This is a genomic window from Afipia sp. MLSD5-FHT05B12 (genome assembly GCF_058793355.1).
Map to the genome: position 1 here is coordinate 112356 of NZ_JBXAFS010000007.1, position 114339 is coordinate 226694.

105 protein-coding genes and 2 pseudogenes (2 of these 107 running past the window's edge) are annotated in these 114339 nt (G+C 61.4%); 62 read left to right on the plus strand and 45 right to left on the minus strand.

Features of this window, described 5'->3' with window-relative positions:
* From urtA to AC1Q6J_RS12030, 15 genes are all read left to right on the plus strand, one after another.
* Positions 1 to 755: the 3' portion of an urea ABC transporter substrate-binding protein gene (gene urtA, locus AC1Q6J_RS11960; protein ID WP_492279540.1), read on the plus strand. Its footprint begins 565 nt before the window's first position; the window shows 755 of its 1320 coding nt (coding positions 566-1320); its start codon lies off the left edge, out of view; the stop codon is at positions 753 to 755.
* A gap of 161 nt (positions 756 to 916) precedes the next feature.
* Complete coding sequence (gene urtB / locus AC1Q6J_RS11965; protein ID WP_492279600.1) at positions 917 to 2473, plus strand: urea ABC transporter permease subunit UrtB; 1557 nt, start codon at positions 917 to 919, stop codon at positions 2471 to 2473.
* A 172-nt stretch (positions 2474 to 2645) separates the two neighbouring features.
* Positions 2646 to 3824, plus strand: a complete 1179-nt coding sequence (gene urtC / locus AC1Q6J_RS11970; protein ID WP_492279541.1) for an urea ABC transporter permease subunit UrtC — start codon at positions 2646 to 2648, stop codon at positions 3822 to 3824.
* A 5-nt stretch (positions 3825 to 3829) separates the two neighbouring features.
* A complete protein-coding gene (urtD, locus tag AC1Q6J_RS11975; protein ID WP_492279542.1) occupies positions 3830 to 4591 on the plus strand; it encodes an urea ABC transporter ATP-binding protein UrtD in 762 nt (253 codons plus the stop codon).
* 111 nt (positions 4592 to 4702) lie between these two features.
* Positions 4703 to 5398 carry an urea ABC transporter ATP-binding subunit UrtE gene (gene urtE / locus AC1Q6J_RS11980; protein ID WP_492279543.1) on the plus strand — a complete coding sequence of 232 codons (696 nt, stop codon included), beginning with the start codon at positions 4703 to 4705 and terminating at the stop codon, positions 5396 to 5398.
* Positions 5399 to 5429: 31 nt separating this feature from the next.
* Positions 5430 to 6266: an urease accessory protein UreD gene (locus tag AC1Q6J_RS11985; RefSeq protein WP_492279544.1), complete on the plus strand. Its 837-nt coding sequence runs from the start codon at positions 5430 to 5432 to the stop codon at positions 6264 to 6266.
* A gap of 27 nt (positions 6267 to 6293) precedes the next feature.
* The gene (locus tag AC1Q6J_RS11990) at positions 6294 to 6596 is read left to right on the plus strand and encodes an urease subunit gamma (RefSeq protein WP_492279545.1); all 303 of its coding nucleotides are present in this window, start codon (positions 6294 to 6296) and stop codon (positions 6594 to 6596) included.
* 9 nt (positions 6597 to 6605) lie between these two features.
* Positions 6606 to 6911 (plus strand): urease subunit beta, encoded by a 306-nt coding sequence (locus AC1Q6J_RS11995; protein WP_002714443.1) that lies wholly within the window; start codon positions 6606 to 6608, stop codon positions 6909 to 6911.
* Between the two features lie 172 nt (positions 6912 to 7083).
* Positions 7084 to 8799 carry an urease subunit alpha gene (gene ureC / locus AC1Q6J_RS12000; RefSeq protein WP_492279546.1) on the plus strand — a complete coding sequence of 572 codons (1716 nt, stop codon included), beginning with the start codon at positions 7084 to 7086 and terminating at the stop codon, positions 8797 to 8799.
* 42 nt (positions 8800 to 8841) lie between these two features.
* Positions 8842 to 9141 carry a putative quinol monooxygenase gene (locus AC1Q6J_RS12005; protein ID WP_006022719.1) on the plus strand — a complete coding sequence of 100 codons (300 nt, stop codon included), beginning with the start codon at positions 8842 to 8844 and terminating at the stop codon, positions 9139 to 9141.
* Positions 9138 to 9437, plus strand: coding sequence for a putative quinol monooxygenase (locus AC1Q6J_RS12010; protein WP_492279547.1), 300 nt, complete (start codon positions 9138 to 9140; stop codon positions 9435 to 9437). The genes AC1Q6J_RS12005 and AC1Q6J_RS12010 overlap by 4 nt, the downstream gene beginning before the upstream one ends.
* A 10-nt stretch (positions 9438 to 9447) precedes the next feature.
* A complete protein-coding gene (gene ureE, locus AC1Q6J_RS12015; protein ID WP_492279548.1) occupies positions 9448 to 10005 on the plus strand; it encodes an urease accessory protein UreE in 558 nt (185 codons plus the stop codon).
* Positions 9986 to 10708, plus strand: a complete 723-nt coding sequence (locus AC1Q6J_RS12020; RefSeq protein WP_492279601.1) for an urease accessory protein UreF — start codon at positions 9986 to 9988, stop codon at positions 10706 to 10708. The genes ureE and AC1Q6J_RS12020 overlap by 20 nt, the downstream gene beginning before the upstream one ends.
* Before the next feature lie 75 nt (positions 10709 to 10783).
* Positions 10784 to 11422: an urease accessory protein UreG gene (gene ureG / locus AC1Q6J_RS12025; protein WP_492279549.1), complete on the plus strand. Its 639-nt coding sequence runs from the start codon at positions 10784 to 10786 to the stop codon at positions 11420 to 11422.
* A gap of 475 nt (positions 11423 to 11897) precedes the next feature.
* Positions 11898 to 13556 (plus strand): CHASE domain-containing protein, encoded by a 1659-nt coding sequence (locus tag AC1Q6J_RS12030; RefSeq protein ID WP_492279550.1) that lies wholly within the window; start codon positions 11898 to 11900, stop codon positions 13554 to 13556.
* Positions 13557 to 13776: 220 nt separating this feature from the next.
* Here AC1Q6J_RS12030 and AC1Q6J_RS12035 read toward each other — a convergent pair whose 3' ends face one another.
* Positions 13777 to 14325: a sigma-70 family RNA polymerase sigma factor gene (locus tag AC1Q6J_RS12035; RefSeq protein ID WP_492279551.1), complete on the minus strand. Its 549-nt coding sequence runs from the start codon at positions 14323 to 14325 to the stop codon at positions 13777 to 13779.
* On the minus strand, positions 14325 to 14543 hold the full coding sequence (locus AC1Q6J_RS12040) for a NepR family anti-sigma factor (RefSeq protein WP_492279552.1): 219 nt from the start codon (positions 14541 to 14543) through the stop codon (positions 14325 to 14327). The genes AC1Q6J_RS12035 and AC1Q6J_RS12040 overlap by 1 nt, the downstream gene beginning before the upstream one ends.
* Before the next feature lie 231 nt (positions 14544 to 14774).
* Between AC1Q6J_RS12040 and AC1Q6J_RS12045 the strand changes: the two genes are divergently transcribed.
* Positions 14775 to 15575, plus strand: coding sequence for a response regulator (locus AC1Q6J_RS12045; RefSeq protein WP_492279553.1), 801 nt, complete (start codon positions 14775 to 14777; stop codon positions 15573 to 15575).
* Positions 15576 to 15878: 303 nt separating this feature from the next.
* A complete protein-coding gene (locus AC1Q6J_RS12050) occupies positions 15879 to 16319 on the plus strand; it encodes a hypothetical protein (RefSeq protein WP_492279554.1) in 441 nt (146 codons plus the stop codon).
* A gap of 64 nt (positions 16320 to 16383) precedes the next feature.
* Here AC1Q6J_RS12050 and AC1Q6J_RS12055 read toward each other — a convergent pair whose 3' ends face one another.
* The 4 genes from AC1Q6J_RS12055 to AC1Q6J_RS12070 form a co-directional block, all read right to left on the minus strand.
* Positions 16384 to 16821: a hypothetical protein gene (locus AC1Q6J_RS12055; RefSeq protein WP_492279555.1), complete on the minus strand. Its 438-nt coding sequence runs from the start codon at positions 16819 to 16821 to the stop codon at positions 16384 to 16386.
* A gap of 85 nt (positions 16822 to 16906) precedes the next feature.
* Positions 16907 to 17278, minus strand: a complete 372-nt coding sequence (locus tag AC1Q6J_RS12060) for an ElaB/YgaM/YqjD family protein (RefSeq protein ID WP_492279556.1) — start codon at positions 17276 to 17278, stop codon at positions 16907 to 16909.
* Between the two features lie 68 nt (positions 17279 to 17346).
* On the minus strand, positions 17347 to 18468 hold the full coding sequence (locus AC1Q6J_RS12065) for an AI-2E family transporter (RefSeq protein ID WP_492279557.1): 1122 nt from the start codon (positions 18466 to 18468) through the stop codon (positions 17347 to 17349).
* A 2-nt stretch (positions 18469 to 18470) separates the two neighbouring features.
* Positions 18471 to 18629, minus strand: coding sequence for a DUF3309 family protein (locus AC1Q6J_RS12070; protein ID WP_019199906.1), 159 nt, complete (start codon positions 18627 to 18629; stop codon positions 18471 to 18473).
* A 224-nt stretch (positions 18630 to 18853) separates the two neighbouring features.
* Here AC1Q6J_RS12070 and AC1Q6J_RS12075 point away from each other — a divergent pair, with 224 nt between their 5' ends.
* The 3 genes from AC1Q6J_RS12075 (at position 18854) to AC1Q6J_RS12085 (ending at position 20694) form a co-directional block, all read left to right on the plus strand.
* Entirely contained in the window at positions 18854 to 19693 is an 840-nt protein-coding gene (locus tag AC1Q6J_RS12075) for a L,D-transpeptidase (protein WP_492279558.1), read from the plus strand.
* A gap of 53 nt (positions 19694 to 19746) precedes the next feature.
* Positions 19747 to 20415: a DUF2865 domain-containing protein gene (locus AC1Q6J_RS12080; RefSeq protein ID WP_492279559.1), complete on the plus strand. Its 669-nt coding sequence runs from the start codon at positions 19747 to 19749 to the stop codon at positions 20413 to 20415.
* Between the two features lie 117 nt (positions 20416 to 20532).
* On the plus strand, positions 20533 to 20694 hold the full coding sequence (locus tag AC1Q6J_RS12085) for a Thivi_2564 family membrane protein (protein WP_492279560.1): 162 nt from the start codon (positions 20533 to 20535) through the stop codon (positions 20692 to 20694).
* Positions 20695 to 20966: 272 nt separating this feature from the next.
* Here the strand turns inward: AC1Q6J_RS12085 and AC1Q6J_RS12090 are convergent, their stop codons facing one another.
* From AC1Q6J_RS12090 to cysD, 3 genes are all read right to left on the minus strand, one after another.
* Positions 20967 to 23129 carry a malate synthase G gene (locus AC1Q6J_RS12090; protein ID WP_492279561.1) on the minus strand — a complete coding sequence of 721 codons (2163 nt, stop codon included), beginning with the start codon at positions 23127 to 23129 and terminating at the stop codon, positions 20967 to 20969.
* Positions 23130 to 23520: 391 nt separating this feature from the next.
* Positions 23521 to 25452 carry an adenylyl-sulfate kinase gene (gene cysC, locus AC1Q6J_RS12095; RefSeq protein WP_492279562.1) on the minus strand — a complete coding sequence of 644 codons (1932 nt, stop codon included), beginning with the start codon at positions 25450 to 25452 and terminating at the stop codon, positions 23521 to 23523.
* A gap of 18 nt (positions 25453 to 25470) precedes the next feature.
* Complete coding sequence (gene cysD / locus AC1Q6J_RS12100; protein ID WP_492279563.1) at positions 25471 to 26334, minus strand: sulfate adenylyltransferase subunit CysD; 864 nt, start codon at positions 26332 to 26334, stop codon at positions 25471 to 25473.
* A gap of 255 nt (positions 26335 to 26589) precedes the next feature.
* On the opposite strand from cysD, the gene cysG reads away from it, so the two are divergent.
* From cysG to AC1Q6J_RS12160, 12 genes are all read left to right on the plus strand, one after another.
* Entirely contained in the window at positions 26590 to 28014 is a 1425-nt protein-coding gene (gene cysG / locus AC1Q6J_RS12105; RefSeq protein WP_492279564.1) for a siroheme synthase CysG, read from the plus strand.
* Positions 28011 to 28322 carry a DUF2849 domain-containing protein gene (locus AC1Q6J_RS12110; protein WP_492279565.1) on the plus strand — a complete coding sequence of 104 codons (312 nt, stop codon included), beginning with the start codon at positions 28011 to 28013 and terminating at the stop codon, positions 28320 to 28322. The genes cysG and AC1Q6J_RS12110 overlap by 4 nt, the downstream gene beginning before the upstream one ends.
* A gap of 25 nt (positions 28323 to 28347) precedes the next feature.
* A complete protein-coding gene (locus tag AC1Q6J_RS12115) occupies positions 28348 to 30003 on the plus strand; it encodes a nitrite/sulfite reductase (RefSeq protein WP_492279566.1) in 1656 nt (551 codons plus the stop codon).
* Positions 29990 to 30502: a DUF934 domain-containing protein gene (locus tag AC1Q6J_RS12120; protein ID WP_492279567.1), complete on the plus strand. Its 513-nt coding sequence runs from the start codon at positions 29990 to 29992 to the stop codon at positions 30500 to 30502. Before AC1Q6J_RS12115 ends, AC1Q6J_RS12120 begins: the two co-directional genes overlap by 14 nt.
* Positions 30499 to 31248 (plus strand): phosphoadenylyl-sulfate reductase, encoded by a 750-nt coding sequence (locus AC1Q6J_RS12125; RefSeq protein WP_492279568.1) that lies wholly within the window; start codon positions 30499 to 30501, stop codon positions 31246 to 31248. The genes AC1Q6J_RS12120 and AC1Q6J_RS12125 overlap by 4 nt, the downstream gene beginning before the upstream one ends.
* A gap of 172 nt (positions 31249 to 31420) precedes the next feature.
* Positions 31421 to 32407 carry a sulfate ABC transporter substrate-binding protein gene (locus AC1Q6J_RS12130; protein ID WP_492279602.1) on the plus strand — a complete coding sequence of 329 codons (987 nt, stop codon included), beginning with the start codon at positions 31421 to 31423 and terminating at the stop codon, positions 32405 to 32407.
* 26 nt (positions 32408 to 32433) lie between these two features.
* On the plus strand, positions 32434 to 33276 hold the full coding sequence (gene cysT / locus AC1Q6J_RS12135; RefSeq protein WP_492279569.1) for a sulfate ABC transporter permease subunit CysT: 843 nt from the start codon (positions 32434 to 32436) through the stop codon (positions 33274 to 33276).
* An 11-nt stretch (positions 33277 to 33287) separates the two neighbouring features.
* Entirely contained in the window at positions 33288 to 34154 is an 867-nt protein-coding gene (gene cysW, locus AC1Q6J_RS12140; protein WP_492279570.1) for a sulfate ABC transporter permease subunit CysW, read from the plus strand.
* Complete coding sequence (locus tag AC1Q6J_RS12145; RefSeq protein WP_492279571.1) at positions 34144 to 35193, plus strand: sulfate/molybdate ABC transporter ATP-binding protein; 1050 nt, start codon at positions 34144 to 34146, stop codon at positions 35191 to 35193. Before cysW ends, AC1Q6J_RS12145 begins: the two co-directional genes overlap by 11 nt.
* Positions 35194 to 35411: 218 nt before the next feature.
* Positions 35412 to 35921: a CAP domain-containing protein gene (locus AC1Q6J_RS12150; RefSeq protein ID WP_492279572.1), complete on the plus strand. Its 510-nt coding sequence runs from the start codon at positions 35412 to 35414 to the stop codon at positions 35919 to 35921.
* A gap of 264 nt (positions 35922 to 36185) precedes the next feature.
* Positions 36186 to 37361, plus strand: a complete 1176-nt coding sequence (locus AC1Q6J_RS12155) for a DUF3734 domain-containing protein (protein WP_492279573.1) — start codon at positions 36186 to 36188, stop codon at positions 37359 to 37361.
* 20 nt (positions 37362 to 37381) lie between these two features.
* Positions 37382 to 38170 carry a 3-hydroxybutyrate dehydrogenase gene (locus AC1Q6J_RS12160; protein WP_492279574.1) on the plus strand — a complete coding sequence of 263 codons (789 nt, stop codon included), beginning with the start codon at positions 37382 to 37384 and terminating at the stop codon, positions 38168 to 38170.
* A gap of 131 nt (positions 38171 to 38301) precedes the next feature.
* On the opposite strand, the gene AC1Q6J_RS12165 is transcribed toward AC1Q6J_RS12160, so the two are convergent.
* From AC1Q6J_RS12165 to AC1Q6J_RS12190, 6 genes are all read right to left on the minus strand, one after another.
* Positions 38302 to 39675: an oligosaccharide flippase family protein gene (locus AC1Q6J_RS12165; RefSeq protein ID WP_492279575.1), complete on the minus strand. Its 1374-nt coding sequence runs from the start codon at positions 39673 to 39675 to the stop codon at positions 38302 to 38304.
* 250 nt (positions 39676 to 39925) lie between these two features.
* Entirely contained in the window at positions 39926 to 40507 is a 582-nt protein-coding gene (locus tag AC1Q6J_RS12170; RefSeq protein WP_492279576.1) for a DUF924 family protein, read from the minus strand.
* A 58-nt stretch (positions 40508 to 40565) separates the two neighbouring features.
* Entirely contained in the window at positions 40566 to 42263 is a 1698-nt protein-coding gene (locus AC1Q6J_RS12175; protein WP_492279577.1) for a long-chain fatty acid--CoA ligase, read from the minus strand.
* 211 nt (positions 42264 to 42474) lie between these two features.
* A complete protein-coding gene (locus tag AC1Q6J_RS12180; protein WP_492279603.1) occupies positions 42475 to 43920 on the minus strand; it encodes a D-alanyl-D-alanine carboxypeptidase family protein in 1446 nt (481 codons plus the stop codon).
* 400 nt (positions 43921 to 44320) lie between these two features.
* Positions 44321 to 46123: a glucan ABC transporter ATP-binding protein/ permease gene (locus AC1Q6J_RS12185; protein ID WP_492279578.1), complete on the minus strand. Its 1803-nt coding sequence runs from the start codon at positions 46121 to 46123 to the stop codon at positions 44321 to 44323.
* Positions 46124 to 46298: 175 nt separating this feature from the next.
* The gene (locus AC1Q6J_RS12190) at positions 46299 to 46784 is read right to left on the minus strand and encodes a winged helix-turn-helix transcriptional regulator (protein ID WP_492279579.1); all 486 of its coding nucleotides are present in this window, start codon (positions 46782 to 46784) and stop codon (positions 46299 to 46301) included.
* A gap of 162 nt (positions 46785 to 46946) precedes the next feature.
* On the opposite strand from AC1Q6J_RS12190, the gene AC1Q6J_RS12195 reads away from it, so the two are divergent.
* The gene (locus AC1Q6J_RS12195; protein ID WP_492279580.1) at positions 46947 to 48056 is read left to right on the plus strand and encodes an alkene reductase; all 1110 of its coding nucleotides are present in this window, start codon (positions 46947 to 46949) and stop codon (positions 48054 to 48056) included.
* Between the two features lie 90 nt (positions 48057 to 48146).
* On the opposite strand, the gene ppk2 is transcribed toward AC1Q6J_RS12195, so the two are convergent.
* The 3 genes from ppk2 to AC1Q6J_RS12210 all read right to left on the minus strand — a co-directional run bounded on the left by ppk2 (position 48147) and on the right by AC1Q6J_RS12210 (position 51257).
* On the minus strand, positions 48147 to 48956 hold the full coding sequence (gene ppk2, locus AC1Q6J_RS12200; RefSeq protein ID WP_492279581.1) for a polyphosphate kinase 2: 810 nt from the start codon (positions 48954 to 48956) through the stop codon (positions 48147 to 48149).
* A gap of 22 nt (positions 48957 to 48978) precedes the next feature.
* Complete coding sequence (locus AC1Q6J_RS12205) at positions 48979 to 49419, minus strand: hypothetical protein (protein ID WP_492279582.1); 441 nt, start codon at positions 49417 to 49419, stop codon at positions 48979 to 48981.
* A 122-nt stretch (positions 49420 to 49541) separates the two neighbouring features.
* Entirely contained in the window at positions 49542 to 51257 is a 1716-nt protein-coding gene (locus AC1Q6J_RS12210) for a SulP family inorganic anion transporter (protein WP_492279583.1), read from the minus strand.
* A gap of 288 nt (positions 51258 to 51545) precedes the next feature.
* Here AC1Q6J_RS12210 and AC1Q6J_RS12215 point away from each other — a divergent pair, with 288 nt between their 5' ends.
* The gene (locus AC1Q6J_RS12215) at positions 51546 to 51845 is read left to right on the plus strand and encodes a copper-binding protein (protein ID WP_492279584.1); all 300 of its coding nucleotides are present in this window, start codon (positions 51546 to 51548) and stop codon (positions 51843 to 51845) included.
* A gap of 23 nt (positions 51846 to 51868) precedes the next feature.
* Here the strand turns inward: AC1Q6J_RS12215 and AC1Q6J_RS12220 are convergent, their stop codons facing one another.
* Entirely contained in the window at positions 51869 to 52909 is a 1041-nt protein-coding gene (locus tag AC1Q6J_RS12220; RefSeq protein ID WP_492279585.1) for an ABC transporter substrate-binding protein, read from the minus strand.
* A gap of 266 nt (positions 52910 to 53175) precedes the next feature.
* Here AC1Q6J_RS12220 and AC1Q6J_RS12225 point away from each other — a divergent pair, with 266 nt between their 5' ends.
* From AC1Q6J_RS12225 to AC1Q6J_RS12250, 6 genes are all read left to right on the plus strand, one after another.
* On the plus strand, positions 53176 to 53598 hold the full coding sequence (locus AC1Q6J_RS12225; protein ID WP_492279586.1) for a hypothetical protein: 423 nt from the start codon (positions 53176 to 53178) through the stop codon (positions 53596 to 53598).
* Positions 53599 to 53732: 134 nt separating this feature from the next.
* Positions 53733 to 54194, plus strand: coding sequence for a phosphoribosyl-ATP diphosphatase (hisE, locus tag AC1Q6J_RS12230; RefSeq protein WP_492279587.1), 462 nt, complete (start codon positions 53733 to 53735; stop codon positions 54192 to 54194).
* 63 nt (positions 54195 to 54257) lie between these two features.
* Positions 54258 to 54839 carry a YqaA family protein gene (locus AC1Q6J_RS12235; protein WP_492279588.1) on the plus strand — a complete coding sequence of 194 codons (582 nt, stop codon included), beginning with the start codon at positions 54258 to 54260 and terminating at the stop codon, positions 54837 to 54839.
* 87 nt (positions 54840 to 54926) lie between these two features.
* Positions 54927 to 55472, plus strand: coding sequence for a hypothetical protein (locus AC1Q6J_RS12240; RefSeq protein WP_492279589.1), 546 nt, complete (start codon positions 54927 to 54929; stop codon positions 55470 to 55472).
* A gap of 103 nt (positions 55473 to 55575) precedes the next feature.
* A complete protein-coding gene (locus tag AC1Q6J_RS12245) occupies positions 55576 to 56544 on the plus strand; it encodes an NAD(P)H-dependent flavin oxidoreductase (RefSeq protein ID WP_492279590.1) in 969 nt (322 codons plus the stop codon).
* Between the two features lie 35 nt (positions 56545 to 56579).
* Positions 56580 to 57347 (plus strand): thioesterase family protein, encoded by a 768-nt coding sequence (locus AC1Q6J_RS12250; RefSeq protein ID WP_492279604.1) that lies wholly within the window; start codon positions 56580 to 56582, stop codon positions 57345 to 57347.
* Between the two features lie 27 nt (positions 57348 to 57374).
* Here AC1Q6J_RS12250 and AC1Q6J_RS12255 read toward each other — a convergent pair whose 3' ends face one another.
* Complete coding sequence (locus tag AC1Q6J_RS12255) at positions 57375 to 57767, minus strand: GrlR family regulatory protein (protein WP_492279591.1); 393 nt, start codon at positions 57765 to 57767, stop codon at positions 57375 to 57377.
* A 701-nt stretch (positions 57768 to 58468) separates the two neighbouring features.
* Here AC1Q6J_RS12255 and AC1Q6J_RS12260 point away from each other — a divergent pair.
* A complete protein-coding gene (locus AC1Q6J_RS12260) occupies positions 58469 to 59071 on the plus strand; it encodes a hypothetical protein (RefSeq protein WP_006022661.1) in 603 nt (200 codons plus the stop codon).
* A gap of 50 nt (positions 59072 to 59121) precedes the next feature.
* Here AC1Q6J_RS12260 and AC1Q6J_RS12265 read toward each other — a convergent pair whose 3' ends face one another.
* The 12 genes and pseudogenes from AC1Q6J_RS12265 to AC1Q6J_RS12320 all read right to left on the minus strand — a co-directional run bounded on the left by AC1Q6J_RS12265 (position 59122) and on the right by AC1Q6J_RS12320 (position 70705).
* Positions 59122 to 59955: a DUF2971 domain-containing protein gene (locus AC1Q6J_RS12265; protein WP_006022660.1), complete on the minus strand. Its 834-nt coding sequence runs from the start codon at positions 59953 to 59955 to the stop codon at positions 59122 to 59124.
* Positions 59956 to 59996: 41 nt separating this feature from the next.
* On the minus strand, positions 59997 to 60362 hold the full coding sequence (locus AC1Q6J_RS12270; protein ID WP_237863170.1) for a hypothetical protein: 366 nt from the start codon (positions 60360 to 60362) through the stop codon (positions 59997 to 59999).
* 253 nt (positions 60363 to 60615) lie between these two features.
* On the minus strand, positions 60616 to 61890 hold the full coding sequence (locus AC1Q6J_RS12275) for a DUF4238 domain-containing protein (RefSeq protein WP_006022658.1): 1275 nt from the start codon (positions 61888 to 61890) through the stop codon (positions 60616 to 60618).
* A gap of 39 nt (positions 61891 to 61929) precedes the next feature.
* Positions 61930 to 63795, minus strand: a complete 1866-nt coding sequence (locus AC1Q6J_RS12280) for a competence protein CoiA family protein (RefSeq protein WP_006022657.1) — start codon at positions 63793 to 63795, stop codon at positions 61930 to 61932.
* Positions 63796 to 63834: 39 nt separating this feature from the next.
* Positions 63835 to 65625: an SIR2 family protein gene (locus AC1Q6J_RS12285; RefSeq protein ID WP_006022656.1), complete on the minus strand. Its 1791-nt coding sequence runs from the start codon at positions 65623 to 65625 to the stop codon at positions 63835 to 63837.
* 56 nt (positions 65626 to 65681) lie between these two features.
* Positions 65682 to 65952: pseudogene (locus AC1Q6J_RS12290) on the minus strand (ArdC-like ssDNA-binding domain-containing protein).
* A gap of 316 nt (positions 65953 to 66268) precedes the next feature.
* Positions 66269 to 66772 carry a GIY-YIG nuclease family protein gene (locus AC1Q6J_RS12295; protein WP_006022655.1) on the minus strand — a complete coding sequence of 168 codons (504 nt, stop codon included), beginning with the start codon at positions 66770 to 66772 and terminating at the stop codon, positions 66269 to 66271.
* A gap of 18 nt (positions 66773 to 66790) precedes the next feature.
* Positions 66791 to 67048, minus strand: a complete 258-nt coding sequence (locus AC1Q6J_RS12300; protein ID WP_006022654.1) for a phage exclusion protein Lit family protein — start codon at positions 67046 to 67048, stop codon at positions 66791 to 66793.
* Positions 67039 to 67758 (minus strand): phage exclusion protein Lit family protein, encoded by a 720-nt coding sequence (locus tag AC1Q6J_RS12305; RefSeq protein WP_024337235.1) that lies wholly within the window; start codon positions 67756 to 67758, stop codon positions 67039 to 67041. Before AC1Q6J_RS12305 ends, AC1Q6J_RS12300 begins: the two co-directional genes overlap by 10 nt.
* Before the next feature lie 10 nt (positions 67759 to 67768).
* A complete protein-coding gene (locus tag AC1Q6J_RS12310; RefSeq protein WP_006022652.1) occupies positions 67769 to 69163 on the minus strand; it encodes a hypothetical protein in 1395 nt (464 codons plus the stop codon).
* A gap of 51 nt (positions 69164 to 69214) precedes the next feature.
* Entirely contained in the window at positions 69215 to 70141 is a 927-nt protein-coding gene (locus AC1Q6J_RS12315; RefSeq protein ID WP_006022651.1) for a hypothetical protein, read from the minus strand.
* 9 nt (positions 70142 to 70150) lie between these two features.
* Complete coding sequence (locus tag AC1Q6J_RS12320) at positions 70151 to 70705, minus strand: hypothetical protein (protein WP_006022650.1); 555 nt, start codon at positions 70703 to 70705, stop codon at positions 70151 to 70153.
* 93 nt (positions 70706 to 70798) lie between these two features.
* Between AC1Q6J_RS12320 and AC1Q6J_RS12325 the strand changes: the two genes are divergently transcribed.
* The 9 genes from AC1Q6J_RS12325 (at position 70799) to AC1Q6J_RS12365 (ending at position 84863) form a co-directional block, all read left to right on the plus strand.
* Positions 70799 to 71434 (plus strand): hypothetical protein, encoded by a 636-nt coding sequence (locus AC1Q6J_RS12325; RefSeq protein ID WP_006022649.1) that lies wholly within the window; start codon positions 70799 to 70801, stop codon positions 71432 to 71434.
* The gene (locus tag AC1Q6J_RS12330) at positions 71431 to 72543 is read left to right on the plus strand and encodes a toll/interleukin-1 receptor domain-containing protein (RefSeq protein ID WP_006022648.1); all 1113 of its coding nucleotides are present in this window, start codon (positions 71431 to 71433) and stop codon (positions 72541 to 72543) included. Before AC1Q6J_RS12325 ends, AC1Q6J_RS12330 begins: the two co-directional genes overlap by 4 nt.
* Complete coding sequence (locus AC1Q6J_RS12335) at positions 72543 to 73874, plus strand: hypothetical protein (protein ID WP_006022647.1); 1332 nt, start codon at positions 72543 to 72545, stop codon at positions 73872 to 73874. Before AC1Q6J_RS12330 ends, AC1Q6J_RS12335 begins: the two co-directional genes overlap by 1 nt.
* 81 nt (positions 73875 to 73955) lie before the next feature.
* Positions 73956 to 74549, plus strand: a complete 594-nt coding sequence (locus AC1Q6J_RS12340; protein WP_006022646.1) for a DUF6088 family protein — start codon at positions 73956 to 73958, stop codon at positions 74547 to 74549.
* On the plus strand, positions 74542 to 75558 hold the full coding sequence (locus AC1Q6J_RS12345) for a nucleotidyl transferase AbiEii/AbiGii toxin family protein (protein WP_006022645.1): 1017 nt from the start codon (positions 74542 to 74544) through the stop codon (positions 75556 to 75558). The genes AC1Q6J_RS12340 and AC1Q6J_RS12345 overlap by 8 nt, the downstream gene beginning before the upstream one ends.
* 18 nt (positions 75559 to 75576) lie before the next feature.
* A complete protein-coding gene (locus tag AC1Q6J_RS12350) occupies positions 75577 to 76881 on the plus strand; it encodes an SIR2 family protein (RefSeq protein ID WP_006022644.1) in 1305 nt (434 codons plus the stop codon).
* Entirely contained in the window at positions 76871 to 78901 is a 2031-nt protein-coding gene (locus tag AC1Q6J_RS12355) for an ATP-binding protein (protein ID WP_006022643.1), read from the plus strand. The genes AC1Q6J_RS12350 and AC1Q6J_RS12355 overlap by 11 nt, the downstream gene beginning before the upstream one ends.
* 194 nt (positions 78902 to 79095) lie before the next feature.
* A complete protein-coding gene (locus tag AC1Q6J_RS12360) occupies positions 79096 to 81552 on the plus strand; it encodes a PD-(D/E)XK nuclease family protein (protein ID WP_244432725.1) in 2457 nt (818 codons plus the stop codon).
* A complete protein-coding gene (locus AC1Q6J_RS12365) occupies positions 81549 to 84863 on the plus strand; it encodes a UvrD-helicase domain-containing protein (protein WP_006022641.1) in 3315 nt (1104 codons plus the stop codon). Before AC1Q6J_RS12360 ends, AC1Q6J_RS12365 begins: the two co-directional genes overlap by 4 nt.
* 311 nt (positions 84864 to 85174) lie before the next feature.
* Here the strand turns inward: AC1Q6J_RS12365 and AC1Q6J_RS12370 are convergent, their stop codons facing one another.
* The 6 genes and pseudogenes from AC1Q6J_RS12370 to AC1Q6J_RS12395 all read right to left on the minus strand — a co-directional run bounded on the left by AC1Q6J_RS12370 (position 85175) and on the right by AC1Q6J_RS12395 (position 93273).
* Positions 85175 to 86914 carry a phospholipase D-like domain-containing protein gene (locus AC1Q6J_RS12370; protein ID WP_006022640.1) on the minus strand — a complete coding sequence of 580 codons (1740 nt, stop codon included), beginning with the start codon at positions 86912 to 86914 and terminating at the stop codon, positions 85175 to 85177.
* Complete coding sequence (locus AC1Q6J_RS12375; protein WP_006022639.1) at positions 86911 to 90354, minus strand: DEAD/DEAH box helicase; 3444 nt, start codon at positions 90352 to 90354, stop codon at positions 86911 to 86913. Before AC1Q6J_RS12375 ends, AC1Q6J_RS12370 begins: the two co-directional genes overlap by 4 nt.
* A 234-nt stretch (positions 90355 to 90588) precedes the next feature.
* Positions 90589 to 91656: pseudogene (gene dinB / locus AC1Q6J_RS12380) on the minus strand (DNA polymerase IV).
* Entirely contained in the window at positions 91653 to 92378 is a 726-nt protein-coding gene (locus AC1Q6J_RS12385) for an SOS response-associated peptidase (RefSeq protein ID WP_006022636.1), read from the minus strand. The pseudogene dinB and the gene AC1Q6J_RS12385 overlap by 4 nt, the downstream one beginning before the upstream one ends.
* A 3-nt stretch (positions 92379 to 92381) precedes the next feature.
* Positions 92382 to 92831 carry a hypothetical protein gene (locus AC1Q6J_RS12390; RefSeq protein ID WP_006022635.1) on the minus strand — a complete coding sequence of 150 codons (450 nt, stop codon included), beginning with the start codon at positions 92829 to 92831 and terminating at the stop codon, positions 92382 to 92384.
* Between the two features lie 46 nt (positions 92832 to 92877).
* On the minus strand, positions 92878 to 93273 hold the full coding sequence (locus tag AC1Q6J_RS12395; RefSeq protein ID WP_024337238.1) for a hypothetical protein: 396 nt from the start codon (positions 93271 to 93273) through the stop codon (positions 92878 to 92880).
* A 145-nt stretch (positions 93274 to 93418) separates the two neighbouring features.
* Here AC1Q6J_RS12395 and ku point away from each other — a divergent pair, with 145 nt between their 5' ends.
* The 3 genes from ku to AC1Q6J_RS12410 all read left to right on the plus strand — a co-directional run bounded on the left by ku (position 93419) and on the right by AC1Q6J_RS12410 (position 95603).
* On the plus strand, positions 93419 to 94351 hold the full coding sequence (gene ku, locus AC1Q6J_RS12400) for a non-homologous end joining protein Ku (protein ID WP_006022633.1): 933 nt from the start codon (positions 93419 to 93421) through the stop codon (positions 94349 to 94351).
* A gap of 284 nt (positions 94352 to 94635) precedes the next feature.
* Entirely contained in the window at positions 94636 to 95142 is a 507-nt protein-coding gene (locus AC1Q6J_RS12405; RefSeq protein WP_028145790.1) for an NUDIX hydrolase, read from the plus strand.
* Positions 95139 to 95603: a metallophosphoesterase family protein gene (locus AC1Q6J_RS12410; protein WP_006022631.1), complete on the plus strand. Its 465-nt coding sequence runs from the start codon at positions 95139 to 95141 to the stop codon at positions 95601 to 95603. The genes AC1Q6J_RS12405 and AC1Q6J_RS12410 overlap by 4 nt, the downstream gene beginning before the upstream one ends.
* A 52-nt stretch (positions 95604 to 95655) precedes the next feature.
* Here the strand turns inward: AC1Q6J_RS12410 and ligD (AC1Q6J_RS12415) are convergent, their stop codons facing one another.
* Positions 95656 to 96603 carry a non-homologous end-joining DNA ligase gene (ligD, locus tag AC1Q6J_RS12415; protein ID WP_006022630.1) on the minus strand — a complete coding sequence of 316 codons (948 nt, stop codon included), beginning with the start codon at positions 96601 to 96603 and terminating at the stop codon, positions 95656 to 95658.
* Between the two features lie 138 nt (positions 96604 to 96741).
* Between ligD (AC1Q6J_RS12415) and AC1Q6J_RS12420 the strand changes: the two genes are divergently transcribed.
* The gene (locus AC1Q6J_RS12420; protein WP_006022629.1) at positions 96742 to 97344 is read left to right on the plus strand and encodes a hypothetical protein; all 603 of its coding nucleotides are present in this window, start codon (positions 96742 to 96744) and stop codon (positions 97342 to 97344) included.
* A gap of 95 nt (positions 97345 to 97439) precedes the next feature.
* Here the strand turns inward: AC1Q6J_RS12420 and AC1Q6J_RS12425 are convergent, their stop codons facing one another.
* Both AC1Q6J_RS12425 and ligD (AC1Q6J_RS12430) read right to left on the minus strand, forming a co-directional pair.
* Complete coding sequence (locus tag AC1Q6J_RS12425) at positions 97440 to 97643, minus strand: hypothetical protein (protein ID WP_006022628.1); 204 nt, start codon at positions 97641 to 97643, stop codon at positions 97440 to 97442.
* A gap of 353 nt (positions 97644 to 97996) precedes the next feature.
* A complete protein-coding gene (ligD, locus tag AC1Q6J_RS12430) occupies positions 97997 to 98917 on the minus strand; it encodes a non-homologous end-joining DNA ligase (protein WP_006022626.1) in 921 nt (306 codons plus the stop codon).
* 104 nt (positions 98918 to 99021) lie between these two features.
* On the opposite strand from ligD (AC1Q6J_RS12430), the gene AC1Q6J_RS12435 reads away from it, so the two are divergent.
* The gene (locus tag AC1Q6J_RS12435; protein ID WP_006022625.1) at positions 99022 to 99210 is read left to right on the plus strand and encodes a DUF3606 domain-containing protein; all 189 of its coding nucleotides are present in this window, start codon (positions 99022 to 99024) and stop codon (positions 99208 to 99210) included.
* Positions 99211 to 99235: 25 nt separating this feature from the next.
* Here the strand turns inward: AC1Q6J_RS12435 and AC1Q6J_RS12440 are convergent, their stop codons facing one another.
* Positions 99236 to 99514, minus strand: a complete 279-nt coding sequence (locus AC1Q6J_RS12440) for a hypothetical protein (protein WP_006022624.1) — start codon at positions 99512 to 99514, stop codon at positions 99236 to 99238.
* Between the two features lie 571 nt (positions 99515 to 100085).
* Here AC1Q6J_RS12440 and AC1Q6J_RS12445 point away from each other — a divergent pair.
* On the plus strand, positions 100086 to 100958 hold the full coding sequence (locus tag AC1Q6J_RS12445) for an ArdC family protein (protein WP_492279592.1): 873 nt from the start codon (positions 100086 to 100088) through the stop codon (positions 100956 to 100958).
* Between the two features lie 59 nt (positions 100959 to 101017).
* Here AC1Q6J_RS12445 and AC1Q6J_RS12450 read toward each other — a convergent pair whose 3' ends face one another.
* Genes AC1Q6J_RS12450 through AC1Q6J_RS12460 form a run of 3 tightly spaced genes read right to left on the minus strand, consistent with a single transcriptional unit; the run spans position 101018 to position 104612 of the window.
* Positions 101018 to 102022, minus strand: a complete 1005-nt coding sequence (locus AC1Q6J_RS12450) for a site-specific integrase (protein WP_024584954.1) — start codon at positions 102020 to 102022, stop codon at positions 101018 to 101020.
* Positions 102019 to 103383 carry a tyrosine-type recombinase/integrase gene (locus tag AC1Q6J_RS12455; RefSeq protein WP_024584953.1) on the minus strand — a complete coding sequence of 455 codons (1365 nt, stop codon included), beginning with the start codon at positions 103381 to 103383 and terminating at the stop codon, positions 102019 to 102021. The genes AC1Q6J_RS12450 and AC1Q6J_RS12455 overlap by 4 nt, the downstream gene beginning before the upstream one ends.
* Positions 103380 to 104612 carry a site-specific integrase gene (locus tag AC1Q6J_RS12460; protein ID WP_024584952.1) on the minus strand — a complete coding sequence of 411 codons (1233 nt, stop codon included), beginning with the start codon at positions 104610 to 104612 and terminating at the stop codon, positions 103380 to 103382. Before AC1Q6J_RS12460 ends, AC1Q6J_RS12455 begins: the two co-directional genes overlap by 4 nt.
* 83 nt (positions 104613 to 104695) lie before the next feature.
* On the opposite strand from AC1Q6J_RS12460, the gene AC1Q6J_RS12465 reads away from it, so the two are divergent.
* From AC1Q6J_RS12465 to AC1Q6J_RS12490, 6 genes are all read left to right on the plus strand, one after another.
* Positions 104696 to 104899: a zincin-like metallopeptidase domain-containing protein gene (locus AC1Q6J_RS12465; protein WP_492279593.1), complete on the plus strand. Its 204-nt coding sequence runs from the start codon at positions 104696 to 104698 to the stop codon at positions 104897 to 104899.
* Between the two features lie 97 nt (positions 104900 to 104996).
* Positions 104997 to 107111 (plus strand): ParB/RepB/Spo0J family partition protein, encoded by a 2115-nt coding sequence (locus AC1Q6J_RS12470; RefSeq protein ID WP_006018709.1) that lies wholly within the window; start codon positions 104997 to 104999, stop codon positions 107109 to 107111.
* A 186-nt stretch (positions 107112 to 107297) separates the two neighbouring features.
* On the plus strand, positions 107298 to 111617 hold the full coding sequence (locus AC1Q6J_RS12475) for a bifunctional class I SAM-dependent methyltransferase/DEAD/DEAH box helicase (RefSeq protein ID WP_006018710.1): 4320 nt from the start codon (positions 107298 to 107300) through the stop codon (positions 111615 to 111617).
* On the plus strand, positions 111617 to 112678 hold the full coding sequence (locus tag AC1Q6J_RS12480; RefSeq protein WP_006018711.1) for a DUF7146 domain-containing protein: 1062 nt from the start codon (positions 111617 to 111619) through the stop codon (positions 112676 to 112678). The genes AC1Q6J_RS12475 and AC1Q6J_RS12480 overlap by 1 nt, the downstream gene beginning before the upstream one ends.
* A 339-nt stretch (positions 112679 to 113017) precedes the next feature.
* Complete coding sequence (locus AC1Q6J_RS12485; RefSeq protein ID WP_006018712.1) at positions 113018 to 113941, plus strand: DUF2493 domain-containing protein; 924 nt, start codon at positions 113018 to 113020, stop codon at positions 113939 to 113941.
* Positions 113942 to 114081: 140 nt separating this feature from the next.
* Positions 114082 to 114339, plus strand: partial view of a hypothetical protein gene (locus AC1Q6J_RS12490; protein ID WP_006018713.1) — the 5' portion only. Its footprint extends 192 nt past the window's final position; 258 of the gene's 450 nt are visible here — the first part of the coding sequence; its start codon is at positions 114082 to 114084; its stop codon lies off the right edge, out of view.

Here is a 114339-nt window from a genome sequence, read left to right on the forward strand (position 1 = left end):
CCACCAACAAAATCCTTGAAGCCTATCTGAAGTCGAAGGGCGTCAAGGCTGAAGACATCATGATCAACTACACGCCGTTCGGTCACAGCGATTGGCAGACGATCGTGGCCGATATCAAGAAGTTCGGCTCGGCCGGCAAGAAGACGGCGGTGGTTTCGACCATCAACGGCGACGCCAACGTGCCATTCTACAAGGAGCTCGGCAACCAGGGCATCAAGGCGACCGACATTCCGGTTGTTGCGTTCTCGGTCGGTGAAGAAGAACTCGCCGGCATCGACACCAAGCCGCTGCTCGGCCATCTCGCCGCCTGGAACTACTTCCAGTCGATCAAGACGCCGGAGAACGAGGCTTTTATCAAGTCGTGGCAGGCCTACACCAAGAACCCGAAGCGCGTGACCAACGATCCGATGGAAGCGCATGTGATCGGCTTCGACATGTGGGTGAAGGCGGTCGAGAAGGCCGGCTCGGTTGACGCTGACAAGGTCATCGACGCCCTTCCGGGCACCAAGGCGAAGAACCTCACCGGCGGCGTGTCGGAAATGCTCCCGAACCATCACATCACCAAGCCTGTGTTCATCGGCGAAATCAAAGCTGACGGTCAGTTCGATGTGGTGTGGAAGACCCCGGGCCTCGTTGCTGGCGACGCCTGGTCGAAGGAGCTCGACGGCTCCAAGGACCTGATCGGCGACTGGGTCGGCAAGAAGTGCGGCAACTTCAACACCAAGACCAACAAGTGCGGCGGTCAGGGGTCCTGATACCGTCACCTGGCGTGATGATCCTGAAGGGCATCACGTTCTGACCTGAAACGACCGGAAGGCGGCGGCCGTCGCCGCCTTCCTCTCACCTCTGCCGGGGTTGTCACGTGTTTCCTTCATTCCTTCATCGCTGCCGTGCGGCGGCTATTGCGCTGATATTGATTATCGTCTCGGGCGTGCCGGTGCTGGCTGGTCCCTTTGAAGACGCCGTCGCGCAATTCGCCAACGATTCATTTTCCGATACCGAAGCCGCCGTCGGCGCGCTCGCGACCAGCGGCAATCCGCTGGCATTCCCGATTATCGACGCGCTTCAGGACGGCCGCCTGCTGGCCGATCCGCAGAGCAAGAAGGTTTTCGTCAAGGACAAGAACGGCAAGGTCAGCGACGCTGCAACCGGCGAGGCAGCGACGGCGCCATCGGGGGCGGCGGCCGTGCGCCTCAACAATCGCCTGCGCCGCACCGTCGAGGCCGCGCTCGGTGGACTGACGCTGTTGTCGCCTGATCCCGCAAGGCGCATTCAGGCGGCGCAATCGGTCTTCAAGAGTCACGACGCGGCCTTCCTGCCTGTTATTGATGGCGCGCTGCAGAAGGAAACCAACAGCGGCGCAAGGCGGGCGTTTGCCGAAGCCAAGGCCGCGATCGTGCTGTTCGATCCGAAGTCTTCCGAAACCGACAAGCTCGACGCGATCTCGGTGATCCGCGACCGCGGTGATCAGGAAGCGCTGGCGCTGCTGACCGGCCTGTCGTTCGATCCATCGTCCGCGCTGGGACGTACTTCCGCCGCGGCCATCAGTTCGATCCAGAGCAAGCTTGCGATCTGGGCCACCGCTCAGAATGCCTGGTACGGCCTGTCGCTCGGCTCGGTGCTTCTGCTCGCCGCCATCGGCCTCGCCATTACCTTCGGGGTGATGGGGGTCATCAACATGGCGCACGGCGAGATGGTAATGATCGGGGCTTATGTGACCTTCGTGGTTCAGGAACTGATCCGCACCACCAATCCTGCTCTGTTCGATTACTCGCTGCTGATCGCCGTGCCGCTCGCGTTTCTCGTGGCGGGAATCATCGGCGTTATCATCGAGCGGACCATCATCCGCTTTCTCTACGGCCGCCCGCTGGAGACGTTGCTCGCGACTTGGGGGCTGTCGCTGGTGCTCCAGCAGGCGGTCCGCACCATGTTCGGCCCGACCAATCGCGAAGTCGGCAATCCGTCCTGGATGAGCGGCGCGTTCGAGATCGGCCAGATGACGATCACCTACAACCGGCTCTGGATCGTGGTCTTCACCATTGCTGTGTTTTTCATTCTGCTCGGTATGCTGCGTTTCACCAGCCTCGGATTGGAAATGCGCGCCGTCACACAGAATCGCCGTATGGCGGCGTCGATGGGCATCGCGACCTCGCGCGTCGATGCGCTGACCTTCGGTCTCGGCTCGGGCATCGCCGGCATTGCGGGTGTGGCGCTGTCGCAGATCGATAACGTCAGCCCGAACCTCGGCCAGAGCTACATCATCGACTCGTTCATGGTGGTGGTGTTCGGCGGCGTCGGAAATCTCTGGGGCACCTTGGTCGGTGCGCTGACACTCGGCATGGCCAACAAGTTCCTCGAGCCGGTGGCAGGCGCGGTGCTCGGCAAGATCGCCATTCTGGTGCTCATCATCCTGTTCATCCAGAAGCGGCCGCGCGGCCTGTTCGCGCTCAAGGGCCGGTCGGTGGAAGCATGATGATGTTTGCTATCGAATTTTGCTCCGCGTCGCAGACGATCTCCCTCCCCCCTTGCGGGGGAGGGTCGGGGAGGGGGGTAACCGCGAGCCCCGGTCTCGTTGACCCCCACCCCCAACCCCTCCCCGCAAGGGGGAGGGGAGCGCGCCTCGCTACATTGCAGAGGTCGCGCCGATGATGCCCTACATTCTCACACGTTCGCTCAACAAGAGCGCGACGATCTTTCTGCTGATCGTCGCCGCGGTCGGCATTTTCGTGCCGCTGTCGAACCTGCTGCTGCCTGCGTCCTCGCCGTTGCAGGTGCCGACCTATCTGATGGCGCTGTTCGGGAAGTATCTCTGCTACGCCATCCTTGCACTCTCGATCGATCTGATCTGGGGTTATTGCGGCATCCTCTCGCTGGGCCACGGCGCTTTCTTCGCGCTCGGCGGTTACGCGATGGGCATGTACCTGATGCGGCAGATCGGCTCGCGCGGCGTTTACGGAAACCCCGTGCTGCCGGACTTCATGGTGTTTCTTAACTACAAGGCGCTGCCGTGGTACTGGTACGGCTTCGACATGTTCTGGTTCGCGGCGCTGATGGTGCTGCTGGTGCCGGGATTACTTGCCTTCTGCTTCGGCTGGCTCGCGTTCCGCTCTCGCGTCACCGGCGTGTATCTCTCCATCATCACGCAGGCGATGACTTACGCGCTGCTGTTGGCGTTTTTCCGCAACGATTTCGGTTTTGGCGGCAACAATGGCCTGACCGATTTCAAGGACATCCTCGGCTTCAACGTGCAGGCGCAGGGAACGCGTGCCGTGCTGTTCGTCCTGTCCTGTATTGCGCTGGCGCTCGCGTTCCTGATCTGCCGCGCCGTCGTCACCTCCAAGCTCGGCAAGGTGCTGATCGCGATCCGCGACGCGGAATCCCGCACGCGGTTCCTGGGTTACCGCGTCGAGAATTACAAGCTCTTCGTGTTTACACTGTCGGCCTGCATGGCCGGTGTCGCCGGGGCGCTTTATGTGCCGCAGGTCGGCATCATCAATCCCGGCGAGTTCGCGCCGGGTAACTCGATCGAAGCCGTCATCTGGGTCGCGGTCGGCGGCCGCGGCACGCTGACCGGCGCTGCACTCGGCGCCATCGTCGTGAACTATGCCAAGACGGTGTTCACGTCCGGCGTGCTCGCACCGTACTGGCTGTTCATGCTGGGTGCGCTGTTCATTCTGGTGACGCTGCTGCTGCCAAAAGGCATCGTCGGCACCATCAAGGACTGGTGGGCGGGCCGGCGTGAGCAACTCGCTGCCGATGAGATCAGTGCTGCGGCGGAAGACGGTGTGACCAAGCCGGGCCTCAAACCCGGTCTCGCGGAGTAAGGCACATGAACGTCATGGACACCCGCGCCACCTCGGCCATGCTCTACCTCGATGGGGTACACGTCTCGTTCGACGGCTTCCACGCCATCAACAACCTGTCGCTGACGATTGCGCCGGGCGAGATGCGGGCCATTATCGGCCCCAACGGTGCCGGCAAAACCACGATGATGGACATCATCACCGGCAAGACCAGGCCGGACGAAGGCGATGTGCTGTTCGACGGCAAGACCGATCTCACTCGGCTCGACGAGACGCAGATCGCCGAGCTTGGCATTGGCCGCAAATTCCAGAAGCCGACGGTGTTCGAGAGCCAGACCATCGAGGACAATCTGCTGCTGGCACTGAATGTCGATCATCGCGTGCGCGGCACGCTGTTCTGGCGCGAGACGCCGAATGAGAGCGAGCGGATCGACCGGGTGCTGGAGACGATCCGTCTGAGGGATTCACGCGACCGCCTCGCCGGAGCGCTGTCGCACGGGCAGAAGCAATGGCTCGAGATCGGCATGCTGCTCGCGCAGGATCCCAAATTGCTGCTGGTCGACGAGCCGGTGGCGGGCATGACGGACGTCGAAACTCATCAGACCGCCGAGCTGCTGAAAGAGATCAACAAGGAAAAGACCGTTGTTGTCGTCGAACACGACATGACGTTCGTGCGCGAACTGGGCGTTCGCGTCACATGTCTGCATGAAGGTTCGGTTCTCGCGGAAGGCACGCTGGATCAGGTATCGTCCAATGAGCGTGTCATCGAAGTGTATTTGGGTCGGTAGAGGCGAATAGCGAGTAGTGAGTGGCCAATGGAGAACGGGTGAGACGATGTGTTTTGAAGCTCTGTTCATTCGCTATTCGCCATTCGCCATTCGCGCGACCGGAGGTCGCTCATGCTGAACGTCAACAACATCACCCTTTACTACGGCGCGGCGCAGGCGCTGCGTGGCGTGTCGTTGACCGCGGAGCCGGGCAAGGTCACCTGCGTGCTGGGGCGCAACGGTGTCGGCAAGACCAGTCTCCTGCGTGCGATGGTCGGGCAGTATCCGATCAAGGACGGGTCGATCACGTTCGATGGGGCCGACATCGGCGACCTGAAGCCGTTTGAACGTGCGCGCAAGGGCATGTCGTTCGTGCCGCAGGGCCGTGAGATTTTCCCGCTGCTCACGGTGGAAGAAAACCTCAGGACCGGCTTCGCGCCGCTGAAGCGCAACGACCGCACCATTCCCGACGATGTGTTTTCGCTGTTTCCGGTTCTGCAAACCATGTTGGGGCGGCGCGGCGGCGATCTCTCCGGGGGACAGCAGCAGCAATTGGCGATCGGCCGTGCGCTGGTGATGCGGCCAAAGCTTCTGCTGCTCGATGAACCGACCGAAGGCATTCAGCCGTCCATTATCAAGGACATCGGCCGGGCCATTACGTATCTGCGCAGCCTGGGCACCATGGCCATCGTTCTGGTCGAACAGTATCTCGACTTTGCCTGCGAGCTCGGCGACAATTTCGCGGTCATGGATCGCGGTGCGGTGAAATTCACCTGCGACCGCAGCAATCTTGATCCCGCCGAGATCAGCCGCCAGATGGCGCTGTAACGCGCGGGATTTTGCAGGGACTGGCAGGCTGATGCGGGCCGATATCACACAGGCGGTGTCTGAGACCTTCGCGGCCAACCGTGCGGTCGGTGCGGTGAAGTTCGACGTGCATCTGAAGGATGGCGCTACGCGCCGCCGCCAGTTGCATGAAGAAGGCTCGCTCCGTGTGCGGTTTCCGTCGCCGGAGCAGCAGGGGCTTTCCGCGGTGTTCGTCAACACCGCTGGCGGGGTCGCGGGCGGCGATCGCTTCGATATCGATATCGCCGCCGGGGAGGGTGCCCATCTCACCGTGACCACGGCGGCCGCCGAAAAGATCTACCGTTCCCATGGGCCCGACGCCCTGGTGAACATCGCGCTGCGCGCCGGGGCCGACGCACGGCTCTGCTGGCTGCCTCAGGAAACGATCCTGTTCGATCAGGCGCGCGTGCTGCGGCGGATCGATATCGATGTGGCGCAGAGCGCATCGCTTCTGTTGTGCGAAATCGTCGTGTTCGGGCGCGCCGCCATGGGCGAGCTCATGACGCGCGGCAGCTTTGTCGATCGCTGGCGGATGCGGATTGGCGGCAGGCTGGCGTTCGCCGAAACCGTTCGTCTTGACGGCGACATTGCAGGCAAGCTGGCCAGTCGCGCGGTGGCGAGGGGGGGCGCCGCTATCGGGACGGCGCTGATCGTGCCGGGCGATGAAGCCATTGTCGAGCGCGTGCGCGAAGCATCCGATGCCTTCGGCGCTGAAGTCGGAGTCTCCGCATGGAACGGGTTTGCAATGGCGCGCTTCTGCGCACATGATGCCGCGCGCCTTCGCGCGGATATGATGAAAGTGCTGGATCGTGTGAGCCCTTCGGGCTTGCCGCGACTCTGGCTCAACTAGAATTCAGACAAACCGGATATTGCGCGCATGAATTTGTCTCCCCGTGAAAAAGACAAGCTCCTGGTTTCCATGGCCGCCATCGTCGCGCGCCGCCGCCTCGAACGGGGCGTTAAGCTCAATCATCCGGAGGCGATTGCGATCATCTCGGATTTCATCATTGAAGGCGCTCGTGACGGCCGCTCGGTGGCCGAGCTGATGAAGGCCGGCGCGGAAGTCATCACGCGCGAGCAGTGCATGGACGGCATCGCCGAGATGATCCACGACATTCAGGTTGAGGCGACTTTTCCGGACGGGACGAAGCTGGTCACCGTTCACGAACCTATCCGATAAGGACGTCACATGATCCCCGGTGAACTCTTCATCAAGGACGGCGATATCGAACTCAACGCCGGCCGCAAGACGGTGACCCTGACGGTGGCGAACACCGGTGACCGGCCGATCCAGGTCGGCTCGCACTATCATTTCTTTGAGACCAATCCGGCGCTGAAGTTCGACCGTAAGAAGGCGCGCGGCATGCGGCTCGACATTGCGGCGGGCACAGCCGTTCGCTTCGAGCCGGGGCAGACGCGCGAGGTCCATCTTGTTGCGCTCGCGGGCAAACGGACGATCTACGGTTTCCGCGGCGACGTGATGGGCAAGCTGTGAGGGGTACCGAAATCATCCTTGGCGGTAAACACTGGCGTCATCCTGAGGTGCGCGCGCTTTCTTGCGCGCCTCGAAGGATGAGCTACGAGCACAAACCCGGTCATCCTTCGAGGCTCGCCGCCAATGCGGCTTCGCACCTCAGGATGACGCATCGCACCGATGGAGCCGACTGATGGTCACCAAAATCTCCCGCTCCGTCTATGCCGCTATGTTCGGCCCCACCACAGGCGACCGCGTGCGGCTTGCCGACACGGACCTGATCATCGAGGTCGAGAAGGATCTCACCGTCTACGGCGAGGAAGTGAAATTCGGCGGCGGCAAGGTGATCCGCGACGGCATGGGCCAGTCGCAGGTGACAAACCGGCAGGGCGCGGCGGACACCGTCATCACCAACGCGCTGATTGTGGACCACTGGGGCATCGTCAAGGCCGACGTCGCGATCAAGGATGGAATGATCGCGGCCATCGGCAAGGCTGGTAACCCGGACATCCAGCCCGGTGTCACGATCGTGATCGGCCCCGGCACCGACATTATCGCGGGCGAAGGCAAAATCCTCACCGCTGGCGGCTTTGACAGTCATATCCATTTCATCTGCCCGCAGCAGATCGAGCACGCGCTGATGTCCGGCGTGACCTCGATGCTGGGGGGCGGCACCGGCCCATCACATGGCACCTTCGCGACCACCTGCACGCCGGGGCCGTGGCACATGGCGCGGATGATCCAGTCGTTCGACGCGTTCCCGGTCAATCTCGGCATTTCCGGCAAGGGTAACGCTTCGCGTCCTGCCGCGCTGGTGGAGATGATCAAGGGCGGCGCGTGCGCGCTCAAGCTGCATGAGGATTGGGGCACCACGCCCGCCGCGATCGACAACTGCCTTTCGGTCGCCGACGACTACGACATTCAGGTGATGCTGCACTCGGACACACTGAACGAGTCAGGGTTTGTTGAGGACACCATCAAGGCGTTCAAGGGCCGTACCATTCACGCCTTCCACACCGAAGGCGCGGGCGGCGGTCATGCACCGGACATCATCAAGGTCGCTGGTCTGAAGAACGTGCTGCCGTCGTCGACCAATCCGACCCGGCCGTTCACGCGCAATACCATCGACGAACATCTCGACATGCTGATGGTCTGTCACCATCTCGATCCGTCGATCGCGGAAGATCTGGCATTTGCCGAAAGCCGCATCCGCAAGGAGACCATCGCGGCGGAAGATATCCTTCACGATCTCGGCGCGCTGTCGATGCTCTCATCAGATTCGCAGGCCATGGGCCGTCTCGGCGAGGTTATCATCAGGACCTGGCAGACCGCCGACAAGATGAAAAAACAGCGCGGTTCGCTGCCGGAGGACAAGGGCAAGGACAACGACAACTTCCGGGTGAAGCGCTACATCGCGAAATACACCGTCAATCCGGCGATCGCGCATGGCGTTTCGAAGCTGATCGGCTCCGTCGAGAAGGGCAAGATGGCCGACCTCGTGCTGTGGTCGCCGGCGTTCTTCGGGGTCAAACCGGACCTGATCGTCAAGGGCGGCTCCATTGTTGCCGCGCCGATGGGCGATCCGAACGCGTCGATTCCGACGCCGCAGCCGGTGCATTACCGGCCGATGTTTGCCGCTTACGGCAAGTCGCTGACCGCGTCGTCGGTGGTTTTCACGTCAAAAGCCGCGATTACCGGCGGGCTGGCCAGGAAGCTCGGTATCGACAAGAAGCTGTATGCTGTTTCAAACACCCGCGATCGCATCTCCAAGAAGAGCATGATTCACAACGGCGCGACCCCGAATATCGAGGTCGATCCCGAAACCTACGAGGTGCGTGCCGACGGCGAATTGCTGACCTGCGCGCCCGCGGAGGTTCTGCCCATGGCGCAGCGCTATTTCATGTACTAGGGTCCGCCCGATCCAAAAACGAAGCCAATCCGGGAGGATGCCTTGATTTACGTTGTTGCGACTTTGACCATCAAGCCTGAGACGCGTGCGGACATGATCGCCGCCGCGAAAGCCTGCATCGCCGAAACCCGCAAGGAAGCCGGAAACATCGCTTACGATCTGCATGAGAGCGTGACCGACCCCACCAAGCTGGTGTTCGTCGAGCAGTGGGAAAACGCCGAAGCGCTGGTGCCGCACCGCAAGGCCGAGCACATGAAAACATTCGGACGCGTCGTCGTGAACTGCCTCGCGGCGCCGCCGAAGATCGAGGTTATCACGCCGGCGAATGTGGAAGTCCGATGATCTACGTCGTCGCCACCACGAAGGTGAAGCCCGAGAGCCGCGCGGCCTATATTGCCGGCGCGAAAGCCTGCATCGCTGAAACGCACAAGGAAAAGGGCTGCATCTCCTACGAGTTGCATGCCAGCGTGAACGATCCGGACGTGTTCGTTTTCGTCGAGCGCTGGGAAACGCGCGACGATCTCACCGCTCACAGCCGCGCGCCGCATCTGAAGGCATGGCGTGAACTGTCCGCGCCGTTGAAGACCTCGCCGACCGAACTCGAGATTATCAGCGGAGGCGAAGTCCAGAAGCTATGAGCACTCCGTCATGATCCGCGCGACGCAGGTTCGCCCGCCGGGGAGTTGGACCGGGGCCGCCGATACGGTGGTCCTCGGTTTCGACGACCGGCACCGTCGGCGGATGGCGATGACTGGCACACGCGGGCTGGAGTTCCTGCTGGATTTGAAGGAAGCCATGGCGCTCCGCGGTGGCGACGCCCTGGTGCTTGAAGACGGACGATTGGTTGAGGTGGTCGCCGCGCCGGAGCCGCTGATGGAAATTCGCGGCACCGACCCGCATCACCTGGTGCGTGTCGCCTGGCACCTCGGCAATCGCCATTTGCCGACGCAGATCGTCGGTAAGGGGCTGCGCATCCGGCGCGATCACGTCATCGAGGAGATGGTGCGAGGCCTCGGCGCGCGCGTCGTTGCTATCGAGGCGCCGTTCGATCCGGAGGGCGGCGCCTATTCCGGCGGCGGTCACGCGTCGCACGGCCATGAACATCACGATCACGGCAATCACAACCATGATGGTCACGATCACGCGCATCATGATCATGCGCACGATCATCATCACGGTCATTCCCATGCTCATGACCACAAATGATCGCGGTCAGGATGGCCTCGTCGCTGAGGCAGAGGAACCGGCTGCGCTCTTCCGGTTGATGACATGGCTGTCGCCGTCGTTTCCGGTGGGCTCGTTCTCTTATTCCAGCGGCATCGAATGGGCGGTCGAGGCCGGTGACATCACGGACAGGCAGACCTTGCAGGACTGGCTTGCCGCGATGCTGTTGGAGGGAGCCGGATTCTGCGACGGCCTGTTTCTGTGCCACGCCTGGCGCGCTGCCGAGGCTGGTAATGGGCAAAGACTGGGCGAGATCGCCGAGCTCGCCGCCGCTTTCACGCCTTCGCGCGAACGGCATCTCGAAACCACAGCGCAGGGCCGCGCCTTTGTCGAGATTGCGCGCTCGGCCTGGAATTGCGACACGCTCGATCTTCTTTCAAACGGCCCAATCACCTATCCGGTTGCCGTTGGCGTACTCGCCGCGGGACACCACATTTCGTTGACGCCGACGCTGCATGCGTTTCTCCACGCCACGACATCGAACTGGATTTCGGCGGGAGTGCGTCTCATTCCGCTTGGACAGACTGACAGTCAGCATGTGCTCGCCGCGCTTGAAGGCACGGTCGCCGCGACGGCGGAAAAATCCTTGCAGGGTTCACTGGACGATCTTGGCAGCGCGGCATTCCGCGCCGATCTCGCCAGCATGCGTCATGAAACGCAGTACACGCGATTATTCAGGTCATGAACGGCGCTGTAGCCCGGATTGCGCTTCGCGCCATCCGGGCTACGATGAATTCTAGAAACGGAAAGAGCATCTGACATGTCATCATTTCACGGTCCCCTCCGCGTCGGTATCGGCGGACCTGTCGGATCGGGCAAGACCGCCTTGATGGATCTGCTCTGCAAATCGATGCGCGAGCGTTACGAGATCGCAGCCATCACCAATGACATCTACACCAAATGGGATGCGGAGTTTCTGGTCCGCTCGGGTTCGCTGACGCCGGATCGCATCGCTGGCGTGGAGACCGGGGGCTGCCCCCATACCGCGATCCGCGAGGACGCTTCGATGAATCTTGCGGCGGTGGCCGACATGCGGGTCAAGTTTCCCGATCTCGACCTGGTACTCATCGAATCCGGTGGCGACAATCTCGCGGCGACATTCTCGCCGGAACTGGCCGACCTGACCATCTACGTGATTGACGTCGCGGCGGGCGACAAGATCCCGTCCAAGGGCGGTCCCGGCATTACGCGATCCGATCTGCTGGTGATCAACAAGATCGATCTCGCGCCCCATGTCGGCGCATCGCTTGAGAAGATGGATACCGATGCGAAGCGGATGCGTGGCGAGCGGCCGTTCGTCATGACCAACCTGAAAAAGAGCGAAGGGCTCGATCGCATCATCCGCTTTATCGAGACGAAGGGCGGTCTTCAGGCATCGGTTCCTGAGAAGGTTAACTAACGGAGCACCCCGCGTTTCCGCACGACGGTTACGTCCTCAAGCATTGACATTCTCCGGGAACGCTCGAGGCGGCGAAGGTGTTAGCCCTGCATGAAGCAGTCCGTTTCCACGGCACCCGGCAAAGACTATAGCGGCGTCTTTCTTGGCGCGATTCTGCTTGGAATTGTCGCGGTTGTCATCGGGCTGGCCTTGATGGTGGCCTAGCTTATGTGCTGCTCGCGCTGGTCGGCGGGGGATGGCGGTGGATTTACCATGAATGCCGAGAGGTATATTTTCCCGTCGCGGGAACCATCTGGCGGTACCTACATTGATCCATTCGCGATACATCCACGCCGGGCCGGATTGCTCCAACGATCCGGCAGTGTCAGAGCACCCATGATTATCAGTTCGGTATCCGCGTCCGATTGCCGTTTCCGCCACAGCCGTATTGATCTGCGGCGGTCATTTTCATCCATCCCGCCTTTCGAGTAACTGCGTGCTCCGTCTCGGCTTCATCATCGGACTGATGGCGATCATTGGACTGGTCCTCTCCGGTCTCGCGGCCATGAAGGTTTACGATCAGGAGCTGTCGATCGGGCGGATCGCCCTTGCGCGCGCGGTCGATACCCACGCCAGTCTCGTCCAGGAGCGCCTGAGTGAGCGCGAATTGCTGGCCCGTGTCGCGGTCGGGCTGTTCCGTTCGCCCTCGGTCAACATGGCCAATGCATTGCAGCCGTTGCGGTCATCGATCTATGCCTTCAAGACCGATTTTCTTGTCGCCAGCTGGGTGGCCCGGGTTCCGCGATCCGATTTCGGCCGGGCGCAGAACGAACTGAAGGCTGCCGGCTTTCCCAACCCGATACTCCGGAACGTCGATGATACGCCGCTGAACCCGGCGGCGATGCCGGATCCGGCAACCATCGTAATGGATGTCGAACCGCAGAACGATGAAACCAAAGCGTTTGCCGGTCGCGTGCTGAACAATCATCCGGTAATCATGCCCATGCTCAATCGTGCGGTGGAGGAGGGCAGGCCTGTATCGTCCGACCCCTTCGTGCTGCTGAGAGTTGGCGGTCCCATGGGCATCGTGCTGGCTTCGCCGGTACGGTCCGACACAGGCACCAGCGTCGCGGGCTTCCTGACCATATCCTATCGGTTGGCGCCGTTGATGTTGTTCACCAACGACGAATTGTCTCTGTTCTCGGTGGCGCTGCGCGATCCGCGAAATGCCTCGGACAATCTGATCGCAGATACGGAGGGAAATGTCACGTCCGTTCCGCTGCAACTGGACGCCGACAATCCGCCATTGCTGCGTGTTGTTTCCTTCGGAACGCGGGACTGGACGCTGATCTATTACGCAAAAACGAACGCAGCGACGCGCGCCCAGGAATTGGCAGGGATCGTCATGCTGATCGGCGCGGCGTTGACCCTCATTTTCTGCGGCCTGTTTGGATACGTGTCCTACAACAACATACGGCTCAGCCGGGAGATTCAGACTCGCATCGACTTCGAGCGGCGGCTCACCGCCGTCATCGATGAACTCAATCATCGTGTGAAGAACATTCTCGCGGTGATCCAGTCGATCGTAACCCGCACGATGCGTCACGGCGCGGATATCGACGTCGCGCGCGATCTCCTGATCGGCCGCATCCATGCCATGTCGCATGTCGTGTCGCTACTCAGCGAAAGCCAATGGCAGGGCGTAAAGCTTAAGGGGCTATTCGAGTCGCGCGCGATTCCCCATGCGGACCGCATCGCGCTCACAGGACCCGACATCACCGTCAGTGCGCGGGCGGCGCAAAGCCTGTCGCTATTGTTCTTCGAGCTGGCGTCTCATGCGGATGAGGGCCTGTCACTGGTCGGCAAGCATCCGCATATTGTCGCTGGCTGGACGGTGTCGGATGAGTCCGACCCCGTCTTCCATTTCCGCTGGGAAGAATTCAACACCAGCGCGGCGACGCGTCGTGCCGACAGCGAGTTCGGTCTTGTGCTTCTGGATCGGGTCGCGCCCGAAGCGCTGGGAGGCACGTCGAAGCGCTACTTCACGGATGTCAGCTACGTTTATGAGCTCACCGCTCCGATGGAGACAGTGGTGGACGAAGCCGAGATGGATCGCACCGAGCGCATTGGCAAGCCGGTGAAGAAGAGGCATTGATTCGGGCCGGCAGAGGAACAAACTTTCCTGCGACGAACTAAGCAGAAAACGCTGTTACGCAAAGGAAAGTACGATGGGGCGGTATCTGCTGCTGTGGCTTCTCGGGATTCCTGTTTCCGTTCTGATTCCGATCTGAGCCTCGGCGGCCTCAACTGAATCGCAAACATTAAAAAAGCGGCCACTTCAGATGGCCGCTTTTTCCATGCGTTGTGATGACGGACTAGCCGCCGCCTCCGCCGATCACGGCGCGAATGGTGTTATCCGGTCCGAAGTCCTCCGCACCCTCGACGTAGAGCAAAGCGCTCAGCTTCGATCGGGCGCGATTGACGCGGCTTTTGATGGTGCCGACCGCGCATCCGCAGATGGCAGCGGCATCTTCATACGAGAATCCGGATGCGCCCACGAGGATAAGCGCCTCGCGCTGATCCTGCGGAAGCTTGTCGAGCGCGGTTCGGAATTCCTCGAATTCGAGATGCGCGCCCTGCGCAGGCTGTGACTTGAGCGTTTTGGCATAGCTGCCATCAGCATCCTCGACCTCCCGCCGCCGCTTGCGATAGTCCGAGCGGAAAAGGTTACGCAGGATTGTGAACAGCCACGCTGGAAGATTTGATCCAGGCTGAAACGAGTCGATATGTGCGAGTGCTCGCAGCAGCGTTTCCTGCACCAGGTCGTCGGCGCGGTCGGCATTGCCGCTCAGCGAGATCGCGAACGCGCGCAGACTTGGAACGGTGGCGAGAATATCGTCGCGAAGTGAATCCGTGAGAGGCATTAGTCCCTCCCATCTTTTGTCGGTTCTCCGGATATCTGTGAAGCCGCCTCATGCGAATCAAGCTGACGAATCAGATCGGCGAAGCGATCCGGTACCCCTTGACGCACAACATCGTCGTACATGGCGCGCAACTGATGTCCGATCCGTGATTGAATTTCGGAATTCAGCCCCCCTGGCTTGCCAGGTGGCCTGCTCGACGCCGGCTTTGAATCTTTCATTGGCTCTATCCGTTTTTCCCCATGAGCTAACTCGCTAGAAACACGGGATTTTTTGTCCCCTGCGAGGCGGTTGGCTCGCCTGATCCTGTCATAAACGGGAGGGCGACCGGAAAGTTCCGGCCCTGAGGAACTTTTCTCCTATTTATGCGTAGATAGTCCGAAGCGGGGAACCGGCGGTCGCTTCAATCGCATTGCCGGTCCAAACTGAAATGATGATGGATTGGAGGGGGTATGTCTCGTTCTCAGCTCGTTGCTGAACATCTGCCACTGTTGCGGCGATATGCCCGTGCGTTGACCGGAAGCCAGGCGTCGGGTGATGCCTACGTCGCAGCCATGCTCGAAGCCCTGCTGCAGGATCCCTCGCTGCTGGAAGAGAAATTCGGGCCGCGAGTCGGGCTGTTCCGGTTGTTCACGCAGATCTGGAATTCGGTATCTCTGAATGAAAACACCGACAAGGGTCCTGCACAGGCCTCCGAACAGCGGCTTTCAAGTCTCACGGCGCTCCCGCGTCAGGCTTTCCTGCTGCTTTCGCTTGAAGGCTTCTCGGAAGAAGAAGTCGCTCACATTCTTGATACGGAAATCACACATGTTCGTGAACTGGCGGATACGGCCGGCCGCGAATTGGCCGCGGAAATTGCGACCGATGTGCTGATCATCGAAGATGAGACATTCATCGCGATGGATCTGGAGAGCCTGGTGAAGAATCTCGGACACAATGTCATTGGCGTGGCGCGCACCCACACCGACGCCGTTGCGCTGGCGAAGTCGAAGAAGCCGGGTCTGATTCTGGCTGATATCCAGCTCGCTGACGGCAGTTCGGGGCTCGATGCGGTGAATGAACTGCTCAAGATGTTCGAGGTGCCGGTGGTGTTCATCACCGCATACCCTGAGCGTTTTCTCACCGGTGAACGGCCCGAACCGGCCTTCCTGATCTCAAAACCGTTCCAGCCGGCCATGGTGTCTGCCGTGGCAAGCCAGGCGCTGTTCTTCCAGCGTAACTCCCGCAGCCGGCCCAAGGCGGCGGCTTCCTGAGACACCGGGCACTGTTATAAAAGCCGGAATGCGGGCATCCCGTGTTCCGGCTTTTTCATTTGCAAAAAAGAAAACAAAGAAAGGGGTGCGGCCGGCATCACCACGACCACACCCCCGTGCGCCGGTCGATTAGGGGCAGGGGGATTGACCGGCTTCGGGAATGACGCCCACCGCACGAAAGCGTTCCCAGCCATTCCAACTTTTTTCTCCGGCCGCGTGCTTCTGAGTCCGGAACGAAAGCCGGGCGGACCACGTTGAATCCGAAAGCCGCGATCATGCGGCATGGCAACGCAGGGGCATCAGATGTCGTACATGGCTTCTGGAAGTCTTGGGGTAGTGGCCGCGGTGCTGGCACTGGGTGCCGTGCATCTTGAGGTATCGGCGGGAAACGACTTGCTCGGCCCGGCTCAGCGGGGCGATGCAACTGCAACGATGCCAGCCGGTCCGGCTGGTGAATCGATCGCAGTCAATGTGGATCGCTCGGCGAAGGGTGATCGCGCTCCGGCGGTGGTTGCCGCCGGAGGGGTGACAATTTCCTTCAAGATGCCGGGCATGAACGACGCGTCGGTCATGGTTCGGATGCCTGCGGGTGAGGGCGCAGATGCTCTGCGCAAGGCTCCAGCATCGACGGTGGGGTCAGGCAAGGGATCGTCCGCAGGGGCACGTCCCGTTGCATGCGAACCCGTTGTGAGTGTTCTCACAGCCGTCGCCAAGCAGCTCGCACCCGGGCGCTGCATCACCTGATCCGTCACCGAGCCGGAAATAAATGAGCGCCATCTGGCGCTCTTTTTCTGCGATGAATCCGGGTTTACTCCTCTTTGGGCTCGTCTTCAGTGGCCTGGCGGCGATTGACCATCAGGCCCAGTGCAATGCCGCCGATCGCGACCAGTGGAATAATGCGCTTGAGCCCGATCGTGCGGACGATTTGCAGGCCAACGGCCAGCACCATCGGATCGCTGAGCGCTGTTTGTATGGTGGACTTGGCGGCTTCGACAGGCTTCTTCTTGATCTGCCGCTTGCGTATGGCATAGCTGATCGCAGCAAGCGCTGCCGCCACGAAGAACACGCCTGCTCCAGCGAAGCAGGCTTGCAGCAATCCATACTCCTGAAGAACGAACACGAAGGCGGCTGCGCACAGGAACGAGATCGTGATGAAGAGACAGACCGCAACTGCAATCGCCAGTGATGTCAGCCGCAGTGCGCTGCCGGTCCTTTCCCGGAAATCGTCCATGAATTTCTGAAACATTCAAAATCCGATCAGTATTCGTCAGCAAATCGCGTCGCGTTGCTGTTGGCGCCAATGCCAACAGCAACCTGGAAAATTCGAGTTTTCAGCGGCGCCACGTCACACCGATCAGGAAGCCGAGCCCGACGGCAAGGCCGACCGCGGCCAGCGGGCGCTGCGTGATGGCGTCTTCAAGCGACTCTTCAAGAGTGCCGGCGTAGTTCTGCGCGGCATCGAGTGCCTCGCTTCCGCGCTTGCCGACGTCAGACATCATGGAATCGACGTCGGAGCGTGCCTGCTTGTAGGCTCGCCTGGCCTGCTTGCGGGCGTCGCCCTTGAATGCCTCGATCACGTCCGAGATCTGGTCTGCGAGTGCTGAGATATCGTTTTTCACGGCGTCTAAATCCTTTTGAAGGCGTTCGTATGTGACTTTGTCCGTCATGTTCTTCATTGCGTCTTCACCATCGGTGCTAGACATCTAAAACTCCTGATAGCCACGGTGTTTGGTGCGAAAACGCGCGGTTCTCGCGAAGGTTCCATCCATGACTAGTCGCCGGGCAGCGTGCCGTCCTTGACCGGTATCAAGTGCTCCCTGAGAACAAGCCCGACGATCAGGATCGGTGACGACAGAAACGCCCCCATCGGTCCCCACAACCATGTCCAGAAGGCGAGCGCGATGAAAACCGCGAGCGCATTGAGCTCCAGCCGCCGGCCGATAATCGCTGGCGTTACGAAATGTCCTTCGATGAAGGCCACAGCGGCAAAGCAGCCCGCGGCCGCCAATCCGCCGGCCAGGGTCGATGATGTGATGATGCCCACGGCGCTCAGCACGGCGAATGTCACGATCGGACCGATGATCGGAATGTAATTGAGCGTCGCGGCGAGCGCGCCGAGGCCCGCAGGATTGGGCATTCCGATGGCGGCACAGATCAGTCCCGTCGCGATGCCGAGGCCTGTATTGATCAGCGTCACTGTGAGGAGATAACCGCCGAGACTGCTTTCGATTTCGTTCAGAATGCGCAAGGCGCGCAGCCGATTGTCGTGATCGGCGAAATCCAGCACCAGTGCGCGGCGCAGGTCTGGCCAGCTTGCGATGAAAAGCACAAGAACCGCGAAGAACAGCAGGATCTCGGTGAAAGTCGGAGACAGGAATTCCAGTGTCGGTTGGACCCATTCGATCTTCGGGAGAGAAAAAGTCGGCTCTCCGGGCCCGGTCGTTGCGCCGAATAAGGCCTGCAACTGATGCCAGAACGCAAGCGGCCGGTCGAAGACGTGAAACTTGTCCTTCAGCGACGGACCGAGCTCCGGAAGCCGCGTGGACCATTCCATGACCGGTGCGGAGATCAGCGCGATCATGAAGGCAAGCCCTGCGAAGGTCGCGGACACGATGAGGACCGCAGACACCGATCGGGGGATCCCATATTTCTCCAGGAATTTTGCGGCGGGGGACAGCATCGTTCCGATCACCACTGCGGTGACCGTGGGCAGGAAGAAAGCCCGCCCCACGTACAGGACAGCGATGACACTGATGACCAGAAATGCGACCAGCGAAAACGAAATGATGTCCGCGTGCCGGACGATCACAGGCCGCTGTTCGTTGCGCTCGTCCGGCGGCGCTGTTGCCGCCGGATTCTTTGTCTCGCGCACCTCTCGGCGCACGTTGGTCATGGTCAGATTCTGCCGAGCAGCAGAAGAATAACCACGATCACCAGAATGGTGCCGACGATTCCAGACGGGCCGTAACCCCAGTTGGCGCTGTGGCCCCAGCTTGGAATGACGCCGAGCAGGATCAGGATCAAAATAATGATGAGAATGGTGCCAAGTGACATGACTAAAGTCCTCGATTCTCGCCGGGGCCCACTGTCATGCACCGGCTTCAGGGACCGCTAACCGGCAGGCAGTCCCAATGTTCCGCCGCAAGGGCCTGAACCTGGGACCTGCGGATTCTCACAAATCATTTCGGAAGGCGGCGTGCCCGGAACCAGAAGCCGTAGGCCCGCGTTCGCTCTGTATCCGCATCACACGATGCCATCGCAGAACACGAGGCAGGGTCATGACACATTCGGCGCAGGCGAATTCAGTGTCTGGAAATTCCGTTTCCCGGTTCTTCACCACATCCCTTCGGTCCGCCTGCAGCCTCGCCGTCGCAGCGATGGCACTGCCGGCGGGTCTGGCGACACCGGCGATGTCTCAAACACTTGGATATGCGGGAGTTTACCAGGGATCGTCCCAGGGATCGTCTCAAGGGACGTTCTGGTCCGATCAGCAGTCGCTGCCGTCGCCACATGTGACCGAGGACGATGGCGCCACGGTTCTTCCGGAGCGGCTGCGGCGCAAGATCGTCTCGTTCGAAAGCCGCGAAGCACCTGGCACGATCGTGATCGATACCGGCAATACCACGCTCTACTACGTGCTGGGCCAGGGCCGCGCCATCCGATACGGCGTGGGCGTCGGCCGCGAAGGCTTCACCTGGTCCGGTGTTCAGACCGTATCGCGCAAGGCGGCATGGCCTGACTGGCATCCGCCCGCGGAGATGATCGCGCGTCAGCCCTATCTGCCGCGCTTTGTGGCCGGCGGCCCCGGAAATCCATTGGGCGCGGCTGCGATGTATCTCGGCTCCAGTTCTTACCGCATTCACGGCACCAACGATCCGTCCACCATCGGAAAGTTCGTCTCCAGCGGCTGCATTCGTCTGACCAACGAGGATGTGCAGGATCTGGCCAGCCGCGTCACGGTCGGCACCAAGGTCATTGTCCTGCCGAAGAGCAGCCGCCTCGAAGCGGGCGTGATGAAAGAGAGAGCTACGCCGAAAGCCGGTGCGCTTAAGCCGCTTCGCGTCAGCGATACAGCGCCGCCCGCGTCACATAACGTCAAATTGTCCGGATTATATTGAGTGAAAATTTTGAGCATGCGGTGTACCGGATGGATCCGGCTGAAGAGGGCGTTATGCGTCAGGTAGAGTTGTGTTGCCGATCGATGGCGGTCGCCGTCGCGATTGGGCTTGTCGCAGTGTCGGTGGATGCGTCGTCAGCGCATGCCCGCGACTTTTTCTCCTCCTTCTTCGGCGGTGTCATGAACGACAACGGACACCCGAATCCGCCGCCGTCGATGCCGTTCGCTTCCCCGTTCGGTGACGCACAGCCGTCGCCGGGCAGACGGGTCAACATCTATGGCGGCAGCTATAGCGGCGGATCGACAACGTACTGCGTGCGGACCTGCGATGGCCGTTATTTCCCGGTTGCCGCATCTGACGGTCAGACCAAGGCGGAAGCCTGCAAGAGTTTCTGTCCTGCGGCCGAGACGAGAGTCTATCACGGCGGCTCGATCGACAACGCGTCGAGCGATACCGGCAGATCATATTCCGATCTGCCGAATGCATTCCGCTATCGCAAGGAGCTGGTCGCGGGTTGCACTTGTAACGGCAAGGATCCGGCGGGACTGGCATCGGTCAAGATCGAAGACGATCCGACCCTGCGCAAGGGTGACTTCGTCGCGGGCGCGGATGGCCTGATGGTCGCGGGTTACAGCCGTCGCAGCGCGGCGCTGAATTTTACGCCGGCGCCGAAATCCGTTCGGGCAAAATTCGAACGGCTGCCTGTAGTCGCCGCGCAATAACAACGAGGCTATGATCGTTGTTCCTTAAGAGGAACCAAACCTCAGCGGGATCGTTGGCGTGCAGGATACGAGGCATGACTCTCGCATCCAGCCGAAACGACTTCGTGAGGGGTCATCATGTCTTTGCTTATCAGCGTCCTGATTACATTTCTTGTCGTCATCCTTGTCCTTTATCTGGTCAATCTGCTGCCGATCGACGGCCGCGCCAAACAGATCGTTCGCGTCATCGTCATCATCATCGGTATTATTTCGATTCTGAAATATCTTGCGGTGGTTTAGGACGCTCCAGCTCCTGGCCGTCCCCGCTTTCGCGGGAGTGACCGAACGAGAAATTGCGGTTCAGTCTGAGTTTCCACGAACGGGTATTCCTGGTTTCAGGACAAACAAAAAGCCCCGGCAAATGCGCCGGGGCTTTCTTCGATCGGTGCGAGCGTGTCCCGGGCGCGATGTAACGCTGCTTCGCGAAACCGGGATCATTGCGGACAAACGTGGAGCAGCCCCGGCTCAGCAGTGCATCACCGCGTGACGCGCTGCGTCCGGGGCACGGAAGCTTACCCCGCTGCCTTCGCTTCCTTGCGGCGCGCGTGCAGAATGAACTCGGTGTAGCCGTTCGGCTGCTCGCGGCCCTTGAAGATCAGGTCGCAGGCGGCCTGGAACGCCACGCCGTCGAATTTCGGCGCCATCGGCTTGTAGAGCGCATCGCCTGCGTTCTGCTTGTCGACGATCGCCGCCATGCGCTTCAGCGACTCCATCACCTGATCCCTGGTGACGACGCCCTGATGCAGCCAGTTGGCGAGGTGCTGCGCGGAGATGCGCAGCGTGGCACGATCCTCCATGAGGCCGACATCGTGAATGTCCGGCACCTTGGAGCACCCCACGCCCTGATCGATCCAGCGCACGACGTAGCCGAGGATGCCCTGGCAGTTGTTGTCGATCTCTTGCTTGACGTCGTCCGGCGCCCAGTTCGACTGCGAAACCGGAATGGTGAGGATGTCCGAAAGCTTCGCCTTCGGACGGCTCCTCAGTTCCTTCTGCCGCGCCCCGACATCGACCTGATGATAGTGCAGGGCATGCAGCGTCGCTGCGGTGGGCGAGGGCACCCACGCCGTGGAGGCGCCGGCCTGCGGGTGCGCGATCTTCTGCGCCAGCATGTCCGCCATTTTGTCGGGAGCCGCCCACATGCCCTTGCCGACCTGGGCGTGACCGGGCAGGCCGTTCACCAGACCGGTGTCCACGTTCCAGTCCTCATAAGCCTTGATCCAGGGCTGCGCCTTCATGTCGTTCTTGCGGATCATCGGGCCCGCTTCCATCGACGTATGGATTTCGTCGCCGGTGCGGTCGAGGAAGCCCGTGTTGATGAAGCAGATGCGCTGCGCGGCATTCTGGATGCACGCCTGGAGGTTCACCGTGGTGCGGCGCTCCTCGTCCATAATGCCGACCTTCATCGTGTTGGCGGCCATCGACAGCATCTTCTCGACGCGGCCGAAGATATCGACCGTGAGCGCGACCTCGTCCGGACCGTGCATCTTCGGCTTCACGATATAGACCGAGCCCTTGCGGCTGTTCTTCAGCCTGGTCTTGCCCTTCAGGTCGTGAAGCGCAAGGAGACCGGTGACTGCGGCATCGAGAATGCCTTCCGGAACTTCCTGGCCTTCGCCGTCGAGTACCGCGTCGGTGAACATGTGATGACCGACGTTGCGGATCAGCATCATGCTGCGGCCGTGCAGCTTCACTTCACCCTTGCCTTCCGCGGCCGTGTAGGTGCGGTCGGCGTTCAGTGCGCGGGTCAGTGTCTTGCCGCCCTTTTCGAAGTCGGCGGACAGCGTTCCGTTCATCAGGCCGAGCACGTTGCGATAGACCAGAACCTTGTCCTCGGCATCGACGGCGGCGACCGAGTCTTCCATGTCGAGAATGGTCGAAACCGCGGACTCGAGGATCATGTCGGCAACGCCGGCGGGATCGTCCTTGCCGATGGTGTTGCTGCGGTTGATCTGCACGTCGATGTGCATGCCGTTGTTGACCAGCAGGATCGAGTTCGGCGAGGCTGCGTCGCCTTGATAGCCGACGAGCTGGGCCTTGTTCTTGAGCGCGGTGGCGTTGCCGCTCTTGAGCTTGGCGGCAAGCTGGCCGTGCTCGATGTGATAGGCGGTGACGTCGCTGTGATTACCGGTGGCAAGCGGCGCGGCCTGATCGAGGAATGCCTTGGCCTTGGCGATCACCTTGTCGCCGCGCGCCTTGTTGTAGCCCTTGCCGCTCTCGCTCGGATCGTGCGGGATGGCGTCGGTGCCGTAGAACGCATCATAGAGGCTGCCCCAGCGCGCGTTCGCTGCGTTCAGCGAGTAGCGCGCGTTGGTCAGCGGCACGACAAGCTGCGGACCGAACATGGCTGCGAGTTCTTCATCGACATTCGCGGTCTGCACTTCCTTGGCGGCGGGCTCCGGCAGCAGGTAGCCGATCTCTTTCAGGAAGGCGGTGTAGGCATTCATGTCGAACGCCTTGCCCTTGTTCGCCTTGTGCCAGCCGTCGATCTTGGCCTGCAACGCATCGCGGGTGGCGAGCAACTCGCGGGTCCGGGGGGCCAGATCCTTGACAATTCCGGCGAGGCCGGCCCAGAAGGCGTCGGCTGAGACACCGGTGCCGGCGGTCGCTTCCTTGGCAATGAAGTCGAACAGAACAGGAGCGATCTTCAGACCGCTGGCGTCGATACGTTTCATGATAAATCCCACGGAAAACGGCGTTCTAAAACGCTGTTTTGAAGCCTCAGGTAAGGTGATGATGGCCACGGAAAGTGGCCTAGTGGTCCGATTCTGACATTCGCCTCCCATCTCGGCGGATATCCTTGCGAATGTCAGAATCGAAGGACCACTAGCAACTATCAGTTTCCAGTGGAGTTTTGGATTTGACATTCGCGGTGTGAATTCGCGGCAGCACCGTCGCGAATGTCAAATCCACTCCACTGGTGGAAGGTTTTAGCGCCAAAGCCGGGCCTATGAGAAGGCCTTTCCCTCGTCCGAAAGGCGTATATCAGGGTCCCCCGCCGGTATCCGGCGAGGCCTGGTTTCGCAGAGCAGAAGCGGCCGGAGCGGACCGGGAGGGAGGGCCCGCTCAGATGTTGGCGGCGAGATCGTCGAGTTCGCCGAACAGAACGCCGGTCGAAGCCAGCAGCCGTTCGATCTCGTCGGCGGCGTCGGCAACCGAACGTGCCGAGGTGTCGATCGTCAATTCGGCGCTCGTGGGCGGCTGATAGTCATTGGCGATGCCGGTGAAGCTCGGCAGATTGCCGGCGCGCGCCTTGGCATAGTGCCCCTTTGGATCGCGGCTTTCGCAAACCTCCGCCGGTGTCGCCACATAGACCTCCCGGAACAGGTCGTCGGCAATGCGCCGCGCCTGTGTCCGGTCCTCGCTCGACGGCGAAACGGCCGCAACGATAGCGATATGGCCGTTGCGGGCCAGATGGGTCGCCATCTCGGCAAGGCGGCGGATGTTCTCGGTGCGGTCTTTCGGCGAGAAGCCGAGATCGCCGTTGAGCCCGGCGCGCAAGGTGTCGCCGTCGAGCAGCAACGGCGAGCCGCCGCGGCTGAACAGCTTGCGTTCGAGGGCGCGCGCCAGTGTCGACTTGCCCGAACCGGGCAGGCCGGTCAGCCAGACCACGGCGCCGCCGTGACCGTAACGCGCCGAGCGCTCATCAGGCCGCAGCGCGGATTCGACCGGCACGATGTCGACCGGCACGGCGCGCTGGCCGGAATCGACGCTGAGCACCAGCCCGCCGCCGGCGATGCGGCCGTTGACCTCAATGACAAGGCGTCCGGTGCGCGGGTTCTCCGTATAGGGGTCGGCTGCGACAGGCTTCGCCAGTGCGATATCGATCTCGCCGACATGGTTGCGCGCGATCGCAGACGTCTCGACGCTGGCAAGCTCGCCGGGATCAACGGCCTTGTTGATCTCGACGATGGTGGCGCGGGTTTCCATGGTGCCGAGACGGACCAAAACCGACATGCCCGCTTTCAGCGGCGTGTCGTGCAGCCAGAAAATGCGCGCATGAAGCCGGCGTGTGTCGCGCGGCGTGGCATGCGAATGCGCGATGATGTCGCCGCGCTCCAGAAACAGCTCGCGGTCCAGCGTGATGCCGACCGAGCGGCCCGCGCCTTGCGGGCTGGTCACCGGCGTCATCGGCCAGCCTTCCATGGACTTGACCCTGGCGACCTTGCCCGCGGGCATGATGACGATTTCATCGCCGGTCTTGAGGTTACCGGATTCGATACGGCCTGCGACGATCCGCCGGTCATCGAACTTGTAGATCGCCTGCACCGGAAACCGCAGCGCCAGTTCATCGAGCGGGCGTGCCGGGGTCAGCGCATCGAGCGCTTCGACGACCGTCGGCCCGCTGTACCACTTGATATTGGGCGTGCGCTCGGCGACGCCGTCGCCGTCGCGCGCCGAAATCGGCACGATCGCCGTCGGCGCAACGCCGAGGCTCGTCAAATGCGCCGAAATCTCGTCGCTGATTTCCTTGAAGCGCGCGGCGCTGTAATCGACGCGGTCCATTTTGTTGACGACGATGGCGACCTGTTTGACGCCGAGCAGATGCAGCAGATAGCCGTGACGGCGGGTCTGATCGCGCACGCCTTCAAGTGCGTCGATGATGAGTACCGCGGCGTCGGCCTGTGAAGCGCCGGTGATCATGTTGCGGAGGAATTCCGCATGGCCCGGCGCATCGATCAGCACGACATCGCGCGACGGCGTGCGGAAGCGGATCTGCGTGGTGTCGATGGTGATGCCCTGGTCGCGCTCGGTCTGCAAAGCGTCGAGCAGGAAGGACCATTCGAACGGCATGCCGCGCCGCGCGCTGACGGCCTTCAGCATCTCCAGCTTGCCGTCGGGCAGGCTGCCGGTTTCATGCAGCAGGCGGCCGACCAGCGTGGATTTGCCATGATCGACGTGTCCGACGATGACGATGCGGACCTGAGGTCGGGTCGCACCGTTCGGGGCGGGTGCGATAGAAGCCTTGGACTCGATTTTGGAGACAGCGATGTTCATCGGGGCGCTCATCTGACGTCAGAGATAACCGGCGACACGAAGCCGCTCGAAGGCATCTTCGGTTTCATGGTCGAGCGCGCGTCCGGCACGCTCCGGCACCTTGGTGCCGTGCAGTTCGATCAGGATCTCTTCAATGTTCGAGGCGTTCGAGGCGACTGGATTGGTAATGTCCTGATCGCCCAGCGAGCGGTAGCGCTTGCCGTTGTTCGACAGATAAAGCGGGATGATTGGAATGTTTTCGCGCTGGGTGTAGGCCCAGATGTCTTCCTCGGTCCAGTGCAGGATCGGATGGATGCGCAGATGCGCGCCCTGCGGCGGCGAGGCATTGAAGTGATCCCAGAATTCCGGAGGCTGATCGCGCACGTCCCAGCCGCCTTCAAGTCCGCGCGGCGAGAACACGCGCTCTTTCGCGCGCGTCGCTTCTTCGTCGCGGCGGATGCCGGCGATCAATCCGTCGAAGCCGTATTTGGCGAGTGCAAGCTTGAGGCCTTCGGTCTTGCGCGCGGCGGAGCGCGCGGCGGGCGGCAGCGTCGGGTCGATCTCCTCGATCGGCGGACAGAAATCGACCTTGAGGTCGAGGCCCCATTCCTTCGCGTACTGATCGCGGAAGGCATACATCTCAGGGAATTTCTTCTGCGTGTCGACGTGCAGCGCCGGGAACGGCACCTTGCCGAAGAACGCCTTGCGCGCCAGCCAGATCATCACATTGGAATCTTTGCCGAGCGACCACAGCAGCGCGAGCTTCTTCAGCCGCGCGAAGGCCTCCCGGAAAATGTAGATGCTCTGCGCTTCGAGCTCGTCCAGATGGTCCATAGACGGCGCGACCGATCTGGATGGGGGAGCAGGCTTGGATGCGGGAGAGGCCGCCAAAGAGTTCGCCATGGGATTACTCCGTCCCGAAAGCGGGCTGCGCCCGCAGGCCGTTGCATGCGCCAGATGCAGTGGCACTCAGACGGGACGGATCGCCATCCAGATATGTCATGAGAAGATGCATCTCTTTTACGCGCGGTTTGTGGTACCAAATTCTAGTTTTGCGGCGCAGCGTAGAAGAAATAATTTTCTATTTATGCCGCTTGCAAGATACATAAATAGAAAATAATTTCAGTCAACCCTGTAAATGGGGAAGCGGAGTTTCGTATGCGGTTTCTGCCGGTATTTCTTGATCTGCAAGCCGGCCCCATCGTTCTGGTGGGGGAGGGCGAGCCTGCGCAGGCAAAACTGCGCCTGCTGCTGGCGGCGGGTGCGCGCGTGCGCTGGTTCGCGACCGACGGCAACCATGATGTGTCGCGGCTCGATGCCGCGTCTGCTGAGCGCGTCGAGCGCGCCGCAGGTGACCCGCTTACCGCCGATCTTTCCAATGTGATTGCAATTCTCTGCGCGGGCGCCGGCGATACCGGCCATGCCATGGCGGCGCGCGCTCGTTCGCTCGGCATTCCCGTCAACGTGATGGATGAAGCCGCGCATTCCACATTCATTGTCCCCGCCATCGTCGACCGCGGTGATGTCGTCGTCGCCGTTGGCACCGGCGGTGCATCGCCTGTAGTCGCCCGCCGCGTGCGTGAACGCATCGAGGCGTTGCTGCCGGCGCGGATCGGCGATCTTGCGTCCTTCGCCGGGCGCTGGCGCGATTCGATCAAGTCGCGTCTTCCTGATTTGGCGATGCGCCGGCTGTTCTGGGAGCGCGTGATCGATGGACCGATTGGCGCGGATGTTCTTGCAGGGCGCATTCAGGACGCCGAGCGCAAGCTCATCTCGATGCATGATCCGGTGGCGTTCGCGGCAAGCGGCGGCGAAGGCTTCGTCACGCTGGTCGGTGCGGGGCCCGGCGATCCGGACCTGCTGACGGTCAAGGCGCTGCGCGCATTGCAGGATGCCGACGTCGTGTTCTACGACGATCTCGTTTCCCCTGAGATTCTCGACCGCGTGCGCCGTGACGCGGCACGGGTGCCGGTTGGCCGGCGTGTCGGCAAGCCCGGCATCGGGCAGGACAAGATTCATCGCCTGCTGATCGAAGCCGCGCAGTCTGGCAAACGTGCTGTGCGCCTCAAGGGCGGCGATCCCTTTATCTTCGGGCGTGGCGGCGAAGAGATCGCGGCGCTGCGTGCGGCAGGCGTGACTTATTCCGTTATTCCCGGCATCACCGCTGGATTGGGCGCCGCAGCCCAGTCCGAAGTGCCGCTGACTTATCGCCAGGAAGCGCTGCGCATCACGTTCCTCACCGCCCACAAGGCGGAAGATGCGGGCAACGTCGATTGGTCCGCGCTGACCGATACCAAAATGACCGTCGTGGTCTACATGGGCATGACGGCCGCGCCGACCATTCGCGAAGGTTTGCTCGCTGCAGGACGTTCGCCCGGCACGCCAGTCGGTGTGTTCGCGCGTGCGACCAGGCCCGACGCCAAGGCCGTGGTCGGCAAGCTTCGCGATCTGCCTGCGCTCGCCGAGCAGGTCGAGGGCGGTCCTGCAATCCTGATTATCGGCGACGTCGTCGCCCGATCCGCCCCGTGGCGCAATGCGAGCCCGGATGACCTCATCTCTGACCTTCTCATGGTTGCCGAATGACATCTCCCCTGCAGCAGAAAATCAAGATCACCGGTCCTTCCATCGTCACCGCCAACCGTACCGGCGACGGAGCCGTGATCTATCGCACCGTTTCGCATGGCTGGTCGGTCGAGCTGTCCGACGCCGCCATCGTCCGGACCGCAGACGACGCGCGCGCCCTGCTCGCTGAATCTGTCGCAGATGACGTTGGTGCCGTGGGCGCCTACATCGCGCCGGTGGAAATCGGCGAGGATGGCATCCAGCCCGGCAATCTGCGCGAGAAAATCCGCCAGCAGGGCGTCACCATCGATCTTCTCGTTTCGGCCTGAGCCGCGACCCTTCAAGGCAGTTGTTATGTACGCTTACGACGAACTCGACCGGACCATCGTCAACGAACGTGTCCTGGAATTCCGCGATCAGGTGGCGCGCCGTCTGTCCGGCGAATTGACCGAGGACGAATTCAAGTCGTTGCGCCTGATGAACGGCGTCTATCTGCAACTGCACGCCTATATGCTGCGGATCGCGATCCCATACGGGACGCTGTCGTCGAAGCAGATGCGCGCGCTGGCGCATGTCGCGCGCAAGTATGACCGCGGCTACGGTCATTTCACCACCCGGCAGAACATCCAGTACAACTGGATCAAACTCGCCGAGCTTCCCGACGCACTGGCGGACCTCGCCGAAGTCGGTATCCACGGCATGCAGACCTCAGGCAATTGCATTCGCAACGTCACCTCCGACCAGTGGGCAGGTGTGGCGCCGGGCGAAGTCGAGGACCCGCGCATCTGGGCGGAAATCCTGCGGCAGTATTCGACGCTGCATCCGGAGTTCTCGTTCCTGCCGCGCAAGTTCAAGTTCGCGATCACTGCATCCGAGCACGACCGCGCGGCCGTCAAGGTTCACGATATCGGCCTGCGCATTCACAGGAATGCCGCGGGTGAGACCGGCTTCGAGGTGCTGGTCGGCGGTGGTCTGGGCCGCACGCCGTTCATCGGCAAGACCATCAATGAATTCGTCAGCAGCCGCGACATCCTGAGCTATGTCGAGGCGATCCTGCGCGTCTACAACCAGTATGGCCGCCGCGACAACATCTACAAGGCGCGCATCAAGATCCTGGTCCACGAGCTTGGCATCGAGAAGTTCAAGCAGGAAGTCGAGGAAGAGTGGGTGCAGATGCGCGACGGCGCACTGGCGCTCGATGATGCCGAGGTTGAGGATATCCGCTCGCGCTTTTTCTATCCGAAGTACGAAAAGCTCCCGGACATGCCGGACGAATTGAAGAAGGCGCTGCAAAATCCGAATTTCGAGGCCTGGTACAAAAATTCCGTAGCCGAGCACAAGCAGCCCGGTTACGGCATCGTCACGCTGTCGTTGAAGCCGGTAGGCGGGCCTCCGGGCGACGCCACGGCCGAGCAGCTCGACGAGATTGCCGATCTCGCGGACAAGTATTCGTTCGGCGAAATCCGCGTCGGTCACGAGCAAAACCTGGCGCTGCCGCATGTCGCCAAGCGTGACCTGCCGGCGCTGTGGCGCGCACTCGACAAGATCGGCGTCGCGACCCCGAACGTCAATCTTGTCACCGATATCATAGCGTGCCCGGGGCTTGATTATTGCTCGCTGGCCAATGCGCGCTCGATCCCGATTGCGCAGGAAATCACGCGGCGGTTCGCCAACCATGACACCGCGAACCTGATCGGCCGGCTGCACATCAACATCTCCGGCTGCATCAATGCCTGCGGCCATCACCATGTCGGCCATATCGGCATTCTCGGCGTCGAGAAGAACGGCGAGGAATTCTACCAGATCACCATCGGCGGCCGCGCCGATGAGAACGCCGTGCTCGGTGTCCTCGTCGGGCCCGCGGTGCCATTCGATCAGGTGGCCGATGTGATCGAGGATATCGTCGAGGCCTATCTGGCGCTGCGCCAGCGTCCTCAAGAACTGTTCGTCGATGCGGTGAAGCGTCTTGGCGTCGAGCCTTTCAAGGAGCGGGTCTATGCCACTCGTTAAGGGCAACGCCATCGTCACCGACGAATTCGTGTATCTTGCCGACGACGCGGAGCTTCCCGCCGGCGGCGCGGTGCTGGTCTCCGCCGAGCGGTTTCTCGCCGACCCCGAGAAGGCGCTCTCGCGCAAGGACAGGCTAGGGGTGATCTGGCCGAACAACCGGGATATCGACGATCTGCTGCCGTATCTCGGCAGGCTGGCGGCGGTGGCGCTGGTGTTCCCGGTGTTCCGGGATGGCCGTGCCTATACCCAGGCGCGCCTGCTGCGGGAGCGGTACAAGTTCCGCGGCGAGTTGCGCGCGACCGGCCAGGTGCTGCGCGATCAGTTCGTATTCATGCTGCGCGCCGGGTTCGATGCCTTTGAGGTCAAGAAGCAGAGCGATGCCGAAGCCTTCGCCGTCGTGGCGAAGCGTTATTCGGTGTTCTATCAGCCGACCGGCGACGGCCGCGTCACGGCGTTTCACCGCCGGTTGATGCATCTGCCGGAAGGAGTGCGTTCATGACCACTGCTGCACCCTCATTCCTGTCGCAGGCGCCTGCGACCCCTTCGTCATCGCTGATCGTTGCCGAAGCCGCCGAACTTGACCGCGCGCTCGCCAAGGCGTCGCCCGGCGAGATCATCGCGGCCGCCGTCAAGGCTGTCGGCCGTGACAAGCTTGCTGTGGTGTCGTCGTTCGGCACCGAGTCGGCTGCGCTCCTGAAAATCGCGGCCGACGTCGATCCGGCGATTCCGGTGGTGTTTCTCGACACCGGCTGGCTGTTCGAGGAAACGCTGGCCTATCGCGATACGCTGACGAAGCTGCTCGGGCTCACCGATGTCCGCACCATTCATCCGTTGCCGGATACGCTCGACCGCGAGGACAAGGACCGCGATCTGTGGTTCTCGAATCCCGATCAGTGCTGCTTCATCCGAAAGGTCGAGCCGCTGGCACGTGCGCTGTCACCGTTCGATGGCTGGATCAATGGCCGCAAGCGATTCCAGGGCGGCGACCGCGCTGCAATTCCGGTGGTCGAAGCCGACGGTGCGCGGCTGAAATTCAATCCGCTGGCGAACGCGACGCTGGAGGAACTCAAGGCGCTTTATGCGACGATGAATCTTCCGCCGCATCCTTTGGTCGCATCCGGCTTCACCTCGATCGGGTGTATGCCTTGCACCAGCCGCACGCTGCCCGGCGAGGATCCACGCGCGGGCCGCTGGCGCGATCGAGGCAAGACGGAGTGCGGAATTCACGTCACCAAAACCGCATAAAATCTTGCCTTCTTGAGAATCGCGATTTCTTGGAACGTTCGTCCAGCAATCCTGCTAACAATGAAATCCGGTTTCGTTGACATAATCGCGCGAGTTCCAGAGTTTCACGCCTTCCCTGATGGCGATGATGCCGTCAGTTCGAATGGAGTTTGAAATGGTTCGCCCCAATTCAATGATCAGCCGTCTTCTCGTGATTGGAAGTTTGATCTGGGCTGGCTCTGCGTTCGCCGCGGATGTGTCGCTGCTCAATGTGTCATACGATCCGACGCGCGAGCTGTATGGCGACTTCAACAAGGCGTTCGTTGCCGCGTATCAGAAGGAAACCGGCAAGAGCATCGAGATCAAGCAGTCGCATGGCGGCTCGGGATCGCAGGCGCGTTCGGTGATCGACGGCTTGCAGGCCGACGTGGTGACGCTTGCGCTCGCCTATGACATCGACGCGATCGCCAGCAAGAATCTGATCACGAAGGACTGGCAGAAGAAGCTGCCGCAGAATTCGTCGCCTTACACCTCGACCATCGTGTTCCTCGTGCGCAAGGGCAATCCCAAAGGCATCAAGGACTGGGACGATCTCATCAAGAGCGGCGTGCAGGTCATCACACCGAACCCGAAGACCTCCGGCGGAGCGCGCTGGAATTATCTCGCGGCGTGGGGTTACGCGCTGAAGCAGTACGGCTCCGAGGACAAGGCGAAGAAGTTCGTCGGCGACATCTACAAGAACGTGCCGGTGCTTGATACCGGCGCGCGTGGATCGACTGTGACGTTCGTCGAGCGCGGCGTCGGCGACGTGCTACTGGCGTGGGAGAACGAGGCGTTCCTCGCGGTCAAGGAATTCGGCAAGGACAAGTTCGAGATCGTGGCGCCGCCGCTGTCGATCCTGGCCGAGCCGCCGATCTCGGTGGTGGACACGGTCGCCGACAAGAAGGGCACCCGCGCCGCTGCTGAAGCCTACCTGAAATACTGGTACACCAGGGAAGGCCAGGAGATCGCGGCACGGAATTTCTACCGTCCGCGCGACGCGGCGGTCGGCGAAAAGTTCGCGGATTCCTTTGCAAAGGTTGATCTTTTCACCATCGACGATGTGTTCGGCGGCTGGACCAAGGCGCAAAAGGAACACTTCGGTGAAGGCGGCGTTTTCGATCAGATCTACAAGAACTGATCTGATCGCGGAGTGGTGGGGGCATCGTGAGCGGAGGAACAGGACGACGACGGGCATTGCCGGGTTTTGGCCTCACCATGGGGCTGACGCTGACGTGGCTGTCGATCATCGTGCTGCTTCCGCTCGCAGGCCTTTTCCTCAAGACTTCAGAACTCAGCCTGCTCCAGTTCTGGGATATTCTCACAGCCCGCCGCACCCTCAACGCGCTGAAAATTTCGTTCGGCCTCGCGTTCCTCGCGGCCATCGTCAATCTCGTGATGGGCATGGTGATCGTCTGGGTGCTGGTGCGTTACAAGTTTCCCGGCCGTCGCATCTTCGACGCCATTGTTGATATCCCGTTCGCGCTGCCGACGGCCGTTGCCGGCGTGGCGCTGACAGCGCTGTTCGCGCAAAAGGGATGGCTCGGCGCGCCACTGGCGGAGTGGGGCATCAAGGTCGCCTTCACGCCGATCGGCATTTTTGTCGCGATGATCTTTATCGGATTTCCGTTCGTGGTGCGCACCGTGCAGCCGGTGCTGCTCGATCTTGAAGTCGAGGTCGAGGAGGCCGCCGCGAGCCTCGGCGCATCGCGCTGGGACATCATCCGCCGCGTGATCCTTCCAAGTCTGACGCCGGCGATTCTGACCGGCTTCGCGCTGGCGTTCGCGCGGGCCGTCGGAGAGTATGGCTCGGTTATCTTCATCGCCGGTAACCTGCCGAACGTCTCGGAGATCGCGCCGCTGCTGATTGTGATCCGGCTATCGGAGTTCCGTTATGCGGACGCGACCGCAATCGCCGTCATCATGCTGATCGTCTCGTTCCTGATCATTTTCACCATCAACCGCATTCAACGCTGGGCGCAAACGCGCGGCGTCGCGGTTTCAGTCTGAGCGGCGTCATCATGGTCACCAAACGCCGCCCCACCGCGCCCGCGCATCAGGTTAGAACCGAACCGGTGTTGGTGCGCTGGTTTCTCATCGCCATCGCGATCGGATTCCTGACGATCTTCGTGGTTCTGCCGCTGGTCGTGGTGTTCACCGAAGCTTTCTTGAAAGGCATCGGTGCCTATTTTGCCGCGCTGTCTGATCCCGAAGCGCTGTCGGCAATCAGGCTGACGCTGACGGTCGCCGTCATCTCGGTGGGATTGAACCTCGTGTTCGGCGTGATCGCGGCGTGGGCGATCGCGAAGTTCGAATTTCCCGGCAAGGTGTTCCTGATCACCCTGATTGATCTTCCGTTCTCGGTCAGTCCGGTGATCTCGGGTTTGGTGTTTGTGCTGTTGTTCGGCGCGCAGGGCTATTTCGGCACCTGGCTGATGGCGCATGGCGTGCAGATCCTGTTCGCAGTGCCCGGCATCGCACTGGCGACGACCTTCGTGACATTTCCGTTCGTGGCGCGCGAACTGATTCCGCTGATGCAGGAGCAGGGAACCCAGGAGGAGGAGGCAGCGATTTCGCTCGGCGCGTCCGGCCTGCGCACCTTTCTGCGCGTGACTATCCCCAATATCAAATGGGGTATCCTTTACGGCGTGCTGTTGTGCAACGCCCGCGCCATGGGCGAATTCGGCGCGGTTTCGGTGGTCTCGGGCCATATCCGCGGCGAGACCAACACCATGCCGCTGCTCGTCGAAATCCTGTACAATGAGTACCAGTTTGTGGCTTCGTTCGCGATCGCGTCGCTGCTCGCATTCCTGGCGCTCGTCACGCTGATCGTGAAAACGGTCCTCGAAAGCCATCTCGAAGAAGGACAGACCGCAAGTGACGATTGAAGTCCGCAACATCGTGAAGAAGTTCGGCACGTTCGCCGCGCTCGATCATGTCGATCTCAAGGTTGCCACTGGCGAACTGGTGGCGCTGCTGGGGCCATCGGGCTCCGGCAAGACCTCGCTGCTGCGGATCATCGCGGGTCTTGACTGGCCGGATGAAGGCTCGGTGATTTTCGATGGCGAAGATGCGCTGTCGCGCGGCGCCGGCGAGCGTCATGTCGGTTTCGTGTTCCAGCACTACGCGCTGTTCCGCCATATGAGCGTGTTCGAGAATGTCGCCTTCGGCCTGCGGGTGCAGCCGCGCGCGATCCGCAAGGACGAGACGCACATCAAGAAGCGTGTGAAGGAATTGCTCGATCTGGTGCAGCTCGACTGGCTGGCGGATCGCTATCCGAGCCAGCTGTCCGGCGGCCAGCGCCAGCGCATTGCACTGGCGCGCGCGCTCGCCATCGAGCCGCGCATCCTGCTGCTGGATGAGCCGTTCGGTGCGCTCGACGCCAAGGTGCGCAAGGAATTGCGCCGCTGGCTGCGTCAGCTCCATGACGAGATTCACGTCACGTCGATTTTCGTCACCCACGATCAGGAAGAGGCGCTGGAAGTCGCCAACCGCGTGGTGGTGATGGACAAGGGCAAGATCGAACAGATCGGCACGCCGGGTGACGTTTACGACAACCCGGCCACCGCCTTCGTTCACGGCTTTATCGGCGAGTCCATCGTGCTGCCGGTGCAGGTGACGGACGGCAAGGTCCGGCTCGGCGACAGGGTTCTGAACCTCGAGCCGCGCGACGCCGCGTCGGGGCCGTCGAACCTGTTCATCCGCCGCCATGATGTATCGATCGTGCCGAACGGCAGCGGTATCTTCGAGGGCGACGTCAAGCATGTGCGTGCGTTCGGCCCGACCCAGCGCGCCGACGTGGTCCTGCATAATGGCGCCAATGAGACCCTGATCGAGATCGACGCCCCGCGCGACCGCGATCTCAAGCCAGGTGACGTGGTCAGCCTGCAGCCCCGGCGCTACCGGCTGTTCCCGGCGCAGTCGTGAAATAAAAACCGAGCGTCATGGCCGGGCCTGACCCGGCCATCCATCAAAGAAGTGTCTTCCCGAAGAGATGGATTGCCGGGTCAGGCCCGGCAATGACGATATGTGATTGGCGATAGCCGATTGCCCAACATTTGGTTCCCCGCCCAATCCCACCTCCGTTCACCATTCAGCCACTGTTGGTGTGCAACAAACGCCGACCATCTGGTTGGGGAATTCATATGATACGCGTGGCGGGGGCCATTCTGGCGCTGGCGATTTTGGGTGGGTGCTCGGCCGACAATGGACCGTCCACTGAGCAGCCGGCGTTCTATCTCAGCATGGCGAGTGCCGGTGCGAAGCTCGATCCGAATGTCGCAGCCTCGATGATCTCCGGCTACCGCCAAAACAATGGCCTCGGCGCGGTTCAGGTCGATCCCCTGCTGATGAAGGCGGCGGAAGCCCAGTCGCAGGCGATGGGCGCCCGCAACAAGCTCGATCACAACGTGGCGGGGCCGCTCGACAAGCGCATCAAAGCCTCGGGCTTCGACGCCACCAAGGCGGTGGAAAACGTCTCGGCCGGGTATCATACCCTCGCGGAAGCCTTCTCGGGCTGGCGGGATTCGCCGCCTCACAAGGCCAACATGCTGGCCGGCGGTGTCACAAAAATGGGCATCGCGGCGACCTATGTCCCGAACACCAAATACAAGGTGTTCTGGACCCTGATCCTCGCTTCGCCGGATTCCAGATAAAACTTCTGTGACGGTCCCAGCTTTTTGACCGATTGACGCGGCTGCGAACAGAGGCCACCGTGCTGCAACATCGGTTCCCCGCCGATGCTAGTGATCCGGTTCTGACATTCGTATCGTATCTTTCGCAGGCACTTTTACGAATGTCAGAGCCAAAGGATCACTAGAATCATAATTTGCTAGTGTCCTTTCGTATCCGAGGTTCGCTCGGAGAGCGCTGCAAAGCGAAGCGAACCTCGGATACGGGACACTAGGTGAGTAACGCCTATGGATCAGTTTTCCCCCGACAGAGAGACCGTATCGATCCCCGCAAAGGCGCAGCGCGTGCTGGTGCTGCAAGGCGGCGGCGCGCTCGGCTCCTATCAGGCCGGCGCCTATCAGGCGCTCTGCCATCATGATTTCGAGCCGAAATGGATCGCCGGCATTTCGATCGGCGCGATCAATGCGGCGATCATCGCCGGTAATGAGCGCGAAAAGCGGGTCGGCAAACTCAAGGAGTTCTGGGAAATGGTATCGTCGGCCTCGCCGATGCCATGGGCTCCGCTGGTGCAGAGCGACCACGTGCGCTCGGTCTTCAACGAGACCAGCGCCGCGCTGATCGCGACCTTCGGCGTGCCGGGATTCTTCACGCCGCGCTTTCCGCCGGCTCCGGTCTGGCCGCCGGGCAGCCCGCAGTCGCAGAGCTACTACGACACCACGCCGTTGCGCGCGACGCTGGAGCGGCTGGTGGACTTTGATCGCATCAATAACGACGGCGTGCGCCTGAGCGTCGGTGCGGTCAATATCAGGACGGGAAATTTCGAGTACTTCGACAATCACGCGTTCAAGAAACTCGGCAAGAAAATCGGGCCGGAGCACATCATGGCCTCCGGCGCCCTGCCGCCGGGTTTCCCGCCCATCGAAATCGAAGGTGAGCATTACTGGGACGGCGGCATCGCCTCCAACACGCCGCTGGATTATGTGCTGGATGCCGAAACCAAGACCGACCTCCTGATCTTTCAGGTCGATCTGTTCAGTGCGCGCGGGCCGCTGCCGCAGTCGCTGGTAGAGGCGGCCGAGCGCGAAAAGGATATCCGCTATTCCAGCCGCACGCGCATGAACACCGACAAGGCTAAGAGGGTTCACGACGCCAAGAAGGCGGTGCGCGAGCTGATCGCCAAGCTGCCGGCGAGCTTCAAGGGTGACCCGCTGGTCGCGACACTCAACGAGGCGGCGAAGGAAAACGCCATCACGGTGGTCCACCTGATTTATCGTAGCAAGACGCACGAGGCCTCGTCGAAGGACTACGACTTCTCGCGGCTCGGGATGGTCGAACACTGGGCCGCGGGCGAGCGCGATGTGTATTGCTCCATGAGTCATCCGGAATGGCTGAACCGGCCGCAATCCGGCGAGACCATGGTGACCTACGATCTTTGCGAAGCAGGGTCGGAAAAAATCAAATGAGTGAAAACAGGAGCGAATAAATGGGTACTCTTTCCGGCAAAACGGCAGTGGTGACAGGCTCGACGAGCGGCATCGGCCTCGCATATGCGCGCGCTTTCGCAGGCGCGGGCGCCAATGTCGTGATCAACGGCTTCGGCATACCGGCGGACATCGAGAAAGAGCGCTCGGCTATCGAGAAGGATTTCGGCGTCAAGGCCGCCTATTCGCCGGCCGACATGAGCAAGGCCGCGGAAATCGCTGGCATGATCGAACTTGGCGAGAAGACATTCGGATCTGTGGACATCCTCGTCAACAACGCCGGCATCCAGTTCGTGTCGCCAATCGAAGACTTTCCCATTGAGAAATGGGATGCGATCATCGCGATCAACCTGTCATCGGCGTTCCACAGCATTCGCGCGGCGGTGCCCGGCATGAAGAAGCGCGGCTGGGGCCGCATCATCAATACCGCATCGGCGCATTCGCTGGTCGCCTCGCCTTTCAAGTCGGCCTACGTTTCGGCCAAGCATGGCATCGCAGGCCTGACCAAGACCGTGGCGCTGGAGCTTGCGACCCACAAGATCACAGCCAATTGCATCTCGCCGGGCTATGTCTGGACGCCGCTGGTGGAAAAGCAGATCCCCGATACCATGAAGGCGCGTAACATGACCAAGGAACAGGTTATCAATGACGTGCTGCTCGATGCACAGCCCACCAAGGAGTTCGTGACCGTCGAGCAGGTCGCGGCGCTGGCGCTGTTCCTCTGCGGCGACGATGCGGCGCAGATCACCGGCGCGAACCTGTCGATCGACGGCGGCTGGACGGCGGCGTAACAGTTGTTGTCATCCCGGGGCGTGAGCGCAGCGAACGAACCCGGAATCCAGCGGTTGTTTGCGATGAACTCTTCGGGATTCCGGGTCCGCGCCAAGAGCGCGTCCCGGAATGACGTGATGTTGAGAAGCGCTTAGCTTTTCTTCCCGAACGCCAGAACGTGGAAGCCGAGGCGGTTCCTGGTGATCCAGAACAGCAGGACCGTCTCGAACACCAGTGCGATGGAGGTTGCGGCGGCCGCGCCGTAGCCACCGAAGCGCGGCACCAGCAGCACGCACAACACGAGGTTGACGAGGAACGCAAGTGCGTAGGCCAGCGCGCACATGTTCTGGTGACCGAGCATGTTGAGCAGCCGTTCTACCGGCCCGATCGCGGAACGCACGATCAGGCCGATCGCCGCCACGAACATGATGCCGTAACCGGCGGTGAACTGCGGGCCAAACAGCCAGAGCAACGGCTTGCCCAGCGCCAGAAGAATGGCGGTCGCCGCAACCGAAGGCCAGAATGTCCATTTGATCGCATGGGCGATGTAGGCCGAGAGGCGTTCCTTGTCACCGGAGGCGTGATACTCGCTGAACCTGTGGGCGGTCGTCGCTGACATCGCGTAGTGAATGAACGATACCAGCGCCAGTGTCTTGACCACGGCGAAGTAGACGCCGACATCTTCCGACGACCGGAATTGCTGCAACACCAGCACGTCGGTGTACGACAGCAGCAAATAGAAGCCTTCGACGATCATGATCGGCAGCGACACCTTCAGCCAGCTCCGCACATCGTAGGTCTTCGGTCCGGGTTCGACATTGGCAGTCAGGCGGCGGTTGAGAACGACCAACTGGCCGATCATCGCGATCCACACCGCAGCTGCGCTGGCGATCATCGCCGCCGTTGCGCCGAGGTTCATGCCGAGCGCAACCGCGCCCGCCGTGAAACCGATAATCAGCGTCTGCCGCACGATGAACTGCGGCATCAGGCCGAGGCGCATCCAGTCATAGGAGCGCGCCAGGCCATCCTGTGTGTTGGCGACGACGAAGGCGGGCAGGACGAGGCAGCCGATGTAGAGTGGCACCACGGTACGGGCATCGATCCATGGCGACAGGATTGTCACCAGACCCGCGAGCAGCAGCGCGATGGTGGTCGACGCGGCCAGCGTCATCCAGCGGCTGCCCGACAGGAAGCCGCGCAGCAAAGAGAGCTGTCCGCTGGCGCGATATTCGGGAATGATCTTTTGCGCGGACACCGCGATGCCGAAGTCCAGCACGCTGCCGAGCAGCAACACCCAGGTCCAGACGTAAACATAGATGCCGTAATCCGAACCGCCCATCCAGCGCGCGAGCAGCACCTGCGAGAAATAGGCGAGACCGGCGCTCAGCACGCGAATGAGGAAAACGGTGCCAGCGAGGCGCTTGGTCAACGAAGCCTCGGAAGTGCCGGTGAGTACGTCGCGCAGCCGCGTGATCACACCCGCGGGCTTCGTTCCAGACGCGCTCTCAGCTTCCATGATGGCCACGGCATTCGATCCTGATCCGCTGATATGGCGGCAGGATGCGCCTTAGCAAGGATTCGTTAAGATTTGGTTGGATCGGGCGACAGCGGGCGTGGCACGCGGCAGCAACTTACACTCAGGGTCGTCCCCGCGCAGGCGGGGACCCATACTCCCTGATTGCAGTTGTCGAAGACTGTCTCGGAGAGCGTTCTCGGTACAACGTAGCCCACGACGCTATGGGTCCCCGCCTTCGCGGGGATGACGAAAGAGGTGCCTATCCCTTGAACCCGCCCTCATCCAGAAACGCCGCTTCTTCCGGCGTGGTGGCGCGGCCGAGCACGGCATTGCGATGAGGGAAGCGCCCAAACTTGCGTATGATATCGGCGTGTAGTTCGGCCCACTTCAGCCCGTCTGCGTCGCCTTTCGTCCGGAACAGTTCGATGCATCGTTCCTGATCGTGCATCGCCTCGGAATGCTCGAACGGTAGATAGAGAAATGAGCGCAGCTCAGGATTGATGCGCTGGTCGCGGCCCTCAGTAATGGCGCGCGCGGCAACGCTGCGGGCAAGAGCATCCGTCGAGAAGGCGCGCGGATCGTTGCGGAACATGTTGCGGGGAAACTGGTCGAGCACGATGACAAGCGCCAGCACGCGGTCATCGCTCTCCTGCCACGCATCCAGCTTGCCGTCGCGGGCCGCTTCCCACACACTCATAAAGCGGTCGCGCAGTTCCTGATCGAACGCGTCGTCCTTGCCATACCAGCGCTCGTATCCGGCATCGCGCCAGAAGGTGAGGATGTCGGAGGGGGAGATCTGGGGATTTGTCATGCAGGCATTGGCTCGGTCAGAATGAATCATCAACGTCGTCCCCGCTTTCGCGGGGACGACCATGAGAGTTTTGTTACGACAGTTGACCTCAGCTTGCCGCCGCCGCGGCGGCCTTCGGCTTCTCGTCACGCAGTTCGCGGCGCAGGATCTTGCCGACATTGGTCTTCGGTAGTTCGGTCCTGAACTCGATATGCTTGGGCACCTTGTAGCCGGTGAGTTCGGTCGCTGCGAACTTGATGATGTCCTGTGCGGTAAGGCTGGGGTCCTTCCTCACCACGAAGGCCTTCACCGCCTCGGTGGATTTCGCATCAGGCACGCCGATCACAGCGCATTCCAGCACGCCGGGATGACTCGCGATCACTTCCTCGACCTCGTTCGGATAGACGTTGAAGCCGGAGACCAGGATCATGTCCTTCTTGCGGTCGACGATCTTGGTGTAGCCGTCGGGCGACATGATGCCGATGTCGCCGGTGCGGAAGAAGCCATCGGCGGTCATCACCTTCGCGGTTTCCTCCGGCCGGTTCCAGTAGCCCGCCATCACCTGCGGACCCTTGGCGCAGATCTCGCCGGCTTCTCCGAGCGGCACTTCATTGCCGTTATCATCGCGGATCGAGATGATAGTCGATGGCAGGGGAAGCCCGATCGTGCCGCTGTATTCTGTTGCGTCCGCGCGCGTGACCGTGAGCGACGGCGACGTTTCAGACAGGCCATAGCCTTCGGACAGCGGACGTTTGGTGATTGCCTGCCATTTTTCGGCCACCGGCCGCTGCGTGGCCATGCCGCCCCCGACGCAGATCAGCAGACGAGAAAAATCAATCTTCGCGAAATCCGGATCATTGAGCAGCCCGTTGTAGAGCGTGTTCACCGCCGGCAGACTGTGCATCTTGTACTTCTGCAGCTCTTTCACGAACCCCGAAATGTCGCGCGGGTTGGGGATCAACAAGTTGACGCCGCCGGCGCGCACCGAGAGCAGGAAGCAGGCCGTCAGCGCGAAGATGTGATAAAGCGGCAGGGCGCAGACGTTGAAGAACTGCTGGTCCGACGGCAGCTTGCCCAGCGCGGGCTGCAGCCAAGCGTCGTTCTGCAGCACGTTGGCAAGAATATTGCGATGGAGCAGCGTTGCGCCCTTTGAGACGCCGGTGGTGCCGCCGGTATATTGCAGGAAGGCGACGTCGTCGCCGGTCAGCTTCGGCTTGTTCAGCTTCAGCTTGCGTCCGGCTGCGAGGGCGTCATTGAACGCCACCGCGTTCGGAATCGAGAACGCCGGCACCATCTTCTTGACCTTGCGCACGACGAAATTGACGATCACGCCCTTGAAACCGAGCAGGTCGCCCATCGTGCCCATGATGACGTGCTTGATGCGGGTTTTGGCGATGACCTTCTCCAGTGTGCTGGCGAAGTTCTCCAGGAGAATGATGGCCTCGGCGCCGGAATCGTTGAGCTGATGCTCGAGCTCGCGCGGCGTATAGAGCGGATTGACGTTCACCACGGTGTAGCCGGCTCGCAGAATGGCGGCGGAGGCGACCGGGTTTTGCAGCACGTTCGGCATCATAATGGCGACGCGCGCGCCCTTCTGCAGGCCCTTGCTTTGCAGATAGGCGCCCAGTGCCGCCGACATTTCGTCGAGGTCGCGATAGGTGATCGACTTGTCCATGCAGATGAAGGACTTGCGGTCGGCAAATTTCTTGAAGCTCTCTTCCAGCAGCTCCACCAGCGACGGATACTGATTGACGTCGATGTCGGCGGGCACGCCTGCCGGATATTGCTTGAGCCAGATACGTTCCATGATCACTCCCCTCGGCTTGTTTCCTGACGGCCCCCGTCTTGTGGCGGGGTGCTCGGGCTATGTTCTCAAGTATTGAAATAAGTATTGAGCGAAGCGGCAGGCCATAGCAAGCCTGTGCGTGGTAACGACGCACTTTAGAGGCTTTATACGCAAACCTCTGGCCGCTCACGCATGCGGATTTCGCAAAGCACAATCACAGCCGGATGGTGAGTTAGCCCCGGGGTGGGGCGTCGGGCTTTTGCTGGGCGGCAGGCTTGGTCGCCGGTTTGGCGGCGGGAGCGGCAGGTTTGGCTGCTGAACTGGCGGCGGCTGGCTTCGCTATCGCTGGTTTGGCCGCAGCAGGTTTCGCAGCCGCTGGTTTGGCTGCGGCATCCGGCTTCTTGTCAGCTTTCGGCGCGCCAGCCGGTTTGGCGGCGGGAGCCACCGCGGCAGCTTTCGGCTTTGCCGCTGCCGCCGGTTTCGCTGCGGGTTTTGCGTTTTTCTTGTCCGGTTTGGCGGCCTCGGCCTCGGGTTTGGCGGCGAGCTTCGCAGCCTTGGCGCCCTTCTTCCGTTTCGCCACGGATGCTGCCTGGTTGGCGGCTTCAGCGGCATCGGCTTCGAGAATGGCCGCGCCGGTGCGGGCCGGGCCGGTATAGACGATGACCGGCGTTGTCGCGGCAGCCGGCATCGCGAGCAGGTCCGACACCTTCATGGTCGGCGCCTGAAGACCAGCCGTGAACATCGACACACCGGAGTCGTTGCTGTTGTTGTCCGCCACGATATCCGGATCGTCTTCCTCGTTCTCGGCGGCAGGCCGCTTGCGTTTCGGTCCGCACATCTCATCGCGCAGGTTCGGCGGCGAGGCGTCGATCGGCGCCAGCGCATCGACGGTGCCGAGCGACGGTTTGAGCCAGGAGAGCTTGTTGCCGCCGAAGCCGCGTTCGAGCAGTTGCGCCGCCTTGGCAGCCCGCTGCGCGGATGACTGCGCGCCAAGCACGACGGCGATCAGCCGCTTGTTGTTGCGTGTCGCGGTCGCGACAAGGTTAAAGCCCGAGGCGCAGATGAAGCCGGTCTTCATGCCGTCAGCGCCGGGATAACGGCCGATCAGCTTGTTGAAGTTGGCGGTCACGCGGCGGCCGAACTTGATGGCTGGAATGTGCATGAAATACTCGTACTCGGGCAGATCGCGAATGATCGCGCGCGCCAGAATGCCGAGATCGCGGGCCGAGGTGATCTGTCCTTCCGCCGGCAGGCCGTTCGGATTGACGTAGCTCGTCTGCGTCATGCCGAGCCGCTGCGCGGTCTTGTTCATTTCGGCGGAAAAACCGTCGATCGATCCGCCGACACCTTCGGCGATCACGACGGCGATGTCGTTTGCCGACTTCACCATCATCATCTTGAGCGCGTTATCGAGTGTGACCTGCGTGCCGGGCTTGAAACCCATTTTCGAGGGTGACTGCGCAGCCGCCGTCGGTGACACGGTCAGCAGCGTGTCGAGCGTCATGCGGCCGTCCTTCACCGCCTTGAGCGCGACATAGGCCGTCATGATTTTGGTGACGGACGCCGGATACCAGGGATATGTCGCGTTTTCCGCCTGAAGAACCTTGCCGGTGTCGGCCTCGATGACCAGCAGCGCTTCCGCCTGCGCGATGCGTGGTGCGATTATCGCCATCAGCATCGCCGCGACGAGCGCAGACGATCGCAGCGGCGGCAGCCGGAGCAGGGCAGGGACCAGCGCCACTACCGGATTCCGATGTTCGAGAGCACGCCTGCGGCGAATGAAACCATGGTCTCCTCGGCGTGTTGCATGCGGGTTGAGAGCAATCGAAATCGCCAAATCAGATGCGCACAATACTTATACCGGAGCGCACCCGTCCGAACAGGGGTTTTGAAGCTCAATCAAGCATGAAATGGGCCAAAATTCGACGATGCCCACACGTTGTTCTGTCATGGCCGGACTTGTTCCGACCATCCCGGCGGACGGCGCACTGTACTCAATTTATCGGGATCGCCGGGACATGGGCGAGCGGAGCGACGCCGTCCTTCAGACGGCTATGCCCAGCGATGGCATCACAACTTTACGTCCTGGAAGCCGTGGCGGCCGGCCGCTTGGCCGGTTCCGGATGGGCACCCTCCTGAACCATGAACTGCGCTCTTGCGAGCCTGGCGAAATAACCGCCGCTGGCCACCAGTTCATCGAACGTTCCGCTTTCGATCACCTTGCCCTTGTCGAACACCAGAATCCGGGTCGCATTGCGGATGGTTGAAAGCCGGTGAGCGATCACGAATGTGGTGCGGCCCTTCATCACGGTATCAAGAGCGGCGTTGACCTTGGCTTCGGTGACCGCATCGAGCGCGCTGGTCGCCTCGTCCAGGATCAGGATTGGCGGATTCTTCAGCAACGCACGTGCAATCGACAGGCGCTGACGTTCGCCGCCGGACAGCATGCGGCCGCGCTCGCCGGCATTGGTTTCGAATTTCATATCGCTGCGCTCGATGAAGTCGAGCGCCTGCGCGCCCTCGGCAGCCGCGCGCAACTCCTCGTCGGTCGCGTCAGGCTTGCCGACGCGCAGGTTTTCGGCGATCGAGCGGTTGAACAGCAGCGCTTCCTGGAACACCACGCCGATATTCCGGCGCAGCGCCGCGAGCGTCATGCCGCGAATGTCCATGCCGTCGACCTTGATGAAGCCCGACTGCGGATCGAACGCGCGATGCAAGAGTGCAATCGCGGTGGACTTGCCGGCGCCGGTCTCGCCGACCAGCGCGAAAGTCTGTCCCGGCAGCGCGGTGAACGATACGTCCTCGACGGCAGGGCGCTTGCCATCATAGGAGAACGAGACGTCGTTGAATTCCACGAGGCCAGTGAGGCGGCCTGGATCGATGGCGTCGGGTCGGTCGCGCACCGCAGGCACCGCGTCAAGCACATCGAAGAACTCGCGCAGCCGGGGCGCCTCCATGAAAACGCTGTTGATGAAGCTCACGACCTGTTCGAGTTTCTGGATCAGCATGGTGGCGAAACTCACGAACATCACGATCTCGCCGACGCTGGCCTGTCCCTGACTGTTCAGCACAATGCCGACCACGAAGATCGCCAGAATCGTGATTGTGGTGGAGGCGCGGGTCATCACCGCCACCAGCGCCCACCATGACAATACGGGTAACTGTGCCGATAGCAGCTTGTCGGCGACGCCGCGCAGGCCCTGCACTTCGGCGTCGACGCGCACGAAGCTCTGCACCAGCGCCACATTGCCGAGGGCGTCCGACGCGCGCGCCGCGAGATCGCCGTAGTGCTCCTCGACCTCCATCTGCAGGCCGTAGGTCTTGCGCACCACAAGCGTGGTCAGGATGGTGAAGACGACGCACAGGATGAACAGCAGGATCGCGAGCCGCCAGTTGATGTACAGCGACAGCGGCAGCAGCACGACCAGCGAGACGATCGACGCGAAATGCTCGCGGAAGAAACTCAGCCACAGCCGCCACAAGGCGTCGGTGCCTTGCAGCATCACTTTCATCAGACGGCCGGAATGCGTGCCGGTGTGGAAGGTGAGCGGCAACTGCATGATGTGTTCGAAATATCCGGTGAGAACTGCCTGCCGCTGCCGGTGTGCAAGTCGATCCGCCTGCAAGGCGACGAACGCGCTACAGACGATCGTGAACAGTCCGAACGCGACCCATGCGCCGAGCAGCGGCCAGGGTGAGGTGACCGCGCCGAACAGCGTGTCGGGACTTGGCTTGCCGGACAGCACGTCGATGATGCGGCCGAACAGCACCGGTTCAGCGAACTGCGCCACGGCGAGCAACAGATTGGCGACGGCGAGGAACCAGCCGAGGCGGGCCTCCTTGCCGAGTAGTTCAAGAACGCGGATGTAAAGACGGATCAAGGGACAGCCTTAAGCTCTGACTTCAACGAAAGGGCGTGCATTCTAGCTGGGGATCGCCAGCGAATACAGAGCGGGAGGCAAACGAGTAGCCACCATGCACTCAATTGATTTTACGGGTATTTGGCCGCGGCAGGAGCGCCCGCCTGTACATGGCGTGGCGCCCCATGACATGCATCTATCGGCTTGATCGAACTCCGCGCCTCGCCTTTGAAACCGGGCGCGGCCACGGCCGCATATCCCTGGGTCTGAGCACGCGCCCATCTCGCGCCTTGAGTTCGAGCGGCTGAAACGGCTTATGCGTGTCCTTGTCGACCATGTCGTAGGTGAGTTCGCCAGGCGCGAAGCAGAATTCTTCGCCCCACTGCCAGAGAGCAACCAGGACGAGGTAAAGCTTCTTCCCTTTGGGAGTGAGGACATATTCCTTGTAGGCCGTGCCGTCCGAAGCCGGGGCAGTGGCGAGGATTCCGCGCTCGACAAGTTTTTGCAGCCGGGCGGACAAAATGTTTTTTGCCAACCCAAGATTTTTTTGAAATTCGCCGAAGCGCCGTTTTCCAGCCAGCGCGTCGCGGATGATCAGAAGCGACCAATAGTCGCCGATCGCGCCGAGTGATCGCGCAATGGCGCAGGCATCGATGTCAAAGTTAGTCGGTTTGCCCTTCACTCATGCATTCCCCGTCCGCGGTCTCGTCCAGGCGGATCGCTGAAAATATCGGTTGCAAACTTAAACCATCTACAGCATCTTGTCTACGTGGTTTCAAAATTAAACCAGAACGAGGGCGCATTCGATGCGGTTTCAGCTCGTTCTCAACCGAAGGATAATCCCATGAGTTCCGCGCATCTGTTCGCCCCGCTCAAGCTCGGCCGCTATACGCTCGCGCACCGCGTCGTGATGGCGCCCCTTACGCGCATGCGCTCAGACGTCCCCGGCAATGTGCCGACAGATCTCGCAATCAAGTATTATTCACAGCGCGCATCGTCCGGTGGATTGATTATTGCCGAGGCCTCACAGGTCACGCCTTATGGACAGGGCTATCCGGCAACGCCTGGCGTTCATTCCGCTGAACAGATCGCGGGATGGAAGAAGATCACCGATGCGGTTCATGCCAAGGGCGGCGTCATCTTTCTGCAACTCTGGCACACCGGCCGCATCTCCCATCCGAGCTTCCAGCCGGACGGTGTGCAGCCCGTCGCGCCATCGGCGATCGCGCCAGCGGGCAAGGCGTTCACGCCTTCATTCGAGATGGTGCCGTTCGAGACGCCACGAGCTCTGGATACCGGAGAAATTCCGGCGATCATCGAGGCCTATCGTGACGGCGCGCGTAACGCCCTGGCTGCGGGCTTCGACGGGGTCGAGCTGCACGGTGCGAATGGCTATCTGATCGAGCAGTTCCTCCACAGCAAGACCAATCAGCGCACGGACGCTTATGGCGGCTCGTTCGAGAATCGCAGCCGCTTGCTGATCGACGTGATGACGGCACTGGTCGAGATCTGGGGTGCCGATCGCGTCGGCGTTCGGTTGTCTCCCTTCGGCACGGTCAACGATGCCGGCGAGGCGGACCCGATCGGACTCTACAGCTACGTCCTGACCCGGCTTGCTCCTCTCAACATCGCATACGTTCACCTGATCGAGTCCCGCAACACCGATGCCGGCGAGGCCGGAGCGCCGCTTGCGATCAATGATCTGCGACCGTTCTGGCCCGGCACCTTGATTCTCGCCGGCGGCTTCATTGGTCCGTCGGCCGATGCGGCGATCCGCGCCGGTCAGGGTGACGCTGTTGCCTTCGGGCGGCACTTCATCGCCAATCCGGATTTGCCGCGCCGTCTACAACTCGGTGCCGCGCTCAATCCTTACAACCGTGCGACCTTCTATGGCGGAAGCGCCGCTGGTTACGTCGACTATCCCGCCCTTGAACCGGCCGAAGCAGCGGAGTAAGCGGCGCACCAAACGGCGGCACAATTCGCCGAGGCTGGAAACGGCCCTCGGCGAAAGCCTGTACCGCCGGCGCGACGGGTGCGCCTGCCTTCATCGTGCTTCCGGAACGAATTTCAGCGAGGCGCTCAGCGGCCTGTCGCGCGTGATCTTGCGTCTCGGCAATTTAACGTTCCCTCGTGGCACTTTCTTGTAGGGAATACGCGAGAGCAGGTGCGCTATGATATTGAGCCGCGCCTGTCTCTTGTTGTCGGATCGGGCGATAAACCACGGCGCCCACGCGGAGCTGGTCGCCTTGAACATCTCGTCACGCGCCCGCGTGTAGTCGTCCCATCGCGTGTAGGAATCCAGGTCCATCTGGGTCAGCTTCCAGATCTTTCGCCTGTCGTCGATACGTGCGGTGAGCCGGTTGGTCTGTTCCTCCGGGCTGACCTCGAGCCAGTACTTGAGAAGTACAATTCCGGATTCGACCATGGCCTTTTCGACCAGAGGGACCACGTTCAGGAAACGCTTGACCTGATCCGGCGTACAAAAGCCCATGACTCGTTCGACCCCGGCGCGATTGTACCAGCTGCGGTCGAAGATCACGATTTCTCCCCCTGCGGGAAAGTGCTGCATGTATCGCTGAACATACATCTGCGACTTCTCGCGTTCCGTCGGGGCGGCGAGGGCAACGACGCGGAAAACGCGCGGGCTGACTCTTTCGGTAATGGCCTTGATGACACCCCCTTTGCCAGCGCCGTCTCGCCCCTCGAACACCACACATATCTTTTTGCCCTCGCGCTTCACCCATTCCTGAAGCTTGACGAGTTCAATGTGCAGCTCGCGGAGCTTCTGTTCGTAGTCCTTGCGCTTGAGCGCCGGGACGCCGGTGTTGCGTTTCTTCCTGGCGGCCTGCTTCATGTTTCAGTCCCCCCGCTGGCTTTCAGTGCGTCATGTCGCCCCAGGTCAGGAAAAGCCCGACGTCTCCCGGAAAGCCCTCCGGCCAATCCAGGATCATCGCCTTCAGACCGTAGCCCTGAGGCTGCAGGTGGTCGCGCCAGAACTCGAAGGCCTGAAGGGGTCTCCCAATCAGTGTGTCCGGCCAATCCTTTTCCATGTTGTTGAGCGCGCGCCCTTTGTCCGTGCATAACGCGTTCGGAAAGCGCATGACCAGAGCTTCCTTGTCGCCCTTTGCCGCAGCGGTTCGCAGTTGGCCGAGCACCCGACGCTTTACCTCGGCAATCTTTTCGGGCGTGACCGCAACGGGCTGCGACAACGATCGAATCAGGTCCTGTCGCGCCTTCTCGGCATTCGAGCCGGAGTCTTTCGAGGCCTTGGCCATCACGGTTTCCACCATGTAGTTGCGCAGCTCACTCGCCGACATGAAGGTCTCGTCTCCGAGCTTTTGTGCGGAATCCGAGCTGCGCTGCTGGATATTTGGCTGTGACATGACTGGCTCCCTTTGATTTGAGGAGCAGGACGGTGTCCTGCATGCAGTACGTTTCTCTATCCTAGGCCCTTCATCAGTGTTGGCGACTCAGTCCGATGGGTTAGGCAATCTTCAATCGTGCGGTGCGCGAGAATTGGGCCAAGATCCTGTTCGGCCCCAACCGCCGTCAGATTTTCCCGAACGTCGTCGCGCAGTCCGGCAAGCTCGATCGCGATGCCGCGCTCCCTGAGCGATCGCGCCAGTCCGCGCAGTACTCCCCCCGCAGTGACGTCGACGGCAGGCACGAGTGAAAAATCAATGACAACTGTCTTGATTCCCGAGGTTGCCTGATTCAGCAGTTCGAAGGTCTGGCGGCGGATATGGTCCGCATTGAAGTAGAACCACGCGCCCGCGCTGCGTATCACGAGCGCACCCGGTATTTCGGCGGCTTCCGGATATCTGGCCCGGCTCACGAAATGCCCCGCGACCGGATCGCGCCCGAGGACGATGACGGGTGGGCGCGATGCGTGCGCGATGACCATGATCAGCGACCCGGCCGCAGCCAGCAGCAGGCCGTCGAGCAATCCGAAGAGCAGCACGCCGAACAGTGCGACCAGCGAAATGCGAAACTCGCTGCGAGATGAAAAGCGCAACTGGCGGAGGTCGTCAAATCGCACCATGTGCGATGCCGCCATCAGTACGACGGCGGCCAGCACCGGCTCGGGCAGGTTGTGAAAGAACTTTGTAAAAAACATCAGCGTGAGAGCGATGGCGCCCGAGGTCACCAGCAGGGAAAACGGAGACGAGGCTCCTCCCATATCGTTGACGGCGGTCTGCGACATCCCGCCTGCGACAGGAAACCCGTGAGCGAATCCCGTTGCGAGGTTTGCTGCGCCGAGAGCCGTAAGCTCCTGCTCGGGGCTGATGTCGTAGCCATGCTTTTGCGCAAAACTGCGGGCGACCGAAATCGTCTCCCCATAGGCAAGCAGCACGCAGGCCAGTGCGATCGGCACGAGCGCCGAAATATCGGATAGATGGATAGTCGGCACGCTGATTGCGGGCAGACCGGCAGGGATGTCGCCGACGATCATAATGCCGGTATCGGCCCGCCCGAACATGCTCATCATGGCAATGGCCAGGACGACGACAAACAATGTCGTCGGTCGGCCGGGAAAAATCCGCTCCAGCGTCACGAACAGGGCGATTGCGGCAAGGCCGACAGCAAGCGAAATGGTGTGGGTCTCGTGGAGCGACATCACGACATGGCCGAAGCGCTCGAACACGTTGCCGGTGATGCCCTCGATACCGAACAGCTTGGGGAGTTGCGTCGAGGCGATGTAGAGCGCGGCCCCTGTTTTGAAGCCGATCAGGATCGCATCCGAGATGAAGTACGCGATGTTGGCGAGACCGATAAACCGGCCGGCGATGCAGATCGCGCCGACAATCAGAGCCAGGGCTGATGCGAGCGCGAGGGCCCGTGACGGATCGCCTCCGGCCATCACGACGACACTCGTTGCGACGGTTATCGCCAGCGCCGATGTAGGGCCGACTGCAAGCTGGCGGCTGGTCCCGAACACCGCGTAGGCGATCCCTGCAACGAGATAGCAGTAAAGGCCGGTGACAGGTGGCAATTGTGCAAGCGATGCGTATGCGAGCGATTCCGGAATGACAAATGCTGCAAGCGACAGGCCGGCGACGAGGTCTCTTGGAAATTCCTTTGCCTTGTAGGCGCGAATCCAGCCGGCGGCCGGGATGAAAGGCAGAACCATTCCCAGAAACGGTTTGTCGCCCATTGCGTCCTCGCCAATCGATCGTCCTTTGCAGGAGGTGGCGCACGCTCAAGCCATTCATGATGGCAGGGTCGAACAGCCCGGTCAACGCCAGCAGGGCTCCGCAGTCACTCTGGTTCTGCGGCTTGATTGATTTTGCGTGTGCTCAAAGACGGCAGTCACGCGTCGTGGAAAATCTCCACGGTCGCAAATGCACAATGGCTCGCAGCGGGACCTTTTGTCTCGCCCGCTTTGAGGAACCAATCGGGCCACCGCAGCTTATCGGGCATACCCCAAAACCCGGAGACTGCCATGAAAATCGCGAACATCGTTCTGGCTGGTATCGCAGTTCTCATCGTCATCAGCAGTTCGACGGCTTTGGCTCAACAAGCGCTTACAGGTGTGATTACGAAAATTGACCGGATACAAGGCATGATCGCGATTCAAGGGGAGCAAAGCGGGACCGTCGGAGCGAATACCGGCCGCACTGCGGAGGAATTCAAAGCACAGGACCGTTCGTCGCTGGATGCCGTGCATGTTGGTGATAAGGTCACTTACTCCATCACGGAAACGGGTGGAACTAAGACAATCACGAAACTTCAGAAACAGTAAATCCGCGAACCGCGCTGCGCGCCTCAATTGATCTTCCGCGCACTCACGGGCGGCAGGAACGCGTCGTCGAAAATGTCGCTGGCCGACGGACGCCTGCGGAATTCGTAGGTGTCGGCGATCTGGCCGACGCCAATGTCGAAGCGGTTGCTGTCGATGCCGCCAAGACCGTTCCGCCTGACCTCGTCGGTGACGATATTGTCATGAATGACGGCGCGCAGCCGCTCGAGTTCAAGATCGCGAAAGCCGCCGCTCATTTGCGTCATGACCTCGTCCGCCGCGCGCGCCGGGTCCTTGATGGCAAGACGAACGCCGGCGATCGTCGCGCGCACGAACGCCTTCACCGCATCCGGATTGGCGGCGGCGAATTTCGGGTTGACGACCAGTGCGTGTCCGTAAACTTCGCCGCCGAATTCCGAGAAGCGAAGCACCGCGAGATCGTTCGCCGGAACGCCGCGGTCGCGCAGATTGATCGCGGACAGAAACGAGAAGCCGGTCACCGCATCGACCTGCCCGGCGGAGAGCATCGGTTCGCGCACCGCGGCGCTGATCCTCTCCGTCCTGATCTTGTCGAGCTTGATATGGTTCCTGCGCGCGATGGTCGGCCACAGCCGCGCCGCGAGGTCCCCGTCGACAACGCCGAGGGTCTTGCCTTCGATGTCCGACATGGTCGCGATGCCGCGGCTCTTTCGTGCGATGATCGCGTAAGGCGCCTTGTTGTAGAGGACGAACACCGCCTTGATCGGAAGGCTGCCTTCCTTGTCGCGATAGCGGATGAGCGCGTTGATATCCGCCAGCGCCATATCGCTGTTGCCGGATGCGACGCGGGCAATGGCGTCCAGCGACCCGGTCGCGGAGTCGGTGGTCACGGTGAGACCTTCCGCACGAAACAGGCCTTTGCCGGATGCGAGGATAAATGGTGCTGCGGAGCCATCGATCGGCCGGTCGAATGAAAAGTGCAGGGCCGACGCAGCCACGCCTGGCGTGGCGCCAAGGAAGGGCGCGCACAGGAGCGCGATCAGCGGCAGGAGCAGCTTGCGGAGGATGCGATCCGGATTTTTGGGCATGCGCGGCACTTGATCTTACGAAAGCACTTGATCTTACGAAGCACTTGGACTTCGGAGGCGTGAGGCGGCTTTTGAGCATCGGCTGTGTTGGTATGATGACAAGCACACAAGGCGGCGTCCGTCACCTTTTGGCCTTTTCCGCGCCGGTTTGCCGCAGTTTTGCCCTTTGCCCTTCAGCTTGTGTTCAGGTCGGGGAACCCAATGTAATCAATAGGGTTATCCTCAACTGGTCATTCAGGCCAGGGATGGCCTGTGAGGACGTTGAAATGCTTATTCGGAAGACTTTGCCTTCACCCTTCAGCCGAGCTGCGGTTCTGGCGACGGCTGCCGCGCTGGTCTTGACCATGGCTGTTCCGCCGGTCGCGCAGGCATATCCGCTGGCTTCATCGGCCGCCAAAACCTCGTCCGCCGAGCCGGCGAACGCCAGCGAGGCCACCGATTTGAGTTCGCGCGCCCGTCGCCGGGTCGTGCGCCGCGGCTATCGCAACAACGCCGCGGGGGCCGCTTTCATGGGTCTGGCGCTGGGTACCGTCGGCGCAATCATCGCCGAACAGCGACGCCGCGACTACTATCGCGACAACTACTATTACGGCGGTGGTCCCTATTACGGTGGCCACTACTACGGCGGGCCGGCATATTACGGCGGCTATCCGTATGGCGGCGGCTATTATGCCGTCCCGCACTACTGAGCGTCGGATCAGTAGTGCTGCTGACATCCGCCATTCGCCGGGAGAAAATCCCGGCGATCGCATTTTTGAAGCATTTTCAGCCAGTTGAAGCGGACGTTAACACGCTGGCGAGGGTTTTGATCTAGGTTCGACCCATGAGTGATTCGCTAGAACGGCTTTATCACGCAATTATCGCGGCCAAGGATCTCGATCCGGCGACGTCGCGCACCGCACGTTTGTTTCAGCGTGGTCCGGCGAAAATGGCCAAGAAACTCGCCGAGGAAGCCATCGAAGTCGTGATCGATGCGGTCAACGGCAAGCCGGACGCGGTGATCCGGGAAAGTGCCGATTTGCTCTACAACCTGTCCGTCCTCTGGGTGGCGGCAGGTGTCCGCCCGGACGACGTTTGGGCCGAAATGGACCGCCGCGAGCGCGTCCAGGGCATCGCCGAGAAATTGCCCAAATTCTACGCGGACAAGCCGGCGCAAAAGGTTGCTGCCGACAAGTCTCGCCCTGCGGCCAAGGCCGCGCCGAAAATCGCCGCGACGGCCCCGGAAAAGGTGGCCCGGCGGCCAATTGTCGCGCTCCAGAGCGGACGGCTCAAGAAACGGCGCTAATTAGCCGCGAAATTACACATTTCCATACATGGACAAATCGGCTGGACGGTGGTTCATCGCGCCATGCTGAAACGAATGTATGACTGGTGCATTGCCGCCGCCGACAAGCCTTATGCACTCTGGCTGATGGGGGCTGTGTCCTTTGCGGAAAGTTCGTTTTTTCCGATCCCGCCGGACGTCATGCTGATCCCGATGTCGCTGGCGCGGCCGCAGAAGGCATGGCTCTACGCGCTGGTCTGTACGGTGACGTCGGTCGCAGGCGGCGTTGTCGGCTACGCCATCGGCGCATTGCTCTATGATTCCGTCGGACAGTGGCTGATCAATCTCTATGGTTACGGCGACAAGGTGGAGGCGTTCCGTGCGTCTTACGCCGAATACGGCGCATGGATCATTCTGTTGAAGGGCCTGACGCCGATCCCGTACAAGCTGGTCACGATCACATCCGGTTTCGCTAACTATAATTTGCTGCTGTTCGTTGTCTTTTCGATCATCGCGCGCGGCGGCCGCTTCTTTATCGTCGCGATCGTGCTTAATCGCTATGGCAGCTGGATTCGCGAAGTCATCGAGAAGCGTCTCGGACTATGGGTCGCGATATTGGCCGGCGGTCTGGTGATCGGTTTCATCGTCGCGTTCCGGCTGTTCTAGCGTAAGCGGAGCCGGCAGCGGTTCGCGTGAAGAACACGTCGAACATAAAGCCTTTTCCCCGCGGCAACGGCGGGATACGCTTGAGTTATGTCCAATCACTCCAGCGATTTGTTTGTGGATGTGCGGGGATGCATTGTCCTGATCGTCACTCTCGCATCTGTATTGGGAGCGACAGCGGCGTGGCCGCAGCAAGCGCAGCCCCAGCTTCAGGTTGCGCCATCGCAGCAAGCCCCCGCGCCGGCACCGCCTCCTGAACCCGGCAATCCGGGACTGGTGGAGGAGATCGGCAAGTTGCTGAAGGACTCGGCCTCAGGTCTGAGGTCGACGCTGCCCAGTCCGGGTCAGGCGCTGGAGGGGCTGAATTCCGGCGCCAGGGATGCAACCGACAGTTTGAAACGGATTGCGACTCCATCGGGCCAGACGATGGCCAGCGGGCGCGCCCTTTGCCCGCCCGCCGCCAATGGCGCGCCGGATTGCAAGCGCGGGGCAGACCAGCTCTGCAAGGAAAAAGGCTACGCCGAGGGCCGGAGCGTCGATATCGAATCCACCCAGAAATGCTCGGCAAAATCGTACTTTTCGGGCCAGGGCGCGTGCCGGACAGAAAATTTCGTCACCCGGGCCGTTTGCCAGTAAACGCAAGCCTCTTTCAAGAAATGGCTGTAGCCCCTAAGACCGTGGCACAATTGCCGTGGCGTTAATGCGCGTGCCGGTTCAGTCTGGGGAAGAGGATTTCTGTATGTCGATGCCTGCCTTATTCAAAGGTCGCCTTTCGATTCCGGTGATCGGTTCACCGTTGTTTATCGTGTCGGGACCGGATCTCGTCATCGCCCAGTGCAAGGCGGGAGTCGTTGGCTCGTTTCCGGCATTGAACGCGCGTCCTGCGGCTCTGCTGGATGAATGGCTGCACCGGATCAAGGAAGAACTCGCGGCGCATGACAAGGCGCATCCCGACCGCCTCTCGGCTCCGTTCGCGGTCAACCAGATCGTCCACAAATCCAACAACCGTCTCGATCAGGATCTCGCGGTTTGCGAGAAGCACAAGGTCCCGATGGTGATCACGTCGCTCGGCGCGCGTGAGGAACTCAATCAGGCGGTTCATGCCTGGGGCGGTATTACCTTTCACGATGTCATCAATCAGAAGTTTGCGCACAAGGCTGTCGAAAAGGGCGCGGACGGCCTGGTGCTGGTGGCTGCGGGCGCGGGCGGTCATGCCGGCGCGATCTCACCGTTCGCCTTCGTGGCGGAGACCCGGCAATGGTTCGACGGTCCCATCGCACTGTCTGGCGCGATCGGACATGGCCGCGCCATTCGTGCCGCGCGCGTGCTCGGCGCCGACTTCGCCTATATCGGCTCGGCCTTCATTGCCACGCAGGAGGCCAACGCACCCGACAACTACAAGTCGATGATCGCGTCATCGTCTGCCGACGACATTGTCTATTCGAACCTGTTCACCGGCGTGCATGGCAATTATCTCAAGCCGTCGATCGTGGCTGCCGGCATGGACCCGGACAACCTGCCGGTCTCCGATCCGTCGAAGATGAACTTCGGCACCGACGCCAGCGGCGAACGCAACAAGCCAAAGGCCTGGAAGGAAATCTGGGGCAGCGGACAGGGCATTGGAAGCGTCGACAAGGTGCTTCCGGTCGCCGAACTGGTGGCGCGCTTCAAGAAGGAATACGAGGCCGCCGCCGACGCGCCGCTCTAGACCGCAGGCATTGCGTGTCCGGACCGGCCCCAATGATGGAAGCCGTCTTTCGCGTCGAGGGTGATCGCGTCTTCACGCGCGAGCATGCAGGGGGACCGTGGGACCCCAGCATGCAGCACGGCGGCGCGCCATCGTCTCTCGTCGTTTGGGCGGCAGAGCGCATCCCGACGCCGCAGCCAATGCAGGTCGCACGGCTGACCATCGATCTGATGCGTCCGGTGCCGGTGGCGCCATTGACCATTGCGACAGAGGTGGTTCGCGAAGGCCGCAAGATTCAGCTCTGCGAGGTTCGTCTTCTTGCCGGGGGCGTCGAGGTCGTGCGCGCGACTGTTCTCAAGATCAGAACGCAACCGGTCGGCTTGCCGGACACTGTCGCGCATATGCCGCTCGATGTACCGGGCCCGGAGGATGGCCGGGACGAGCCGCAGACTCTGAATAAGTTTCTGGCCGGCGTCACCATGCGCGCGGTGAAGGGTGGCTTCCTCAGGCTGGGGCCCGGCGCGATCTGGTTTCGCCCCAATCGCCCGATCGTTGAAGGGGCGGCGATATCGCAGGCAATGCGCGCGGCCCTTGCCGCCGATTGCAGCAACGGCGTGGGGTCGGTACTCGATTTCAAGAAATGGATATTCATCAATGCCGACCTGACGGTGACGCTCGCGCGGCAGCCGGTAGGCGACTGGATCTTGCTGAACTCGGAGATGACACTGGGCGCCGATGGCGCGGGTCTCGCGGTCTCGCGTCTTGGCGATGCTCGGGGATACTTCGGCACGGCCATTCAGTGCCTTGTGGTCGAGCCGCGCTGAGCAAAGCCGGCAGGCACGCGCCCCGCGCTAGTCGGCGACCCGCGTCAGTACGGCCTTGAACGCCAGGCTTGGAAACTCGGCCGCGGTCCCTTCACAGATCGCGAAGCCGCCTTTGACCGTTCCATTGAAGTTGACGCTGACCTCGTCAAATCCGAACACGGACGGAAGATTGGGGTCAGGCGTATGCCGAACGCTGGATACGCTGCCGGCAAACGATTGGCCGTTCTGCGTATAGAATCCGATGTAGGCGAACGCGGAGCTCCCGCCCCGAAGCTTTCCGTTCTCCGCATGGATCACGCCCAATGCTTTGCCCCGCGGCGTTTCAAACTCGACCTTGTACAGGCCCTGGAGCAAGGCGGTTTCGGTGATCACAGGTTTGTCAGAGGTCGCGGTCGGCTGCGGGCTGGTCTGGTGTCGCATGCGCTGTCATTCCGGTATTGCCGCTGAAGTTGGTCTTCAAGCGTGACGTCTTTTGAGATCGACGATTGTCTGTGGTCGCGCAGTCAGAAGGAACATAACATCACCGGAGATCATTTCGCCGATGGGCCGGACTTTAGATAAAAGCCTAGTGATAGAGGCCTTGGTGCCCCTGGCCGGCAGTCACCTATTTCCTTAACTATCCGAATTTATGGCGATTTTAGTCACGGATTGCTGCCGATACCAGCAGAAATACCAGCAAGCTGAGACGCGCGGTACTCGCTGGCAAAAAATAAGCCAGCAGGCTCCCCGGCAGCAGGCGCGCCCCATGCCGTTCTGGTCTCCACAAGCGCCACGACCGGAATCGAACCCGGCTCCGACTCGAATCCCGATAGGATCGCCCAAACTTGATATCGCGAGGTCAAGGGAGCGCCTTGTCATGCGTAGTCTTTACACTTTGCCCCACGATGCCGAGCGAGATACGTACCTCGTGTTGAACGACTTCGGGGCGAGTCGGTTGCGCCTGGCCAGACCAACACTGAAAGCGCCGGCAGCGACCACTACGCCCGCGGCTTCCGCTCGATCGCCTCGACCCTGCTTAACGATGAGGGCACGTCGGCAACCGGAAAGCAGAAAGCCGCCGTGCGCCTCCGTTTGGCGTTTGCGTGATAGTGGTAATGAAATCATGACCGCAGGATCATGCCATGGCTGATGTGCCGAAGCTCGTCGAGGAATTGTGGAGCTTAACGCTGCTCGAAGCTATAGAACTCGCCGAGATTCTGAAGAAGAAGTGGCGACCGCCGGAGGTATCTCTAGCCGATATAAAGCGCTATCTTCCGCATTGGCCCGATGCAGTCATTGAACTGTGGCTGTTCTACCTCGCAAACCGCAGCGCTGGCGATACGGGTTGGCCGCCGCCGGAGCCGCTCGGCAATCACGCATGGGCAGCCATCCTTGGATACAGGCCCCTTTCATGGTGGCGAGAGGTTAGCTGGAAGCGCGAAACGACTGACTGTGGCTTTGCAAATCTCTGCCAGGGTACGAAGGTCATTGTGGCGCAGATATTGATGGAGAAAGCAAGCGGCACCATTGATGAGGAGACCGGGAGGCGATTCAAGAGGGGGGCCGATTACCTGATGAAGAATGGCGTCTTCGAAAAGCCGCTAGTTGCGATAAGGCTTCCCGATGGCTTGAGCATCCTCGACGGTAATCACCGGATAAGCGCATTCTGTGGCCTGCAAGAAACCCCCGCCGAATTACTGGAGCCGCGCGGTTTAAAGAAGCCGGCGCCCGAACAAGACCTATAGATTGGGACGCACAGCGGCGGCGAAGTGCCGCTGGATTATCTGCCTAGCCTTTAGGCCGCGCCGTCTACCGCTTTGATGCCGAGCTTGCCGAGTTCATCGCGGAGGAAATCGAGGTCGCAGCCGGGGCCGGGAAAAACCTCCGTGATCGTGCCATCTGTCATGGCCTTTCGATAATCAAAGCCGAGTTCGAGTCCGGGGGCAAATTCCATTTTCGTGCCATCGGCCAAGACAAAATGTCCCATGCCAATCGCCGAAAGCGAAATACGCAACTCGCGCTCATCAGCATAGCTCTTGTCCTTGACGTAGGTGTAGCGGATCGGATTGGGCATCCGATCGATATTTTCCCGCACCTCTTCCCACGACAAATAATCGACGATTCCGTAGTTTACGGAGAATATCTGCTTGCAGGCGTTTCCCCGGTACAGCAGTCCATTCCTGACGCTCATGATCTCATTGATGACGGCACGCAGCTTCGCGAAATCGAAAGCGATGCCGACTTTACCATGTGCGCTGCCGTTCCCGTACTCGTGCCAGATGTAGTCGGAGTTCTCCAGCGAGAAGCAGCACGCATAGGTCCGGTTTCGGCAGCGGTCATAATAGTCCGCCCCAGAGAAATCGGGTGCCCTTTCGAACTTGGCGGCCTCATTGGCGGCGCGATCTTGTTGCAACTGCTCACCGTCATGCCCGTCGGCATTCCGGAAGTCCTTGTAGCTATCGACCCGGTTGAAATAGAGGTATCCGCCGCTCACCGACCGGAGCAGGTTCTCAATCGTCATGATTTTGTAAAGCTGTTGCCCGTCCGGCGGTGCGGTCAGCGTTCCGGCGTGCGGTTCGATGGCCCCCAGCGCGGGGTCGAACGGAGCATTATCGGTGTTTTCGGTCATGGCAGCAGTGTGAGGACTTAGCGGCTGCGCAGATCGGCGGCCTAGCTTGCTCTCGTTTCGACCCTCGGCAGCGAAGCATGATATTCATCTATGCTGTTGAGATCAATCATGGTCTTGCCCCCCATCTTGTAGGCCCTGATCCTCTCGTGGGCGATCAGCTCATAAGCTTTAGTTCTTCCAAATTTGCCATAGCGGCAACCATCCTTGAACTCGACGAGCCGGCGCCGCTTGTTGTTATCACTCTCAACCATGAGTCCCTGCAAGCGCTTCGATGATCCCCCGATAAGATCAAAACCGCGCTGAGTGAGATGCGCATATCCATGGCGCGACGCTGTCGGTGCGGGCTCGCCAGAAGACCTACCGTTGTGGTGGCTGACGAGATTCCTGCTGACCCGTTTCGGCGCCATCTACGCGTAACCCAATTGCCATGCATCGATCTAAATTGTCTACGATGCCAAACAAAGGGTCCCCTGATGCCGCCCCCAAGTCCAGAGTGCTGTAGCGTGCAAATCGGATGGACGAGGAAGCGCGGCTCGCGGACGCTTGTATTGTCACCTAGTGCTTTTGACGTGAGAGGTTGCGCTGCATGCTGTGGAACAGGCCTGTGCTGCCAACTGCTCGAAGTTTGATATCGGGGACCTGCTCGCCGGAAATGGAAGGCTACAAGCGGTTGCGATCGAGACGCTTGCCTAACTCTCTCAAACTGGCATCGCGGTGAACTACGCGGAACCAGCCATCGGCTGTGTTTCCAAGAGGCTCCACCATGGCAGCGCCCAAGGTGCGCATGGGGCGTCCATCGACGTAGAGTTCGACACGGAGCATGCCCTGATCCGATGCCATTTGGGCTAACAATGTGATCTGGCCGGTCCGAGCGGTGATCCCTTCTCCGGAAGGATCGATTTCCTCGATTGTGAGGATCCCGTGATCGGCAGGACCGCGTACTACGAGGTGTATTCCCGATTGCATCTCTGAATGTCGTTTAGACGGCCGTCCCATTTCGCCGAACGTAAGGTGTGTCGTGACGGACCGAAGGTGAGGTTGCTGTTCCAACGCTTCACGCGCGCGATCGAATGTGTCGGTGGCCGCGTAGAGGTACCGCGCACTATGAACCGTTTGCTGATGATTGAGGAACAGGACCGCATCTTCATCAATATCGATCGGATTGCCGGACCTGAGGCCGTCTCTGTATCGGAACACTCGCTCCTTTTGATCTGCCTCGAGACTCGCTTGTTCAGCGAACTCATAGCGCTTCACAATTGTCGGGCAGTGCAAGGCAATCATAATCTCTGGTGAGATCGGCAGGACGACTAGTATGCCGTGCGAAGTAAGTCCGAGTTCCCCATAGGGAAAAGCATTCATCACTGCGGTGGGATGATCAGAGATTATGAACCGATGGTCCCCGTTTGCTCGGTATAAGGCGGGATACAGGCGCAGAAGCGCGACGACCTGCTCGCTGCGATCAAGGAATGTCCGTACTGCGCCGAGGCGCAGTGCTGCATCGGGGGGCGTCGCCATGGTCGGATTCTGATCCGGATCGTAGCCGAGCTGCCGTGTGATCTCCCGAAGACGATCAGCGAGGTGCGCCCGCGTGGTTCGACTGAAATGCGTGCGAAGCATCTGGGTGGCGAACAAGTCGGCCAAAGCAAGCCGATCATCCTCGGATAGCCAGGCTAGCGATTTGCGCGAGAGGATCTCCGCAATAAGCAAAGCCGACCGGGTGTCGACTTCCTGGAACAGATCTTCGAAGTTCCACTTGCTGGCGCCGAGACTGATGGTGTTGAAGTCGTTCTCTGAGCCAGCGTTGAGGATCGAAGTTCGGAATGATCGATCCGTTTGTTTGTCGAGCACATAGAGAAAACGGCGCTCCGCGTCCGCAGAGAAATTTCGAAGCTGCGCCTGTGGTACGAAGTGGTGCTTTTTAGAAGGCCGGTTCATTGTCTCTATGCGGTGTATTGACACAGAACATCCGAGTTCCTATCGACGCGAACGTTTCGTAGGTAGCAGCTCACTACACCGCTGCCGGGTAGCATCATCAACCGTGAACTCCTCCGGCGATTTACCACCTAATTCCCGCCTCCTGCCTCGCATCCATAAATTAGCTCGCTCGTCGTCGTAATACCGGGATTGGGCGAGCGCGGCGAGCTCCGCCACGGCTTTTGCCTTCCGCTCGCTTGCTCGATGCTGAACCTCAATCTCTCTTGCTCGGTAATGGAGCGCGCGGACCGCATCCTCGTGACCAGCTTCGCTATCCAAAGCGACCTCGATGGGAGGGCGTCCCCCAGTGTTAGAGTTTGTCGTCACGAGCCAGAGTTCCGCTTCTCTCCCGATCTGTCGAAGCGCGCGATGCTGCAGATCGGCGACGCGGGCAGCTTTATCTGCCTCGATTTTCGCTTGATTGGCGCGTTGACGTTCGGCTTCTTCTGCATGCTTGCGCTCAAGTGCGCGCGCCAGGGCGCCGTGGTAGGGAAGCCCAAAAAGGTCTAAGCGTTCTCGCGGCGAGAACCGGATTTGCGTCGCGATATTATCCAGGTCGTTCGTGAGCGATCGCCACTTCGTTTCATCGAAGTCGATCGCATCACGAGGTGAATGGCCGCGTTCCGGGAGCATTGAACTCCACCATTGTTCAAATACGAAAGCAGCGGTCTCATCCGCTGGAAGAGTGGCAATCAGCTCCTCAACTAATTGACGGAGCTCGCGCGTACGCTTGACCGGTCGCGCGCGGAGCTCGCGCGCCTTATCGATCCGTGCCTGTAGCGTATGTGAGGGCCGCCAAATCTCAGTCGGATCCGAATGAACGAAGCCAAGGCGCTCGAGTTGCGTTAGATATGCTTCGACGGCCTGGAAGGGGGAGTTGAACGGAATCCCGGCCGCTCGCACCCCACATACGATTTCGTCCGAAATGTCAGCAAACGATGAGTCGAGCCATCGTCTGCTTCGGAGTGCCGCGAGCCCATTTCGAGTTCGGAAAGGCGTTTTCGTTGGAGCGAGCAATGCTTCCAGAATAGCCGCTTGCCATTCCGCAACGGCCACTGTGAAGCAACCAGCCCCATATACCGGCAGATTGATGAGGTCGGCGAGGCCGTTTTTCCGGGCCGAAGATTCGCATGCCCCGCTTCCCGGGGATTCTGACGGTGAACGATGGCGATAGGAGCCGCGGTAATTTTCGATTTGCGTCCGCCTCTCCTCTGCTCGCTGTAGCGCTCTCACTTCGAGGCGTGCGCGCGCTTCACGTTCCCGCGGATTGTGCAGCCATGTTCGCGGCGCGTCGTAAAGTATCCGGTCTCCGATCTCGCTGAGCTTGTGGTCGCGGTACTGGGAGAGGTCGATCTCGATTGCGCCGACATCCATCGCTTGGATCCGGGCGATTTTTATTGAGTCGCACGGATGAGTGACCTTGAATTCTACGATGAGCCTGCGATCGCGTAAGAGCAGCACGACGTCGGGAACGATCTGCCCATCTTTGGTTTCTAGGATCGCTCGATCGAAAGTACGCTTCGCCGCCCGGACAACAACTTCGCGATCCTTCTGCTCCTCCACGACCTGCGCTGGCAAAGTAATTTCCAGGCGCTCATCCAAAATGAGTTTCGCAAACTTATGCAGGGCCGTCTCGCCGGCGGACGCGCATGACCGGCCATCTTGCTGAGCATTGTGCGCAAAATGGTGGGCCTGCACATCTCCCTTTTTCGCAACCATCCGCCTTCCGCAGCCGGGACAGACGCAGTTGCAGGCGAGCCCGGAGGGCACCTCGCCAATATGCAGGAGTCGACCATCGGCAGATTCGGCGACGAAAGCGCCGCCTTGCTCCGTACAGGCAAACAGTTCTCTCAGGCGTATAGACATCGTCCGGCTGCTCCCTGGCCGGTATCGCCAGGTGGAGTGTCAGCGCCACTCCATCCATCGTGCTACCCGTGATAGGTTTTCCAAGAATAGATCGAGGTATGCTTCACTGCCCAATGCGAACCCTGCTTTAAGCAGTTGTTGCCTGGTAGGAGTTGATTTCAGCTCGTGTTCTATTGAGCGTCGCCCCTCGCTTCGCCAGCCGATGCGACCGACAGACATCCTAGCCTTCCTGTCGCCGTTCTCCAGTTGATCCTTCAGTGCCCTTTCACTGTTCTCTTCAAGGTGGACCAACGCCCCCAGCGCCTCAAAACGATCGAACAGCAGAGCATTGTCTGTGGGGACGCCCAAAAACGCCGTGCCCCACTCGAAGGATACGTCGAATAGATGGTCGCTGAGTGGTGTTTTTCGGCGGTTGTTGCCTGTCGTGAAACCTTCAACGTTATTCCAGAGATTGTCGTCTGACCCCCTCCAGTCCCACAGGAAGAGCGAATTCACGAGACGTTTTGGGTCCCGCTCGTCCCTAGGCATCGAGAGAGAAAACAGGTCATGCAAGGTCTTCCAACGCTCTGCTCTCGCAAGTCCGAGCCCATATGCAGTCATGAGCAGAACGGCCGGATACGTCCTTAGATCAAGCCATATATTCAGGCCGCTGCCCACCTTGTTCGCCCTGGCAACGACGCCGCGGATCGTATCGGCAATGAGTGCAAGCTCGGCGTCATCCCCCCATCGTCCGAGAACACCAAAGGCTTTCGCGAGCGGCTCGGTAGTGGCCTCATAGAGTTTAAGGCGTCGGCGGAATTCCTCAACGGACCACACACCCTGCGGAGAGAGCTCCTTCGCGTCGAGGCGGTCGAAAAGCTTGTTAACTTCCTGTGTGATGACTTCATCGAGTCGAATGCGAAATTCCGGCCTCGCAACGTACCGCTTGATAGAGCCGACGAGGATATCAATCGTCAGCGGACTCTGCTTCCGAGTCTCGGCGAGTGTTTTCACCAGCTCGGCCAACTTCAGAAAAAAGCTATCGGCGTCGGCAACCGGAATGGTCACAGCCTTACGCTGACTGATGATGGGCTCTGCGCCGCTCCCAACTTTCCCCCGTATGCTCCAGAAAGTAGGGTAACGCCTGTTAGGAGCGCGCAACAATGCTGCCCGTAGCGCGTCATCCCACTCGCCTGACCAACCGCAAACTATAAGACCGTGCTCATCCAAAATGCGGTCGAGCAGCGCATCGTATTGCGGCGGATACACGCCTAACTCTTCGTCGGTATTCAGGATGCGTGCATCCTTGTAGTCACCATGAAGCTTCAGCACGTAGCACGGGCTATGTGTGAGCGGCTCGGCTCCTGACAAGCTGTCGACGGAGGTGACGACAGTTGGCTCAACGCCAACTTCTCGCAGTGCATTTTCTAATAGCCGATCGAAATTGGTCGTTAGTATCACTCGGACATACCCGTCGCGAACCAGGCCCGCGATTGCATGGTGCGCGGCTGTCGGAAGTTTCTTACCCTCTGCACGATCGTCTTCGTCAGGCTCGATGTACGAATGTAAGATGGATCGCCGTTCGGCAGGCGAGGCCGCCAGTCCTGCTAGAATCGCTGAATAATCGGGTTCCGCACCATACGTTTTGCGATACCACGTCGCCCAATCGGACTGATTCTTGACGCCTTGCGCGAGCGCGACTCGTCGAACTAGGTCCAAAGTGATTTCCCATCCAGTTGGAATCCCGGCTGCACGAGAGAGACCAGAGCCGAGAAGCAAAGCATAGACACCCTTGCTCTCGAACATCGAGAATGCGAGCTGAGTAATCGGATCGCTTGATAAAATGCTCATGGCAGGCGCGAATCACTAGGAGGGAAGGGTCCGAGCATAGCAAGATTGCGCAGCAATCAATCGCCGCTCGCGCCTGCTCGGGCGCGCCGCTTCTCGTCGTCGGGTACGAATCGGTCGGCGTACACGACGGACGTGCCGCGCTCGCCGTTGCGGACATTGCCGCCGAGCGCGAGCGCCTGGCGGAAGGTGGGCCCGCTCTGGCCCGAAAAGCCGTGCCGCGGCGCTCCAAAGGATCAGCACGTTGATCCCGGAATAATTCCGCCCGGTCGCGGCGTTTGGCAAGTGGCGCCTTCGCAGCCGCCGTCCTCCAAGGTTGGACCCAGGCACGCGCCCGGCCTCAAGTTCTGCGATGATATTGTCGGTAAGTTCATCGTATAGCTCGCCCGGTCCTGGCCAGCCCGAGCTTGTCAGGTCTTTCTGGACATCACCGATCTCCGCGACCGGCGCCGGGGCCCCTCTTTCAGCCCTCAACCCGTCACGGCGAAGCCGGTCCGCACTCTCACTCTGAAGGGGGCGTTGCGGGGGCTCCCCGCAAAAGGGGGCGGCTGAGACGAAGGCCGGCCGCAGGGGATGGCGTTCCCCTCAGAAGCGCAAAGCCGGGTTTCAGCTTCTCAGGATTGGCATCTTTCCGCCTTTCAGGACATCACTCGTCCGGCGGATACTCACGCGGATCGAGCTCGGAAAAGTCGGTCAGCGTGTCGCATCGGATGCAATAGTACATCTGCGAGGCTTCCTGAAAATGCATGCCGCATAGACATCCGCAGAACGGGCAGCATTCGTCGATTTCCAGATCGGCCCATTCCCACACGCCGAGGTATTCGGGAATGGCGTCGCGATCATAACCGACGATCTGGAAAGCATCGGCGTTCTTGGCGACAAATCCAGCGCGGCCGGCGCGCTTGAGAATGGCCAGGATGTCACCCGGCTCGATGTCGAACCATTCTCCACGCACATGGGTCGATCCAAAATGCTTGTGCAGCTCTCGTTCAAGCTGGAAGGCGTCGGTCGCTTCGATCCACCCGAGCAGTCGCAGCTCCAAAGGATTCCCCGTGTGGAGGTTGCGCTGGCGCGCCTCGATGTTCTTCGCCACGCCGATCTTGATCGGGGAGCATCCGTTTTCATCTTCGCCAATGAAATAGACCGGCACGTCGCGCTCCCCGCAGCGTCAACGGAGCCGGTCGAGCAGGGCCTCGACCATTTCCTGATTTGAGTACGCGATGATGTCGAGCGGCCGGCCCTCCTGCCTCATCAGCGTGATCAAAAGGCAGGCCGTGAAGGGCCAGAAGGACGAGCCGGGCGGCAGATTGTAGCCTCCGATCATCGCCGTCAGCCGCTCGGCGATCGGTGGATACTGCCGATTGCCCCAATGCGCGTGGGTCGGCGTCATCGCATGGATGATCACGGCGGCGAGCGCTATTCCCATCGCGCGCTTCTGCTGGACTTGAGCGTAGTTGTCCTATGCTCCTTCGCATAGGCGGCGAGGCCGCTGGTCATGAACTCGCGGGCCCAGTTATCGCAGCCGATTTCCTCCTCGGGCAGTGTCGACGGTGCGCTCTTGTCGGCGCAATACATGACGTGCCGGAATTCGTGCAGCAGCGCGAAGGCCAGGGCAAACGCGACGAGGTCGAACATCGTCTTGTGCTGGACATCTCCCAAGCTGTCGCGGTCAGCGGTCGGCTCGGGGATGTCCGCAGGCCAGGAAATCTGTGCGGTCTGTTCGGCCGCGATGAGCGATTGAGCGGTGCTGACGCGCTGCTTGTAATCGAATTCGTATTGCCCCCGTTCGGCATCGATCTTGAGGGCCTGATCAAGCGGCATTCCGGTCCATGTCGCCACCAGCAGGGCCGGCGAATACACCTCGATGGCACGCCATGCGCTGAAGCCGAGCAGCCAGAAAAAGTCGATCGTCTTGGTGTCGAACTGGATGCGCTTGTCATCGGCCTTCATCGTCACGCCCTTGGTGCTCGGCGCGACTTCCACACCATGACCATACTGGCTCCATAGGCCGCTGATCTCGTCGGCGCGCTCGGGTACAGCCCCGCGCAGGAGATGGAGGACGATGGTCCGGTCGGATGGTTCCGTTTCCATGTTCAACGATGCTCCTTTGATGGGCGAGGACGGCGACGCATGCATGGCGGGCAGATCATGGCCGCTCGCTTTCGCCTTGCGCGCCGGCCATGCGCAGATGAGTGATCGATGAAATGACCGAGTTCGCCCACATGGTGTTGCACTCGACGTCGCCGCCGCGCTCGAACCAATGGGTCGCGCCGGGTATGAGATCGAAGGGAATGGGGTGCGTCGCCTGTGGGTTGTGAAAGACCTCCAGTTCCTGACACCAGGCTTCGCCCCAAGGCCAGAGCGCTTGGTATTCGGCGCTGTCGACCGACAGATCGAAATCAATGGGCTCCAGCGCGCCCGGCGTTCGGTCGAAGAGAATGCCGCGGCGGGTCATCGTGAGGCCCGGCGGCCGCCATCCAGCGAGAAAGCCCATGCGGTTGAATTTGGCGAGCGTCGCCGCGTTGCTGAAGATGACGGCAGAGAGGTGAGCGAAGTCGGGATCGCGGAATAGCCCGGCCGGAATGCCGTGCCTGCCCGTAAGATTGTTGATCGGCGTGCCGATCGCACGTCGCCCGGCGCCTTCGCCTTCGACATCTGCCCGCAGGCCGTAGAGATAGGTCGGCAAAGCCTCGCGGCTCCAAACCATCGAGCCGGATTCATAGAAGTCAGCGATCGCCAGAGCGAAGGGTATCCCCTTTACATGATCCAGCTCATGATAGTTGCGCTGAAGCTTGCCGCGCAGCGTCTTGGCGAAGCGCTCAGCTGGCGCGCCGGTTAAGCGTTCATTTCGATCGACCGGAGCATGCACCCAGTCCCCGATCCCGCCGGAGCGGGGCGTCTCGGAATTCGCGGTCACGGCTTCGATCCAGCAGGCGGCGCCATCGTTCTCGATCAGGAAGTCCGGTGAGACATGCTTCTGCCGGACGATCAGGCCTTGCTCGCGGAAGCAGGCAAGAAGATAGAGTTCGAAGAGGCGGGACGCGAAATTGCTGGTCTGCAGATCGGGGACGAAATTGGCATCCGGATTGGGAAGCGCGAGGTAGCATTCGCCGACCGCCATCAGCGCCGGGAAATGGCTGATCGTGCTCGTCAGCAGGTCGAACTCCGGCGATGTGCCTCGCGATCCGGTCTTCAGCAGAAGCGGCCGTCGCCGTGCGCCCGGCGGCAATGGCTCGGGCGGCTCGCCAGCGCGCATGCTGATGGTGAGCTGATCCAGCGCGGCTTCGGGAGTGGGATAGGGGCCGCCTTCATCGACGCGGACCCAGCGATGATCGACACGCCTGCGCAAGGCCAGGGCGGTGAAGGTCCCGCGCTCCGGATCGAGGAGGATGCAGCCGCTCGCGCTGCCGTGTCCGGCTTGATAGCTCCCGAAGATCTGCGCGGGATCAAAATTGGGCCCACGTTCGAGCGACAGCGCATAGAGCTCAAACTGCCGCTGGCTGATCGGCGTGATCAGTCGCTGCTCATCGCCGACGGCCATGATCAACCTCACGGAACGGAAGGCGCCAGACGCGGGCACTCGGGCGCATCGTCATGATGCCTCCGCTGCGGCTTGCGCCAGAATGTCGTTGGCCTCCCACTCGTCGCCGCGCGGCGTGATGACGAACTCGCGATCCCAGACGCCCCAGCTTGTCGCCAGCGGAACCTGCGCCAAGGGGTTGTGGACATAGGTCAGCGGGCGGCTTCGACGCGAGAGGTTGCCGAGGCCAACGCGCGACCAGATCACACCTGAGATGTCAGCGAAACGCTCGTCGAGAAACGCCGTGCGCGGGATCGGATTGCGTTCGCGGTCGATGAAGGGGGCCGGGTGAAATCCTTCGTCAACGACGTTGCCGGTCTCGCGATCGATGGTGATGTAGGCATCTCCGATCGGAAATAACGTGGTCATGATCAGCGGCAACGGCTGGTCGGCGACATAGACGCCGAAGCGGCTCGCACTGATCGCGATGATCCTCGTGTCTTCCGGGCCGATCACACCCTGTTCGAGATAGCGCGCGATCCTCTGCGCCTTGGTCCAGAACGCCCCGGACGTGCGCAACTGCGCCTGACGGATCGGTGCGGCGAAGAGGCCGCCGCCCTCGTTGAGGGGGACCGGACGCACGATCTGGTCAGGACCCGGTGCGCCTTCATCTGGGGTAATGGCCTCGATCCAGATTCGGCGGCCATCTTCCAGGACGCAGAGGTCCGGCTGACCGCCTTCGCGCTGGCGCTCGACGACGGGAAGCAGGGTGCGGCCCGCCTCGAGCAGCGTGCAGCCCAGATACATCTCCCAAAATCGGCCATCGACATCGCGTGCGAAACCCTGCCGAAAGTCGGGGTCGGCATAAGGCTCGTAACGCCCCCACATCTCTTGCAGCATGGCGTGAAGCTGCTGCTCGATCGGAAGCTCGGCGGCTTTCAGGTTTTCAAACCCGCGATCGAGATTGGCGCCGTCGACATCGAATAGATCAGTCATCATCTGCTCGTCTCATGCCCGGCGCAGCATCCGCTCGATGCGAACACGGTGGAAGCCGTGCGAATGGACCTGCTGACGAAGCTGCTTGATGTCGTTGACGCCGAACGCCACCGCCGCTTTTAGCGGGCTGGCGAAGGTAGCGTAGAAGGTCCAGCGCGCGCCGTTCGGCAGCGTCGGATTTTGCCGGCGATCGGTGATAACGACGTCGCGCGGATCACTGCTGTTGCGGAAGGCGTGAAAGGTGAACCAGTCAGGCCGGCGATAGCGTGCCGCCTTGCTGAAGGGCACCGACTGAACTTTCACATCGGTCTGGTCGAGCACCCAATCTCGCTGCTCCAGGATCTGCCGCACCATATGGCCGACCATCTGCTTCACGCGGTCGGCCAAGACCTCCTCGCGGAATTCCGCCAGGAGCTGCTCCTCGATGCCTTCGACCGCGGGCTTGCCGAGTTCGGACGCGGTCTCCAGGCGGGCGACGTTTTCGGGCCGCGTGAGAAAGGCCCAGATGCGCTGGCCAAGTTCGGAGGCGTAGAGCGACGCAAATTTTTCGGGGCTATAGGTAAACATGACAGGCCTTCCTTTACCGGGCAAATATGGCCGGTTATAAGCTCCTGTCAATGGTGCGCGCTGCGCGTCCGCAGATATCGCGGGGAGGCTGGATTGGATTTCGAGGATCTCGTGACGGCGCTCGAGCCGCCGCCGAACCGCGCCGGAAAATCGGACGGCGCCCACGAACATCATCTGTATGAGGGCGCGGTGATGGTCGCCTACGCGATGCACTTGCTCCGCACGCAGGGCGCACGGGACGTCCGTGTCCATCCCGACGGCGAGCACGGAAAGCAGTTCGATTTCGCGGGCTGGCTGGGGCGGCGAGCGTTCACCAAGGTCTCCGGCGTCGGTAGCACCGCCTATGGCGGAGTCTATCGAAATCCGGCGGGCCAGACGATCACCGTCAACCCGAAGTCCGGGCTCGGTGATGTCGTCGCGAATATCGGCGACCACGTCATCTCGGCCGAATGCAAGGGCGGCATTATCAACGCGCGGCATCCAGGCCAGTTGTCGCGGCTCTACCGGGGTCTTTGCGAGACCGTAGGCCTGCTGATGGCCACGCCATCGCAGGGGCGTCAGGTGGCCGTGGTTCCGCTGACGGACGGCACCTTGCGCCTGGCCGAGCGGCTCGCGCCGCGGTGCGCCTTGGCCGGCATCGAGATCGCGCTCGTCGGCAGCCGCGGCGAGGTTTTGGAAGTGAAAGCTAGAGAGGCGGCCAAGCAGGCGGCGGAAAGGAACGACACGTGAAACGGGTGCTGACTGTCGGGCTGACTTACACCGGCGACAAGATCGATGGCGTGGAGATCGAAAATCTCGGGCTCTGCCAGCCCGATGTCGATCGAGAGCGGGCGGCCTATCCGCTCTACGAATACGACACGATCATCATCAATCCGGAGAGCTACACGCATTTTCTGTTCGGTAAGGCCGGAGAGTTTTCGAACGAACTTTACGAGCTGGGCAAGCTGAAGGGGCAGAATGACCGCTACGACCTCGACTCCGCCTTCGATGGCGAGGACCGACGCAAGGAGATGGAGGCCGCGATTGCGGGTGGCGCGACGGTCGTTTGGTGCCTGTCCGAGCCGAAGCGGGTGAACTTCTTCGGCTATCGCGAAACCCATCTTGGATATGTGGCGCCGAAAGTGGCGAGTTTCGTAAAGCGTTCGGAGCTTCTCATTAAGAAGGGGCGCAGGATGGGGCCGGTCGATCTCGACAGCCCCTTCGCGCGCTATTTCGAGGTTCTGTCGCGGACCGGCGGCTGGACGCTGTGCCTATCCGATCCCGGCGAAGGCTATGGGTCGATCGCCGCGACGCCGGAGGGCTACAGCCTCGGCGGTCAGCTGATGCTCGGCACCCCGACGGGCTGGCTGCTGACGCCGCCGACGTCGCAGGAAGCCCAGAACCAGCTCGTTCGCGACAGCCTCGCGTTGGAGAAGGCCGATCCGGCGCATGAGAAGTATCACGGCATCTTCCTGAGCCATACTGGCGTCGACAAACCCTTCGTGCGCCAGCTTCGCAAGGATCTGCTCGCTCATGGCGTAGAGCATGTGTGGCTGGACGAGGCCGAAATCGACATCGGGGACTCGCTGATCGCCAAGATCGAAGAGGGGATGAAGCTCAGCCGCTACATCGCCGTCGTCCTGTCGAAAAAGTCGATCGGCGCTCCTTGGGTGAAGAAGGAGCTCGACGTGGCGATGAACCGCGAGATCGCGAGCGGCGAGGTGGTCGTGCTGCCGCTGCTCTACGAGGAATGTGAGCTGCCAGAGTTCTTGAAAGGCAAGCTCTACGCCGATTTCTCCAAGCCCGAGGAGTACGAGGCGGTCCTCGGCAAGCTTTTGCGGCGGCTCCGGATCTCCTGATGAGCGAGACGGGTCCGAGAATGGCGATGCTGATGGCGATGACGGACCTGTGGCGCATACGACCGCCCGGGCCCGACAATATTCTTGCGCACCCGGCCTTCATGCGGCTGCGTGAGATCTGCCGCGACGACTACCCAAACGCCGGCAAGAAGGGGCCGAACTTCGCGCTCTCGACGGCATTGCGGGCGTTGGGCCTTCCATGTCACCTGCAGAAGGACACGGCCCATCTTGCCATGCCTGTGGAGGAAGCGGCGAAGGGATTGGACGCGGCGCTGCGCGCTACCCGGGCCAGGCGCATTCACCTTGCGCCGCTCGATCTTGCCGCCGACCTGCCGCCGCACGCATTCGGTCCGGCCAGGGTGTGCCGGTTGAGCGCCGACGAGCTGCGCGGCGTGATCGATGCGCGCCGGCTGAGGCGGCTTTATCCGCGTCAGGACTTCGATGCCGAGCGCTTCGCCGAATTCCACTGGCTGATCGTTGAGGAGGTCGTGGTGCTCGAGCAGGAGCCGGAGGAACGCGCGGTCCCGGTCCTGTTCATGGACCTGAGCCTAGATCTGGGGCGGGTCGAACCGCATCAAGGGCGGTTCCCGACTGCCTTGGAAGAAGCGCTGTTCTTCCTCCTGCTGGCCCCCTGGGAGAGCTGGTCGACCATGCAGGAAGTCGATTGGCGGGGCTTCCGTGTGCCATGGGTCTACACGATCGACAGCGACATCTTCGTTCGTCCCAGTTCGCCGCCGTCCCCCGACACGTTGAGCTGGGAGGACCGGGTCTACGACGATGGCTATGGCGGGACATACGAGGAAGAGCGCCCGGTCGAGCTGCACCTAGAAGAGGATGCAAAGACCGAGCTGACGGTGTGGGACCAGAGCCGATGGACGACCGTCGAGCAGGCGAAGCAATCGGTTTTGTTTGAGACGCCGATCCCTCACTTCCTCGTCCGCGCGTTCCTGGCCGAGGGCGTGGATGAATTCCTTGCGCACATCACGACGATCGAGGCGGCGCTCGGCTTGCGCGCGGACTATCAGAAGAATTTTCGCATCGCGCCTGACCGCCACAAAGGGATGCGCGCCACGAATAGAATTCGGGGACGGGTGGCCGGCCTGCTGGGCGATCGACGCTTCGCCGATCAGTATGAGCAGCTCTTCAACGTGCGAAGCGCATTCCTGCACGGCCGAGCCATGACCGCCATCTCGACGAAAGAGCGGGTGATGGCGCGGTCGTTGGCCCGCCAGATCGTCGAGGCGTTGATCCTTGCGACGCTCGCGGGGCCGATCAGCTCGCGGGAGGATTTCCTGGATGGTCTACTCGACAGGGGTTCGCCCTTGATCTAGCCGAAATAGACGGCTCCCCAGCAAGTCCGCTGGCTTGAAAACTGTCAGAAAACCGCGTATATTTCTGACAGGAGAACGGCCATGCAACGGTTAACCGAACAGATTCTCGCGCATGCCGAAGGGTTGCCGGAAGGTACGCCCGTGGCGGCTAAGAGCTTGCTTCACCTCGGTAATCGCGCCGCGGTGGATCAGGCTTTGTCGCGTCTGACTGAGCGGGGCCAACTGATCCGGGCCGGTCGCGGCGTCTATCTCCGTCCCATCACGAGCCGGTTCGGAACGAGGGCCCCCTCCGTCCAGCAAGCGGTCGAGGCGCTCGCCAACCAGCGCGGCGAAGTCATCGTCCCGAGCGGGGCGGCGGCGGCCAACACTCTCGGCCTGACGACCCAGGTGCCGGTTCGGTCGGTCTATCTAACCTCCGGCCGCAGCCGAACGATGAATCTCGGCAAACAGGTTGTCGAACTTCGTCATGCTCCGCGCTGGCAACTCGCCCTGGCTCATAAGCCGGCTGGCGAGGCGGTGCGGGCGTTGGCCTGGCTTGGGCCGGAGAAAGCGGAAGCCGCCTTGAAAACGTTGAAGCGGAAGCTCTCGCCGTCCACTTTCAGCGAACTGGTCGCGGCAGCGCCGCAGCTTCCGACCTGGCTCGCGCGCAGCGTAGGAAAGGCGGCGCATGGCTGACGCCTTTCTCCACCTTCCGGTCGCTGACCGCCGCGAGGCGCTAAGCGTCGCGGCCGATCAGTCGGGACGACCGGCGCACCTTCTCGAGAAGGATGTGTGGGTGGTTTGGGCGCTCGCCACGCTCTACGGGTCGGCGCTCGGCGAGCATCTGGTGTTCAAGGGCGGCACGTCACTGTCGAAGGCCTATGGGGTCATCCGGCGGTTTTCCGAGGACGTCGACCTGACCTACGACATCCGGGCGATCGCGCCCGACCTGGTGGACGGCAACGGCGAGGCGTTGCCGAAAACACGTAGCGAGGAGAAGCGCTGGTCGAGCGAGGTGCGCAAGCGCTTGCCGGATTGGGTGGCGGGCACCGCGCAGCCGGTCGTCGCGGACGCGTTGGCTGCCGCGACGTTGGCGGCTGCCGTCCGCGTGGAAGGCGAGAAGCTGTTTGTCGACTACGAGGCGACCACCGCTGGCTCGGGCTACGTCGCACCGAGTGTGATGCTGGAGTTCGGGGCGCGATCAACGGGCGAGCCGGCGAGCCTCCGCGACATCAAATGCGATGCATCCGGCCTGGTTGAAGGCGTAACGTTCCCAACAGCGCGGCCGCGCGTGATGCACGCCGAGCGGACCTTCTGGGAGAAGGCGACGGCTGTCCACGTCTTCTGCCTCCAGCAGCGGCTGCGCGGTGATCGCTTCGCACGCCACTGGCATGACATAGCGCGTCTGGATGACGCCGGCCTGGCGGATGCGGCTTTCGCCGATAGGGAGCTGGCGAACGCGGTCGCGCGCCACAAGGGCATGTTCTTCGTTGAGAGGGCGGCCGATCGAAGTCCGATCGATTATGCGGCTGCCGTGAATGGCGGTTTGCAGCTCGTGCCTGGCGGTGATGCCGCGAAGGCGCTGGAAGAAGATTATGGTCGCATGGTCGAGGACGGTCTGCTGTTGGAAGATGCTGAAACCTTCGAGGTCCTCATGGCGCGGAGTGCAGATGTCGCGCGCCGGGCAAACGAGGCGGCGAAATAGAGATTTGGGGGGAATGCGGTGGCGGATGCAGACAAGACGGAGCCATCGAAGCTCACATTCAAGTTTATTCGCGGCGTCGAGGGTGAGAAGGCTGATTATGATTGGCCTGATGGGGCGGATATTGTCAGAAAGGCGTTGGCTGAGTCACTGAATGCCAAAAATGTGGCGTTCCTCCTGGGAGCTGGCTGTTCTTCGTCGTGGGCTAATGACAAGGAGGTCGGCATCCCAACGATGGCGCCCCTCGCGAAGGAATTCACGGCGGCACCGAAGGAAGGGGATCAATCGTTCCCGACAGCCGACGAACGTGATGCTCTGTTGAAGCAGTTTGGAATCGACCTCGGTGCCGCGGAGTATGCGCGCAACCTAGAGCGGCTGATGGAGCTTCTTTTCAGCCTGCGCTTCGTCTTAGTGCGCAGTTCGCTGAGTGATGCCGCCACAAGACTCAAGACTGTCGAATCGATCATCAAGAAGGTTCAAACATTTCTTTGGGCCAAATGCACGAACGGCGCCTTCGCGAATGGCGACCATACCGTCGTTGGCCTTTATGAATCCTTCTATCGCAAGCTTGTGCTGCGCGACCGATCTCTTCCGCGTCCTTGGGTGTTCACCACGAACTACGATCTCTTCAACGAGACCGCAATGGATAGGCTCGGCCTGCCATACACGAACGGCTTCTCCGGCGTTGTCGAACGGCGGTTCAATCCAGCGACGTTTCGGTACGCCCTCGCTGAACAGCTCGATGTCACCAGCCGCAAGTGGTCTGCGGTCGATGGCTTTGTCTATCTGTGTAAGATTCATGGGTCCATTAGTTGGACAGAGGACGATCACGGACTTTTCCCGATCCGAGAAACGGCCGTCTCCAAAGAACCGGGCAAGGTGATGATCTATCCGACGCCTGCCAAGCAGAATTCGAGCCTTGGGTCTCCCTATGCCGATCTGTTTCGGGAATTCCAGTCACGCATTGTTCGCGAACAGAGCGTGCTATTTACGATGGGGTATGCCTTCGGCGACGAGCACATCAACAATATCATCTATCAGGCCCTGACGATTCCCACGTTCCGGCTCGTGATCTTTGTAGATCCAGATTTGGACGGGGAGATTGCGAAGCTTCGCGCGCTAAATGATCCACGAATTTGGATCATTGGGGGTGCCGGACGCAGCGCCGGACGCAAAGCCCATTACTTCGACACCATTATCGAAGAGTTCATGCCGCAACGCCCGAGCGAGCGCATTGATGACGCCGTTCGGAAGGTGATCGAGGCGATGGCCCCGAAGAAGGAGGCCGCGGCTCCCCAGAAGGGGGAGGATGACGATGAGTCGTGACGATCGGAAGCGCGCAATCGGCAAGGTGGTCTCGGTCGCGGCCGACCGTTTCGTGATCGAGATGCATGCGGGCACCGACAACTTCACCGTCGTCGGATTCGACGACGTTCACTATGTCGCCAGGCTCGGATCGTTCCTGATGGTCGCGGTGCAAACCGAGTACGTGGTTGTCGAGGTCGTCGGCCTGCGTGAGCGCGACGTTGGTCATGTTAGTCGCAGTGAAGGGGAGCTGGATAAGGCTTCTTCGGCGAAGTACCTCGATGTCGTTCCCGTCGGGATGCTGCCTCAAGATCGGCGCGAAAGGTTTCGCTTCGGCGTCTCCGTGTTCCCGTCACTCTACGGCGACGCACTGTATGCGCTGGACGCTGAACTGGATCGAGTCTTCGAAACCGATCATCCTTCGGAGCCTACACCCCCGATCGACAATGTTCCACCCACGCCACCTGATGCCACCCGCTATCGCGCATTGACGATCGGCCGGTCCGTCATATTCGAGGGTTACGACGTTAAGGTCAGGATCGATGATTTCTTCGGCGGACACACTGCCGTCCTGGGAAACACAGGGAGCGGGAAGTCCTGCACGGTCGCATCGGTCCTCCAATCCTTGTTCGAAAAGGCGGAAGAACACCATGCTCGCGGTGCCACGTTCGTCGTATTCGACGTCAATGGAGAATATGCGAAGGCGCTGTCGCCGCTCGCAAAGCGCAAGCAGATCGGCGTGGACCATGTCATTCTGGACGGCACCGCACGCACGGAGCGTTTTCGTCTGCCCCATTGGTTTCTGGAGCAGTCAGAGTGGGAGCTGCTTCTGCAGGCCAGCGAGCGCACCCAACTACCGATACTGCGCATGGCGCTCGGGCTGGCAACATTGTTCTCAGCGGGCAGCGCGGCGGAGCTGAAGGGGATCAAGAACCACATTCTGGCAACCTGCCTGAGCCAAATTCTTCGTGACGACACAGGCAGTCCGTCAAAACACGATCGCATGGTCGGTCTGCTGCAAAGATTCAACACGCCGGAGATCAACAATCAAAAGATCGCGCCATTCATCAAAATCGGCTTCGGCCAGATGGCCAACCCTGCCGGTTTAACAACCTATTTGTTGGGAAACGCCAATGGCGGCGGATTTATCATCGAAGGTTTGAAATTCCCGGCATATGCCAACCTTCCCTTTGAGTTTTCCGCGTTGGGAGAGGCGCTCGATCTGGCGATCCTATACGAGGAGGCTCACGGTAACCGTCAGATCCGAGATTACTGCTCGCAGATGCTGACGCGTTTTAAGTCGCTCGAGGAGCGACCTGAATATGCGTTCCTGCGCTACGACCTTCAAGGAAGCCAAGCTGGGCCGTCGCTCGAAAACTTCCTTGAGCAGCTCCTCGGTTTGGCACGCGACGGAGCGGGTTGGGTCAAACGCAACCAGATCGTCATCATCGACATGAATGCGGTGGAGGATGAGGTTGTCGAGCTCGTAGCGTCAGTGCTCGCTAGAATGGCCTTTCGGCTGCTCCGACAAGCAGATCCACGCAATCGGTTTCCGATCCATCTGCTTCTTGAGGAAGCGCATCGATACATCGCGGAGAAGCCATCCCGCTATGCCATAGACGCCAGCAGAGTTTACGAGCGGATTGCCAAGGAAGGGCGAAAGTACGGGCTGTTCATTCTCGCCGCTTCGCAGAGGCCCAGTGAACTCTCGAAGACCATTCTTTCGCAGTGCTCGAATTTCGTCATCCATCGAATCCAGAATCCCGACGACCTTGCTCATATACGGCAGATGACCCCGTTCATCTCCGAGGCGGTCCTGAAGCGGCTCCCGTCGCTTCCGAAGCAGCATGCGCTGGTCTTCGGCACCTCCGTGAACCTTCCCACGACCTTTCGCGTGCGCGACGCAAATCCTTTGCCTGCAAGCGATGACGCGAGAATTAGAGATTTGTGGTTCCATGAGGAGGGGCGAGCGGCTCAGGTTCGCATTACGCCGGCAACTTTCGAACATGGCGATGATAGCGTCGCGGCTGAGGGGAAATGAGTCGACGATCGATAGTTGTCGAAGGGCCGCTTGCATTCCGTACAGCGCGGATCGCTGCCGCACAGCGAGCGGATTCTGGGCTGCAGATTTTCACACTTCCACTGCTTGCTGCACGTCTCGCCGGAGGCTTTAACCGACCGGCGCGATCCCAGGACCTCGACCCAGCCATTCGCGCTGCACTCGCCGCCGGCGGCTTGACGGAGCTCGAAGGTATCCGTCAGCTTCCGGGCACGACACGGTCAATCGCCCGCACGCTCGCAAAGGTTTGGCAAGCCGACCTCGATCTTGAGGGGCTCGCTAGCCACAATGCTCGGCTTGCCGAGCTTGCGGAGGTCGAGCGCCGCGTTCGCGCCAACCTCCCAGCAGGGGTTCTGACACCGCGCGACTTGCGCGATGCCGCAATTGCGCACGCGGCCCATGCGGCTGCAGCGCTCGGGTCAATCGATATCGATCAGCTCAGTGAGATTGCATCGGTCTGGCGTCCGCTTCTTGCGACGCTCGCGAAGACGGTCCCACTCGCTTGGCGCAATCCTGGAACCTCCGATGCGAACTGGTTTCCGGGCCAGTTAATTACCAGCGACCGCGAGATGGCTGCGGACATATCCTTAGTTTCCTGCGCGAACCCGCGCGCCGAAGCAGTCGAAGCGCTACGTTGGATGCGTGAACTCATTGCCTCTGGCCGCGCGCGACCCGATGAGATCGCGATCTGTGCCACGGCCACCGAGGACTGGGACGAGCACTTCCTGGTTCTCGTCGCGGACGCGGATCTCCCACTCCATTTCTCGCACGGCGTGCCGGTCCTCGCATCGCGCGAGGGACAAGCGTGCGCCGCACTTGCCGACGTCCTGCTCAACGGGCTTGGCCAGGATCGCCTCCGGCGACTGTTCGGCCATGCCGCGGGTCGAAGCCGTGCCTTGGCCGACTTGCCTGCGGACTGGTCGCTCGGCCTCCAGCCTGGTGCGGCGCTGTTCGAGATTGATCAGTGGCAGCGCGCGCTTGACGAGGCGACCGGCCGCCGCGCCGACGCAGGCGATCCAAGACCGGTCGTGATGCCCATTCTGCGGCTGCTTGCGAGTGGCCCCGAGGCGGCTGCGCAGGCCGGCGCGATGCTATTGGGCACAGCGGCCCGTGCGCTCTGGACCGAGGCGCTTCGACGCGCGCCGGCCGAAGGGCTCGAATTCTCACTAGAGGACTTGCGGCTGCCCGATGGACGCGATCCAGGCGCGAGCGCTGTCTGGTGCCCGGCGAGCCACCTTGCAGGTGCGCCGCGTCCCTGGGTGCGCCTGCTCGGCATGACATCGCGCTCTTGGCCGCGCCGCACGGCCGAGGACCCACTGATACCGGCCCACATCCTGCCGCGCTCTGTGCTTGACCCTGATCCCGTCGCCGAGCAAGATCGACGCGCCTTTGCCGTCATCACCAGTCAGGCGGCGCGCGGCTGCGTTCTCTCGCGAAGCCGGCGTAACGCTCAAGGTGGGCAGTTGTCCGCCAGCCCGCTGATCCCGCAGAGCGCATCTTTGCAGATCCTGAAGCGGGCGCGCATTCCGCAGCATGCATTCAGCGAGGCCGATCGTCTTCTTGCACGGCCGGACGAAGCGGCGACATCGCCGGCGCTCACCGCAGCCAATCTCTGCTGGCGCAACTGGCGGCGCCCGATCGTCACCGCCCACGATGGCCAGGTTCGCGCAGACCATCCCCAAATCGTCCGCGCAATCGGTGATGTCCAGTCCGCCACCTCCTTGCGGCTGATGTTGCGCGATCCGCTCGCCTTCGTCTGGCGCTACGCGCTGGGCTGGCGCGCGGTCCCAGAAGACGATCAGCCCCTCACGCTGGACGCACGCTCTTATGGTGAGCTGGTCCATGAGTTGCTGAAGCGCACGGTTGATGCGCTCGAACCTGTGCCGGGCTATGCGCGTGCGTCCCGGGAGGAAATCGAAGCTGCGCTCGCGACCTCGACGGAGACGGTCCGCACGCATTGGCCACTCAAGCGATCGGCGCCGCCCGCGTTGCTCTGGAAACACACGCTCGCTGCCGCAGCTCAGCTCGCCCTCAAGGCACTGACGCTTGACGAGACGTTCCAACCCGGTACGCGAAGCTGGACGGAGCTTGCTTTCAGTCAAGCTGGCGATGGTGCGATGGCACACGATCTACCCTGGCGCCCCGATTCCCTTGTTACGATTCCCGGTACCCAGGTGCGCATCCGAGGCAATATCGATCGGCTCGATCTCACCGGCGACCGTCGCGGCGTGCGCGTGTCGGACTATAAGACCGGCGTAGAACCGCGCCGAGCGGAGGAGATCGTGCTTGGCCGCGGTGCGGAGCTTCAGCGCGTCATCTATTCGGTCGCGGCCAGTCAGTTGCTCCCCGACAATCCGCGCGTGATCGCGCGCCTCGTCTTTCTCGGCAACAAAGAGCCGAGGCCCTATCGCCTACCGGACGTCGACCAGGCGATCGCCGAACTCGGCGGGCATGTCACGGCGGCCATCACCCTCCTGCGCGGTGGCCATGCCCTGCCTGGCCCCGACGCTCAGGAAGAGCACAATGACTTCCGCATAGCCCTGCCGTCGTCGCCAGCAGCCTATCTTCAGCTCAAGAACGGCGCGTTCATGCGCGCTTTCGGAGGGTTTGCACGAGTGTGGGGCTGCCGATGACACTCGCCGACGATCCCGCACGGCTTCGCATCCTGACTGATCTCGACGCCACGTTGCTCGTCGAGGCCGCCGCCGGCACCGGCAAAACGGCGCTAATGGCCGGACGCCTGACCATGCTGCTCGCGCGTGGCACCGAGCCCGGCGCGATCGCCGCGATCACTTTCACAGAGCTTGCCGCGAGCGGGCTGGCGACGCGCGTGCAACGCTATGTCGAGGAGCTGCTTGCGGGACGTGTGCCTCAACCTTTGCGGCTTGCTCTGCCCAACGGACTAAACGTGGACCAACGACGCGCACTTTCCGGTGCAGCGGCGAAGCTCGACGAACTGACAACCGCCACCATTCACGCATTTTGCCAGACGATCATCTCCAGCTATGCGGTTGAGGCCGACATTGATCCGGGCGCGCGCATTCTTGACGCCGTTCAGGCGGCGGCGGCCTTCGATTCCGTCTTCGAGCAGTGGCTGAAACGGCGATTGAATGCGCCCGAGCGGCCAGGCGATGCCATCGCGACACTCTCGCGCGATGATCCGCGTCGCATCGTCGATACTCTTCAGGAACTCGCACGCTTCCGTCTCAGATATCGCGGCGCACGCGCTCTGCCCGCCGAGCTCGGCGGTCGGCCCGACATCGACCTGGTCGACGCCGTCGCGGACTTCCGACGCTGGATTTCGTCGCAGCCGGTCGAGCCCAAGACCCTAGAATTGGTCGGAGAGCTTGAGACGCTCGCCAACTTCTACGCCGGTAGTTTCGACCCTCCACCGGATTTTGCCACGCTCTGGCGTCTCGCCCATCCGCCACAGCTCGCGTGCATGCGCCGACACAGTTTCGATCTTCTCACGCCGAGACGGAAATCAGCTTGGGAGCGTGTCGCGGGCAAAGAGCGAGGCGCGCTCCTCAATGAAGAGGCGACCGCATGCTTTGAGCGGGTCAATCGCTGCTACCGGACCGTTCTTGGTCGGTTCGCGACCGCGCTTGTCGCCCAGCTTGCGGCCGAGCTCGACGAAGTACTCGATGACTACGCCGCCTTCAAACGGGCCGCTGCAGTCTTGGACTTCGACGACTTGCTCGAGAAGGCGCGTGCGCTGGTGCGCCAGCATGACGACGTGCGCCGCGCGCTTGGAGAACGCTATCGCCACATCTTCGTCGACGAATTTCAGGACACCGACCCTGTTCAGACAGAGATCCTCTTCGGGATCGCGGGGAAGGATCGCGCCGGACGCTGGCAGGACAGCGTGCTGCGTGCCGGGGCTTTATTCATGGTCGGTGACCCGAAGCAGGCAATCTATCGCTTCCGAGGCGCCGATATCGGCTCATACTCGCAGGCGCGCGCCGCTGTTGAGCGGCAATTGCCGGAAAATATCGTTCAGGTCACCGCCAATTTTCGTTCGCGTCCCGACATCCTTAGGCACATCAACCGCTGCTTCGCGCGCCCGTTGTCGGGAGAAGGCCAGCCCGGTTACGTGCCGCTCACGTCGACGCTCGGCGACCCCGATCATGATCTGCCCTGCGCGGCGCGAATCACAGTGGATGTGCCGCCTGATTCTCGGCCCGCTCAAATCCGCGACGCGGAGGCCGAAGCCGTTGCCGATCTCTGCACCCGCCTTATCGGCAATCTCCCTATCCGCGACGAGGACGGCGCAATCGTACCGCTCACTGCCGGCGGCATCGCCCTGCTTGCGCCAACTGGCGCCGAGCTTTGGCGTTATGAGCGCGCGCTCGAGCAGCGCGGGCTGCCGATCGCCTCGCAGGCCGGCAAGAGTTTGTTCCGCCGGCAAGAAGTGCAGGACCTGCTCGCGCTAGCTCGCGTACTCGCCGACGCTGGCGACACATTGGCCTTCGGCGCGCTGCTGCGTGGCCCACTGGTCGGGCTTACTGAGGAGGAGCTACTCGACATCACCGTGGGTCTTCCGCCGCATCTCGATCGCGCCGAAGCGCCCCAGCGCTTCTCGGTGCTGACCGATGTCGATCATGTCGCCCATCCTCTGGCACGTCGCACGCTCGCGATCCTACAAGACCTCAGAAAACGCGTGCGGGCGACCACGCCTGCGCTGCTCTTGGCCGAAGCGATCGAACGCCTCGCGGTCCGTGCAACCCTCGCCGCGCGCGAGGGTGATCGTAGTGCGCGCGCGGCCGCCAATCTCGAAGCGTTCCTGGAACGTGCGCGGCCTTACGGTGTGCGAGGCCTCAGGAAGTTCGTTCGGGATCTCGCCCGGGAATGGCGCGACGGCGTGCCCCACAATGAGGGACGAGTTGATGCGGAAGGCGATGCGATCGAAATCATCACGATCCACAGCGCTAAGGGTCTCGAATGGCCGGTGGTAATTCCGATCAACACCGGCACCTTGCTGCGCTCGCGCGAGGCATTCGTCTACCGCGCCGACGACGAAACACTGCATTGGCTGATTGGCGACGTGGTTCCGCCGGAACTGCTTCGCGCACTCGAGTCTGAAGACGATAGCTTGGCCCGCGAGCGGGAGCGCCTCTGGTATGTCGCCTGCACGCGCGCCCGCGAACTTCTGATCGTTCCGGAATTGCCTCAGGCTGAGCAGCGGTCCTGGGCACGGATCGTTGATCTTGCGCATCGGGACTTGCCGCAGCTTGTCCTGTCGCACTTGACGCCGGTCGCCCGCGTGACCGACGTCGCGCCTCCGAATACGCAGACGCCGGAGCTGTTCGGGGCAGAGCGTGCCGCGATCGCCGCCGCGGCGATGCCGCTCCAGTGGCTGCGGCCAAGCGATCACGATCCTGATCGAGCGCCAAGAGGTGAGGCGATCGCGATGGAGCCTGGCGAAGCCCCAGAAACCGAATTGCCGGTCGGCGCCGGCCGCGTGCGGGGCCTTATTCTCCACAAGCTGATGGAGGAGATGCTTACCGGCGAACTGGCCGAGGAGATGCCGGTCGTCGCTGCACGTGCGCGAGTGCTGATGACGCAGCTTATAATTGATGCTGACAACGGAGCGAAGCTTCCGGACCCAGAGGAAATAGCGGTGACCGTCGCGCGCACCCTTGCACTGCCCGAAATCGCCGCACTCAGGCCAAGCCTCGCTCCGGAGTGGCCAATTTATGCGATGCTCTCGGCTTCACCCGCGGCGACTGCGCTGGCTGGGCGGATAGATGCCATCGCTGTTCAAGATGGTCAGCCTGCCGTTGTCCTGGATTGGAAGAGCGATGTCGCGCCCAGCGAGCAGGATAGGCGCGATCATGCCGCTCAGCTGAGCGACTATCTTCGTGCCACAGGAGCACCTCGGGGCGCCGTGGTTTACATGACGGATGGCGTCATTCGGTGGGTCACGACTAGAACGCCACGGTAAAATTCGTGAGGCGGTCTTTTGGACGCTCCCGATCGGGGCTGCCCACCCGGCTAAGCACTGCAAACGGGTTGCGTTATGACGGCGTGGCTTTCACGACGGCAGATTTTTGGGGGTCATACCGATCTTCGTCGTAGTCTGTAGGAAAATCGGCGAGCTCGGTCTGCTTTGTATTTATCAGGCGTTTTGGCTGCGCCTGATGATAGATGGCGAAAGGTTCTCTTTCCACCTTGAACAAAGAACTCAGCAATTTCAGCGCAATTGGCGCGCAGCGCGTTGACAATTTGGACGCAGCCCAAAATACGTGTCAGATACTAATCGTCGAGTTGACTCTCGAACTTCATTAGGAGGAACTCGGCTATGCCAGGCCCTTCCAAATGGAGGCCGATCTCGTCGAGAGGATTATCCGGTGAACCCGACTGAGAGCCCCAATTCATCGTGCTCACCACGACGTGATCTCTGTCCCACAAAAGAAACTTTGCATGGACTTGCGGATCCTCCACGGCGATCAGATCGACTACACCATGTAGCCGTTCGCGGTGGGCCTTGACGTGCCGCCGTTTGATCGGCCCGGTCTGGCGCGAGTAGTAAACACGGACGTCGTCGAGTCGGCGTCCTGCGATTTCGGCGGGGTTAAAGATCGCCGGCACCATGGGAGCTCCGACCTTGTTGGTACAGCAGACAAATCGCTCTTCGGCTTCGTGAGCAACCCTCCGAATCAATCGCTCATGATCGTCAGCCTGGAGAATGCTCATCCGAACTGGAATACTCCCTCCAGCATCGGCGCTAGATGTTAAGGCGCTCCGCGAGCGCCTTAAATCCGATGCTATGAATTGGAGCGTCTCAATCGAACGGCTGGCGCTTGAAAGAGGTGACACGATAGAACGCAAAAGATCCAGGCCCGCCGCGGCCGCGCGGTTCTCTGTCAGCTCGACAGACACCTCCAAGGCAGAAAAGGGCGACGACAGCCAATTGGAGGAGCCGAGCACGACGACAGCGCCGCCGTGGCCGTCATCCGCGGCAAGGCATTTCACATGGCTTCGAACAGAATCGCGCTGCGTGAACACAAAGCCACGCGCGCGACGGACCGACGAGAGCCGCATATTGAGCTCCTGCATCGCGATCGCGTTCTTTCTGTCGGTGTCTAGCGCAGTACCGTAGAACAAGTGGCAGCGCACGCCACGCTGCGCAGCCTGTTCAAGAGCTTTTCGAATGCGTTCATGTTGCTCCGTGTATTTTTCGCCGTGAGGCGTCACAAAAGTCGAAAGTACGAAAACGTCTTCCTCGGCCTGACCCACGATGCGTTCGAAGCATTCGAGATGCTGTTCGCCGCCGACGATCAATTGATCGGTGCCAATCATCGTATCGACGGTCACTGACCGGCTTGGCTGCGGATCGCTAGCTTCCGGCAGAATACCAGTCCTGATTGTTGCTTGAAGAGCGCCGATCAAGTCCTGGCTGGCCCCCTCAGGGAGCAATCCGTTCTTGACGTCGTTCAGTTCGATCGCGAGATATTTTCTTTCGAGAACGGAGTTGATCGTTTGAACGCCGCGCAGCCATTCGCCGGGACGGAGCATGCCGGCGACGAGCTGCGTTACGCGGACCGCCATTGTGTCATCGGTCTCATCTGGGCCCGGAGGAAAGTTGACCTTGTGATCTGTATGGGTCATCCGATAGAGTGGAGCGGTCTCGACGTCGCGGTTGCGAAAGACCGAGTGTCCGACCTTCTCCAGCACTAGACTGATGTGAATCTCCCGATCTTCAGTTCGCTCCGGCAAGGCGCCACCCAACCGGATGAAGTCTTGACCGACGCCGCTTGTCGCCAATTGAGGGACAGGAGCCAGGCGAAGCTCGACCAGGCCGAACTGCATCAACCGCGCGATGGTCGAGCCCGCGACCTGGCTTGGAATCCCGAGCGACGTTGCCACCTCTTCGATCGTTTCTGGGGTGCGATCGAGCGCGAGCAGGATCATTTCTTCGATTGGACTCCATCCCCATGTGCGTTGAACGATGGCGCGCGCGCGATAGTGCCAAGCGGGAAGGTAGATTTTCACGCCGGAAGCCTCCCGTTCTCGTCGATCGCGACGATGGATGCGCCTTTCACCTTAATGCTAGGAGCATCCTTCCTGACGAGCTCGTAATCGGTCCCGGCGAGGGTCGCGAGCTCCTTCAGCATCTTTCGTAGGAATTCAAGATCGTCCTTTTTTGCATCCGGATCGATTCCTTCGACCACTTCGCGAATGAAGCGCTGGCTTGTGGCAAGAATCAGCTTTTGCTTGGCGCGGCTGAGCAGCACATTCATGCGCTGTGGGCTTTTGACGAATCCGAGCGCGCGCGATCCCACCATGACATTGTTGCGCGTAAGGCTGGCGGCCACGACATCGGCTTCGCCACCTTGGAAGCTATCGCTGGTAAAGACGAACTCACCATTACTGCGCGGGCTCGCGAAGCCGAACAAGGTCTTGTCTTTCCTGACTTGGCCGCGCAGTAAGCGCTTGAACCATCTCACCTGCGCCGCGTAGGGCGAGATGATCACGAGGGTCGGTCGGCGGCCGTCCGCGCCAACTATCGGCCGCAACCCTTTCAAGGCCGCTATCAAGGCCTGCGCCTCAAGCTCGTTGCGGAATGATCGCTCCACTTTGTGTTCGAAATGTCGCCGTTTTGACATGCTGAGGGGCGGAAAATCGAGAAGAACGATTGGAGAGGTGAGGTACGCGACCGTGGACGTGACCGTTAGCGTGCGACGCTTGACGCGGTCGGAGGGAGCGAGCTTTCTGTCATAAAAAGTATTCGAGACGAGATCGCCGATGGCGGGGTGCATGCGGCTCTGTTCCAGCAGCGTGTTGACGATCGTGCTCGGACGCCCCGTGTCCTTTTCGCGCTCAATTTCGCGCTCAGCTATTGATCGAAACGGTTCTTCAAGACGCGCCGCTGTTGCGAGAGCCTCCCTCATCAGATGTTCGCTCGACTTAACTGTATCAAGCGCCTCAGTAACTTCCGGCGGTAGATCGGAGATGGTTTCAAGCCGCTCCTTCGCGTCCCGCAGCAGATCAACTGCGCGCTCGGGATCGTAGAATTGTTGCCGCTGGGCGGCATCGAATGGAGAGAGTTGGTTGTGATCGCCAACCATGATTCTTCTGTTGCCCAGCAATAGCGCGCCGATCAGTTCCGCACCGTTGGCGCGGGCCGCTTCTTCGACGATGACCCAGTCGAATTGATCGCCATCGGCAATCATCTCCTCGATGATGTGCGACGATGTCGTGGCAAGCGTGACATCGGAAGAGCGCAGCAGCAGATTGTCGGTATCGCGAAATACGCGTTCCGCAACCGTCGCTTCCGACGCATCAACGGGCCGGAGCGCCTGCTTGATTTGATAGCGTTGGTTGACCATCATGCTTTCAGCGGCGTGGTCGACCGTCGAAACGGACCTAAGAAGATCAACGGAGCTCGCACGCAAGGAGCTGACTTCATCGGTCGATCGTGTCCGCTCGACACGAACGACGATCTTCGTGCCGCTCGCCAGTGTCGCCTTGAGTTCGTCCTCCATTTGAATCAAGGTCTCGTGGTTTTGCGCCGACACTAGAAGCCTTGCGTCCGGTGTTTTGTCCAGAATGCTTTTGACAAGATTCGAAATTAGGAACGTCTTGCCGACGCCAGGAGGGCCAACAACGACATTGATGGACTTGCCTGATACGATTGCGTCCCATGCCACCTTTTTCGAACCGTCCATCTCGTCCGGCGGCACCGCATTCGGGGTCGCAATATCACGTAATACTTCGTCCAGCGCGACCTGCGCCGGATCGTCAATCGCTCTCAAGAGTTCAATATTCGTCCGGGCCGCCACAATATTTTGAAGGCGGCGGCGAATTGCGCGTTCAAATCCACCATCTCTTCGAGGACGAAGAAAAAGAAGCTGCCCCGGTACAACAGCTTCGCTTGTCGCGAACGTGAACGGTAGGCGGCCGTCGACGACACCGCCCGTTCCCTCATAACTGAGTTCCGGAAATCGCTCCCGATCGCCGGCGAGCGCGTCGCTGCGTGAAAGAGTCCAATTTGGTTTGCCGTCGTCGTACTTCAATTCGCGCGCCAAGGCGTCGTATGCCGGGCGCAGTCCCATCAGCTTGCGTCGCATGTCCCGGTCGGGATCTTCGCGGGAGGCGATCCAGGCCAAATCTGAATCCCCGCCGGACGGCGGGTGAAGCACTTCGACGGGATAGATTCGGAATTGCTCCCGCAGCCAAGTAAAGGCTTCGAGAAGAATGAGGGCGTACCAAGTGGGAATCTCTTCGACTGATCGGCTCACTCCTGTTGTGACACTCGCGTCAATCCACGGTTTGGCGCCAGGGCCAAGCCTGCGTACTCGCTCTTCGGCGCTTCTCCGAGTTCGCGCAAGATGAATCCGGTGGCGAACCTCGACGGCATCATAGATGTAGTCGTCAGGCCGCCTCTTGTTGGCGTTCTCGATCATGCCGACATAGTCATCGATGACTTTCACGCCATACGCGGCAAGGTCGGTGACGATACGCACGAAGGCCTCATCTACGACAACAGTGCGTACCGTTGGTCCGCTGAGATCCTCTTCGACAAAACGGAGGACCGCATCCCTATCGTCAGCCGGGATGGTGCCCGATGTAAGCGATGCAAGGTCGCTTTGGGTAACCTGGGTGGAAGGGTAGAGAATTAGCTCGCCTTCGCCGCTTGACCCCGACCGGTCAAGATCGGCCACGACCTCGGCGATCTCGTTTAGCACGATACTTCCGTCGAAAAGCTGGTAGCGTGGCGGATCGGCAAGACGATTAAGCATGCGTCGCTCGATCGACAGCAGGGAAGGACCGCCGCCGTCCTCGGTCAGGCCGAGGATCCGCGACGCTGCCTGCCCAAGATCACTCCAGTCCCGGCGAAACGAGACGGTGCCGGAGGGCCGCAGCAGATGTCCCGCGCCGCCCACATCGCCGTCGGCAATGTGTACGCACGCTTCGTAGCCGCCGAGTCGGAAATCCTCTTTTTCATCGCTATGCGAAAAGATCGTATGTTCGCTGACAGCGCCGTGCACGATGCCCGCATCATGACAAAGTGCAAGTCCTTCAGCTACGCGCAAGATATTGCGCCAAAACATCTTGCGGCCGGTCGTCGTAAGCAGCCGGCCTTCTCGCGCTCGAACCCTGTGCAATGACCCGCAGATCGGACTGCCAGGATCAACCATTAAGATACCGATCTCTTCCTGGTCCTCGACGATCTCAAGAACCTCGACCAATAACTGGCGCGCACGGCGTGACGACAGAACACGCCGGACACGCCTGAGGCCGTGCGTGATGAGCCGCTTCAGGTCCTCGTCCAGCGGGGTTCCGGTCTTCTTGAACAGACGAAGAAGATAGTCCTCGCCGTCGGCGATGCCGGTGGCAAAACGAAGTTGAGAATTCCAACCTTCGGTGCCGCTCGAAAACGCGGTATCAGCAAACTTGAATCGTGCGTCGAGCGTCGCTTTGCCTTGCATGGTAGCTCGCGCCATAGCGCCGTAATCCATCCTTGAAACAGTACAAATGCGGTGATTCGTATATGATAGCGCAGTATATGCTTTGGGTCAGAGTTATCGACTGCAAAGCGATATTTTGCGCGTTTTCCCAAGCATGCTCTGTGTAAATTGGGGGAGTGGATGGCACCTATTGCAAGCAGCAACGAGATGCGGTTGGACCCGCCAAATCAAGCCAGCATGAGTGGCAATTGATCATCATCGAGCCCTGACCCAACAAACCCCCGAAACAGAGATACCGATTAACCGGATCGGCCTCTTTGGCGGCATAAGTTGCGCTAATAGTTCAAGAGCCAGGCTAGAGAGATCGTCCGCGGTGTCGTTCATGCGTACGGACGTGCTGCGAGTGATCAGCTCGAAATCTGAAAAGGATCGCCGTTTGGCCTCGCGCGCCCGTCGCCTCGCAGTGTTGCCGGACCTTGTCGACCAGTGGGCGCAGTTCGATGGTCAGCGCTTCGTGGTCTGCCAAGTCCCGCGAAACGTGCTTTCGGCGCCGACGGACCTTCGGATTCGGTTGGCACGGACAGGACGCTCGTCAATCCCCCGCGAGATCCAGTAATAATACGCCCCAGCTTTCCCAAAATTGGCGTTCATGAACTCGAGCGACTGATTGCGCATATTCATGCCGGTGAAGATGCCAAGGCCATGCATCTTCGCACTGGTCGCCGGTCCGATTCAATGGAATTTGCCGACTGGGAGATCCTGAACGAAGCTCGGCCTCATCTTTGGCGTGATCACGAACTGTCCGTTGGGCTTCCGTTGGTCGGACGCAAGTTTTGCCAGGAACTTATTGTAAGAGATGCCGGCAGACGCGGTCAGGCCTGTCTCGCTCAGGATCTTGACTCTAATCAAGGTCGCGATCTCTGTCGCGATTGGGAGGCCTTGGATGTTCTCGGTGACATCTAGGTAGGCCTCATCTAACGACAGGGGCTCAATGACGTCAGAATGCTCCGCGAAGATTGTCCGGACGTGTCGAGAGACCTCCTTGTAGACTTCGAAGCGCGGCGGCTTTACGAAAATTAGCTCTTTGCATTGCCGTTTGGCTGTCACTGACGGCAATGCCGACCTAACTCCAAACTTTCGCGCCTCATAGCTCGCTGCAGCTACGACACCGCGCTCTTTCGATCCCGCCCACAGCGACTGGCTTGCCACGCAAGTCCGGATTGTCCCGCTGCTCCACTGATGCGTAGAAGATGTCTATATCGACAGAATGATCTTGCGCTGATGCGGTGCTGGCCCCGTTTGGTAGTCGGTCTCGTCCGTCACGTCGTCGGCCCTATTGGGTCTTCCTTGACGCCGCGAGCGACGACCCGGAGGCTTCCGTCCGGAAGCGGCCTTTGCAATTTCAGTACTTCGTCCGCAGGGGCCGTCATCCAGGTCTCGACTTCATCTGGCGTTGTCAGGATCACCGGCATCGCCTTGGGGTGGATGGCGCCGACCTCGGCGTTGGGCTCCGTCGTGAGGAACGCGTAGAGGTCGTTGGTCGTCTCGCCTTCCTTGACCTTCCGGACGGACGTCCAGTTGGTCCAGATACCGGCGAAGCAGGCGAGGGGACGTGTCTCATCGAGCGCGAACCAGATATCACCGCCCTCGGCCTTGTTGAACTCGCTGAACGAGTTGAACGGCACCACGCAGCGATTTTCAGTCCCCAGCCATCGCGTCCAGTGCTTGCTCTTCACATTGCGGATGTTGGTCGTGCCGCCGTCCGGCTCCATTCGCAGCAATTCCTTGAAATCCACTGCCTTGCCCTTGGCCTGCAGCTTCTCGGCTCGCTTCTTCGTGGCGTCCATCAGCGCCTTTGATGACGACGGCATTCCCCATCGCGCCGTAGCGAGCTCGCGGCCCTCCACTCCGTTGCGCACGATCGGTGCCTTGTAGTCGGGAAAATCCCCCGGCATCGGCGCCAGATTTCCAACGTATCGGTTGACAACGCGGAACAGCGCGTTGATCGCGGCTTGATTGGTCGTGATCGAATAAAGATTGCACATCGGTCAGGATTCGGCTCGAGGGTGGCGCGGCTGCCAGGTCAACTGTAGCAGAGTCGCGGATGGACGCCGGCCGGCCTTGGCACATTTGCGACAGCGCAGCCGGCTGGCGAGATCGTGCACGAAGGTGGTCGGCGGGTGCTTCATCGCGGCCAGGTCGACATCGCTCGGCGTCTTGCAGCGCGCGCACCTGATCTCCAGCCAGGGGAAGCCTCCATTTACGGCCTGATCGATGGTCGGCGACGGATCGATCGGTTCGCCGTCACTCCACATCCGCTCGTTCCAGCTTTCGCAAAGCAGCCTGTCGGCTTGCTGGATCATCGCCCCGCCTTTGGCCCGCATCTCCGCCGATTGGGTCGCCAGCATGCTGGCCATCGCGCGTGCCTTGCCGAGCTCTTTCGCCAGAGCCTTGCGATCGCCGCCCGACAAGGGCGTAGGGTGATACTTCGGGGCCATCCAGACATCCAGGCGCAAAGAGATCGGATCGGCAAATCCAGAGCGGCTACGGCGTCTCGAACGCTGGCCAGCACCCGTCTTCTTCATGCCTGCCGGTGCGCTGCCGGCAGGTATTGTCGAGCAGCCGCTGCGCGACGTCCTTCCAGAGCGCGTTGGCGCCATACAGTCGAACGGCATCAGCGGTCTGGATTTCCACGGTCCGCTCGCAGCGGCGGCAGGAGACGCGCAGCACGTGACGCTGAATCTCGGAAAGACGTCGCTGCCGCATCTGAGCCCCGGTCGTGCCGGCGCGTGCGTCTTTCAGGACCGATTCCCAATATTCGGCCGGGAGGGGGGCATCTGGACCCGCAGCGGGCGGCGCTCGTCTGCGGTCGGCTTCAGCGGCCAATTTTTCCATCTGTTTCGGGGTCGGCATGCGCCAGCTCGCGGGTCGGTCGGTCATGCCCGAATTAGAACATAACAAGAACAAATGTCGAGTCCGGCCAGGCAGGCCGATGAGAAAAATCCCGCTGTGGGGCGGGTCGCGATGTCGGAACCAAGCCCGGTCGTTCGTCTTTAATCCGGCATCAGTAATGGAGTTCCCCGCGATGGCCCCCCGCGCCAACTGGAAAGGCTTCCTGCGTCTTTCCCTCGTCACCTGTCCGGTTGCGCTCTATCCGGCCACGTCGGAATCCGAAAAGGTCTCGTTCAACCAGCTGAATCGAAAGACCGGCCATCGGATCAAGTACGCTAAGGTGGATGCCGATACCGGCGAGGAGGTCGACAACGAGGACATCGTCAAAGGCTACAAGGTCGACACGGACACCTTCATCGAGGTGACGAAGGAGGAGCTAGAGAACGTCGCACTGGAATCAACGCGAACGATCGAAATCGACGAGTTCGTCGACCGCAGCGAGATCGATCCGCGATATCTCATTCGCCCCTACTATCTGCGTCCCGACGGTAAAGTCGGGCACGATGCTTTCGCCGTTATTCGGGAAACCATCCGCGAGATGAACAAGGTCGCGATCGGCCGTGTGGTGCTGACCAATCGCGAGCACATCATCGCGCTGGAGCCGTTGGACAAGGGCCTGATGGGAACGCTACTGCGCTATCCTTACGAAGTCCGTTCAGCTGATGAGTATTTCGACGACATTCAGGATGTCAAAGTCACCAAGGACATGCTTGATCTCGCCAAGCACATCGTCAATCAGAAGGCGGGCCATTTCGAGCCGGACAAGTTCGAAGACCAATACGAAACCGCCCTCATCGAACTGATCAATCAGAAGCGCGCCGGCAAACCCATCACCGCGAAAGCGCGTCCCCGCGGCGAGAACGTGGTGGACCTGATCGACGCGCTGCGAAAGAGCATCGGAAGAGAGGGCGCCTCAGCGACAGAGGCACCCAAGAAATCAGGAAAAAAGCCGCGCAAGGCGGCGGCCGGGCAGAAGGAAATGCTGATGCCGATCGCAGGCAAGAAGCCGGCGAAGGAGGCCGCGGCGAAAAAGCCGGCGGCCAAGCCGCAGCGGAAGTCGGCTTAGGTGTCGTGAAGCATCCGGTGACGCCGGACGGCACTCCTTCGTCGTCCGTGGCAGGCTCTGGCGAATGGCAAATCCGTCTCAACGAGGTCACGCGAGATCATCTCGTCGCCGTCTAATGGCGACCCGGCGGGTAGGTGCGTGCGCCAGGAAGGCGGCCGAGCGCGAGGCCGAAGTAACGGTGCATAGGACCGCGGACGAAGCTAAGCAGGCGCTTGGCGAACGCGGTCCCGTATGGCGGGACGACGGCTCGCCGGCTCTCGATTGCTCTGCAAAGTAGGAGCCATATGGCTGCGGTGAAAAAGACTTCCAGGAGATCGACCTTGAGCGCGGGCATTCTCGCATACCGCAAGGGAGGAGCTCGGGGGCTCGAGGTTCTGCTCGTTCATCCCGGCGGTCCGTTCTGGCGTGAGAAGGATGATGGCGCCTGGTCCATTCCAAAGGGCGAAATCGATGCCAATGATGTTCCGGAGAACGTTGCTCAACGAGAATTTGCCGAAGAACTCGGCCCGAGCGCTTCGATTGGTCCACTCCAGGCGCTGGGGGAGGTCCGACAGCGAGGAGGCAAGCGCGTCATCGCATTCGGCGGCGAGGGACACTTTGATCCGGCAGCACTGACCAGCAATACCTTCGATGTCGAATGGCCGCCTCGAAGCGGTCGACGGCAGAGCTTTCCCGAAGTCGACCGCGCGGAATGGTTTGATATCGAGTTAGCGCGGACCAAGATGCTGTCCGCTCAGGTAGAGTTTCTCGATCGTCTTTTGGCGATCTCGGCTGAGAGCGTCGGGAAATGATGTTCAGGATTGGAGTCATTTCGGACACGCACGGCCTGTTGAGGTCCGAGGCGGAGCGAGGCCTGACGGGCGTCGATCACATCATTCATGCCGGCGACATGGGACGCCCCGAGATCGTCGACGCGCTTCGCCGGATCGCACCCGTCACGGCCGTTCGTGGAAACGTGGACAGTGGCAAGTGGGCTCGCGACTACCCCGACACGAAACTCGTCCGTCTGGCAGGTAAGTCGATCTACGTTCTGCACGACCTGAAGACGCTGAAGACCGATCTCGGCGCCGGCTTCGACGTCATCGTCTCCGGGCATTCCCACGTACCGAAGATCGACACGGTCGGTGGCATTCTCTACCTGAATCCCGGCAGCGCGGGACCTCGGCGTTTCAAGCTGCCGATCACGTTTGCGACGCTCGAACTCACGCCTGACGGCATGCGACCGGAAATCCACGACCTTGGAGGCGAGTGAGTGTCGGCGGAGAGTGCATCAATCCTTTTTGCCGGCTTTCGCCGAAGGGAAGCTACTTGCGCGGACGTTCTCGCTCACGCACGACATCCTTCGCCCGCTTGTCGGACCTGAGCCCGAGGTAGACGGGCTGGCGCAGTTCGCCCTTGCTCGTCCACTGCGCAAATTTGACCTCGGCGACCAACGAGGGCTTGACCCAGGTCGTGGCGGCCTCGTCCTTCACTTTGGCAGGGAAGGGTGATTTCGGGATCGTCAGCTTCACGAGCTTGGCGTGGAGGTCTTCCAGGACCTTGTGGCTGAAGCCAGTGCCAACATGTCCGATATAGCGCCATGTGTCGTCTTCCCGCACGGCGAGGACCAGGGCGCCGAAGTATGGTCTTGTACGCCTCGGCGCCGTGAAGCCCGCGATCACCACTTCCTGCCGCTTTGCTGTCTTGATCTTCAGCCAATCCGCCGTCCGGCTTCCGGACGCATACGCGCTGTCGGCGCGCTTCGCCATGACGCCTTCCAGACCCTTCCGCTCGGCCTCGGCGAAGAATTTCATGCCGTTCGCTTTGCGGTGATGGCTGAAGGCGATCAACTTGTCGCGCGGCAGTATTGCCTTCAACCGCTTCTTCCGCTCGAGGAGGGGGTGGTTGCGCAAGTCCGCTGCGTTCTCAAACATGAGATCGAAGGCGCAGTACAGCAGCTTCGCCTCATGGCGCAGCGCGTTTTGAAGCAACTGGAAATGTGAGACGCCATCCTTACCGATCGCGACAAGCTCACCATCGATCACGGCGTCGCCCTTCACGCCCTCCAGCGCTTTGGCGACCTCAATATAGCTGCGGCTGATTATCTTGCCGTTGCGGCTGTAGAGCGCAACTTTGCCCCGCCGGATTTCCGCGATCATCCGGAAGCCGTCGTACTTGTCCTCGAAAACCCAGCTGGGGTCGTCGAACGGCGCCTCGGTAAGCGTAGCAAGCATCGGCTGCAGGCGCTTGGGCAGGGTCGACATCCGGCTCATTCAAGGCCAATCCTTAAGAGCGCGTTGCGAAATGCATGGACGTCCTTCAAGGATTGGGGAACGCTTCGGGGCCGCGTCGTGTTCCGCAGGCATGGTGGCGTGCGAGACGTTGACGATCGACGAGGGCGGATCAGACCGATGGCCAGAAAACTGAAGACCTATCAGACCTCGCTGGGCTTCTTCGATCTGGCGATCGCCGCTCCCTCCATGAAAGCGGCCCTCGAAGCCTGGGGCGCTGACAGCAATCTCTTCCACCAGGGCGCGGCGAAGGAAAGCGACGATCCGGACGTCATCGAGGCGACTATGGCTGCGCCGGGCATCGTTCTGAAGAGACCCGTCGGCTCCAACGGGCCATTCAGGGAGCATGCCGAGCTACCTACCGACCTTGCCAGCGGCAGCTCAAAGAAGACAGGCCGCCGTCAACCGCGGAAGCCTTCTAAGCGGGCCCACGACGATGCGGCCGACCGGAAGGCTGCACTTGCTTTAGAGAAGGAGCAGATGCAACGGGAGCGCGAACGTGCCAAGGAGGAGGCCGTCCGGCAGAAGGAGCGTGAGCGACGGCAGCACGCCGTCGACAAGGCGCAAAGTGCCTTGGACGCGGCCCGTCGCAAGCACGAAGAAAAGGCCGCTGACATTCAACAACAGCTCGAAGTTCTTGAGGAAAGCGCGCGGGACGAGGAAGCGCGTTGGGAAAAGGAGAAGGCCCGGTTGGAAGTCGCGTTACGACGCGCGCGAGGCTAGGTCTCAAAGTGCGACCATCTCGTGTCTTAGCGTTGACGCCTGATTTGCCGCCGAGACCGGAAATTGCCAGACTCTAAACTGCCAAGTCGCGAGCCTTAGCAGTTGCGCTCTTCCCGCAAGATGCGCTCCAGATCATCCTCGAAGATATTTTGCGTTGCTTCAAAGAGAGCCAGGAGCTTCAGAGCTTCTGCGATGTTTGCGCCACCCTTGCGGACCATCCGTTGCTGCCTTTCGACGATCTGACGTCCTTTGGCAACATGGTGACGGGCAAGGATGACACGTTCGGAATAATGAGACATTGGTGGCTCCTGCTGCAGGCGGGAGCGCGATTGGTCTCTCAGTCACCGGTGCCCGCGGGCAGAGTGCCTTTGCCGGTGATGACCAGATCATACTCCGTTTCGCGAATTCGGACACTGTCCAATTCAAGCAGGTCAATCTTGAATGGTGGGTCTCGAGCGGGCGCGCTCAGACTGGGCGCTCGCTGGTAACTATCGGTCGGAAACCGCCCGCCCTGCGGCCTCATTGACCTTTGCGCGGTCCCGCCTGTCCTCCGGAGACAGCTCCATAACCGCTCGATGGAGCTCCGCAGGGATCGTCAGCGGACTATCGAGCGGCTTTTCCGCCCACTCCCAGAAGCGGTCAAAGGCATCCATTACAGATCCTCCCGAAGCCCCCTGAAGAAGGGATGACGGACTTTTCCCTCCGCTGATTTTGCACGGTACTCTATCTCGGCCAGCAGCTTGGGCTCGACCCAGATTCCTTTGTGCGCAATCCGCTTTGCATAAGGCTGCGTCTTGCGGATCAGCGGCTTCAGACGCTTCTGAAGGTCGGCGGCTGATGCCTTGTCGAATCCATGGTCCACCTTCCCGGCGTATATTAGATCGTCGCCCTTACGCCGGCCGACGTAGATGCCGTCCCACTTCGTTCCATCGAGCGCGAAACCCGCAATAGTCAGGGTCTCACGCTGCACGCAGGTCTTCTTGACCCAGTCATTCGTGCGTCCGGCCGGATAGGCGCCGTCCCGGACCTTCGAGACGACACCTTCGAGGCCAAGCTTGCAGGCGTGCGCAAACATCTCGCGGCCGTCTATCGCGAAGCTTTCGCTGAACTGGATGTCGGTGCCGGTCAGGATCTTCTTGAGTTCGGCCTTGCGCTGAAAAAGCGGTAGCTTCCGGATATCTCGGCCGTTCAGATAGAGCAGATCGAACGCCACGAGCACGATGCTCCTCGACTTACCCTTGAGCTCGTTCTGCAGGACCGAGAAGTCGGTCGTGCCATCGGCAGCTGGCACCACGATCTCGCCGTCCACCACCGCAGAGTTCGCCTTGATCCGCCAGGCGTCATGAGCGACCTTCTTGAAGCGGTGCGTCCAATCGTGGCCGCGCCGGGTGGAGATCTTCGCCGTCTCGTTGGCCAGATGGACCTGAACACGGTAGCCGTCGAACTTGATTTCGTGGATCCAGCGCTCTCCCGACGGCACTTTCTCTGTCGAGGATGCCAGGGCCGGTTCGATGAAGGCGGGGAAAGGCGCCTTGACGCCGATAGCCGCCGGCTTGTTACGCTGAAACGCCACTGAAGAACTCCACGCTACAGCCGATTCAAATTGGCACAGTTCGAATCGTTCCGGAACCTGCGAATCCCTGTCGCGTTGCTTCGATGTCCCAACAGGAGGCACCGATGGCGGCAGCGAAGAAGAGCAAAACGGCGCGCGGACGAAAGCAGGACCGGGCGCGGGTGGCAGGCGGGCAGGACTACGAAGTGCAGTACGAGGCGAAGAAGACCGGAAAGTCGGCGCCGGCGGTGAAAAAGGCCGTCAAAAAGGTCGGCAACGCGCGCAAGCGGGTGGAGAAACGGCTAGGCCGCTGAGTAGCAGACGGGTCGGCGTCGGTGCTTAGCGCGGGTCCTCCTCGTCAGGGGGGCATTCTGGGCAGGTATCGCCAATCGAGTCGAGCACGTCGTGAAGCGCGGCCTCCGCGGCTTGACGGGAGACGTCTGCTGGCGGGTCTCGACGGGCAATATCGAAGGCTCGCTCTCGTGCATGCGGATCGGCGCGGTCCTGCATCCAACCATGCTCTTCGCATTCGCGGATGGCGCCCGCTTCCTGGAGCACGTGGATCGCCCAACCCTGCAGTGTCCGTATCGCCGGCCTTCGCTCACTGGTCATCAGCATTGAATAACTCCGAATACACGAATCTAGTGGTCCGCCGTTTGTTCCGGCTGCTAACACAAGGCTGGGATTCTCAGTCAGCAGAGGACAAGGTTTTCGCCCGTTCTGAGACCACTGTGAAATTGCCAGGCTGTTCTCGCAGGATTGCCAGCATCACTTTCGCTCAAGTCTTTTAGTGGTTGTGCGCGTGCGGCCAGGGCCGCACCGGGCTCTCGTGAACCGAGCCGCGCCGCGTCTCGGCCTGCGGCTTCGATCCCTCGCGCCAGAGCTTTGGTGCTCCTCGCCGGGGGCACTCGGAAAAGGGGCTCGCCTGCGGCGATCGTTATCACTGCCCCGTTCCCGGGTGCCCTTTTAACCGGTCTCGTCGCTGCACTCGGTCCCGCGTGCCGCCTTCGGCGTCGCTATGCTCACGCTCCTGCGGGTGCCATTTCTCTTGGGGCGATGCGCCCCTGGCGCACGCCGGATCAGGCCTGCGGCCTAAGGCAAGAAGCTGAGAGTAAGAGTGCAGGCTGGTTTTCCGTGACGGGTTACAATCTGCGAGAGAGGCTCGCGGTGCCCGTCGCGGAGACCCGCGATGTCAAACCCTAATGCTTGCGCGCGCGCCGGCCAGGACCGGGCGAACCTCTACAACGAAATCACCGACAAGATCATCGCCGAGCTTGAGGCCGGACGCGTCCCCTGGGTTCAGCCCTGGGGTACTGCCGCGGCGAAAGCGCCGCTGGCCATGCCGAAAAATGCGTCGACCAACCGGCAATACAGTGGTGTGAACATCCTCATCCTCTGGGGAGTCGTGATCGAACGCGGATTTACCGGTCAAAGTTGGCTCACTTTCCGCCAGGCACTCTCTCTTGGCGGCCACGTTCGCAAGGGAGAGCGCGGGACTACCGTCGTCTACGCGGATCGTTTCGTGCCGAATGATGAAAAGCGCCGCGCCGCCGAGACCGGCGAAGACGCGCAGGCGATCCCGTTCCTCAAGCGATTTACCGTTTTCAACACCGATCAGTGCGAGCAACTGCCCGACGACATTGCCACCGCTGCGCCGCCGCCGCCGGCCGGCCTCATCGAACCGACGGTCGATGCCCTGATCACGGCCAGCGGAATTCCATTTCGGATCGGTGGAGATCGCGCATTCTATGCAACAGCCGAAGACTATGTTCAGGTCCCGCCGCCGCAGGCCTATTTCGAACCCATCAACTGGCACCGTACGGCCTTGCATGAACTCGGTCATGCGACTGGGCACCCGTCGCGTCTCAATCGCGACCAGAGCGGATCCTACGGTACCAAGAAATATGCCTTCGAAGAGCTGGTCGCCGAATTGAGTTCCGCGTTCAGCTGCGCGTCGCTAGGGATCGTCCCCACCGTGCGCCATGCCGACTATATCGGCTCCTGGCTGGATTTATGGCGAGGTGAGCATAAGTCAAGTAATCGCGAGGTGTGGGTAATGTGAAGGAACGCGGCCGGATGTGCGGTTTTGCGCCGTTCCCGCCCACATTCCTTCGCATTATTTCAGAGCGTGTCGAGCCAGGCGAGCAGGCTCGCATCCCGCTTCCATGACGGCGGATGGCCCATTGTTGTGGGAGCGTCGACCTGTTCCAGCGCCTTCCGCTTCGTTTCCAGATTGGCCCTGGCGTAGTGGTTGGTGGTGTCGAGGCTCACATGACCGAGCCAGCTACGGATGACCGTGACGTCGACGCCTGCGGAGACGAGGTGCACGGCGGTGGCATGGCGGAAGCTGTGCGGCGTCACATGCTTGGTTCGCAGCGTTGGCGCGGTCACTGCGGCCGCCTTCACATAGGCCGCGAGCTTGAACCGAACGCCCGAGGCGCTGAGCGGCTCGCCGTAGCGGTTGACGAACATCCGCTCGTTTGGCGCTCGCGGCTGCCGCTCCAGCAGCTTTCTCAGCAGCAGTACGGTTTCCGGCCAGAGTGGGCAGATGCGCTCCTTGCGGCCCTTGCCAAGGAGCCGCACGCAGCCGGGCGCGTCGAACCGGATGGCCTCGGGACACAGGTCGAGCGCCTCCTGTATCCGTGCCCCGCTGTTGTAGAGGAACGAGAGCAACGCGTGATCGCGCATGCCTTCGAGCGTCGAACGGTCTGGCTGGGCAAGGATCGCCGTCACCTCTGCCGGATCTAGATAGCAGGGTTCCGATACCGGTGCCCGCTTGACCGGGATGTTGAGTATCTCGACGCACTGCGCGATCGATGCGGGGTCTCTGGTCGCCACGAAGTTGAAGAAGCTGCGGATCGCGGCAAGCCTGCAGTTGCGCGTCCCGATCGTGCCGCCGCGTTCGTGTTCGGCGTGCCTCAGGAACGCAGCGACCTCGCTGGCGGTCAGATCGGCCAGCGTGATCATCGCAACCTTCTTTGCTCCGCGCTGTGCGACGAACCGCAGGAACAGCCGCCAAGTATCGCGGTAGGACCGGACCGTGTGGATGGACGCGTTGCGTTGCTCGACGAGCCAGTCGTAGAAGAACGCGCGCATCAGGTTCGGGAACGGGTTGGCCTTGCTCATGGCCGCACCTCCCCACCTAGGTTGAGGCATGGTGCGCCCACCGCCCGGAACCGCTCGTTGGCATGATGCAGCAGATCCTGCGTGACGGTGATGTATACCAGGGTGGAGTTGATATCCCGATGGCCGAGATAGGTTGCGAGGAACGGCAGGCGATCCTGCGGGTTGATGCCCGTCCGATACCAGTCGAGGATCCGGTTCACGACCATCGAGTGGCGGAGGTCGTGTAAGCGCGGCCCCGTTCGTCCTTGCGGTGGCTTCAGCCCGGCCCGGCGGATGACGTCGACGAGCAGGCAAGCGATGGCCTGGCTTGTGTAACCTGCACTGCGCTGCTCTTGCCAGAACAGGCCGGAGCGCGCATCCTGCGATGCTCCGACGCGACGGCGTGCATTGATATAGGCCCGAAGCTCGGCCATCACGCTGTCGGGAAGCGGCAGGATTCTGGTCTTGAAGAACTTGGTCTGCCGAACCGTAATCGTGCCGCCCTGAAGGTTGACGTCACCCAGATCGAGACGGGCAAGCTCGCCCCGCCGCAGACCCGCGCAATAGGCCAGCAACAGCATGGTATAGATGCTCAGCGGCCGAAGCGGTGCCCGTGGCGAAGGATAGGAACGGGCGATATCGAGCATCCGACGCACGTCGGCGGGCGTGTAGATGTGAGGTTTGCGCCAGTGCTTCGCCACTTCCTTTTGCGGGCGCGGGTCCGGTCGGCGCGGCGGGATCGACGGATTCCGGTGACGGAGTATCCTCGTAAGGAGGCGCTTCAACTTTTCGCATTCGGCGGCGTGATTGCGTGTGGCTTTCGCCGCCGCCCAGTGTTCGAGCATCACCCCGATGGACCCATCCTGCAGCGCCGGGTTCAACTGCAGGAACCGGTCGAACCGCAAGAGCCACACGGGCTGCGCCGTGTATTTGTATCCCCTGTTGCGCATCAGCGCGACGTGCTCGGCCATGATTCCGCCCAGCACGCTGCCAAACGGCTTGGGCTGGTGCAGTTCGGCAAGAGCACGGACCGGACTGTCCGACGCCAAGGCCCGCCAGACCGGTTTGCACTGCTTGATATTGCACGCCTCGCGCAGGACGGCGACGGGATTGAGGTCGATCGCCCCGGTTTGCAAAAGGTCATCGAGGAACCGGTCGATAATGCGGGTGCGGTGCAACCGCGTCGACGCTGCCCAACTGTCGGACGATATCTGCAACCAGGCCACCAGCACGTCCTGGCCGAGTTCGGCGTGGCGCTCGGCGACGTCCTGGAAGCTGTGGAGCACCTGCTTGTAATAGGTGCGGCTGTTCGTGCTGCGCAGGCCAAGACCTGCCAGATAGCGCGCGATCAACAGCCGTTCGGGATCGGGCCATGTCGTCATGACAGCACCTCCGATCCCGGCACGTCGAGTGCGATGGCCCGGAGGTCCTCGGTGGCGAGCTTGAGGTAGGGTGCCGTCGACTCGGTCGAGCGGTGCCCGAGCAGATCGCCAATGACCTTCTGCGGCACCGACGCGCGCAGCATCTCGACCGCGCGGGCATGGCGGAAGATGTGCGGCCCGGACTTGCCCGGCGGCTTGACGCCTGCATTGCGAAGCCGCCGCCGTACCGCACTGGCCAGCATCCCGAGCTTGCGATAGGGCGCGCGCGTGCGGATGAAGATTTCCCGGGCGTCGGTCTCAGGCCGTCCGGAGCGCAGATAGGCGAGCACCGCTTCGCCCACCCGCTCCATCAGGGGCAGGAACGAGCAGGCCCGTGTCTTAGTGTGCCGGACGCGGATCGATTCCGCCCGCCAGTCGATGTCGTCGAGTCGCAGATTGCGTACCTCGCTCGACCTCAAGCCATAGGTCGCGAGCAGTTGCAGGATCGCATGGTCCCGCAGCCCAACCGGTGTCGTATCCTTCCTCGCACTTTCCAGCACGGCAGCGATCTGGCTGCGCTCCAGGATCGAGGGCACCCCTTCATAGGCGTAGAGCAGCGGGGCGATGACGTGCGGCGACAGGTCGATCGCGGTGCGATCGGTCCGGTGCAGATACCGCAAGAGCGAGCGCAGGCGCTCCGCCACGTCTTTCAACGATTTGCGCGTCAGTTTCGGCGCGCGCAAGTCCATGTAACGGTCGATGTCGCCGACACTCATCTCCATCAGGCTTTCGACGCCACATCGTCCGAGCTGCCAGGCCAGGAAGTGCTGAGCCTCCCACATCAGCGCCGCAATGCTAGGCTTGGCCAAGCCACGCTCCTCGTGAAGCCAAGTCTCGTATTCGTCGCAGATCGCGAACCGCGCCGCATCGGCGGCGCATGTAACTTTCGGAGTGGGTGGCCACTCGCCCTGGGCAAGCCGCAACAGCGCGTGGATTCCGGAGCGCGGGATCGAGTGCCAGTACGGCCCCGGAGGTCGACCATGGCGTTTCCGGAACAGCGCGATCGCATGGCGCAGATATTGCGCCACCTGCGCTTCGCTCACATCTGCGACTGCGATATTCCGCCGCGCAAGATGGTCGAGGAACCAGCGCGCATAGGCGCAATAGTTCCCGACCACCACCGGGCTGTTTTGTTGGCGGGTCAGCATGACCCTGAGTTCGGCGATCAGGTCGCGATCGGTATTCGACATCGATGTCTCCTCTGCTGGTCAACGACCACAGAGGTTCATCGCAAAATAATGCGGAGCAAAGCCCGCCGCCCACTGGCGGAACTATGCGGGATTCACGCGCTGAAGCTGCGTTCCTTCACATTACCCACACCTCGCGATTACTCGAAGTCCTGCGTGAAGACAATCGCGCCATCGTGCGGGCCGCCTCGCAGGCGAGCAAGGCCGCGGACTATTTGCTCGGTTTCGTTCCCGGGTCCATTGAGCCCGCATCGCTGGATTCGGCTGTCGCCGATCACGAGACGGCGTGATGCCTGGCCTCGCGCGAGAGTGAGAGGAGGGGAGGCTGTTCGCGACGGGTTGGAAGCCGAGAGAGAGTCTCACGGCCACCCGTCGTGGAGAGCCAAAATGACGAAAGCCGTACAAAAGATCACGCTGTCCCCTTCTCGGGACATTCCCTTCAACAAGCTCGTGCTCGGCCAGTCGAACGTTCGCCGCGTCAAGGCCGGTGTCTCGATCGAGCAGCTAGCCGAGAGCATCGCGCAGCGTACGCTTCTGCAAGGTCTGAGTGTCCGGGCCGTCGTCGATGCAGATGGCAACGAGACCGGCATGTTCGAGGTGCCAGCGGGCGGCAGGCGCTATCGCGCTCTCGAGCTCCTGGTAAAACAGAAGCGGATGTCAAAGACGCAGGCGGTGCCGTGCGTTGTGCGTGAAGGGGGCATCGCCGAGGACGATTCGGTGGCGGAGAACGATGAGCGGGTCGGCCTGCATCCGCTTGATCAGTTTAGGGCCTTCCAGACACTCCGCGATCTCGGCATGAGCGAGGAAGACATTGCCGCGCGTCATTTCGTGAACCCTGCAATCGTCAAGCAGCGCCTGCGCCTGGCGTCGGTCTCGCCAAAGCTGCATGAGGTCTATGCCGAAGACGGCATGACCCTCGAGCAGCTCATGGCGTTCTCGGTCACGGCCGATCACGCCCGCCAGGAGCAAGTCTGGGAGAATGTCAGCCGCTCCGGTTATGACGAGCCATACCAGATCCGCCGGCTGCTCACGGAGAACACCGTGCGCGGTTCCGATCCCCGGGCCCAATTTGTGGGCCTCGATGCCTATCAGAGCGCGGGTGGCGGCGTTCTGCGGGATCTGTTCGAGCACGACGACGGCGGCTGGCTTCAGGACGTCGTCTTGCTCGACCGCCTCGTAACCGAGAAGCTCAAGGCCGAAGCTGAGACGATTGCTGCCGAAGGCTGGAAGTGGATCTCGGTCGCCGTAGATTTCCCCTACGGTCACACTCAAGGCCTACGACAAATCGAAGGCAAGCCCGTCGATCTCTCGCCTGAGGAGCAGGCCACCATCGATGCGCTGAACGCCGAGCAAGCCAAGCTGGAAGTCGACTACCGGGATGCCGACGAGTTGCCCGACGAGGTCGATCAGCGTCTCGGCGAAATCGAGTCGGCCCTGGCTGCATTCGAAGACCGGCCGATGCTTTACGAACCGGCGGAGATCGCCCGAGCTGGTGTCTTCATCAGCATCGACTCCGAAGGACGCCTCGCCGTGGACCGGGGTTACGTCCGGCCGGAGGACGAGGTGCCGGCAACTGATCCTGATGTCGGGCAGGGCGCCGATGCGTCGTCGACCGAAGGTCTTGAAGTGGGCCCTTCCGTCCAGCGCACGGTCATCGCGGTCGCAGGCGGCGCTGCTGATGCCGAGGAGGATGATGAGGACGCGACCAAACCTTTGCCGGATCGTCTCATCATCGAGTTGACGGCGCATCGTACACTGACATTGCGTGATGCGTTGGCGGGAAATCCAGCGGTCGCGTTCCAGGCAGTTCTGCATAACTTCGTGCTGACGGCCTTTTACCGGTTCGCATCGTCCGGGAGCTGTCTTGAGATCAGCCTTCGCACGCCGAACTTTCCCGCCCAAGCTCCGGGGCTGAGGGAAAGCGTCTCGGCCAAAGCAGTCGAGGCGCGACATGAGGTCTGGAAGGCACGGTTGCCAAAGAGCGAGAACGATCTCTGGGATGCGCTGACGGCTCTCGATGGTGGTGCACAGGCGTCGCTGTTCGCCCACTGTGCGTCGTTTGCGGTCAACGCCGTCCATGAGCCAGCCAATCGCTACAATCAGGGTCGCGTCTCCGCCCATGGCGTTCGCACGCGTCTCGACCAGGCCGATGTGCTGGCGCGCGCGGTCGGGCTCGACATGGTGCAGGCCGGCTGGCGACCGACCGTCGACAACTATCTCGGCCGGGTTACCAAGCCGCGTATTCTGGATGCCGTGCGGCAGGCCAAGGGCGAGTCGTCGGCGCAACTGATCGACCATCTGAAGAAGGCCGACATGGCCAAGGAGGCTGAACGACTTCTGGATGGCTCGGGTTGGTTGCCGGAGCCGTTGCGTCTCCTCGATCCCGATGCGGCGTCAGAGCAGGAGAGCGAGGCGGGCCGGCTGCCCGAATTCCTCGCCGACGAGGAGGATCAGGAGACCGCCGCCGACGAAGATCCGCAACATCTCGACGCGGCTGAGTGATCATCACAGAGCGGGGCGGCTTTGGCCGTCCCGCGGTTGCTTGGGGACCGGTGTGTAGCGCTGGTCCCCATTCTTATTGGGAACGGCGGAGAGTGAGAGTCGGGCCGGGAAGGGTTTGAGCCGTCGGGGGCAAAGGAGAGCGCCTGATGGTTCGACCCATTCCTGCTCTCCGAAAGAATTCCTGCCATGACCGAATCTCTTGCCGGCGGCATCGCCACGCCGCTCTCCATGCGTGCCGCTGCAAATCTCACCTCTGCCGCTGTCAGGGCCGCGCGACAGGTCCTGACCGAGCTCGAACGCGGCCGTCGCATCGATGCCGCTGTTCTGCGTAGCGCCATGGAGTCTGCCTTTGGCGCCTCGGACACGGCCGGCGTTTGGAATTGGAAGACCGCCTATGACGTCTGCGAGGCGGCAGCCGTTCTGTTCCTTCGCAAGTTCGGCCCCGCGATGCGTGCCAAGGCTGGGTCGACGGCAGCAATGCTGCCGATGCTCACGAAGATCGCTAGCTGTCTGCCGACCCACACGCGGCGTTCCGAGGACAGCCAGGCGCTTCAGCAATTCTCGACGCCGATCCCGCTTGGGCTGGCCGCATGCGCCGCGGCTGGCATTACGCCGGCCGATCGCGTTCTTGAGCCTTCTGCTGGGACCGGTTTGCTCGCCGTCTTTGCCGAGCTCGCCGGCGGCGTTCTGGTCTTGAACGAGTTGGCCGAGGCCCGCGCGGCGCTGCTCGATCATCTCTTCGCAGGCGTTAAGGTCTCGCGGTTCGATGCTGCACAGATCGACGACCACCTCGACGCGAGTGTCGTGCCGAGCGTCGTTCTGATGAACCCGCCGTTCTCGGCATTGACGAACGTAGACCGACGGATGACGGATGCGGCTCTCCGTCACATCGCTTCAGCGCTCGCGCGTCTTGGCGACGGTGGACGCCTTGTCGCCATCACTGGCGCCAGCTTCGCACCGGATAACCCGGCATGGCGAGAAGCCTTTGTGCGGCTCCAGGAACGCGGGCAGGTAGCGTTTTCTGCGGCGATCGACGGCGCCATCTACGCGAAGCACGGAACACAAATCGACACACGGCTGCTTGTGATCGACAAGCTGCCCGCTGCCGATCCGACGGCTTTTCCGGCTTCGCCAGGCATGGCGGCCGACGTCGCTACCTTGCTCGACTGGGTGAACCAGCATGTGCCTCCAAGGCTGCCCGTCGCCATATCACCGGAGATCGTCGCTATCGAGCGGCCGGCTATGTCGCGATCGCTGGGCGCCGTTGCACCACGCTCATCGTCTTCTTCGAGAGACGCCGCGCCAGAAGGCGTCGAACTTACATACGAAACGGTCGAATGGTCGCCGCCGGAAGGCACCCGGCTCACCGATGCCCTTTACGAGGAATACGGATTGCAATCGATCCGTATTCCCGGATCGTGCGCACACCCGACCAAGCTCGTGCAGTCCGCGGCGATGGCGTCCGTTGCGTCACCGAAACCATCCTATCGTCCGCACCTGCCTTCGAGTCTGGTGGCAGATGGAGTTCTGTCGGACGCCCAACTTGAGAGCGTCATCTATGCCGGCGAGGCGCATTCTGAGTTTCTCGTGGGCTCCTGGACGGTCGATGCGACCTTTGATGTTATCGCCGCCGCGCGCGATGACGCAGAGAATGCCGTCCGCTTTCGCCGCGGCTGGTTCTTGGGCGATGGCACCGGCGCGGGCAAGGGCCGGCAGGTCGCCGGGATTCTGCTCGACAACTGGCTCAAGGGCCGCCGACGTGCCGTCTGGGTCAGCAAATCCGACAAGCTGATCGAGGACGCGCAGCGCGATTGGTCCGCGCTCGGGATGGAGCGCCTGCTCGTTACGCCCTTGTCCCGGTTTCGCCAGGGCACCCGGATCCGGCTTGCGGAAGGCGTCCTATTTACCACCTACGCCACGCTACGGACCGACGAGCGTGGCGAGAAGCTTTCGCGCGTCAGGCAGATCGTCGAATGGTTGGGCTCGGACTTCGACGGAGTGATCGTCTTCGACGAGAGCCACGCCATGCAGAATGCGATCGGGGGCAAGGGCGAGCGTGGTGACCAAGCGGCCTCTCAGCAGGGGCGCGCGGGCTTGAGGCTCCAGCACGCGCTGCCGAATGCCCGCGTGGTCTATGTGTCGGCGACGGGCGCAACCACGGTCCACAATCTCGCTTATGCCCAACGCCTCGGCCTTTGGGGCGGCGCCGACTTTCCGTTCGCCACCCGTGCCGAGTTCGTCGAAGCGATCGAGGAGGGTGGGGTCGCGGCCATGGAGGTGCTGGCGCGCGACCTCAAGGCGCTCGGCCTCTACGCAGCCCGCTCGCTCTCTTACGAGGGCGTCGAGTACGAGCTTGTTGAGCACCAACTGACGCCGGAGCAGGTCCGCATTTACGACGCCTATGCCGGTGCGTTCAGCGTCATCCATAATAACCTGGACGCGGCGATGCGGGCCGCCAACATCACCGGCGCAACGGGAACGCTGAACGGGCAGGCCAAATCTGCGGCACGCTCCGCCTTCGAAAGCGCGAAGCAGCGCTTCTTCGGTCACCTCCTGACCTCGATGAAGACCCCGTCACTGATCCGTGCGATCGAGAACGATCTTGAGGCTGGGCACGCCGCGGTCATCCAGATCGTGTCGACGGGCGAAGCGCTGATGGAGCGCCGGCTCGCGGAGATTCCAACTGAAGAATGGGGCGACGTCCAGGTCGACATCACCCCGCGCGAGTATGTCCTCGACTACCTCGCCCACTCCTTCCCGGTCCAGCTCTACGAACCCTTCACCGACTCGGAAGGTAACCTCTGCTCCCGGCCTGTCTATCGCGACGGCCAGCCGGTCGAGAGCCGGGAAGCCGTCGCACGCCGTGACCGCCTCATCGAGAAGCTTGCCTCGCTGCCGCCGGTACCTGGGGCACTGGATCAGGTCATCCAGCGCTTCGGCACCGAACTGGTCGCCGAGGTGACGGGCCGCTCGCGCCGCGTCATCCGCAAGGGCGACCGGCTGGTGGTCGAAAACCGCGCAGGCTCGGCCAATCTCGCCGAGACCTCGGCCTTCATGGATGACGTCAAGCGCATCCTCGTGTTCTCCGACGCCGGCGGCACGGGGCGGAGTTACCATGCCGAACTGTCGGCGCGGAATCGCCGGTTGCGCGTCCATTACCTGCTCGAGCCCGGCTGGAAGGCCGACGCCGCGATCCAAGGCCTTGGCCGCACCAACCGGACCAACCAGGCGCAGCCGCCGCTGTTTCGTCCGATTGCGACAGACGTGAAGGCCGAGAAGCGCTTTCTCAGCACCATTGCCCGCCGGCTCGATACGTTGGGAGCCATTACGCGCGGCCAACGTCAGACCGGAGGACAGGGCCTGTTCCGGCCCGAGGACAATCTCGAAAGCCAGTATGGACGTGATGCGTTGCGTCAGCTCTACACGCTGCTCGCGCGAGGCAAGGTCGACGGTTGCTCGCTTGGGAGGTTCGAGGATGCAACCGGTCTGAAGCTCATGGATGCCAATGGGCTCAGGAATGACCTGCCGCCGATCACGACCTTTCTGAACAGGTTATTGGCGCTCACCATCGACCTCCAGAATGTGCTGTTCACCGCCTTCGAGCAGCTCTTGACCGCTCGGATCGAAGGCGCGGTTGCATCCGGCACCTACGACGTCGGGTTGGAAACACTCCGTGCCGAGAGCCTTGTCGTCACCGACCGGCGGACGATCTATGACCAGCGGGGGACCGGCGCCGAGACCCGGCTGCTCACTGTCACACAGCGCCAGCGCAATCATCCGGTGAGTCTGGATGACGCTCTTGCTCGTCTTTCCGATCGTCAGGCCGTCCTGCTGGTCAATGAGCGCTCGGGACGAGCCGCCGTGCAGGTCCCCGCGGCGAGCGTCATGCTCGATGACGGCGAGATCGAGCGGCGCGTCCGTCTGATCCGGCCGATGGATCAGCACACGGTCCCCTTGAGCATGATGGCGGAGAGCCACTGGATCGAAGCGGACCGTGGGCGCTTCGCTGCGGCCTGGGTGGCGGAGCTTGCCGAGGTGCCCCAGTTCACGGAAAGCACGATCCACGTTGTGGCGGGCTTGCTGCTCCCTATCTGGAAGCGGCTGCCGAACGAATCAACCCGCGTCTATCGGCTCCAGACCGATGCGGGCGAACGCATCATCGGACGCAAGTTTTCGGCCACATGGGTCGCAAACGTCCTTTCGAGGGACGCGCCCGCGCTGACGCCGGACGCTGCCTTTGCCGCGCTGATGGAGGGACGCACCGTCCTCGACCTCGCGGAGGAACTCCAACTTCGCCGCGTCCGGGTGATGGGCGCCTATCGCATCGAGCTGTCCGGATTCAACGACACGATACGCGATCGCCTCCGTGCTTACGGCCTCTTTGGGGAGATCATCTCCTGGAAGCTGCGCATGTTCGTACCCACGGACGCGAGCGGCATCGAGGTCCTGTCCAGGGTGCTCGACACCTATCCGGTTACGGGCGTCAGTGAGCGGGAGGCCGCGTGATGGCCGGCGATGCTTCCGAACTGGCACGCCGCCTCTCGTGCGAGGCTGAGGCGGTGTGCCGACACTATCTCTCTAATGGCAGGCGGGCGGGGCGGTACTGGCTGGTCGGCGACGTCTACAATACGCCGGGCCGCTCGTTGTTCGTGCGGCTGCACGAATCACCGAAGGGACCCGCTGGGAAATGGACCGACGCCGCGACCGGAGAACATGGTGATCTCCTCGACATCATCCGCGAAAGTCTGGCCTTGCGAGACTTTCGCGAGGTCGCCGAGGAGGCGAGGCGCTTTCTGAAGCTGCCTCGTTCCGAGGAGCAATCACTCCCGAGGCCCGTTCGTCCAGTCGCGCCGGCCGGATCGCAGGAAGCCGCTCGTCGGCTCTTTGCGATATCCAACCCGATTGAAGGGACATTAGCCGAGGCGTACTTGCAGCGTCGCGGAATTAGTTGCATCAACCATGGTGGCAGCTTGCGCTTCCATCCTCGTTGCTACTATCGACCGGATGAGCATTCGTCGACCGAAACCTGGCCGGCGATGATAGCCTGTGTCACCGACCTCGATGGACGGATCACCGGCGTGCACCGCACCTGGCTAGATCCACACGGTTTTGATCGCGTGCGGCTCGGCAAGGCTCCGATCGACACACCACGACGCGCCATGGGTGACCTGCTCGGCAACGCCGTTCGCTTCGGCGTGGTCGATGATGTGCTCGCTGCCGGCGAGGGAATCGAGACCATGCTGTCACTGCGTTACGCACTGCCGGCCCTGCCCATGGCGGCCGCGCTTTCGGCTAATCATCTCGCAGCGATGATGCTGCCATCTGGCCTGCGTCGGCTCTATATCGCCCGCGATGACGATGCTGCCGGAGATACCGTACAGGCGATTCTCACGCAGCGCGCGGTAGAGGCCGGCGTTGAAGCGATTCCGCTGTCGCCTCGGGTGGGCGATTTCAACGAAGATCTGCACATCTTTGGCCTCGAAGCCCTCCGCGCATCGTTGCGGCTTCAGCTCGTACCAGAGGACGTCGTCCGTTTGCTGCATTCGTCGTTGGCAACCGCGGAATAGCCCCGGCAATTCGATGGGCATCGACAGGTCGGTCGCGGTGCGGCCACTGCCGGGAGAGCACGCGACCACGGCCTTCTAGAGGGCGATCGGACGGCAAGCGGCTCGGACCGGCAATGGCTGCGTCCGGCTATTTTCCGCCGCGCGCCGGCGACGAGAAGACACATTAGCCATCTGGCGAGCGCGCTTTGCATCGCGAAGCAAAATAGCCCGGCCTCCGCCATCCTCCGCTGCGCTTCGGCCCTCCGCTCTGCTCCGGGTTCTGGCCCGTTCCGCCTGCCGTCTGAGTGATCGCCACGAAGGCCGCGATGGTCGCGGCCGATCCGGCAAAGGATCGCCTCCATGACCGACCACGATGACATCGAACCACCGCACGACGCATCTCCGACCGAACACGTTCTTGCCGAATTGCAGCTCTTCGGTTACCGCCCCTTCGACGACCAGCCCGATCCACGGCCGCTTCCCGACGGCAGGATCATTACCGGTGCCGTCGTCGATATCTTCGATGCCCTGGTCGCGACGTTGAGCGACACGCGGCTCGAGCCGGACCTCGACGATCTGCTCTGGTCGACCGTCAACCTGTTCCACCGAGCCGTCGACCGCATCGGTCGCCAACTCGACGACAACGAACAGGCGCAACGGAAGAGTCAGCGCGAGCAGGACGGTTCCGAAGTTCGATCCGTCGAACTCGAACGCATCACGGCGGAAGGCACCACGTTGATCGAGCGACGCAACTGCCTGGAGCTCTTCCGTGACCAAGCCATCGAACGCTTCGAGACTCACACCGGCACATTATGGCGCCCCCGATCGGGATCGCTGGTGAACCACCGCACCCTGACCGCGGCGATGATCGACTCCCGCGACTTCATCGCAGCCAAGCGCCGCGCCGAGACCGAGATCCTGCTGCCCTCAGGGCCAAAGATCGCGCTCACCGGAGGGCTCGACTTCAACGACCACCACCTCATCTGGGATCGTCTCGACAAGGTTCATGCCAAGCATCCCGACATGGTCCTGCTGCATGGCGGCTCCCCGAGGGGGGCCGAACTGATCGCCTCGAAATGGGCGAGCAACCGCAAAGTGGCCCAGATCGCCTTCAAGCCCGACTGGACGAGGCACGCCAAGGCAGCACCGTTCAAGCGCAACGATGCCATGCTCGAACTCCTGCCGATCGGCGTCATGCACTTCCCGGGCACGGGCATCCAGGACAACCTCGCCGACAAGGCGAAACGGCTCGGCATCCCGGTCTGGATGTTCGGCGGCGCATGAGCGCCGTCTGCTCAACTGAAGTCTTTGAGGCGAAATTGCTCCCGCCGCAACTCCGCCTCGTTTCAGTCTCATATCCAGAGTTGCGCCGTGGTGGTGGTGGAAGGCGCGACTGGTAGATCTATGCACATGGAGCCACCACCATGCTCGCTATTGGGCTTGTTCTCAACACACTCGGCATCGGTCTGTTCTGCTGGGCGATCATTGCGCTTGCCGTGTATGCCCTGCCGTTTTTTGTCGCACTCATTATCGGGATGATGACGTTTCACAGCGACGCCGGCCTCATTGGCGCCATGCTTATCGCGACGGCCGGCGGTGCGCTGACGCTGGTCCTCGGCCAGGTCGCCTTTGCTGTTACTCGGTCCTCGGCCTTGCGCATCGCGATCGCAACAGCATTCGCT

Excerpts from the sequence above, each read along its gene's own strand:
- cysG (WP_492279564.1), top strand. The coding sequence starts at position 26,590 with ATGCGGTTTCTGCCGGTATTTCTTGATCTGCAAGCCGGCCCCATCGTT.
- AC1Q6J_RS12270 (WP_237863170.1), bottom strand. The coding sequence starts at position 60,362 with ATGGCGCCGAAACGGGTCAGCAGGAATCTCGTCAGCCACCACAACGGT.
- AC1Q6J_RS12205 (WP_492279582.1), bottom strand. The coding sequence starts at position 49,419 with ATGTCGGCGAGTGAGCTGCGCAACTACATGGTGGAAACCGTGATGGCC.
- AC1Q6J_RS12130 (WP_492279602.1), top strand. The coding sequence starts at position 31,421 with ATGATCAGCCGTCTTCTCGTGATTGGAAGTTTGATCTGGGCTGGCTCT.
- AC1Q6J_RS12120 (WP_492279567.1), top strand. The coding sequence starts at position 29,990 with ATGCCACTCGTTAAGGGCAACGCCATCGTCACCGACGAATTCGTGTAT.
- cysW (WP_492279570.1), top strand. The coding sequence starts at position 33,288 with ATGGTCACCAAACGCCGCCCCACCGCGCCCGCGCATCAGGTTAGAACC.
- AC1Q6J_RS12450 (WP_024584954.1), bottom strand. The coding sequence starts at position 102,022 with ATGAGCAAGGCCAACCCGTTCCCGAACCTGATGCGCGCGTTCTTCTAC.
- AC1Q6J_RS12160 (WP_492279574.1), top strand. The coding sequence starts at position 37,382 with ATGGGTACTCTTTCCGGCAAAACGGCAGTGGTGACAGGCTCGACGAGC.
- AC1Q6J_RS12265 (WP_006022660.1), bottom strand. The coding sequence starts at position 59,955 with ATGACCGAAAACACCGATAATGCTCCGTTCGACCCCGCGCTGGGGGCC.
- AC1Q6J_RS12225 (WP_492279586.1), top strand. The coding sequence starts at position 53,176 with ATGCTTATTCGGAAGACTTTGCCTTCACCCTTCAGCCGAGCTGCGGTT.
- AC1Q6J_RS11995 (WP_002714443.1), top strand. The coding sequence starts at position 6,606 with ATGATCCCCGGTGAACTCTTCATCAAGGACGGCGATATCGAACTCAAC.
- AC1Q6J_RS12420 (WP_006022629.1), top strand. The coding sequence starts at position 96,742 with ATGGCCAGAAAACTGAAGACCTATCAGACCTCGCTGGGCTTCTTCGAT.
- AC1Q6J_RS12480 (WP_006018711.1), top strand. The coding sequence starts at position 111,617 with ATGGCCGGCGATGCTTCCGAACTGGCACGCCGCCTCTCGTGCGAGGCT.
- hisE (WP_492279587.1), top strand. The coding sequence starts at position 53,733 with ATGAGTGATTCGCTAGAACGGCTTTATCACGCAATTATCGCGGCCAAG.
- AC1Q6J_RS12035 (WP_492279551.1), bottom strand. The coding sequence starts at position 14,325 with ATGCCTCTCACGGATTCACTTCGCGACGATATTCTCGCCACCGTTCCA.
- ureE (WP_492279548.1), top strand. The coding sequence starts at position 9,448 with ATGATCCGCGCGACGCAGGTTCGCCCGCCGGGGAGTTGGACCGGGGCC.
- AC1Q6J_RS12055 (WP_492279555.1), bottom strand. The coding sequence starts at position 16,821 with ATGTTTCAGAAATTCATGGACGATTTCCGGGAAAGGACCGGCAGCGCA.
- AC1Q6J_RS12475 (WP_006018710.1), top strand. The coding sequence starts at position 107,298 with ATGACCGAATCTCTTGCCGGCGGCATCGCCACGCCGCTCTCCATGCGT.
- AC1Q6J_RS12405 (WP_028145790.1), top strand. The coding sequence starts at position 94,636 with ATGGCTGCGGTGAAAAAGACTTCCAGGAGATCGACCTTGAGCGCGGGC.
- AC1Q6J_RS12045 (WP_492279553.1), top strand. The coding sequence starts at position 14,775 with ATGTCTCGTTCTCAGCTCGTTGCTGAACATCTGCCACTGTTGCGGCGA.
- AC1Q6J_RS12195 (WP_492279580.1), top strand. The coding sequence starts at position 46,947 with ATGAGTTCCGCGCATCTGTTCGCCCCGCTCAAGCTCGGCCGCTATACG.
- AC1Q6J_RS12410 (WP_006022631.1), top strand. The coding sequence starts at position 95,139 with ATGATGTTCAGGATTGGAGTCATTTCGGACACGCACGGCCTGTTGAGG.
- AC1Q6J_RS12065 (WP_492279557.1), bottom strand. The coding sequence starts at position 18,468 with ATGACCAACGTGCGCCGAGAGGTGCGCGAGACAAAGAATCCGGCGGCA.
- AC1Q6J_RS12305 (WP_024337235.1), bottom strand. The coding sequence starts at position 67,758 with ATGCATGCGTCGCCGTCCTCGCCCATCAAAGGAGCATCGTTGAACATG.
- AC1Q6J_RS12260 (WP_006022661.1), top strand. The coding sequence starts at position 58,469 with ATGGCTGATGTGCCGAAGCTCGTCGAGGAATTGTGGAGCTTAACGCTG.
- AC1Q6J_RS12090 (WP_492279561.1), bottom strand. The coding sequence starts at position 23,129 with ATGAAACGTATCGACGCCAGCGGTCTGAAGATCGCTCCTGTTCTGTTC.
- AC1Q6J_RS12390 (WP_006022635.1), bottom strand. The coding sequence starts at position 92,831 with ATGGCCCCGAAGTATCACCCTACGCCCTTGTCGGGCGGCGATCGCAAG.
- AC1Q6J_RS12375 (WP_006022639.1), bottom strand. The coding sequence starts at position 90,354 with ATGCAAGGCAAAGCGACGCTCGACGCACGATTCAAGTTTGCTGATACC.
- AC1Q6J_RS12250 (WP_492279604.1), top strand. The coding sequence starts at position 56,580 with ATGGAAGCCGTCTTTCGCGTCGAGGGTGATCGCGTCTTCACGCGCGAG.
- AC1Q6J_RS12070 (WP_019199906.1), bottom strand. The coding sequence starts at position 18,629 with ATGTCACTTGGCACCATTCTCATCATTATTTTGATCCTGATCCTGCTC.
- AC1Q6J_RS12215 (WP_492279584.1), top strand. The coding sequence starts at position 51,546 with ATGAAAATCGCGAACATCGTTCTGGCTGGTATCGCAGTTCTCATCGTC.
- AC1Q6J_RS12150 (WP_492279572.1), top strand. The coding sequence starts at position 35,412 with ATGATACGCGTGGCGGGGGCCATTCTGGCGCTGGCGATTTTGGGTGGG.
- AC1Q6J_RS12285 (WP_006022656.1), bottom strand. The coding sequence starts at position 65,625 with ATGAGCATTTTATCAAGCGATCCGATTACTCAGCTCGCATTCTCGATG.
- AC1Q6J_RS12040 (WP_492279552.1), bottom strand. The coding sequence starts at position 14,543 with ATGAAAGATTCAAAGCCGGCGTCGAGCAGGCCACCTGGCAAGCCAGGG.
- AC1Q6J_RS12340 (WP_006022646.1), top strand. The coding sequence starts at position 73,956 with ATGCAACGGTTAACCGAACAGATTCTCGCGCATGCCGAAGGGTTGCCG.
- AC1Q6J_RS12075 (WP_492279558.1), top strand. The coding sequence starts at position 18,854 with ATGACACATTCGGCGCAGGCGAATTCAGTGTCTGGAAATTCCGTTTCC.
- ku (WP_006022633.1), top strand. The coding sequence starts at position 93,419 with ATGGCCCCCCGCGCCAACTGGAAAGGCTTCCTGCGTCTTTCCCTCGTC.
- AC1Q6J_RS12210 (WP_492279583.1), bottom strand. The coding sequence starts at position 51,257 with ATGGGCGACAAACCGTTTCTGGGAATGGTTCTGCCTTTCATCCCGGCC.
- AC1Q6J_RS12155 (WP_492279573.1), top strand. The coding sequence starts at position 36,186 with ATGGATCAGTTTTCCCCCGACAGAGAGACCGTATCGATCCCCGCAAAG.
- AC1Q6J_RS12335 (WP_006022647.1), top strand. The coding sequence starts at position 72,543 with ATGAGCGAGACGGGTCCGAGAATGGCGATGCTGATGGCGATGACGGAC.
- ureC (WP_492279546.1), top strand. The coding sequence starts at position 7,084 with ATGGTCACCAAAATCTCCCGCTCCGTCTATGCCGCTATGTTCGGCCCC.
- AC1Q6J_RS12255 (WP_492279591.1), bottom strand. The coding sequence starts at position 57,767 with ATGCGACACCAGACCAGCCCGCAGCCGACCGCGACCTCTGACAAACCT.
- AC1Q6J_RS12300 (WP_006022654.1), bottom strand. The coding sequence starts at position 67,048 with ATGGGAATAGCGCTCGCCGCCGTGATCATCCATGCGATGACGCCGACC.
- cysD (WP_492279563.1), bottom strand. The coding sequence starts at position 26,334 with ATGGCGAACTCTTTGGCGGCCTCTCCCGCATCCAAGCCTGCTCCCCCA.
- ureG (WP_492279549.1), top strand. The coding sequence starts at position 10,784 with ATGTCATCATTTCACGGTCCCCTCCGCGTCGGTATCGGCGGACCTGTC.
- AC1Q6J_RS12465 (WP_492279593.1), top strand. The coding sequence starts at position 104,696 with ATGCGGGATTCACGCGCTGAAGCTGCGTTCCTTCACATTACCCACACC.
- AC1Q6J_RS12110 (WP_492279565.1), top strand. The coding sequence starts at position 28,011 with ATGACATCTCCCCTGCAGCAGAAAATCAAGATCACCGGTCCTTCCATC.
- AC1Q6J_RS12315 (WP_006022651.1), bottom strand. The coding sequence starts at position 70,141 with ATGATGACTGATCTATTCGATGTCGACGGCGCCAATCTCGATCGCGGG.
- AC1Q6J_RS12115 (WP_492279566.1), top strand. The coding sequence starts at position 28,348 with ATGTACGCTTACGACGAACTCGACCGGACCATCGTCAACGAACGTGTC.
- AC1Q6J_RS12485 (WP_006018712.1), top strand. The coding sequence starts at position 113,018 with ATGACCGACCACGATGACATCGAACCACCGCACGACGCATCTCCGACC.
- cysC (WP_492279562.1), bottom strand. The coding sequence starts at position 25,452 with ATGAACATCGCTGTCTCCAAAATCGAGTCCAAGGCTTCTATCGCACCC.
- AC1Q6J_RS12460 (WP_024584952.1), bottom strand. The coding sequence starts at position 104,612 with ATGTCGAATACCGATCGCGACCTGATCGCCGAACTCAGGGTCATGCTG.
- AC1Q6J_RS12175 (WP_492279577.1), bottom strand. The coding sequence starts at position 42,263 with ATGGAACGTATCTGGCTCAAGCAATATCCGGCAGGCGTGCCCGCCGAC.
- AC1Q6J_RS11985 (WP_492279544.1), top strand. The coding sequence starts at position 5,430 with ATGCGGGCCGATATCACACAGGCGGTGTCTGAGACCTTCGCGGCCAAC.
- AC1Q6J_RS12060 (WP_492279556.1), bottom strand. The coding sequence starts at position 17,278 with ATGTCTAGCACCGATGGTGAAGACGCAATGAAGAACATGACGGACAAA.
- AC1Q6J_RS12280 (WP_006022657.1), bottom strand. The coding sequence starts at position 63,795 with ATGTCTATACGCCTGAGAGAACTGTTTGCCTGTACGGAGCAAGGCGGC.
- AC1Q6J_RS12310 (WP_006022652.1), bottom strand. The coding sequence starts at position 69,163 with ATGGCCGTCGGCGATGAGCAGCGACTGATCACGCCGATCAGCCAGCGG.
- AC1Q6J_RS12440 (WP_006022624.1), bottom strand. The coding sequence starts at position 99,514 with ATGCTGATGACCAGTGAGCGAAGGCCGGCGATACGGACACTGCAGGGT.
- AC1Q6J_RS12425 (WP_006022628.1), bottom strand. The coding sequence starts at position 97,643 with ATGTCTCATTATTCCGAACGTGTCATCCTTGCCCGTCACCATGTTGCC.
- AC1Q6J_RS12355 (WP_006022643.1), top strand. The coding sequence starts at position 76,871 with ATGAGTCGTGACGATCGGAAGCGCGCAATCGGCAAGGTGGTCTCGGTC.
- AC1Q6J_RS12320 (WP_006022650.1), bottom strand. The coding sequence starts at position 70,705 with ATGTTTACCTATAGCCCCGAAAAATTTGCGTCGCTCTACGCCTCCGAA.
- urtE (WP_492279543.1), top strand. The coding sequence starts at position 4,703 with ATGCTGAACGTCAACAACATCACCCTTTACTACGGCGCGGCGCAGGCG.
- AC1Q6J_RS12125 (WP_492279568.1), top strand. The coding sequence starts at position 30,499 with ATGACCACTGCTGCACCCTCATTCCTGTCGCAGGCGCCTGCGACCCCT.
- AC1Q6J_RS12085 (WP_492279560.1), top strand. The coding sequence starts at position 20,533 with ATGTCTTTGCTTATCAGCGTCCTGATTACATTTCTTGTCGTCATCCTT.
- ppk2 (WP_492279581.1), bottom strand. The coding sequence starts at position 48,956 with ATGAAGCAGGCCGCCAGGAAGAAACGCAACACCGGCGTCCCGGCGCTC.
- AC1Q6J_RS12240 (WP_492279589.1), top strand. The coding sequence starts at position 54,927 with ATGTCCAATCACTCCAGCGATTTGTTTGTGGATGTGCGGGGATGCATT.
- AC1Q6J_RS12385 (WP_006022636.1), bottom strand. The coding sequence starts at position 92,378 with ATGTGCAATCTTTATTCGATCACGACCAATCAAGCCGCGATCAACGCG.
- AC1Q6J_RS12365 (WP_006022641.1), top strand. The coding sequence starts at position 81,549 with ATGACACTCGCCGACGATCCCGCACGGCTTCGCATCCTGACTGATCTC.
- AC1Q6J_RS12275 (WP_006022658.1), bottom strand. The coding sequence starts at position 61,890 with ATGAACCGGCCTTCTAAAAAGCACCACTTCGTACCACAGGCGCAGCTT.
- AC1Q6J_RS12345 (WP_006022645.1), top strand. The coding sequence starts at position 74,542 with ATGGCTGACGCCTTTCTCCACCTTCCGGTCGCTGACCGCCGCGAGGCG.
- urtC (WP_492279541.1), top strand. The coding sequence starts at position 2,646 with ATGATGCCCTACATTCTCACACGTTCGCTCAACAAGAGCGCGACGATC.
- AC1Q6J_RS12180 (WP_492279603.1), bottom strand. The coding sequence starts at position 43,920 with ATGCTGATGGCGATAATCGCACCACGCATCGCGCAGGCGGAAGCGCTG.
- AC1Q6J_RS11990 (WP_492279545.1), top strand. The coding sequence starts at position 6,294 with ATGAATTTGTCTCCCCGTGAAAAAGACAAGCTCCTGGTTTCCATGGCC.
- AC1Q6J_RS12050 (WP_492279554.1), top strand. The coding sequence starts at position 15,879 with ATGTCGTACATGGCTTCTGGAAGTCTTGGGGTAGTGGCCGCGGTGCTG.
- AC1Q6J_RS12235 (WP_492279588.1), top strand. The coding sequence starts at position 54,258 with ATGCTGAAACGAATGTATGACTGGTGCATTGCCGCCGCCGACAAGCCT.
- AC1Q6J_RS12080 (WP_492279559.1), top strand. The coding sequence starts at position 19,747 with ATGCGTCAGGTAGAGTTGTGTTGCCGATCGATGGCGGTCGCCGTCGCG.
- AC1Q6J_RS12170 (WP_492279576.1), bottom strand. The coding sequence starts at position 40,507 with ATGATTCATTCTGACCGAGCCAATGCCTGCATGACAAATCCCCAGATC.
- AC1Q6J_RS12455 (WP_024584953.1), bottom strand. The coding sequence starts at position 103,383 with ATGACGACATGGCCCGATCCCGAACGGCTGTTGATCGCGCGCTATCTG.
- AC1Q6J_RS12245 (WP_492279590.1), top strand. The coding sequence starts at position 55,576 with ATGTCGATGCCTGCCTTATTCAAAGGTCGCCTTTCGATTCCGGTGATC.
- AC1Q6J_RS12395 (WP_024337238.1), bottom strand. The coding sequence starts at position 93,273 with ATGACCGACCGACCCGCGAGCTGGCGCATGCCGACCCCGAAACAGATG.
- AC1Q6J_RS12220 (WP_492279585.1), bottom strand. The coding sequence starts at position 52,909 with ATGCCCAAAAATCCGGATCGCATCCTCCGCAAGCTGCTCCTGCCGCTG.
- AC1Q6J_RS12010 (WP_492279547.1), top strand. The coding sequence starts at position 9,138 with ATGATCTACGTCGTCGCCACCACGAAGGTGAAGCCCGAGAGCCGCGCG.
- urtD (WP_492279542.1), top strand. The coding sequence starts at position 3,830 with ATGAACGTCATGGACACCCGCGCCACCTCGGCCATGCTCTACCTCGAT.
- AC1Q6J_RS12435 (WP_006022625.1), top strand. The coding sequence starts at position 99,022 with ATGGCGGCAGCGAAGAAGAGCAAAACGGCGCGCGGACGAAAGCAGGAC.
- ligD (WP_006022630.1), bottom strand. The coding sequence starts at position 96,603 with ATGAGCCGGATGTCGACCCTGCCCAAGCGCCTGCAGCCGATGCTTGCT.
- AC1Q6J_RS12020 (WP_492279601.1), top strand. The coding sequence starts at position 9,986 with ATGCTCATGACCACAAATGATCGCGGTCAGGATGGCCTCGTCGCTGAG.
- AC1Q6J_RS12470 (WP_006018709.1), top strand. The coding sequence starts at position 104,997 with ATGACGAAAGCCGTACAAAAGATCACGCTGTCCCCTTCTCGGGACATT.
- AC1Q6J_RS12445 (WP_492279592.1), top strand. The coding sequence starts at position 100,086 with ATGTCAAACCCTAATGCTTGCGCGCGCGCCGGCCAGGACCGGGCGAAC.